The sequence below is a fragment of the uncultured Mesonia sp. genome, from assembly GCA_947499595.1.
Lineage (GTDB): Bacteria > Bacteroidota > Bacteroidia > Flavobacteriales > Flavobacteriaceae > Mesonia > Mesonia sediminis.
On the sequence record CANMOY010000008.1, the window covers coordinates 1 to 105,756 of the forward strand.

Consider the following 105,756-nt stretch of genomic DNA (forward strand, 5'->3'; position numbering starts at 1 on the left):
ATGGTCCGTTCGTCTAGGGGTTAGGACGCCAGGTTTTCATCCTGGTAACAGGGGTTCGAATCCCCTACGGACTACAATTTAATTAATGAGATAAGAAATAGAGTTATGGCAAATCATAAGTCGGCATTAAAGAGAATACGTAGTAATGATGTGAAGCGTTTAAGAAATCGCTATCAGCATAAAACTACCCGTAATGCCATAAAGAAATTAAAAGCGGCTGATAAGGCGGAGGCAGAGAAGCTATATCCTTCTGTTGTTTCAATGATCGATAAATTAGCGAAGAAAAATGTAATTCACACTAATAAAGCAAGCAATTTAAAATCTAAATTAGCAAAGCACGTTGCTGCTCTGTAAGTTTTAGTTAGTGTTCAAAAATTTTGAAACCTTCCTTTTTTGGAAGGTTTTTTTATTTTTAGCTAGAGCTGAAGTTTTTATAGCTTTTAGTAATAAAAAAAACCGATTGGTATAATATATCAATCGGTTTTTATGTTGAGTGTCTTACGATTCTTCTATCCGTTCATCGAGATAAGAAATTCTTCGTTGTTTAAACTGTTTCTTACTTTGTCGTTTATAAACTCCATGGCCTCTATAGGATTCATATCTGCTAGATATTTTCTAAGTACCCACATACGCTGAATTGTATTTTCATCGTGTAGCATATCATCTCTACGGGTACTTGAAGAGGTAAGGTCTATGGCAGGGAATATTCTACGGTTAGCAATTTTACGGTCTAACTGCAGCTCCATATTACCTGTACCTTTAAATTCTTCAAAAATTACTTCATCCATCTTAGAGCCTGTATCGGTTAAAGCGGTCGCTATAATAGATAAAGATCCTCCTTTTTCAATATTTCTTGCCGCACCAAAAAAGCGTTTTGGTTTGTGTAAGGCATTTGCATCTACACCACCACTTAGTACTTTTCCGCTGGCGGGTTGTACAGTGTTGTAAGCTCGTGCCAATCGAGTAATAGAGTCAAGTAAAATTACTACGTCGTGGCCGCATTCAACCAAGCGTTTTGCTTTTTCTAGTACGATATTGGCAACACGAACATGTTCGTGCGCTTCTTTGTCAAAGGTTGAAGCAACAACTTCACCATTTACGTGGCGTTGCATGTCGGTTACTTCTTCTGGGCGCTCATCTATTAATAGAACGATCTGATAAACTTCTGGGTGATTGGCTGCAATGGCATTAGCGATATCTTTCAATAACATCGTTTTACCAGTTTTTGGTTGCGAGACAATCATACCTCTTTGCCCTTTTCCTATAGGAGAGAATAAATCAATTATGCGCGTAGACAAATTGCTTTCTCTTTCGGCCAGTTTAAACTTTTCTTGTGGAAATAGAGGAGTAAGATGCTCAAAAGATACACGGTCTCTAACCACTTGTGGGTCTAAACCATTTATTTTACTAATTTTGATTAACGGAAAATATTTTTCGCCTTCCTTTGGAGGTCTTATTTGTCCTAAAACAGTATCTCCAGTTTTTAACCCGAATAGTTTAATCTGTGATTGAGAAACGTAGATGTCGTCGGGTGAAGAAAGGTAGTTATAGTCTGATGAGCGTAAAAAGCCGTAACCATCTTGCATAATATCTAGAACCCCTTCACTTTCTATAATGGCATCGAACTCATAATTGGGCTCGCGGTATTTATTACGTTTATCTTTGTTACCATTTTGTGATTTATTTTTATGCTGAGGGTCTTTTTTATCGTTTGATCGATCGCTCTGCTTTTTACTTTGCTCGTGTTTGGGGTGCTGGTTTTGCCTTTCTTTTTGGTGATTTGAGCGACCAGAATTAGAATTAGAGCTCTCGTTTGCTTTTTTTCCTTGATCAGGATGCGAAGTGGTCTTTTTAGTTTGTTTGGAGGGTTGTTTTTTAGATCTATCTGATTTTTGATCTTTCTCTCCTTCTTTATGAGGAGATTTTTTTAGAGGCTTTGAATGATTGTTTGGTTTTTCTTCCTTTCTAGCCTCTGCAATATTTTTTTCTTTAGGTTTTGTTTGTGGCTCTTCCTCGCTTAACGCCTCCTTGGTTTTGTGCGGGTTTGCCGCTTGGTAATCTAAAATTTGATAAACTAAATCTAATTTTTTTAAGCGGTTGTACTTAGGTACATTGAGCGATTTGGCAATTTCTTTAAGCTCGGGTAGCTTTTTTGCTTTTAATTCTGATATTTCTAACATCTATTGAAAAAATATATTATTGAATGTTTTGTGTTAAAACCAAAACCTATATGTGAAAAACGACGGTTTGGTAAAATGTATGTTTTTTTTGAAAAAATTATGAAGTTCTAAGTAACCTTGTTTGAAGTGGTTACGCATAGATACTGCAATAATACAATTTTATTTTCTTTTTTAGGGTTTTCAAATACAATAAATATTATATTTTTGTATCCATATCAAAAGATAAAAATGATTCAACGCATTCAAAGTATTTATTTATTGCTGAGTTTGGTGGTTAGTGTTATGGCGTCATTTGTATTTAGCTTGTGGTTGAACCCCAATGCAAATCCAATTTATGCCACAGACCTACCTTATGTTTTAGCCGGACTTCTGTTGAGTGCTTTATTGGCATTGGTAAGTATCTTTTTATTTAAAAATAGAAAATTGCAGTTTGTTATGAACAGACTCAACATCATATTAAACTTTATTTTACTAGGATTTTTCGTGTACTGGTCTCTAATCGTACCTGGAGAGATGAATATCTCAGAGAAAGGTATTGGGTTGTTTCTTCCTATCATTTCTATCGTTTTTTTAGTGTTGGCTAATAAAGCCATCAAAAAGGATGAAGCACTTGTAAAATCTGTAGACCGATTGCGATAAACCTAATATCTTAGTAGTATTAGTGCGTAAAAACCCAGTGATTTTCACTGGGTTTTTTATTTTAATTTTCCACGTTGGCCTAGTTCAATAACTTCGAGTTTTTCAATTTTGTCTCCATTAATTTCAAAACGAAGCATGGTACGAACGGTATGAAAACCGTGAGTTCCGCAAGCACCAGGGTTCATATGTAAAACGTGATTATTTTTATCATACATCACTTTTAAAATGTGCGAATGCCCACAAATAAAAAGCTGAGGCTTCTCGGCTTGAATTAATTGCTTTGTTCGGGCATTATATTTTCCTGGATAACCGCCTATATGAGTCATGTATACTTTCACCTGTTCGCAGTAAAAAAACAAATCTAAAGGGAAACTACGCCGAGCTTTATCATCGTCTATATTGCCGTATACAGCCCTTAAAGGTTTTATACTATTTAAAGTGTCGGTTACATCTAAATTTCCAATATCGCCGGCGTGCCATATTTCATCCGCTTGACGGGCATAAGTAATTATGCGTTCATCAAGATGTGAATGAGTGTCACTTAAAAGGAGAATCTTTTTCAAAAAATAAGAGGTTTTTAACAGGGTTTAATGCTTTAAGACCCACATGGTCTACAGATTCTTGTATCTTTGCAAAGCAAAAATAGGTAAATAGATTGAGGTATTTTATCGAATTGGCTTACAATGGTACAGCTTATTTTGGCTGGCAGAGGCAGCCGAATGTGATTAGCGTACAAGAAGTCTTAGAAGACAAACTGCAAATTGCTTTACAAAATTATACGCCGGTTGTGGGTGCAGGTCGTACCGATGCTGGTGTGCATGCCAAGCAGTTGTTTGCTCATTTTGATTATGATGAAACCTTAAACGCAACAGAGTTCTGTTACAAAATGAATACCCTGTTACCGAAAGATATTGCGATTTCTCAACTTTTTGAGGTGCCAGATGAGGCACATGCGCGTTTTGATGCGACTGCACGTAGTTATGAATATATGATTGATATGCAAAAGAATCCTTTTACAAATCAAGGAAGCTATTTTGTGAAACGTACTTTAGATATAAAGAAAATGCAAGAGGCGGCCGATATTTTATTGGATTATACCGATTTTGAATCTTTTTCAAAAGTAAAGACAGATGTTTTTACTTTTGATTGCTCCATTATGCACGCTAGTTGGAAACAAGTAGGGCATCAGCTTATTTTTAGTATACAGGCAAATCGGTTTTTGCGTAATATGGTAAGAGCCATAGTAGGAACTTTATTAGAGGTGGGTTGCGGGAAACGCGAACCGAAAGCAATGCACCAAATCATTCAATCTAAAAACAGGTCTAATGCTGGAGCTTCTGCGCCGGCTCGAGGTCTTTATTTAACGCAGGTTGATTATCCTGCACATATTTTTACAAACCATGGCAAATAAAAAGGGTAACGCATTTGATTTTAGGTTGTTTAAGCGTTTACTCACGTATACTAATCCGTATAAAAAGACCTTTTACTTTGTAGCTTTTACAGCTATTTTGCTCTCCTTACTTGGGGTGGTTAACCCGTATTTAACCAAGGTAGTCATTAATCAAAGCATAGTACCAAAAGACGCGAGTTTACTGGTTAACTTTATTATGCTAATGTTAGGAGCTTTAGTGTTAGAAGTGCTTACTCAGTTTGGATTTATTTACTTTGCGAATTGGCTTGGGCAGCAAGTTATACGGGATATACGGGTTAAATTGTTTGCTCATATGCTGCAGTTTAAAAAGCAATATTATGATCAATCTGCTGTAGGTAGATTGGTTACTCGTGCAGTAAGTGATATTGAAACTATTGCAAGTATTTTTAGCCAGGGGCTTTTCATGATTATTAGCGATTTATTGAAAATGCTTGTGGTAGTTGGGTTTATGTTATATCAAAGCTGGAGGTTAAGCCTCTTGGTTTTTCTAATCTTACCGCTGATTATTTACGCTACACGTGTTTTTCAGAAAAAAATGAAAGTGGCTTTTGAAGAGGTCAGAACACAGGTTTCTAATCTCAATACATTTGTACAAGAAAGGCTTACAGGAATGAAAATAGTGCAGATTTTTCATCGAGAGAAAGTAGAATATGCTCGGTTTAAAGCCATTAACGAGAAACACAAAAATGCTTGGATTAAAACAGTTTGGTACAATTCTATTTTTTTTCCTATCGCAGAAATGGCAACTTCGATTGCGATAGGATTAGTAGTTTGGTTTGGAGGCTTAAGGGTTGTAGCGGGCGAAGAATTAAATTTGGGTATAATTGTCATGTTTATCCAGCTTATACAAATGTTGTTTAGGCCTTTACGACAAATAGCCGATAAATTTAATACCCTGCAAATGGGAATGGTAGCCGCAAATCGGGTTTTTGCGGTTTTAGATACCAAAGCCATAATAAAAGATCAAGGGACTCAAATAGCAAAAAATCTTCAAGGAGATATTGAATTTAAACAAGTGAGCTTTGGTTACATACCTGATGAGTTAGTGCTTAAAGGGATTGATTTGAAAGTGAAAGCTGGAGAAACGGTAGCTATTGTAGGTGCAACTGGTGCTGGTAAAAGTACTATCATAAATTTATTAAGTAGGTTTTATGAAATTAATGGAGGGAGTATTAGCATAGATGGTATTGATATAAAAGAGTTTCAACTAAAATCTTTACGAAATGAAATTGCCGTTGTTTTACAAGATGTTTTTCTTTTCGCCGATACGATTGAGAATAATATCACATTAGAAAACCCGAAGATAAGCTTAGAGGATGTCATTGCTGCAGCGAAAGAAATTGGCGTACACGATTTTATCAATACCTTACCAGGGAAGTATCAATATAATGTAAAGGAAAGAGGCTCAATGTTGTCTAGCGGGCAACGGCAATTGATTGCGTTTTTAAGGGCCTATGTAAGTAAACCAAGCATTTTGGTTTTAGATGAGGCCACCTCTAGCGTAGACAGTTATAGCGAACAATTGATTCAAGAGGCTACCGATAAGATTACCCAAGGAAGAACCTCAATAATAATAGCACACCGGTTGGCAACCGTTAAAAAAGCAGATAAGATCATTGTCATGGATGCGGGTAAAATTGTTGAAATAGGAACACATCAACAATTGCTTCAAAAAGAAGAGGGGTATTACAAAAGCCTTTATGAAGTACAGTTTCTCGAATACGATTTATAATAGTTAATGAAATAGATGAAGTTTAAGAAAGGTCTTCTTCTAATTTTTTTTCTAGCTCCTCTAAATCATCGTATAAATCAAAACTTCCATCTTTGATATAGGAGGTATGCCCAGTTTCTTCACTAACCACTAAGGCAACAGCATCTGTTTTTTCGGTAATTCCTATAGCAGCTCGATGCCTTAACCCAAAACGCAGCGGAATGTTTCTATCGTTAGAAACAGGTAAAATAACCCTTGTTGCTGTGATAGTATTGTCTTCGATAATCATAGCTCCGTCATGTAGAGGAGAGTTTGGATAAAAAACAGATTCTATAATAGGCTGGTTTACTTTAATGCGCATACTATCTCCTGAGCTTTTTATAAAATCTAAACTTGTATTTCTTTTAATAACAATTAGCGCACCAGTGTTGTTTTGACCCATTTTCTGGCAAGCCTTAATTATCGATTTAAAATCGGTTTCAAGTTGATTACCATTGTTTTTATTGAATTTAAACTGACGTAGAAAGTTGCGCCTACTACCAAAATTGGTTGAGCCAACCATAAGTAAGAATTTTCTTATTTCTTGCTGAAAAACTACAATTAAGGCGAACATTCCGGCCCCAATAAACTGTCCTAATATGCTGCTTAGCATCTCCATTTGAAGCAATTGGGTTAATTTCCAGACAAGGTAAATAATTACAATGCCTATAAATATATTAATGGCTGCACTGCCCTTAACCAAGCGATAAACATAATATAGTAGTATAGCTACTAATAAAATGTCTATAATGTCTAATATTCTGAGTTCTAAAAAACTAATGCTATCCAAAAAAAATGATTTTCGTAAATTTATAAATTAATCTTTAAGTTGATCTAGTATACGCACACATTCTTTAGCTTCTTTAACATCGTGAACCCGAAGAATCTGTGCACCCTTTTGTAGCGCCAGTGTGTGTAAGACCGTAGTTCCATTTAAAGCGTTCTGTGCATTTGAGTCTAATAGCTTGTAAATCATTGATTTTCTTGAAACGCCAATTAATATTGGTGCTTGCAGTTGCTGCAAAAGAGCAAGTTCATTCAGCAAGGTATAATTTTGAGAAAGAGATTTAGCAAATCCGAATCCTGGATCTATAATAATATCATTAAGACCAAGATCACGAGCTTGCTGTATTTTCTTTGAAAAGTAAAAAATAATTTCTTGAGTAAGATTTTGGTATTGCGTTAAGCTTTGCATGGTTTTTGGGTTTCCTCGCATATGCATCATAATGTAGGGCACTTGTAGTTTGGCTGCTGTTGATAACATAGCCTGATCTAATTCTCCTGCAGAGATATCGTTAATAATTGCTGCTCCTGCGCCAATGCTCTTTTCGGCCACCTCACTTCTAAAAGTGTCTATTGAAATAAGTGTCTCGGGAAAATGTTTTAGAATAAGCTCTATTACTGGTAGCACGCGCTGGCACTCTTCAGTTGCACCCACTTCTTTTGCTCCTGGTCGAGAACTATATCCGCCAAGGTCAATAAAATCAGCTCCTTCGCTAAGCATTTTTTCAGTTTGCCGAAGTATTTGTATTTCAGATTTATATTGTCCACCATCATAAAAAGAATCGGGTGTTAGATTCAATATACCCATTATTTTAGGTGAACTCAAATCGATAAGGCTTCCTTTGCAATTAATTGTCATCTTAAAAATTGATTTTTATAATTATAAATGCGAAATTTACGCAAAATTCATCTTTTCTATGCAACAAACAGCGCAGCAATACGATGCCGTAATCCAAAAATGTAGAGCTCTTTTTAGTCAGAAAATGCAAGATTACTCCAGCGCATGGCGTATTCTGCGATTACCTTCACTAACCGATCAAATATTTATTAAAGCACAACGCATTCGCGGATTGCAAGAAAATCAAGTTCAAAAAGTTGACGAAGGGGAAATTCCAGAATTCATAGGCATTATTAATTACAGCGTGATGGCTTTGATTCAGCTTAAAAAAGGTGTTGCGCAGCAACCTGACTTGTCATTAGAACAAGCTCTAGAAGTTTATGACGAGCAAATTGCCTTAACCAAACAGTTAATGTTGAATAAAAACCACGATTATGGCGAAGCTTGGCGCGAAATGCGGGTAAGCTCTTTAACCGATTTGATTTTGCAAAAATTATTGCGGGTAAAACAAATCGAAAATAATCAAGGCAAAACGTTGGTTAGCGAAGGTATTGATGCTAATTATCAAGATATGGTGAATTATGCCGTATTTGCCCTTATTTTACTTAATTTCAATCAGCAAAAAAAATAATTATGAAAGCAGTTGTAAACTTTGCACGCATATTTGTAGGTGTACTTTTTATCTTCAGTGGTTTAGTAAAACTTAATGATCCCGTAGGTTTTTCGTTTAAGCTACAAGATTATTTTGCAGCCAGCGTTCTTAATCTGCCTTTTTTAGTGCCTTATGCATTGGCTTTGGCGGTTTTTATTGTAATTTTTGAGGTGCTTTTGGGTGTAAATTTACTACTCGGTTACCTAAAAAAATTTACTAGCTGGAGTATATTACTAATGATTATTTTCTTTACATTTTTAACCTTTTATTCGGCTTACTTTAATAAGGTAACCGATTGCGGATGCTTTGGCGATGCGATCCCCTTGACGCCCTGGGAGAGCTTTTATAAAGACGTTGTTTTAAGTGTGCTTATTCTTATAATTTTCTTTAATCAAAAATATATACAACCTATTTTTAACCCAAATTCTCATAAATGGATATTTTTTGCGGCTTTTATAGGTTGTTTGGGCTTAGCTTATCACGTCTTAATGCATTTACCGGTTGTAGATTTTAGAGCCTATAAAGAAGGGGTTAATATTCAAGAGGCCATGCGAGTTCCAGAAGGCGCACCAGAAGCAATTTACGACTACCATTGGAAATTCAAAGTGGATGGTGAGGAAAAAATTTACACTACTCAAGGCAGCTACCCGCCAATTGATGGAGAGTTTGTTGAGGTAGAAACCGAAATGGTAGCTGAAGGTTATGTGCCACCAATCCACGACTTTGCATTAGAAATAAACGGTAAAGATTTAACCGGCCAAATATTAAATGAACCAAAGGTTTTAATTGTTAGCGCTTATAATTTATCTAAAACCGAACGTAAAGGTTGGGCAAAAATCAAACCAGTTCTCCAACAGGCTCAAGAGAAAGGTTATAAAGTAATAGCTTTATCGGCTTCTGGAGCGGCAGAATACCAAGAAATTAATAAAGATTTTCAACTAAACCTAGATTTTTATTTTGCCGATGAAACCACTATTAAAACTATTGTTCGTTCTAACCCCGGTTTGGTTCTGCTTCACGAAGGAACCATCAAACAAAAACTGCATTGGAATGATGCTCAAAAAATTGCATTAGATTAAATTTTGATAACATACATTGGTAAAAAGATAGTTTATGCAGCCTTAACCCTTTGGGGGGTAATAAGTGTAATTTTCTTATTGTTTCAAGTTTTACCCGGCGATCCCGCTCAAATGATGCTCGGTCAGATTGAAAGTGAAGAGCAATTGCAAATCATTCGAGAAAAATATGGATTTGACCAAAGCTTAGCCACACAATACGGGTATTATTTAAATGACTTGTCACCCATATCGGTCCACGCAAATAACAAGTCACATTACACCGCTCTTAGTACAGGAAAATATGATGCTATCGCTTTGTTCAAAACAAACTCTTTTACTTGTGTTGTCAAAAGACCTTATCTACGAGAATCCTTTCAAAAAAACAATAAACAGGTCGGACAGGTGATTGCCGAAACGCTTCCCAATACAATTGTTTTAGCATTTTCGGCAATAAGTATTGCTTTGCTCTTGGGTGTTTTTTTTGGCATTTTATCGGCTTTGAGAAAAGACTCTTGGATAGATCAAAGTATTCAAGTACTAAGTACGGTAGGTATGAGTGTCCCTTCATTTTTTAGTGCCATTATATTTGCATGGCTGTTTGGGTTTGTTTTGCACAACTACACCGGTCTGAATACCACAGGAAGTTTATATGAGTTAGATGATTTTGGTGAAGCCAATCAATTACAACTTAAAAATTTAATACTACCCGCTTTGGTTTTAGGGATTAGACCCTTGGCTGTAGTAATTCAATTAATGCGAAATTCTCTGCTCGATGTGTTGAGTCAAGATTATATTCGTACTGCCAAAGCCAAAGGTCTTAATACCTATCAAATAGTATGGAGGCACGCTTTAAAAAACGCTATGAATCCGGTTGTAACTGCCATTTCTGGTTGGTTTGCTTCAATGTTGGCAGGGGCAGTTTTTGTTGAATATATCTTTGGGTGGAATGGTTTAGGAAAAGAAATTGTAGACGCACTAAACACCTTAGATTTACCAATAATAATGGGCGCGGTAATTGTGATAGCGTGTATGTTTATGCTTATCAATATTTTGGTAGATGTAATTTACGCCTATTTAGATCCAAAAATAAGAACGAATTAAATAAAAAATTATGCGAGATAAAATTATTGCAGGAAACTGGAAGATGAATAACAACCTGCCCGAATCAATAACTTTGTTAGAGGCTTTAAAACAAAATGAAATGCATTCAGAAGTTAAAGTGATGGTTGCACCTAGCTTCCCTTTGTTATTTCCAGTCAAAGAAATGCTAAAAGATTCTGTTATAGAAGTAATTGCACAAAACTGTAATGCACATAAGCAGGGAGCGCATACGGGAGAGGTTGCTGCATCCATGCTAACCAGTATTGGAGTAAAAACTGTGATTATAGGGCATTCTGAACGCAGACATCTGTATAATGAAACCGATGAAATATTGGCGAGAAAGGTAAATACGGCGCTAGAAGAATCGATGCAAATAATTTTTTGTGTGGGAGAGGAGCTAGAGGCTAGAAAAGCCAATCGTCAAAATGAAACCATTAAAAGCCAACTTGAAAATAGTCTCTTTCATCTAAATGCAGAGCAAATGAAGAGCGTTATAATTGCCTATGAACCGGTTTGGGCAATTGGAACTGGTGAAACGGCTACTCCCGAACAGGCCCAGGAAATGCATGAGTTTATCAGACAACAGATCACTGAGCGCTTTGACGCTGATTTATCTGAAAATACCTCTATTTTATATGGTGGTAGCGTAAAGCCTAACAACGCCAAAGAACTTTTTTCAAAACCCGATGTAGATGGCGGATTGATAGGTGGTGCATCGCTTAAAGCGGATGATTTTTCAGCTATTATAAATGCTTTTTAATGTTTTCGAGCATCAATATTTTGAAACTGCTCCATTGTGAGCAGTTTTTTTATGACAAAAGTCACTATTTAAAAAAATAAGAGAAATTTATTGAGATGATTTTTTACTTCTAAATGCTAACTTTAATCAGGTTAAAAACTGGTGTAGATTTTTTTGAAAGATAAATTGATACGTATTTATAACTATGCTTGCTGTAAGTTTTTGAAAATTAAAATCTTATAGTTTGGGTTGATAAAGCTATAAGATAAAACTATTCTGTTTTTTTATCTTTTAATCCTTTGTGATTTAAAGCAAATAAAATTATTGAGATAGGGCTTAAGATAAGGCTGATTTAAGTCATTTTTATCACTTTAAACTAAAACTAAATTTGCTAATAAATAACAAATAAATTCTAATTTTAAATACTATTAATTATGAAAAAGGTAGTTTTAGCATTATTAGTGGCTATGCTCGTACCGTTTGTGGGTCAAGCACAAGAAATCTCAAAAAATGAGCAAACCGATTATTCTAAATGGCAATTTAGGCTTAGGGGTGTCGTAGTTACTCCAGATGAAAGTGCCAATATCGAGGCTATTGGTGGAGATGTTGACATTTCAACAACAGTAATTCCAGAATTGGATATCACTTATTTCTTTACTAAGAATATTGCAGCGGAATTAATTTTAGGGACGACCAAACACGAGGTCTCGGCGATTAATACGGCTGTTGGAGAAATAGATTTAGGTTCAGTATGGTTATTGCCACCTACTTTAACCGCTCAATATCACTTCTACAATGGTAATTTCAAGCCCTATTTGGGGGCAGGGATTAATTATACCATATTTTATGGAGAAGACGAAGGTCCTGTTGCCGATAATTTAACCTATGATAACAATGTTAGTTTCGCCTTACAATTGGGTCTAGATTATACCTTAAATAATAATTGGTTTCTAAATTTAGATGTCAAAAAATTATTTTTAAATACAGATGTAGAGGTAGACGCTACCAGTGCACTAGGGGCAACTGTTGGGGCAGATGTTGATATTAATCCTTGGTTAATAGGATTTGGTGTAGGATATAAATTATAATTTAAAGTAAATAGATAGATAAAACCTGGTGAGATACCGGGTTTTTCTACTTATTTAAATTATTGATTTTATTTTTTAGTTCTTGCATAGAAGCCTGCAATTCCCGCAAAATGCCATTGTCTGAGTTGGCATCTAGATTAAAAGTAAGTTTAGAATTGACTTGCCATAATTCCTGAATTTCAGCAACATTAACTTCAAAGGCAGGATACTCGTCATTAAAAGAAATTAATCGAACACGGCTAGGATCCGCTAACTTATGCAACTTTTTTACCACTACACTATCATACATTACCACCACATACACACGGTGGTCATTGGCATCACTTATACTTGGTACTGCCTTGGCCAACACCCACTCATCTGGTCTAAAATTGGGCAGCATACTATCTCCTTCTATTTGAAACCCTCTATAAGTTGCATTTCTAAATTGAGGAAGCGGCATATCAAAAGCGGGCAATTGCCTGTACCAATCAACATCTTGAACATTATGAGGGTAACCTGCAGCAGCTTTTTGGTTTACCATTACAATGTTTTCATTTTCCTCAGAATTAAGGCTAATTACCTTTGGCATGGTATCTACTCGATGCAGAGGCAAACGCTTTTGATTGCTTTCACCAAACAACCATAATGGATTTATACTAAACTGCTTGAGTAACTCCATTACTACACTTCCGCTAAGTTTAGTTCGACCGCGTTCAATATCGGCAGTTGAGGTTTTAACACCTAAAAGAGAAGCGAACTCGGCTTGAGTTGCACCTTGCTCTTCTCTAATTTCTTTAAATCGACGTATTTCTATTGGTAATTCCATATCCAAATATACATTATTTGGCGGATATTTTCCAAAACTTATTCGGTTTATTTCCGTTTAAACGGATTTAATCCGTAAATTTGTATAAAATCCATATAAATGAATTTTGATAGAATCAAAGAAAAACTTAGCATACTAGCCGATGCCGCCAAATATGATGTTTCTTGTTCGAGTAGTGGCAGCAAACGAACCAACAAGAAAAAGGGTTTAGGCGATTCAAGTGGAATGGGGATTTGCCATACCTATACGGCCGATGGTCGATGCGTTTCACTGTTAAAAATTTTGCTTACCAATCATTGTATTTTTGACTGTGCTTACTGTGTAACGAGAAAAAGCAATGATATTAAACGTGCCGCTTTTAAAGTACAAGAAGTAGTCGATTTAACAATCAATTTCTATAGGCGCAATTATATTGAAGGACTTTTTTTAAGTTCAGGTATTTTTAAAAATGCCGATTATACGATGGAACGCCTCATCTTGGTTGCAAAAAAATTGCGGTTAGAAGAAAACTTCAACGGCTATATTCACTTAAAATCTATTCCTGGGGCGAGTGATGATTTGATGTATGAGGCAGGCTTGTATGCCGATCGACTTTCGGTAAATATAGAGATTCCTACTCAAAATGGGTTAAAATTACTGGCTCCCGAAAAAAACCGCGAAGATTTTTTAAAACCCATGAAAAAGGTGCGTAATGAGATTGTTAAGTATAAATCTGAAAAAAAACTGATTAAAAGTACGCCAGTGTATGCGCCGGCCGGGCAAAGTACGCAAATGATTGTAGGGGCCACCAATGAAACCGATGCCCAAATTATGTATACTGCTGCTCATCTTTATAAAAAGTATAAAATGAAAAGGGTGTATTACTCGGGGTACGTTCCTATTTCTTATGATTCTCGACTTCCCGCAATTGGTACAGAGGTGCCCATGCTTAGAGAGAACCGACTTTATCAAACCGATTGGTTACTAAGATTTTACGGCTTTTCAATCGATGAGTTATTAAATCAGAAACATCCTAACTTAGATAGTGATATAGACCCAAAATTAAGTTGGGCCTTACGAAATTTACATCTTTTTCCTGTAGATATAAACAAAGCTGATAAACAACAACTCGCGCGCATACCTGGTGTGGGACTAAAGTCTGTTTACAAGATTCTGCAAGCCAGAAAGTACCGGAAACTAGGATGGCATCACCTAAAGAAAATGGGTATTGCTTTGAATAGAGCACAATATTTTATGGTATGCGACTCTCGTGATTTTCTAAAGGCCGATATGAGTGCGCAACAAATAAAATCAAATATACTTACTCAAGGAAAAAGCAAATACAAGCCATTGTTTAATTCACAATTAAATTTATTTGAATAAAATGAAAATTGTGCTATTTGATCATAGCTTTGAAGGTTTGTTATCTGCCATTTTTGAGGTGTTTCATTTAAGATTGAAAGATGTAAAACTGATGAGGCAAAACAACCATGCTGCATCTTTTTTTGATGAAGAAATCTGGGTAAGCACAGATCAAGAAAAAGCCGCCCGTGTGGCAAAGGGAATTATTAAATATGGCGGTAAAAGCGACCTTACTTGGTTATACCGATGCTTTTTGAGCGAGTTGGCTGAGGTGCCCCAGTTAATACTTGCCTATATATGCCAATTGATGGTTGATAAGCATAGTGGTAAAAATGACTTTAGTAGAGATGCAGTAATACAATTGCAAAAGATTAATAAAATGATAGGGAGAGAAAAGCATCGTATGGATGCATTTGTACGTTTCGAAAAAACGGCAAACGGTCTATACTTCGCGCGAATAGCTCCCGATTTTAATGTGTTACCCCTAAATGCCAAGCATTTTAAAACCCGTTTTGCCGATCAAGAATGGTGTATCTATGATATAAAACGTGATTATGGTTTGTTATACGATTTAGAATCCTTAAGGCATGTGCACTTGCCATCGGTAAATACTTTCTTACATAGTACGCCACCAGATTTGTTAGCTGAAGATGAAGTGGCCTATAAAAAATTATGGAAAAATTATTTTGAACATACCAATATTCAAGAACGCGCCAATAAAAAACTGCATACTCAACACGTTCCTAAACGATATTGGAAATACTTAAGTGAAAAATATATATTGGATTATTAAATTATCTTCTCACCAATCATACCAATGCAAAATCCTAATATTGCCCCTAGCGTTGGGAGGTAAGTGTTTTTTAATTTACTTTCAGGAATGAGATCTTGTACGAGAAGATATAAAATTCCGCCACTAGCGAAGGTCATTAAATAAGCTGTCAAATCAGGGTAATCACTTAAAATAAAATGTCCTGCTAAAGCACCACCTAATCCAAAAAAACTTAGAAAGAAGAAAAGCAGCAGAGTTTTACGTGTACTAAATCCACTTTGGGTTAAGTCTCTAAAAGCATTAAAGGCTTCGGGTAAGTTTTGTAAACCAATAAAGACAGCAAGTAATTTGGCCATTTGAGACTGTGATGCAAAAACGGCTCCCAGAGCAATGGATTCTGGTATAAAATCCATAAGCATTGCCAGTAAAGTAGCGGTTTGACCACCTTTTTTACTCAAATACCAATCGATTAATAAAAAACAGAGCGCACCAGATAAGAAAGTCAAAACCAGCGGCCATACCGCTAACTCCTCAAGGCCTTTAGGAATTAAAACTAAAGCTACTGCCGATAGGATAATGCCTGAGCCAAAGGCCATAAAACTATGGCTTAACTCGTATTTTATAGGGGTGTCTTTAAGGTGATGATTAAAAAAATAGGCTAGAAGTCCGCCAATAAAAACACTTACCCCAGCTAGAAACGAAAAGAATAATAATTTTTCCATAGTTAGGTTTTTAACATAAAATAAAAAAACCAAACCGGCTGTTGAGGCTACTCTATATTATTGGATTTCGGCACTAATTCCCGCTTCTAGTAAGGCAGTACAACGTGGTTTTAAATCTTCATAATCTCCCGTTTTTACGGCACATTTTCCTTTATAATGAATAATAAGCGTGCATTGCTCGGCTTGTAGGGCATCGTGATCACAACTCTTAATTAGCATTTCAATTACATGGTCAAAAGTGTTGACATCATCATTAAAAACAATAATTTGGTTCTGTTCTTCTTCTGCGGTTTCTGTCGCACTCTTTTCTAGTACTTCCTCCTGAACACTCATAGTTGTTAAGCTTGTTTCTTTCAAAAATAAATAATTTTGAATGTAAATTTTAATTTTTAACAAATTTTGCACCCACCCAGTTATCTTTAATGAAGTGATTTACATATTGCAATCCTAATTGCTTGCACTTTTCGTTTATGAGACTTAAATCTTCTTCGTAAAAGCCGCTTAATAAAATTATACCCTCTTGTAGCAATACCTTCTCGTAAATGGGTAGATCTTGAAGAAGAATATTGCGGTTGATATTGGCGATGATTAAATCGAATTTTTTAGAGCCGAGCAGTGATGCGTCGCCTTCAAAAACTTTAATTGCCGAGTAGTTATTGCGAACTACATTTTCTTGTGTGTTTAAATAGCACCAATGGTCTATATCTATAGCGGTTATATCTGTAGCACCTCGCATACCGGCCAAAATGGCAAGAATACCTGTGCCACAGCCCATATCTAAAACCACTTTGTTTGTGCAATCGAGCTGCAATAAATGTTGTACCATCATATGAGTGGTGGCATGATGCCCCGTACCAAAAGACATTTTAGGTTCAATAATAATATCGTAGGTAGTCTCTTGTTTGGCATGAAAAGGTGCTCTTATTTGGCAGATGTCATCCACTAAAATAGGCTGGAAATTTCGTTCCCACTCCTCATTCCAATTTACCTGTTCAATTTCCTTAACTTCAAAGTCTATCTTAAAATCAGGATTTTGAAAAATGTATAATTCTTTAACTGCCTCGGGTTGATGCAGAGATTTCTCTATATAAGCCTCTAATCCCGTTTCGGTTTCAACAAAACTATCAAAACCTAATTCGTTAAGCTGGGCAATCAAGATTTCGGCAAGCGGTTGGACGGGTTCTAACCGAAAGAAATATCCTATATAAGTTGGAGTCATGGTTTACAATATTTGGTGCAAAAGTAAGTAAGATTTTTAGTAGCTGAGAGGCTTCGTTCGAATTTTATTCCGCGAAAGCGATATTCTTTTCAGTTTTCTTTTGCGGATAAATGCTTAAAATAACTTGGGTGCCTTGCGGTGCTTGTTGTTCATCTTTCAAATCGACTATCTTATAAGTGATTTCCCCTTGAAAGGATTTGTTATATAATTCTATTCGTTCTTTAATGATAGAAACGCCCATACTTTTGTGTTTTTTCTGTGAACTGGGTTTGGGTTGACGACCTATTCCGTTATCGGTAATACTTATGCTGGTTTTTGTTGTGTTGTGATTGATGTTTACACTTATTTTTTTCTTTTTTTTATCACTGAGCATTAAGCCATGCCAAATAGCATTTTCTAAAAAAGGCTGTAACAAAAGCGGTGGTATCTTAACTTCTTGAATTTCTGGATTATTGTCACCAATAAACAGGATTTCTAAGTCTTGTTCAAAGCGATTTTCTTCTAGTTGTAGGTAGTAGTTGGCCAGTTTAAGTTCTTCGGGTAATGAAATAACGTGTTGTTTTGAAGTTTCGAGAACCATACGGGTATACCTGCTGAATAATTTTAGGTACTTTATTGCTTTTTCATTTTGCTTGATTTGAATTAAATAAGTGATAGCGTTTAAACTATTGAATAAAAAATGCGGATTTACCCTTAACCGCGTAACTAGTATTTCGGCTTGAGCTAAATTACGTTCGTAAATTGCATTTAGTTTTTCTTTCTCTTCTTGATTAATTCTGGCATTGGTGGTTTTTCTTTCTTTGTAATTACGGTATTGCAAATACAAAATAATAAGTATAAAAAGCAGACTAATCCCTAGAAAAAAACTGATGAGGTTACGCCTAGCAAGCAATTCATTTTGATTAGCCAGTTTAACAGCTTGCAGGGCTTTATCTTTTTTTAATAGCGCAATTTCATTTTCCTTTTTAGCCAAGTTATACTGTTTGGTCAGGGCATCTATTTTAACATTTTGCTCATGTATTTTTAAACTATCGGCGTAAGCTTGCGCCCATTTATAGTGTTTCAAGGCATCGGCAAATTTGTTTTGTTCTTCGTGCAATTGCGCCAATAGCTCATGATTACCTTGCAAAACAGCGGTTTGCTTGTTTGTCGTGGCCAATTTTTGCGATTGTTGTATATAATTACTGGCTTGGGTGTAATTTTTTCTATTTAAAAAAGTATGCCCTAATTGATGCAGTACTTCTGCTTCTTTATGGCTGTTTTCAAGTTGAACATAACCCGCAAGCGCTTTTTTATAGTAAATCACTGCTTGAGTAAGATTTTTGTTTTCCTTAAGATAGGTTAGCCCCAAATACTCATAAGCGATAGCCAATCCAAAAACGCTGTTCATTTCTTGATTGATACGCAGTAAGCGGTTAAGGTAAGATTTGGCTAAAACATAATTTTCAGTTTCGATATGATAATCAGCAATCGATAAATAATTCATGGCTGTACCCAGCTTATTACCGCGTTGTTGTTCGGCTTTTAAAGAACGGTTGAAGTAAGCCAAGGCTTCTTTTTGTTTTCCCGGGATTTGACTCAAAGCATTGCCAATCCCGTTACTTGCAATGGCTATATTTCTTAAGTCTTCTTCCTCCTCGGCCAGCTGCAGGGCTTTCATATAAAAATCTACTGCCGTAGCATATTTCTGGTTGTATCGACTAGCTACTCCTGCATTGTTGGCAAAAATCATCTTGTAAAGTTTGTCAACTGATTTATTTTCTATCCACTCATAAGCTCGTTGATGGTAAGCAAAAGCGGTAGAATAATTTTTATGGTAGCGGTAGAGCAAGCCTAGATTGTCATTTGCTCGAGCCATTAAAAGGGTATCGTTTAGTTGCTCAGCTAAAAGTATGGCTTGCTGTGCCAAGGCAAATTCTAAACTGTCTTGTTGCTTTTTTTTATGCAATTCACGTGAACGATTTATAAGAGTGAGTACCTGGGTGCTGTCTGGTGCTCGAACAAAAAGCTCTGTATCCATATTTTGCGCTCGACCAATACTAAAGCTCACCAAAATATTCATCCATATAAAGCATAATAGCTTAAGGTTTGGAGTCTTTACAGAATTAGATAAAGTTTGGAGAGCTGTTGATGACAAAATATCTTGTATTAAATTACAAATAAATCACTGCCTATACCCGATCGAGAAAATCGGCTTTTTTATTGCGTGAGACTGGAATTTTTATGTTGTTTTTAAGCACGATATAAGCCTCGGCTTTTACAAACTCACATACTTGATCTAAATTTACCAAGTAGCTGTTATGCACCCTAAAAAAATGATTGTCGGGTAGAAGGCATTGTATGTCTTTTAGCTTTTTTGATAAAAACAATTCATTACCGTCGCATAAATAAATACGACAATAATTACCGTCACTTTTACAATAGGCAATTTGCTGTGGTTCAATAAAAACTAATTTTCCATCAACGGGAATGGCAACCCTTTTTTGATTGTTTAGACGTTCTTCTAAAATATCACTGGGATTTTGCTTTTCTTTATTATACTTTAACCGATTGATAGTAGAAACCAAATCATCTGTATCAATAGGCTTTAGCAGGTAATCAAAAGCACTTTCTTTTATGGCCTTTATGGCATATTGACTATATGCCGTTACAAAAACTACTTCAAATTGACGGCTTTGAAATTTGCTAATGAATTCGAGACCATCCATCTGGGGCATCTCTACATCGATGAATAAGCAATCTGGAGTATGATTTTTTAGATACAAAAGCGCCTCGTTAGGGTTGGTGAAAGTCTTTAATATATTTACCCCTTGGCAATAATTTTCGATTTCCCACTCCAGACTTTTTACGGCTTTAAGTTCGTCATCCAGTAATACAATTTCTAACATTTTGTTGGTTATTTAGTCTATCTAATTTACGAAAAAATTGAATTAGATAATGGTATATTGTATAGTTTGGATTAAAAACCGTATATCTGGTTAAAATACCTTGATGATTTTCAAGATGTTCATTTTCAGGTATCCTGAGGAGTTTAGTTTAATAATCATCTGGTTTATTTATTATTTTCTGAGCACGTTCTTGATGAGCTGCTAAGGTAGATTTATCCATTTTATTAAGCATACTCATCATCATACTCATACGTTGGTTGTCTTTTAATTTTTCGCGATGAGTAGTTAGAAAATTCCAATAAAGTGCATTAAATGGACATGCGTTTTCTCCGGTTTTTTCCTTTACCTTATAATGACAGTCTTGACAATAGTTACTCATTTTATTGATGTAACTACCGCTAGAGATATAGGGTTTTGTGGCTACAATACCACCATCGGCAAACTGACTCATACCGCGAGTATTTGGCATTTCTACCCATTCAATCGCATCAATATATATGCCTAGATACCAAGCATCAACCTCATTGGGATGCACACCAGTGAGCAGGGCAAAATTACCCGTAACCATAAGTCGTTGAATGTGGTGCGCATAGGCAAGTTCTAGACTTTGCGAAATGGCGTGGCTAAGGCAATTCATTTTTGTTTTACCGGTCCAATAAAAATCGGGGAGTTGGTTTTGGTGGTCCAGTTTATTACTGCGGCGGTATCCTGGCATTTCTTTCCAATAAATCCCACGCATATATTCGCGCCATCCCAAAATCTGACGTATGAATCCCTCTACTTGAGAAATATTAATATCGTATTCAGCTTCGTAATAAGTGTCTAGAACTTTATCGATAACCTCTTTAGGGGATAACATTTTGGTGTTTAATGCAAAAGAGAGTCTAGAATGAAAGAGATAGTTTTCTTGCGTATGCATAGCATCTTGAAAATCGCCAAAGTGCACTAAGAGCTCATCGCAGAAATACCGCAAAACTTTTAAGCTGTCTTCACGCGAAGTGGGCCAATTAAATTGTGTTTTGTCTATCTCTCCTATGCTTTTTACATCGGTTTTGGTAAGGGCTTCAACAATATCGGTTACGTCTTTTCTAAATCCTTTTTCGTGCGGAATCGTTGGAGAGCCTTTCCACTTTTTCCGATTACTTTTATCAAAATTCCATTTTCCGCCCTCTGGGTCATTTTCGTCTTGCATTAAAATACCATGTTTTTTTCGCATAGCACGATAAAAATACTCCATTACCAATTCTTTCTTGCCTTCAAAAAAATCGGTTAAATCATGGCGTTGAGTAAAAAAATGTTCGGTATCATAGCTTTGAGTTTTTATATCTAACTCATTGGTAAGTTCTTTAAGTTGCTCATCTAATCTATATTCATCTGGTAAGAGGTACTCAAAGCATTCTATATCATGTTCATCTATTAAAGCTTTAAGGTTGGCACTTAAATCTTGCTTGTTCTTTTTATCGGTCAGAGTATAGTACACTAGCTTATGACCACGCTTTTTTAAATGCTCAGAAAAGTTTCGCATGGCAGCAAAAAAGCCTACAATTTTTTGAATGTGATGGTTAACATAATCGGTTTCTTGCTTCATTTCGGCCATAAAATAAAGCATGTTATCATCGGTTGTAGAGAACCAAGAATGTTTATAATTCAATTGGTCACCCAAAATTAAGCGTAGCGTTTTCATGAAAATAGTTTGTTTTGTAGCCAAGTCTGTTGGTATTTACCCGAGGCATCGTATCGGTTGGCTTGACTTTTAATATTAAATTTACGGTCCCGAGGGTCATTACCTACACCACTGTTGTACATCCAATTGCCCCAATTGCTGTGTACATCATAGTCTACCAGCATACTTTCTAAGTAGGCGGCGCCTTTTCGCCAATCTTGTTTTAATTCCTTAGCCCAATAACTGTTGATATTTTGCCTACCCCTATTGCTCATAAAACCTGTTTGGGCAAGCTCAAGCATATTAGCATTTACAAAGGGTTCGGCTGTTTTACCTTGTCGCCATTGTTCAAATACTTGTGGGTTATTATGCCAGTTTAGTTTTTCTTTACGGATTCCTGATTGCTTAAAAATAGCATTTCCGTGCTTGAGTGAAATGTATTTGAAGAAGTCTCGCCATAGCAACTCAAAAATTAACCAATAGGTGCTTTCGTTTTTTATGATTTCTTCTTCATATTTTTTGACTTCCCAGTAAATTTGCCTAGCCGATATACAACCGTTAGCCAGCCAAGCCGATAGCTTAGAACTGTAATCTGCACCCAATAGTCCGTTTCTCGTTTTTTTATAAACGCTCAACTTTTGGGTTTTCCAAAAATAATCCTGTATTCTTTTAGAAGCCTCTTGTTCTCCTCCCTTAAAAGGGAAAGCTGTACGAGAATCGGGTTCAAAAGAATGTAGTCCTAGTTCTTCTAAAGTGGGGATAGCTTCTGAATGTTTACTAAGTGTCTGATGGTAGTTTTTTTGCGGTAGCGGTAGGCAAGCCCTTACCTTGGCTTCTTTTTCTACTTTTTTTCTAAATGCGGTAAAGACTTCGGGTATTTGATTAAAACTAAAGGGGATGTCTTTCGGGTGATATAGCATTTGGTCAAAAAAGGAATGCGCTTTTAATAAGCCGCATCGACTTTTAATTTTACTATAAACCAAAAACTCTTCTTCTGTCCATTCTTTTTGAGAATAGAGATCGGTAATATTAAATTGTTCGACCAGTTGGGGTATTTTATCTTCGGGTTTTGCCTTAAAAACCAATAAGTCTATGCCTAGTTTAGTCTTTAAGTTCTGTTTTAATTGCTTTACACTCTCTATAAGAAATTGCGCTCTAAACTTCTCTGTTTTTTTAAAACCATAGGCGGTGGTAGCATAATGGCGAGGATCAAAGCAATAAACCGCATATACTTGTGGGTGTTTTTTGCAAGCCGTGTATAAGCTTTTTTGATCGGTAACGCGCAGGTCGTTTCTAAACCAAACTAGGGCGCTGTCTTTTTGTTTTGTCTGCATCTTTGGCTACAATATTTTACATGTTCCCAATCGCGTTGCCATTTTTTACGCCAAGTGAATGGACGCTGGCAAGTCACGCAAATCTTTACAGGAAGATGTTTCTTATTCATAAATACTTTTGGTGGGTACATCGGGTTTGGCGTAGGCCAAGCGTGTTAGAAGATGAGGTAGGGCATAAGCATCTAGACCATTTATGCATACCGTTTTTTGTTGTGCTAATCCTAAAAAACCATCTTCTTCTGGCGAGGTTTCGCTATAAACGCCTAAAATCTCCCCAACAATTAATCGGCATTTATTCTCTTCTATAAAGTAATGATTTTTCATTTTACAAGCTATTTGTACCGGTGCTTCTGCTACAAATGGAGCTTCAAAATCGTTTTTATAGACTGGAGTAAGGCCACTTTTCTCAAATTCTGATACCTCACCACTATAGCGCGCTGAGGTATGATGAGCTTGTTGGTATATCGATTCGTTCACGTGATTAACACTAAAAACCCCAGTGCGGTTAAGATTATCCCAGGTGTTGCGAATTGCAGAAGTAGGCCGTAGGATAAATCCCAACAAGGGCGGATGACTGCCTAAATGAATTACAGAGCTGAAAATAGCGAGATTTTCAATTCCATCTTGCGATCGTGTACCAATCAAATTAGCCGATTTATATCCGCTTAAGCTATTGATAAAATTAGCACGGTAGCGCTGGTCCATAGCTTTGATTTGTGTTCGTGAAAAATACATATGTTTAATAATTTTATTATTACGTTAAACAAAAGTAAGCTTTTGGCAAAAAAAAGACAGCTAAAACAACTGCCCTTTTCCAACAACTAAACTTAAAATTAAACTACTTTTTGTTTTTTTGGTCTTTTATAGTTTCCTCATCAAAATCTACCTCATTGTTCTCTCGCTTTCGATTACCAAATGAATCTAACGGCTGATCTTGTTCTTTTCTCTTTCTATGTTTCTCTTCAATTCGTCCCATTTCTTTTTTCTTTAAAATTAGGTTTATTTTTGCAGAAACATTTTAATAAAAAATTAAAATTTTGTTAAGTAGGTTTAAATTTAGCTAAATAAATTGATTAAGTATAATTTATTGCTATTATTTCTTTAAAATACTTGCTTTACGAATGAAAGCCTTGTTTTGATTATAATCTGAAGAAGTACAATAACTTAAACTTACATATAAAATAAAAGCTCCTCCAATGCCTATTAGTGCTTGCTCTGTAGAAGCTACTTCCCAAGCCAGGGGTAAATCGGCTCCTAGGGCAATAGCAAAATGGTAACTTGAGAATGCTAGACCGTACAGCATGGTGTAAAAGGCGGCTTGGCTGCTTCCTTTATACCATAAAAAGCCCATAACCAAAGGCACAAATGCGCCGCTGGTTAAAAAATCTGAACCTATCCAAGATACTTTTAATACTGATTTTATTTTTAGTGCTATAAATAAGGCAATTGCAGCCATAAGTAGGGTAGCTACGCGGGCGACCAAGATTTTCTCTTTATTGCTCGAATGGGATTTCAGGTGGTTTTGATAAATATCTACACTTAGGGCCATAGCACCGGTATTGAGCAGTGAATCCATAGTCGACATAATGGCAGCACTCAAGCCTACAAAAATCAAAGCGCTTAGCATAGGTTGCTCTATTTGCGCAACCATAGTGGGTACAATTCCGCTTGACGGTAAATCTTCATAAAAGACACTGGCAAACATTCCGGTATAGGTTACCATAAAGTACAAGGGAATGAATGCAATAAAACTGTACAGCATCATTCTTTTGGCGTCGCTACCGGTTTTGGCGGCCGAAATTCTTTGCCAAACGTTGGCTTGTATCATCCACGAGGTACCAAAGGTAATCACGTAGGCCAATTGGTCAGGAACCTTATGAAAAAAGGAGGTGAATCCGGTTTTTTGTTGAAGCAGCGCTTGTTGTTGTACGGCTTGCATTCCGCCAGATGTGGTATAAGTAAAATAAAATAGAAAAATTCCCGCCAGTAAGAAAAAAACAAATTGGAGTAAATCGGTTACCACTACTCCTTTAAATCCGCCGAAGAGCGAATATAAGAGTACAATACCTGTACCTAAAAGGGCTCCGCTTTCATAACTTATAGCAAAGAAAGCTTCAAAAAATTTACCGATGACAATTACTTGTATGGCGGCAGCAATAAGCATAAAAAGCAGTATAAAAATACTAAGTAGTAATCCGGTCCTTCGGTCATAACGGGCTTGCATCAATTGGGGTTGCGACAAATGCCCTAAGTTCCTAATACCTTTTGAAAAAACATACATCAAGCTCGTTGCCAATAAAACGGGTACTCCATAAATCCAAAAAGAATTGAGTCCGTTTTTATGCGCGTGATCTACCAAATCTATCGCCGAGCCGCCGCCCCACCAACTGGCAATGAAAGTGACGGCCAGTAACCACGCGGGTAATTTGCGCGAAGCCAGAAAGTAATCTTCATTGTTTTTGCTCTTGCTATAATAAATGCCAATTCCGGCGATTAATACCACATAAATCACTAAAAAGATCACACTTAGTTCATGACTGTCCATTGCGTTCATTTTGTGGTCGAAAGTACGAGATTATTTCTTTTTTTTTTGAATGCAATCTAACCAAAATATAGTTTAAGGCAGTAGACGAAATTTTCTGATTTCACGCAAACAGAACAGGGGTAAACAAAATCAAATTTTAGGGGTATTCGCCTGATTATTTTGCTTACTTTTGCTTTAAGAAATGGGGTGCTTATTTCATAGGCTGAGAAGATACCCAGAGGTCATCCTCGAAACCTGATCTGGATAATGCCAGCGTAGGGATTTTAACGGACTACTTTTGCAAACAAAAGGCTTGGTCTGCACTTGCCATTTCGTTAAACTATAAAGAAATGGATTCGCTGTTTTACAATTTTACCCTTATTCAAATCTTAGGCACTTGCTTTGGCGTTACTCAAGTTTTACTGGCCAGGCAAAACTATATACATAACTACCTGTTTGGCATTGTTTCAATACTACTAAGTATCTGGATTCATTACCACTCCCAGTTGTATGCCGATATTGTTTTGAGTTTATACTATTTAGTAATGAGTATTTACGGGTGGCTGTATTGGCAGTTTGGCAAAAAAAACAATCCGCCACCCATACAATATGCCAATCGTTTAGATTATATAAAAAGCTTTGGCATTGTGTTGTTTTGTTTTGGGGCGATGAGCTTCTGGTTAATCAACTACACCGATTCTGATGTACCTATTTGGGATGCAACCACCAGTGCCTTTGCTTGGGCAGGCATGTGGTTGATGGCTAAACGTAAAATGGAGAATTGGATTTTTCTAAACATCAGTAACATCATTACCATCCCTTTACTTATTTATAAAGAACTTTATATCTATGCCGCCCTCACCGGTTTTTTATTTGTGGTAGGGGTTTCAGGATATTTGAAGTGGAGAAAATTAATACAAGATGAAAACCAACCTACAAGGCATCAGCCAGCAACAACTTAAAGCCGCCTGTTTAGAGGCAACAAGCTTCTCTAATGAAGTGCTGCACTACTTGGCGCAAGAAAATTTATGGAATATCTGGGTACCTCAAGAATATGGCGGTCAAGCTTTATCTTTAACCCAAGGTTTAAAGAAGTTACAAACAATAGCAACAATAGATGGCAGCCTGGGTTGGACGCTCACCTTGTGCAGTGGGGCTAATTTTTTTGTAGGAAATTTAGCACACGAGGCTGCAGCCGAAGTTTTTAAGGGAAAACAAAACACTGTTCTAGGCGGTAGCGGCGGAGTCTTTGGCGAAGCGCATCAAGAAGAAGGGCAATACCGTATTAATGGAACTTGGCATTATGCCACAGGTGCACCCTACCTTACGCATTTTACTTTAAATGCTCGAATTATGAATGCCGGCAAGCCAGTAAAAGATGACAACGGAAACGACTTAATAAAAAGTTTTGTTTTGCCTAAAGAAGCGGTGAAGATTATTCCTAACTGGTCGAGTATGGGGTTAAAGGCTACGGCTACACATTCTTTTCAGGTTTCAGATTATCGTGTGGCACCAAGATTTAGTTTTGTTTATCACGAGGTAAAACATACGGCAGACTTGTACCAAATTCCGTTTTCGGTCTTTGCTGATTTTACTTTATGGGTCAATTACATCGGGATGGCGCAACATTTTTTAGATTTAGCCAGGTATAAGGAGGTTGAATCTTCTTGGCAAATTTTAAATGCTACGCTAGAAGACAGCGAAAAACGCATATATGACTTAGCACTACAAACCGAAAGGCGTCTGGGTAATTCAACATTTGGTTGGGAAGAATGGGTGGTGCAGGTACACCAAGCAGCCGTAAATTCTGTGCAAGCTATCTCTCAAGCCATTATAGGTTTGTATCCGTTTTTAGGTATTTCGGCGAGCAAAGAAGGCAGCGAGTTGAACCAGGTATTTAAAGATTACTTCACCGCAACGCAACATCATATTTTTACAAAGAAGCGCTAGAATAAACTATTTATCTACTTTAGAAGTGTCCTAAAAAAGGGGAAAGCCTATATTATATCTCCTATTTTAAAGGTATAATTGATATATAGAATAAAACCCTGAATTAATAAGGCGCTAATGTAGAAGCTTTATACAATGCCGATATAAAAAATACCGACCGAAATCAGCTACTTTAAGCGAATTCTAAATAACGAATTAATATAAATTACCCGAATTTTGTCAACACTTTCTAGACAATTACTATCTTTAGAAAAATAATCTAAAAACTTGCAACAAGCACCTACTTAAGTCATATCAAAGTTCTTTAAAACGCTTTAATAGGACTTCTTGTATAATGTACTTAGCAAATTTCTATAACATTTATGGCCAAGAAGAAAAAAATTGAAAAGACAAAATCAATCGAAGAAACCCTTTGGCAATCCTGTGATAAGCTAAAAGGTTTTGAAGAGCCTTTTGAATACAAATAAACTGTCTTAGCATTAATATTTTCATAATTCACAATATGAAAACATCTTCTTTTTAGAAGATACTTTTTGATGATTTTATTCTACAAAAAAAATGTTAAGCAATATGATATTGCTTTAAAAATATACGAAACATTTAACCTTTTTAGAAATTCTTTTATTTTCGCAACCCTTTATGTATTTTATCAATTTTAAGTAAATAACCAATTTTTATTTCCATGAAAAGATTTAATTTTTTAGCAATTATTTTTTTAGCGATTATGATAGCGTTCACCTCTTGTTCTAGGGATGATGATGCTAATATTTCAGGTGATTACTTTTCTATCACTAGAAATGGTGAAGAATACTTTAAGGAGGAAATAAATTACGCTTACTTAGGAATAGATTTTAGTCAGTTGTGTAGTGGTCGACCAGATTTAACGATTAATAGAACAGAGGAATATATAGAAACAAACGAATTTAGCTTCTCAATACAATTATTAGCACCCGCTTGGGATGAAGATATGGAGCATGTAAGTTATTTAGACGCACAAATATTTACTGCACATGATGGCAATAACCAAGAAAATGATTGCAATTATGCTTACCATTTAGATTTGTTATATTCTGAAAATGACAGAATTTTCTATCCTGATAAAGGCGCAAATAATGTTCACTATATACAAAGTGTATCAAAAATTTCTGAATACGATAATGAGGTTGTCTATGCGGTTAAAGGCAGTTACCAAGCTACTATGATAAATAGTTCTTGTGATACTATTGATATAAAAGGTGATTATAATTTTTATATCAGAACATTCAAATTAACTTAATAATCTTCGTTACTTTAGTCCCTTAATAGTTCGGAGTGATATTTTAAATTTCAATTAATACCTTTGAAATATGAAATATAAGAAGAGCAGTTCATAGTTATCATGCTCCTGAAGGTAAAATGCCTACGCCTCAATTATTGAATTATAAGTATGATTATGATAAAATTTAATTAAAAATTGTCACCTCAATTGTCACCTTAAATTATAAACCCTCGTAAGTACTGGCTTACGAGGGTTTATTGTGGAGTCGGGGAGACTCGAACTCCCGTCCAAACAAGCAATTCAATGGCTTTCTACACGCTTAGTTTTCACTTGAATTTTCGAGAAAAATCTGGCAGAAAACCGCCTAATCTTTCCTTAGCCTTTTCAATTTCGGTATTCCTTAAAGGCGTCAGAATACCTAAATTTACTTTATCGGTGCCTCAAATGCAAGTGCCGTAAATTAAGGCCCTCGCGAGACATCTCGGCTCCCTGTCTTACAGGGACTAAGCTAATCTTACTATGATTCAGATTATGCAGCCAAGGCGTAATTATTTTCGCCGTTTAAAAAAGTCTGAAACATGAGATTTACGAGCTATATTCCGGCGCTCGACGTGCTTACTATTCAATTCGACTCGCTGTCAAAACCAAATCGACCCCAATAGTAGTACCATTATCAACAACAACTATTCCCTTTTTACCCTTGGCAGAAAAAACTTAGGCAACAAGCTTAATACAAACTTCTGGGCGTTCCGCTTTTGATGCAAAAGCGGCGGGCTATCCGCTATATCTTTTAAAGCAAACCAGCTTTAAAAGTATGCCGCTGCTATCCCTAACGCAAAATAGTTTAAAAGAACAATATCTGTAATAGATAAGGCTGGCAAAGATACAATAAAATCATATATTTACCCAATAAATCCGAAAGTCTTCCGCTAGCTTGTTAAAGACGAAGTGGTTTTAACTTTTGCCGATAAAATTTTTGTGAAAATATGAAAATAGGAATTATAAAAGAACGTAAAAATCCGCCCGACAGGCGAGTGGTATTTTCTCCAGAAAAACTTTCTCAACTTAAAAAGCAATTTCCCAGCTGCCAAATTGCGGTAGAATCTTCGGCTATTCGTGTTTTTCCAGACGAAGACTATAAGAATTTGGGGTTCGAGGTAACCCAAGATATGAGCGATTGCGATGTGTTATTAGGAGTAAAGGAAGTGCCGGTTGAAGCTTTAATACCCAATAAAAAATATTTTTTCTTCTCGCATACCATCAAAAAGCAACCCTACAATAGGGCCTTATTGCAGGCTATTTTGTCGAAAAATATAGAACTCTATGATCACGAAGTAATTACCGATACCCAAAACAGCAGACTTATTGGTTTTGGTCGCTACGCTGGTATTGTTGGGGCGTACAATGGCTTTAGAGCTTTAGGATTACGCGATAATTTGTTCAATTTACCCAAGGTAGAAGACCTACCCGATTATAATGCTGTGGTAGCCAACTTGCAGCAGGTAAAATTGCCGCCTATTAAAATAGCGCTAACAGGATCGGGAAAAGTAGCCCACGGGGCACAAGAAATTTTAGAACACCTAAATATCAAAATGATTAGCGTGCACGATTTCTTAACCAAAAGCTATGATGAGCCGGTGTATACCCTGCTAGATGTGCTTGATTATAACAAACGCAAAGATGCTAAGGTGCTAGATAAATACGACTTTTACAATCATCCTGAACAATACGAATCAAATTTTATGCGGTTTTCGCGGGTAACCGACTATTTTATAGCCGGTCATTTTTATGGCGAAGGCGCTCCAAAATTGATTACCCATGAACAAATTCAACAGCCAGATTTTAATATAAATCTTATTGCCGATGTAAGTTGCGATATCAACGGACCCATTGCCAGTACCATAAGGGCTTCAACCATCGCCGATCCGTTTTATGGCTACGATAAAACCAGTGGCGAAGAAGTTGCCTACGATGCAAAAAATGCCATTTGCGTAATGGCTGTAGATAATTTGCCTTGTGAACTACCTAAAGACGCTAGCGAAGGCTTTGGAGATATGTTTTTAGAGCATGTAATTCCCAACTTTTTTAATGATGACCCAGAAGGTGTCTTAGAACGGGCTAGAATGACGTCTAACGGAGAGCTAACGCCAAGATATGCCTACTTAAAAGATTATGTAAATGGGGAGTAGAGCATTTTTATGCTTGCTGTTAAGCGCCGGCATTCTTTTTTCTTGCGTTGGTTTAAAGCGTTTGCCCAAAGCCGAAAAAGATAGGAATCTTAAGATCATGAGTTACAACATTAGGTATGCTCAAGAAGGTGTGGGAGAAATTAGCTGGTCGAGCAGAAAAGAATTGCTCACAACGCAGTTAAACGAAGTGCCCGTAGATATCTATTTGTTGCAGGAGCCATTAGATCAGCAGATAATAGATATAAAAAAGGCGCTAACTAATTTTAGTTTTGTAGGAGATCGACGTGTTGAAAATGTAAAATGGGGAGGCTATAACGCTATCTTTTATAATGAAGATAAATTTGCCTTGTTAGAAAGCAATACGTTTTGGTTGTCTGAAACGCCCGAACAAGAATCTAAAGGCTGGGATGCCAAACAAGTTACCATTGCTACTTATGCATTATTAAAAGATAAGGCAACCCGTAAAAAGTTCTATGTGCTAAATACTCATCTCGATAGAGTGGGAGAGGTAGCCAAATTAGAAAGTTTAAAACTGATCAAAAGAAAGATTGAAGAAATAAATAAAAAACACTACCCTGTTATAATAGGAGGTGATTTTAACTCGAAAGAGACCACAGCGCCTATTGCTTATTTTGATAAGTATTTTAAAGACGCAAAAAAAGTTGCTCAAACAGCGCCCATCGGGCCAAAGGGTACTTTTAATTATTTTAATTCACGAATACCGCATAAATACCGTATAGATTATATTTATGTGTCTAAAAAGATAGAAGTAAAAAGTTATCAAGTTTTAGATAATCAGTATGAAGGAAGGTATCCTTCAGATCATTATCCGGTTTACGTAGCCTTGATGCTTCCTTAGGGCTAGACAAAGTTTTATTATCAACCATAAGATTTTACTAAATAAAACATAGCCTTCAAGGCTATGTTTTATTTATTTTATGGGGTAATTGCCAGCTAATTAATGAAAACTACAGCAACTTTTAATGACAAGTTGTAGGGCTTATAAACACAAGCCTTTGAGAGTGTAATAAAATATTGTACAATATTCCATCAAAAATTGTACAATATTTTTGTAAAAATTGTACAATATTTTACAGAAAGTTGTACAACTTTTATAGAAAAGCTCTTTAGGTTGAAAACAAAACCCCAAGACCTTAATTTAAAAAGTTCTTGGGGTTAGGTTTAAAAGTTGAGCAGTTAGTGCTTAAAATCTATGCTACACTAAAGCCAGAGTCAAGCTTTTATAAAGCCTTAACGCATTTTCTAATTTGCACCAGGTTGTGTAAAAGTTTTTCTAGATGCTTAAGATCTAGCATATTCGCGCCATCACTTTTTGCGTTTGCCGGATCAAAATGCGTTTCAATAAAAAGTCCGTCTACATGATTCACCACTCCTGCACGGGCAATGGTTTCAATCATTTCTGGTCGGCCACCGGTAACGCCACTGCTCTGGTTGGGTTGTTGTAAGGAGTGTGTAACGTCTAGCACTGTGGGCGCATACTGGCGCATAGTAGGTATACCTCTAAAATCAACTATCATATCTTGGTAACCAAACATAGTACCGCGATCGGTTATCATAACTTGCTCGTTGTGGCTGTCGGTAACTTTTTTGACCGCGTGTTGCATGCTTTCTGGACTCATAAATTGTCCTTTTTTTAAGTTAACTACCTTACCGGTTTCGGCGGCAGCCACCACCAAGTCGGTTTGGCGCACTAAAAAGGCAGGTATTTGCAGTACATCTACATATTCGGCGGCTAGTTTTGCATCGCTAACTTCATGAATATCGGTTACGGTGGGCACTTTAAAAGTTTCGGCAACTTTACGCAAAATCTTTAAAGCCTTTTCGTCGCCAATTCCAGTAAAACTATCTATTCGGCTTCGATTGGCTTTTTTAAAACTGCCTTTAAAAATGTAGGGAATTCCTAATTTATCGGTAATATTCACCACTTTTTCGGCAATACGCAGCGCCATTTCTTCGCTCTCAATAGCACAAGGGCCGGCGAGTAAGAAAAAATTATCTTCATCTATGTGTTTAATATGGGGTATTTGCTCTAAATTCATAACATTTACTTTAAGGCAAAGGTAGAGAATAAATTAAAATTGATTTGCCGCTGAAGAAAAATTATAGCCAACAGGCATACTTTCGTAAACAGAGCGTTAGCCAAGTAATTATACGATAATAAGCGTTTGTTTTTTAATCTTAGGCATTGCATTTTCTTTATTTATGAGTGAATTATTCCGCTTAAAGCGGATAGAAATCGTTTAAAATAAAGGGTTTATGTAAGGAAATGTCAGTTTCTTTAAACTTCATGTTATATTTTTAGGTTAAAGCTTTAATATCAGAAAATTAAGCGTAAATTTGCAGCCTTTAAATTACTATATGACTTCAATTAGAAACATTGCAATTATTGCACACGTTGACCACGGTAAAACCACTTTGGTAGATAAGATTATGTACCATTGCCGTTTGTTCCGTGAAAACGAAAACACAGGCGACCTTATTCTTGATAATAACGATATTGAGCGTGAGCGTGGTATTACCATTACGTCAAAAAACGTGTCGGTTACTTATAAGGGAACCAAAATTAATATTATTGACACCCCTGGTCACGCCGATTTTGGAGGTGAGGTAGAGCGAGTTTTAAATATGGCCGATGGGGTTTTACTATTGGTAGATGCTTTTGAGGGGCCTATGCCGCAAACGCGTTTTGTATTGCAAAAAGCAATTGATTTAGGCTTAAAACCTTGTGTAGTTATCAATAAGGTAGATAAAGAAAACTGTACTCCAGACGAGGTACATGAGAAAGTATTTGATTTGATGTTTGAGTTGGGGGCAGAAGAGTGGCAGCTTGATTTCCCATCGGTTTATGGTTCGGCTAAAAACAACTGGATGAGCACCGATTGGAAAAATGAAACCGAAAATTTGGAGCCGCTTTTAGATATGGTTATTGAGCATATACCAGAACCTAAAGTAGATAAAGAAGGTACGCCACAAATGTTGATTACCTCTTTAGACTTCTCATCTTTTACAGGAAGAATCGCCATTGGTCGCCTGCAACGAGGTGTTTTAAAAGAAAGTATGCAGGTTTCTCTAGTAAAAAGAGATGGTAGCATTAAAAAATCTAAAATTAAAGAATTGCACGTTTTTGAGGGCTTGGGCCGTAGAAAAGTGCAGGAAGTTGTAGCAGGAGATATTTGTGCGCTAGTAGGTTTAGAAGGCTTTGATATTGGTGATACCGTTGCCGATGTAGAAAATCCTGAAGCTTTAAAGACCATTAGCATAGATGAGCCTACTATGAGTATGTTGTTTACCATTAATGATTCTCCATTTTTTGGTAAAGACGGTAAATTTGTAACCTCAAGGCACATTAAAGAGCGTTTGACCAAAGAGCTGGAGAAGAACTTGGCATTGCGTGTTGAAGAAACCGATAGTGCCGATAAATTTATGGTTTTTGGTCGGGGTGTTTTGCACTTGTCTGTGCTTATAGAAACTATGCGTAGAGAAGGTTATGAATTGCAAATAGGGCAGCCGCAAGTAATCATTAAAGAAATAGACGGTGTAAAGTGTGAGCCAGTAGAAGAATTGACCATAGATTTACCCGAAGAAGTTTCTGGTAAAGCGGTTGAAATGGTGAGTATGCGTAAGGGTGAAATGCTTAGTATGGAAGCTCGCGGAGACCGTATGGTTTGTGAGTTCATCATTCCTTCTCGTGGTATTATTGGTTTGCGTAACCAATTGCTTACCGCCACAGCGGGAGAAGCGATTATGGCACACCGTTTTAAAGAATACCAACCGATTAAAGGAGACATCCCTCAGCGTTTAAACGGCTCTTTAGTTTCTATGGAAAAAGGTACCGCAATTCCTTATTCGATTGATAAACTACAAGATCGCGGTCGCTTTTTTATAGATCCGGGTGAAGATATTTATGAAGGCCAGGTGATTGGGGAGAATTCACGTCAAGATGATATGACGGTGAACGTAACCAAGACCAAGAAGCTTTCGAATGTGCGTTCGGCTGGAGCCGACGATAAAGCTAAAATTGTTCCGGCTATTAAATTTAGCTTAGAAGAAGCTTTAGAATACATTCAAAAAGATGAGTATGTTGAGGTGACTCCTAACCATCTTAGAATACGTAAAATTTTCTTAACCGAGAACGAACGTAAACGCAATAAAATAATCTAAAATAAAAAACTGTTTTAGTTTTTATATCATAATAACCCCAAACCTACTGGTTTGGGGTTATTCTTTTTTAGTAGCTTACCTAAAGATTAATCTTCAATAGTGTATCTTCGTATCTTTAGTAGTTTCGAATGAGGTTTAGGTTTTTTAATACACATCGGCTTTTATTAAAAGCTTCTTATTTTAACGGAATTATTGTTGCGCTCAAAGCTTTATCTGGAGTGGCCACCACAATGGTAGTTAGTCGGGTAATAGGTCCGTCTGGCTTAGCTTTATTAGGAAACTTGCGAAATTTTACTCAAACTATTTCTAGTTTTACTGCCGAAGGTTATCAAAACGGGGCCATAAGATACGTATCAGAATACCAAGAAGACGCTAAGCAACAGCAACAAATTATCGCCAGTATTTTTCAATTGAGTATGGGGGTAGCGCTAGTCTTTGGGGTAGTGCTTTTTTTGTTTTCTTCTTTTTGGAGTGAGATGGTTTTCAAAACAGATGCATACGCAGACATCATTCGGTTGGTTGCTGTGGGCTTACCCTTTTTATCGCTCAATCTATTATTAATTTATATATTTAATGGTTTAGAGCGCTACAAAAAATTAGTAGTGCTTAATGGAGTTTTAAGCCTAGGCAATATGGTAATGACCATTGTCTTGGCGCTTCAAATGGGTTTGAGAGGCGCGCTTATAGGCGTTATCTTAGGACCAATATTGGTTTTTATCTTTATGCTTTTAGGGCTAGGAAAAGAAAGAGAGGTATTATTAAATTTATTTCGATTCAAATTATTTTCACTTACTGCGGTAAAAAAATTAAGTGGTTATTTATTGATGACCATTTATGCTACCGCAATAGTTTCGGTTACTTATTTAATGATTAGAAATTTAGTAATTAAAACCTTATCTACAGAAGACGCTGGTTATTGGGAGGCTATGAATAGATTGTCCTCTTTTTACTTGATGTTTTTTATAAGCCTTACTTCATTTTATTTGTTACCCAAACTAGCAAAAACCGATGCGTTTGGTAGCTTTAAAAAAGAGTTGAAGCATTTTTATACCCTTACAATCCCTTTGCTGGTAGTTGCATTTTTTATAATCTACTTTTTGCGTACTTGGTTGCTTCAATTGTTGTTGGGCGATGAATTTTTACCTACAGAGCGTTTATTTTTTTGGCAGTTGGTTGGTGATTTTATAAGCATCTTAGCCATCGCTCTGGTAAAGCAGTTCCACGCCAAACGAATGATTAAGGCTTATTTAATTAGCAACAGCGTTTTAAACCTTTCCTATCTTATTTTTAGTCATCTGTTTATTGAGGTTTATGGGTTGCAAGGAATAGTGAAAGCCTATGCTTTGGCTTATTTTATCTATTTAGTTCTGGTTTTGTTTTTCGTTTATATGCATTTTAACTCAAAAAAAAATGAATAGAATCCTCAACTTACAAGCCTCTAAAGCGAGTTTAATCGTGTTATTGATTTACCCCATAATTTTGGCGCTGTTGCTGGAGGTAGGTATTCATCAAATAGGACCTTCAACGTTTTTAAATGTTTTAGAAAACACGCTTTTTGGGATAATTATTTATGTGTCTGTTTTAATTTTAAATTCTTTTAAAGGCAGTAAATGGATTAGTAAGGCCATGTTGATTGGCTTTTACTTGATTTTAATTATTGAAACCGGATTGTATATTCTATTTGAAACCAGATTTAACGCGAGTTATATTTATGTGATTCTAAATACCAATACTGCCGAGATAACCGAATTTAGCCAAACGTTCTCTACCTATTATCTGCTGTGGTTACTTTTATTTTTACTTCCTCTTTTTTCATTTTTTCCTAAATCTATAGCTTCCGCGAAAGCGATATCAAAACCCAAGATTATAACCGGTGTCGTATTTATTTTAATGCTAGCAGGGGTGCTTAAATTTTCTAAGCTTATAATCTATAATTTACCGTATATCACGGTAAAATCTTACGCGCAATACAAGCAGCAGGTAAATGAAATAGAACAATTTAGAGCAGAAAATTTACAGATTGAAGTAGCCGCCACTACTCAAAATGATTTGATTGTGGTAGCCATAGGAGAATCTGCCAGTAGAAAACATATGCAAGTGTATGGCTATGATAGGCCTACCAATCCGTTATTGATAGCGCAAGACTCTTTAAAATTATTTAATGATGTGATAAGTTCTCACGTTTATACTATGGGCTCTTTATATGATGCCCTTACGCTGGCAAATTATGAAAACCCTAAAGCCTCACAATTGCTTATACAGTTTTTGAAAAGTGCCAACTACAAAACCTATTGGCTTTCCAATCAACGTCCCGTTGGCTTTCATGATAATTTAATTTCTAAACTAGCCTCAGTTTCTCATGAGACAGTATTTCTAAATTACTCAGCTTTTAATGAAAATGGAAATTATGACGAGGTACTGTTACCTTTACTGAATGAAACCTTAAGTGAAGAAGGTAAAAAAGTTATTTTTCTTCACCTTGCCGGAAATCATTATGCTTATAATAAGCGTTATCCTCCTCGTTTTAATTACTTTAAAACCGAAGAGAAAAACGAAAAAACGAGTAATATTAACACCTATGACAATGCCATTCGCTACAATGATTATGTGCTTTCGGAAGTTTTAAAATTAATACAGCAACAAAACAAAAAGAGTGCTTTCTTATATTTTTCAGATCACGGAGAAGAGATGTATGATGTTGCTGATTTTTTTGGGCATTTTGAAGATAAACCTACTTCAACGATGTATGAAATTCCTTTTATATTTTGGAAATCTCCCAGCTTTGAAACGCCAACCGACTTTGTGATCGATACCAGTAGAGCCTATATGCTAGATGACTTTCCGCATACGCTAACCCATTTAATGGGTATTTCTGCAGAAGGTTTAAAAAGAACTAGGAGTATTTTTAGCGATTCTTTTCAGCCTAGAAAACGTCTGATTCAAGATGGAGTTGATTTTGATGAATTTAAAGCGAAAGAGAAAAAATGAGTTACAAAATAGGGATTTTAATCGACCGCTTAAACGGGGGAGGAGCCGAGCGTGCAGCAGGAATTATTTCGAAACTTTTATCTGAATTGGGGCATAAAATTTTTATAGTGACCTTGTTTGATGATGTAGCCTATCCCTACCAAGGAAAGTTGATTAATTTAGGGAAGTATAAAACCGGTTCACGCTCTTCAATTGCCAAGTATTTAAGGTATAAAAAACTTCATACAACTTTAAAAGGCGAAAATCCCGATTTAATTTTAGATTTTAGAATGAAGGATTTTCCGTTAAGGGAAAAGTTACTGAATAGATTGGTTTTTAAATACCCCATGGTAAATATGGTGCGCAGTTATAGGTTAGATTGGTATTTTCCGCAACCCAAAAAACTCGCGCAACATTTATACGCGGATTATGCGGGGATCATAACCGTAGCCAAAGAAATAAAGCAGGAGGTACAACAGCAATACGGTTTTAGTAATGTTACAGCCATTCCTAATGCTATAGATATAAAAGCAATTCAGCGTAAAGCTAACGAAAGCCTAAATACACCAGTGGAGTATATTATTGCTGTAGGTAGAAATCATCCTGTAAAACAGTTTGAGGCTTTAATCCTAGCGTTTTCAAAAAGCAATTTGCCAAAGAAAGGGATAAAATTGGTTATTATGGGAGATGGCAACAAGAATGAAGTGCTTAAGAATAGAATTATGCAATTAGCGTTGCAAAACCATGTAGAACTGCTAGCTTTTCAAACTAATCCTTTTCCTTTTTTAAAGCATGCTAAATTTTTGGTTTTAAGCAGTAAATATGAAGGATTTCCCAATGTGTTGGTAGAAGCATTGGCCTGCGAAACTCCTGTGGTGGCTTTTAATTGCTCTTCGGGGCCGAGTGAAATTATTCAACATGAAAAAAATGGTCTATTGGTTGTAAACCAAAATTTTAAAGCCTTAACCCAGGCGATGAATAGAATGATTGACGATAGAGCATTATATGAGCAATGTAAGGGTTTTGCACTTGAAAGTGTAGCTTGTTTCTCTATGGAGAAGGTTAAGCAGCTTTGGAAGCAATACCTAACTGGGCTCAAAAAGGAGTGACTTTAATTCCTCTTTTTATCAAAAAGGCTTTTAATTTTTTTAAACGCTGATACATCCAAAACGGACATTCAAGTAAAACTTTCTGTTTAAAGCTGAGCGCCGAAAAATCTATTTCTTTTTTAAACTTTTCAAACAAGGCTTTATTCCGCTGATTTTTATATTGGGAGGCGTAATAATACCGGCTAGCATTAAGGTATTTTTTTAACCCGGGATGACTTTCCGCTTGACGGTCAAACTTCTTGAAATCTATTAGCTTTTTATTGCGAATAGTACTATTTGTCATTTGATTAGGAATGTCTACATAGTAAATTGCACAAGCCTTATAATAATAAGCCAATTTAAATTGAGAATTGGCTCTTATGTTAAAATCTAAATCCTCTCCTATATCTACTGCGGTATTAAAATTTCCAATTTTATTTAATGCCTTTCTAGAAAATGCAACACAACTATAGCAATAAATAGGGTTGAATAAACTGGCGGTAAAGAAATCTTCAATTTTCACATATTGATTAGGCCTCACCGCTTTGGGAAGGTTTTTTACGGGAATAACGGTATGGTTGTTAATCTTTTCCTCGTAATCGGTTCCATAAATATCGCATTCGGGAAATTTTCTAGCAAGGGTGTCAATTGCAGCAAGAAAGTTGGGCTTCCATTCATCATCGGCATCTAAAAAAGTGATAATATCTCCTTTAGCATTAGAAATCCCAGTATTTCTTGAAGCTGATAAACCTTTATTTACCTCGTGTTGAAGAATGGTTATTCTAGAATCTTCTATTTTTTCTGCACGAGATAAACTTTTATCTGTAGAGCAATCATTCACAATGAGCAATTCAAAATCTACAAGTGTTTGTTGCAATACAGAGTGTACACTTCGCTGAATATAATCAGCTTTATTATACATAGGTATAACCACAGAAAACCTAGGCATTTCTATCGAGTTGAATTAAGTGGTAAAGACGGTACAAATCAAAAAGACGCAAAGAAGGTTTGGGTCCCAATAAATTTCGTTCGATGTGGCGTAAAGTGCTTTTTGGCAAGGAAGCGGCAGCACGATCTAACTTTGCTTTTTTTAATTTTTTATGAAAGGCTAAAATTTTAATATAGTCGGGGTCAATAAGTTTATGTTCTTTAAAATACAGGGCAGCTTTTAAAGAATCTAAAGATTTTTTCAAGAACTCTTTACTGCTTTCTATTCCTAAATGATACACCGGATTATTAATATGTAAGATAGGAACCTCAGCTTGCTGAAGTTGATAAGAAAATAGCGTGTCTTCGTGTCTTAAATTTGGGATATCTTCATTAAACTTTACCTTCTTAAAAACTGACTTACGGATTAGAAAATTAAGTGTAAGAAAAGAAACATAGGGTTTTCTACTGCGTTTTTCGGTGGCTAAAGCTTCTCTTAAATTCCCGTAATGCCAGCGTAAGCGTTGAGCAGCATCGGGTTTGTTGGGAACATACTTAATACCTCCGTAAATAATGTCGTGGTCATTAGAAATAAATTTAAGGTAGTTTTTTATAAAATCATCTTTAATGGGCATCACATCGGCATCTAAAAAAAGTAGCCAATCAAATTTTGCAGTGTCTGCCAGAAGATTCCTAATTCTGCTTCTCCCAATATTTACTTTAAGTACTTGATAAGATGCGTGTTCTAAAGCATTGATCTCTTCATTTTCATCTATACTAGATGGGTTGGTAGAAGCATCATCTAAACAAATAATTTCAAAATCGATTTTCTCGGCAGCGAGGAGTTGGTGTACTTTCTGTACCAATGGAAAAATAGTATAGTTATAAGTGGGAATCAGAACAGAAATCATAAGTAAATCTTCTTTTTAAGCCGTTTTCTGTACTACTTCAAACACTTTTTGGCCGTCGCATTTTAAGGTTTTAGACGGGTATTTTAATAGCAAAGCATAATCGTGTGTAGCCATTAAAATGGTATTACCGTTACGGTTAATTTCTTGCAAAACCTCCATTACCTCTACAGAGGTTTGTGGATCTAAATTACCCGTAGGCTCATCGGCTAGTATTAATTCGGGGTCGTTGAGTAAAGCACGCGCGATGGCAATACGTTGTTGTTCACCACCAGAAAGTTGGTAGGGGTATTTAAAATTTTTGGTTTTCATACCCACTTTGTTTAATACCGTATCAATTTTTTCTTCCATTTTGACCTTGTCTTTCCAGCCTGTAGCTTTTAAGACAAACATTAGATTTTCTTTTATATTGCGGTCGTTCAGCAATTTAAAATCTTGAAAAACCACGCCGAGTTTGCGGCGTAAAAAAGGAATATCTTTTTCTTTGAGTTTACGTAAATCGGTACCTACAATAGTTCCTTCGCCCTCTTTCAAGGGAATATCACCGTATAGCGTTTTCATAAAACTACTTTTACCGGTTCCTGTTTTACCAATTAAATAAACAAAATCACCTTTATTGATTTCTACATTTACTTCAGATAAAATAAGACTTTCTCTTTGGTAAATCGCCGCGTTGCGAAGCGAAAGGATAGATTGCGCCATAGCTTTTTAAGATTTGAGGCTAAAGGTAACAAAAGTTTTTAAGTTCTATTTTACTAGCGTACTCAATTTATAGGTGTAGTAATAAAATTCATGAGTTTGCTTTTGCGTCAAGCGGAAATAAAGACTGACTAAAATGCTAAATTTGATATAATTATTACCCGGGTTTGGCGTTATGTAGTAAGCAATTCTTTTATATTTGAGTTTTGATAAAAAAGCGACTTTATGTTTAAAACAATAGGATTTTGTTTAGTATTAGGAATCGGTTCGGGTTTCTCGAGTTACAGTCAGCAAACCGCAGTGTATACCGAGAATTTTATGACCTACCAGCAGGCGACTCGTTTATTCAATAAACAGCAGTACCAAGCCGCACAAAATTTGTTTAAAGAGGCCAAGCAGTTAACGCAAAGCGAAGAGCTTAAAGCCGATTGTGATTATTATATCGCGCTCTGTGCGGTGCGAACACAGGCTAGCAACGCCGAACAACTCTTAGATAATTTTGTTCAAAATCACCCCACCAGTACCAAACGAAATTCGGCCTACTATAACGTAGCCAATTATTACTTTTCGGCTGGCAATTACGTGGAAGCTAGGAACTGGTATAATAAGGTAGATGTAGATGGTCTAAGCAAAGAAGAAAAAACTACTTATTATTTTAATAATGGGTACACCTATTTTAAGGCCGGTAGAACAAACGAGGCAAAGAAGTACTTGAACCGCGTGCGAGACGATCAAGAATTTGGGGCACAGGCGAAATACTATTTGGGTTTTATGGCTTATGAAGGCGATGAATATGAAGAAGCCAACCAGATGTTTGATGCCGTTAAAGGTGATAAACGTTTAGACAAGACCTTGTCTTACTTTCAAGCCGATATGAATTTTAAATTGGGAAAGTTTGAAGAAGCCATTGCTTTGGGTAAAGAACAGCTAGATCGCTCTAACCGACTTGAAAAATCTGAACTGAATAAAATAATAGGAGAAAGCTATTTTAACTTAGGGCAATATGAAGAGGCTATTCCATATTTAAAAGAATACCAAGGGAAGCGAGGTAAATGGAATAACACCGATTATTACCAGTTAGGTTATGCTTATTATAAACAAGGCGAGTATCAAAATGCTATAAATGAATTCAATAAAATTATAGACGGTCAAAATCACGTGGCACAGAATGCCTATTACCATCTGGCAGAATCTTATGTAGAATTAAACCAGAAACAACAGGCACTTAACGCTTTTAAAAATGCCTCTGAAATGGATTTTGAGCCTAAGATTCAAGAAGACGCTGCGCTTAATTACGCCAAGTTGAGCTATGAAATAGGAAACTCCTACAAAAGTATTCCCGAAGTATTAACCGATTTTGTTGAGCGTTATCCCAATAATCCGGCCACGACCGAGATACAGAACCTTTTAATCGATTCTTATATCACTAGTAAAAACTATAAAAAAGCACTAGATCTTTTAGAGGGTAGCAAACGCTTTAACGATAAGCAAGTGTATCAAAAAGTTAGTTTTTATAGAGGGGTAGAGCTGTATAATGAGAACCGTTACAGCGAAGCACTACATTACTTTAATCAATCTTTGGCTAATCGTAGCGATGCCTTATTTACGGCTAAAGCTACCTATTGGAAGGCCGAGACGCAATATAATTTAGGTAATTTTAAAGAAGCTTTAATTGGGTACAAGGAGTTTCTAGGTATGCCAAAAGCCAATGAAACCGAGGCCATGCAAGCCATAGATTATAATATTGCTTATGCCTATTTTAAAACCAAAGACTATACCCAAGCCATAAAGCATTTTAAAAAATATAGCGAACAAGAATCGGTGCCTTTAGCACAAAAAAACGACACCTATTTAAGACTAGGCGATAGTTATTTTGTAAGCAGTGATTATTGGCCCGCGATGGAGGCTTATAATAAAGCCATTGGCTTAAAGGGTATTGACTCTGATTACGCGTACTTTCAAAAAGCCATAAGCTATGGTTTTGTAGATAAGAATGAGCGTAAAATTGAAGATTTAAACAATTTCATTGCCAAGTATCCTACAAGTATTTATAAAGATGATGCCTTGTATGAATTGGGAAATACCTATGTGGCCGAAGGTAAAACCAACCAAGCTCTTGCAGCATATAAACGTTTGCAAAAAGAACTACCTACTAGCTCGTATGTTTCAAAATCTATGCTAAAGGTAGGATTGCTGTATTATAACAACAATCAAGGCGAACAGGCATTGGGAACATTTAAAAAGGTCGTAGCCGATTACCCCAATACCACCGAAGCCAACCAAGCGGTAAAAACCGCGCGTAGCATTTATGTAGATTTAGGAAGAACAGAGAAGTATGCCCAATGGGTAGGCGGTCTTGATTTTGTTGAGGTAGCCGATTCTGATATCGATAACGCTACTTATGAGGCGGCAGAATTACCATTTATTGAAAATAAAATGACCCAAGCCAAAAAAGGATTTGAAAAATACTTGAATCAATTCCCTAAAGGTTTACACGCTTTATCGGCTCACTTTTATTTGGCTCAAATCAATTACGCCGATGAAAATTATGCAGCGGCCATTCCGCATTACCAATATGTAATCAATCAGTCGCGCAGTGAGTTTACAGAGCAATCCTTAGCTCGACTGGGTCAGGTTTACCTTGAACAAGAAGATTATAAATCGGCTATTCCAATTTTAACTCGATTGGAACAAGAAGCAGATTTTCCACAAAATATCACCTTTGCGCAGTCAAATTTAATGAAAGCCTATTATGCGCAAGAGCAGTATGCACAAACCATCACCTACGCCGATCGCGTACTTGAAAATCAGAAAATAGAAAACAGTATAAAGAGTGATGCGCAAGTTTTTATTGCTCGGGCGGCGATAAAATTAGGCGATGATGCAAAGGCTAGAAAGGCGTATGAAGCCGTAAAGAAAATAGCACAAGGAGCATTGGCAGCAGAAGCACATTATTATGATGCTTACTTTTTACGCGAAGATGGCGCCTATCAAAAGTCAAACGAGGCGGTGCAAACTTTAGCCAGAGATTATTCGGGTTATAAGAAATTTGGAGGCAAAGGACTTCTCGTGATGGCAAAAAATTTCTATGATTTGAATGATGCCTATCAGAGTACCTATGTGTTAGAAAATATCATCAAGAATTTTAAAGCCTACCCCGATTTGGTTGAAGAAGCTAAAGCCGAATTGATTCGTATAAAAACCAATGAAGCCAAAACCAATTCTTCTGTAGAAACCCCTCAAAATTAGAAAAAATAGCTATGTTATATAATCATAAATTCAATACTTCTATGCGTTTTAAATTAGGTATATCCATTGGCTTATTCCTTGTTAGCACAGCCTTAAGTTTTGCCCAAGAAGACAAAGAAGAGCAAGGCGATATAGATACCGAACGCTTGATAATTGTAAAACCATATTCGCCCACGGTAAGTGATGCTTTTAAAATTAAGCAGAACCCAGTGATCAATGATTCTACCGAGCGACAAAAGAAAAAAGTAAACTACACCATTAATTCTTTTCCAGTAGCCTCAACTTTTACCCCAGCAAAGGGCAGAGCGGCCCGAGTGCAACAACAGGCTTTACCCGCAAGTTTTGATAATTATGCTTCTTTAGGTGTAGGCAACTACTTTAATGTAGACGCTGCTTTTTTCGGACGCATCCCGCTAAGTCGTTACCAAGATCTCAATTTAAGTTTTACCCACCAATCTACCCAAGGAGGAATAGACGGAGTAGCCTTAGATGATGAGTTTTATGATACCCAACTCAAGCTAGGTTATGAGCAAGAAACACGTAGTTTTACCTGGGGTACACAAATTAATGCCTTACACCAGTCTTTTAATTGGTACGGTTTACCGCAAGAATTTTTTATTCCAGAACCTTTGTTAGACGGTATAGAAACCGGTCACGCTTATTTAGGTGGCGGACTAGATGCTTATTTAAATACGGGAGAAGGGGTGTTTCAAGCTATTGATTTAAGCTATATGCGCTTCGCAGATAATTGGGGTGCAGGTGAGAACCGATTGGTTTTAACCCCTAAATTTGAACTGCCTTTAACGCAATTGCCTGTAGACCTAGAGCTCAAATTTGATTATGTAAATGGTAATTTTGACGAACAACCCAATAATGTAAGTTTTATGCCTAAATACGCTTACCTCAATTCGAGTATTAGTCCGCGTATCGTCTTGTCAGATCAAGATTACTCAGTGCAATTAGGTGCCGAACTGGTTTACAGTATGGATGTTGAAAACGAGAAAAATAATTTTTATATCTACCCAAAAGTCAGTGGTAGTTACCGTTTAGCAGGCGATTATTTTACGGTTTATGGGGGCGCTCAAGGCGGATTAAAACAAAACTCTTATTATGGTTTTACCCAAAACAATCCGTTTGTAGCGCCGGCATTGGTGGTTGCCCCCACCGATAAACAATATGATGTTTTTGTAGGTGGTAAAGGTAAGTTTACCGAAGCCTTAAGCTATAATGTAAAAGCCAGTTACCAAAATGAAGTTAATAAAGCCTTATTTAAGCATAGCACAGATAACCAAAATGTAAGCCCTCGTGAGGGTTACGAATATTTCAATAGCTTTGGCGTGGTTTACGATGAGGTAAATACATTACAATTATTTGCAGAATTGCAATTGGATATTAACAATCAATTTAACCTAAAATTAAACGGAAGTTTTTATAGCTACGGTGAAGACAGAGAGCCAGAAGCTTGGAATTTACCACAATTTGAAAGTCAACTTATGTTAAATTATGCGATTGACCAAAAATGGTTAATAAGCGCGAGTATGCTGGCAATGGGCGAGAGAAAAGATAGTTTATTTATTATTGATAGCACCCCAGAGTCTAGTGCACAAACCCAATCGTTAGACGCTTTTATAGATGCCAATTTACGGGTAGATTATCAATTCACCGAGCAATGGGGATTCTTTTTAAGAGGTAACAACCTACTAGGCGATAATTATGAGCGTTGGTATGCATATCCTACACAAGGTTTGCAAATTATGGCGGGAGCCACTTATCAATTTGATTGGTAAAAAGAATTGATTATGAAGAATATACTGTTTAGTTGCTGTATGCTTATGCTTTTTAGCGCTTGTGAACAGCGCGAAGAGGTTGATTTAATAGTAAGCAATGCTAAAGTTTATACTGTGAATGATGCCTTTGATGTGGTGAAGGGTTTTGCTGTTAAAGATGGAAAAATCGTAGCCTTGGGAGGTTACGAAGATTTGCATTTACAGTATAAAGCCAAGCAAAGCTTTGATGCCAAAGGCAAAGCTATTTATCCTGGCTTTATTGACGCGCACGCTCATTTTTATAACTTGGCTATGCAGCAGCAAAGGGTAGAGCTAACCGGCACTAAAAGTTTTGATGAGGTTTTAGAAAGGTTAAAAGCTTTTCAAGAGCAAGAACAACGCCAGTTTATTATAGGTAGGGGTTGGGATCAAAACGATTGGCCCAATAAGGAATTTCCTACTAACAAAGCCTTAGATGACTTGTTTCCTGACACGCCAGTGGTGCTTACACGCATAGATGGGCACGCGCTTTTGGCTAATACCAAAGCTTTGCAATTGGCCAATCTTAATGCCGATACCGAAATATCAGGTGGGCAATTATTAAAGCACCAAGGAGAATTAACAGGAGTGTTGATAGATAATGCCATGCAGCCGGTGCAAGCTATTATTCCAGAGCCTACGCGTGCTACCCAAATTGATGCTTTGCTAGCAGCACAAGAGATAGCTTTTAAAAACGGTTTAACCAGTATAGCCGATGCAGGATTAAACAAAAATAAAATTGAATTGATTGATAGTTTGCAACAGGCGGATGTGCTAAAGGTTAGACTTTATGCTATGCTAGCCAATAATGCAGAGGAGATTGATTATTTTTTAGAACGAGGACCGCTAAAAACCGATTTTTTAAACCTTAGATCTGTTAAGGTGTTTGCCGACGGCGCTTTGGGTTCTCGAGGTGCGGCGCTAAAACAGCCTTACTCCGATAAAAAAGGACATTATGGGAGTATGCTTATTGGTATATCCGATTTTAAAGCACTAGCCCAAAAACTTTCTCAATCTTCTTGGCAAATGAATACCCATGCCATAGGAGATTCTGCAAATACCGTGGTGTTGAGCACTTATAAAAACCTTTTAAAAGATAAACCCAACAGAAGGTGGAGAGTTGAGCATGCCCAGGTGGTAGCTCCCCAAGATTTTAATTATTTTGATAAAAATATCATTCCGTCTGTACAGCCCACTCACGCAACAAGCGATATGTATTGGGCAAAAGATCGGCTAGGTGAAAAGAGATTGCAAAATGCTTATGCCTATAAGAAACTTTTAGAGGCGGCTGGCTTGGTAGCTTTGGGAACCGATTTCCCGATAGAAAAGGTAAACCCTATGCTTACTTTTTATGCGGCTGTAGCCCGAAAAGATTTGGAGAACTATCCGACCAACGGATTTCAAAAGGCTCAGGCTTTGACACGAGAAGAAGCATTAAAAGGCATGACTATTTGGGCAGCCTATGCTAATTTTGAAGAACAAGAAAAAGGCAGTATTGCCGTGGGAAAATTTGCCGATTTTGTTGTGTTAAACCAAGATTTGATGAAAGTGAGTGAGCAGCAGTTGCCGCTTACCCGTGTTTTGGCAACTTATGTAAATGGCGAAAAAGTATATTAAATCCCAGTATTAATTATTATAAGTAATTTGTGCTAAGTAATCATAGTGCTCGCCCGCAAGCAATTGTTTACACGAAAATCCTTGAGCTGAAGCAGCTAATTTTAATTTTTCAAAATCGATATAAAGCCAATCAAAACACTGGCTTTTTTGTTCTTTATATTGTATTTGATATTGAACCTCTCCATAATACTTTTGTGAGGTTATTTTTGATAAGGATTCGTCTTCCTCTTCATATAAGTACCGCAAATCTGAAGAGTCGATTAACAATTGTCCGCCGGGTTTTAAAATCTTTTTAAGCTGCTGAAAAAAAGATTCCAATTGATTGAGCTTTCCTATAATACCACTACCGTTCATAAGCATCAGGATAGTGTCAAATTGTTCTTCAACCTCAAAAAAGCTTTTTACTTGGGCATCTTTAATTCCGCGTAAGCGACATACTTCTATGGCTTTAGCAGAAATATCTATGGCGGTAACTTTTAGGCCCTTTTTTTGTAAGTACAAGGAGTGGCTGCCCGCGCAGCAACCAACATCAAGGCAATGACCAAAACTATTTTTAAGCGCTTTTTGCTCTATAGCTGGCATATCTTCGAAAGCTCTGAAGAGATAGGCAGTGGGAATTTCATCTTCATCGAAATCTTCTTGCCAAACGCGAATTGATTCGGCTTGACCGTTAGTAAAATAATCGTGAACGGCTTGTCCAAAAATATCGGGATTATAGGTTTTATCTTGTTTCATTTCATTTACTTTTGTGGTATGGAAGATTTGCTGAAAAACCTACCCAAAAACGCCAAAGATAAGCATAAGCAGAACAAAAAGTTTTTTGCTAAGCTTAAAAAAAAGCCACCTAAGCATCTCGATGTCTTGATGCAAGATTTACACGAGGAAGAATTTGCTAAAGATTACTGTTTAGATTGTGCTAACTGCTGTAAAACTACTGGACCGCTTTTCACGGATAAAGATATAAAACGGATTTCGAAATTTTTGAGAATGAAACCTGCAAACTTTATAGCCACCTATTTGCGTATTGATGAAGATCAAGATTATGTTTTGCAGCAGCTGCCTTGTGCTTTTCTGGCCGAAGATAACAGGTGTTTGATTTATGAAGTGCGGCCAAAGGCTTGCGCCGAATTTCCGCACACCGATCGGAAAAAATTTCATCAAATTACTAATTTAACACTTAAAAATGTGGCTATCTGCCCTGCAGCGTATGCAATTGTTGAGGCGATGAAAGAGAAAATTAAAGTTTAAATAGAATAATTTGTTCGCCAAGATAACATAGAGCTTTATTGTGGCCTGTACCTAACTTATTAACAATGGAACAGGTGTTTTCATCAAAAAGTATCAAAGCGAGATGAATATTAAAGGTTCCCAGAATTTAATAGTTTTACAGTTACCCATAATTACACCCAAGCTATTCGTAAATCAAATAATTAGCTCTCATTTTTTTAAATTCTTCAAGTGCCGGTTGCCAAGTTTTGCGAATGGCTTCTGGGCTTAAACCTGCTTCGATTTGAGATTGTAATTTTGCAGTGCCCGCTAACTTGGTGAAAAAAGAGTTAAAGAATTTACTTTTATCGGCAGTATTTTGATAGGCTTCAATCAGCCAATCTAATTGTATTTTATTTTCGATTTTACTATTTGAGAGGTTCCTGCCATAACATAATTGACCCATATGTTTTGGGTTTTTGGCCCCCTCATTGGCTTTTGGGATATAGGAATAATCAAAATAGTTTTTGGATAAAAAAGGTGAACCAAAAACTTGGAATTGCAAGGCTGTACCACGCCCTGCATTTACCTGGGTGCCCTCAAAAAAACAAAGACTAGGGTATAGTTTTATAGCCTGAGCGTTGGGAAGATTTGGCGAGGGTTTTATGGGTAAAATATACCGGTCTTGGCGCCTGTAATTTTTTACTGGAATAACTTCTAATTCGGGTTTTACGCCCCTTTCGAGCCAATTTTGTCCTATAATCATTTGGGCATATTCGCCTATACTCATACCGTGTACAATAGGTATAGGATGCATTCCTACAAAACTTTTATGTTGTAATTCTAAAACGGGACCGTCTACATAAGCGCCATTGGGGTTAGGCCTATCGAGAACTAAAACAGCAATATTGTTTTCGGCAGCAGCCTCTAGTACATAATGCAAAGTTGAAATATAAGTGTAAAACCGGGTGCCTACATCTTGTATGTCAAAAATGAGTAAATCTATACCTTCTAGTTGTGCTGGAGTGGGTTTTTTGTTTTTTCCATACAGCGAAATGATGGGTAGACCCGTTTGTGTATCCATACCGTTTTTTACTTGCTCGCCTGCATCTGCCTTACCTCTAAAACCATGCTCGGGTGAGAAAACACGAACAATATTAAAATTATGTGCCAATAAGCTATCGACCAAATGGGTATATGCTCCGTTTTCTTTAAATATAACCGAGGTCTGATTCCCTACTATTCCGATACGTTTACCTTTGAGTTTATTAAAATAAGCTTGTGTTTGGTTTGCTCCTACCATTAATGTACTTGAGGGTGAAGCCTGGCGCTCGGTATTGTGGGTTTGTTTTTCTGAATTTGTTTGAGCCTGACAAGAAACCAGACCTAAAACCGCAAGAAAAAGTGTATTTTTGACCAATTGAAAAAACATAAGCTAAAATTGAATTTCGAATTTTTTATAAGTAAGCGCCTTATCGGTGCTAAAGATTATAAAAGTAGTATATCTGCACCAATTATTAAAATAGCGGTTACTGCAATTGCAGTAGGAGTGGTTATGATGTTGGTTGCCGTAGCTACAGGTGTGGGGCTACAGCAAAAGATCCGCGATAAAATAGCGGCATTTAATGGGCATGTTAAAATAAGCAGTATTAATAATACAGATGCACAGATTTCGGTTATTCCTATCGATAAGCATCAAGAGTTTTACCCCGATTTTAATCAAATTGAAGGTATAAAACACATTCAGGCGGTGGCTACCAAATATGGGGTCATACGTACCGCCGAAACTTTTGAAGGAATTGTAGTTAAAGGGGTAGGCCAAGATTATAACTGGACGTATTTTGAAGAGTATTTGGTATCTGGAAGGTTGCCGCAATTTAAAGCAAACTCACCCAATAGTAAAGAAATTCTAATCTCTTCTTATCTGGCAAAGCGATTGAAGTTTGAGTTAGATGATCAAGTGGTGGTCTATTTTATGAATGATGAAAATCAAAAACGACCTCGCTTAGTCGCTTTTGAAGTGGTAGGAATATACAATTCTGGCTTTCAGGAATTTGACGAAACTTTTTTACTAGCCGATATTACCCAAATACAACGTTTAAACAAATGGGATGCTAATCAAATAGGATATTTTGAGGTGTTTGTAGATAACTTTAAAGAGCTTCCTCAAAAGGGAAGAGCAATTTATGAACACATTAGTTCTTTCTTAGATGCCGTGAGCATTCAGCAAGAATATGCTTCAATTTTTGAATGGTTGGCCTTATTTGATTTTAATATCGGACTTATTATTGGAATTATGATTTTGGTCTCAGGCATTAATATGATAACAGCTTTACTGGTACTCATACTAGAAAGAACCCCCATGATTGGAATGCTTAAAGCCTTGGGCGCAACAGATTGGAGTATCCGTAAAATATTCCTTTATAACGCCGCCTATTTAATACTAAAGGGTTTATTTTGGGGTAATGTAATTGGTATTGGTTTGTTGCTTATTCAAAAACATTTTAAGCTGATTGCCCTCAACCCAGAAACCTATTATGTTACCGAAGCACCTGTATTTTTAAATTGGAATTACGTTGTACTAATAAATTTTGGTACACTTTTACTTTGTTTATTTATGCTTTTAATACCTAGTATATTAATTGCAAGAATAAACCCGGTGAAGGCGATAAAGTTTGACTGATTTTTGCCTCTCGCTTAAAGCGGATTTAAATTGTCAAATTCTTATTTTTATAAGATTTTAAACCTATTTTGTTAAGCATTTATTAGAATTTTATTACTCGTAATATGTTTCTTACCTTTGCAGCCGAAAAAATTGCACGATGGATTATAAAAACAATATATTAGAAACCATAGGAAATACCCCATTGGTTAAAATAAATAAATTAGCTGCCGATATTCCTGCTTTGGTTTTGGCAAAGTATGAAACTTTTAATCCGGGTAACTCGGTAAAAGACCGTATGGCAGTGAAAATGATTGAAGATGCCGAAAAAGAAGGAAAAATAAAACCAGGAGGTACTATAATTGAAGGAACCTCAGGAAATACAGGTATGGGGCTGGCTCTAGCTGCAATTGTAAAAGGTTACAAAATGGTTTGTGTAATTGCAGATAAACAAAGCAAAGAAAAGATAGATATTTTACGCGCCGTGGGGAGTGAGGTGGTTGTTTGCCCCACCGATGTAGAACCAGACGATCCTCGTTCTTATTATTCTACTTCTAAGCGTTTAGCCGAGGAGACTCCTAATTCGTGGTATGTAAACCAATATGATAACCCCAGTAATGCCAAAGCGCATTATGAAAGCACCGGACCAGAAATTTGGAAACAAACCGAGGGTAAGGTTACGCATTTTGTAGTTGGAGTGGGCACGGGAGGTACTATTTCGGGAGTTGGTAAATACCTTAAAGAACAAAATCCCGATGTTAAGGTTTGGGGTATAGATACCTATGGTAGCGTTTTTAAAAAATACCATGAAACCGGTATATTTGATGAAAAGGAGATCTACCCGTATGTTACCGAAGGAATTGGCGAGGATATTTTACCTAAAAATGTAGACTTCTCAATTATTGATGGTTTTACCAAAGTAACCGACAAAGATGCTGCTGTATATACTCAAAAATTAGCTAAAGAAGAAGGCATGTTTTTAGGAAATTCTGCAGGTGCCGCTATGAAAGGCTTGTTACAGCTAAAAGAACATTTTACTAAAGACGATGTGGTGGTAGTATTGTTTCACGACCATGGGAGTCGCTATGTAGGTAAAATGTTTAATGATGATTGGATGAAAGCCCAAGGTTTCCTAGACTAAAAAATTAAAATACTACATTAAATCCTGCCGAAAGCAGGATTTTTTTATTAAATAAATTACAACCCATGAATAAATATTTGTATTGCATATTCGTATTATTACTCAGTTTAAATCCGCTTTTAGCTCAAGATCAATTAAATACAGATAAGAGTCTGTTCGTTGAATTAGATCTTAAAAATCCGAGTAGGGAGATTAATGATGCAGTAGCTATGCTACAAGTGAGTGGAGGAGTAGCCCCTTATACGTATTATTGGAGCAATAAGGAAACTTCTATGCAAGCCACTAAATCTACAGGATTAATTGAAGGTATGTCTCATCACGTTCGTGTAGTAGATAGTCAAGGTAATGAAGTTACCAAAACCTTTAAAATCCCCGCCCAATCGATTACCGAAATTTTTAACAGCAAGGTACAACCTGCCGTTGATGTATTGGCGAGTATTCTTTTTTGGGATCCTTTTGCTAGTTTGGGCGTATATGACCCCGTGGTTTACACCCAACATGAGCGTATTGGCATTCCTAATTGGGATGCCACAACGCAGTCTGCCTATACCTTGAAAACTTGGTTGGTAGACGAAGGTGAATCCGTTAAAACCGGAGAAAAGATAGCAATAATACAAAGTGATAGCAGTAAAGAAATTCCGGTTTTTGCTAGTGTAAACGGTAGTTTAGAACATAAAGTAGGTGTAGGGGAAGTAATCTACAATCCAGATGATCAAAAAGATGTGATACAAGCCAATGCGCACATTTTGGCACGCATCGTATTTGAAGAGCCACGACCTTTATTGCATAATAATGGAGAGGTAAGAACCAATACCATTCCGTTTATTGTGATTTGGCTTATTTTAGGAAGTATATTTTTCACCTTTCGTTTGGGGTTTATCAACATCAGTGGTTTTAAGCATTCCATTGATCTAGCAAGAGGTAAATATGACAATCCCGATGCACCGGGAACTATAACCCACTTTCAAGCCATGGCAACAGCCGTATCGGCTACCGTTGGATTAGGAAATATCGCAGGTGTGGCAGTGGCCATATCTTTGGGAGGAGCCGGAGCAACTTTTTGGATGTTTCTAGCTGGTTTTTTTGCGATGTCACTAAAATTTGTTGAATGTACGCTAGGGGTAAAATACCGATTTATCAATAAAGAGGGGCGTATATTTGGTGGACCTATGAATTACCTGCGTTACGGTTTAGAAAAGAAAAACCTAAAAGGTCTTGGAAAATTCTTGGCAATTCTATTTGCTGTACTCGGGGTAGGTGCCTCTTTTGGCGGAGGAAATATGTTGCAATCTAACCAGGCCTTTAAAATAGTATCAGAACAATTACCTTTCCTGCAAGGTCACGGCTTTTGGTTTGGTGTTATTTTTGCCCTGCTAATAGGTGCTGTTATTATAGGTGGTATAAACAGTATTGCCCGAGTAACCGGTAGGGTTGTTCCATTTATGGCGGCGGTTTATATTATTGGTTGTTTAATTGTTATTGGTGTGCATATTGAAAATATAGGCGGAGCATTCGCAGCTATTTTTAACGGTGCCCTTTCTGCCGATGCGCTCAAAGGCGGATTTATTGGCGTATTGATTATTGGCCTACAACGAGCTGCATTCTCTAGTGAAGCAGGAGTAGGATCGGCAGCTATTGCCCACAGTGCCTCAAAAACAAATACTCCCATCGCCGATGGTTTTACCTCATTAGTAGAGCCATTTATAGATACTATGGTGGTGTGTACTATGACCGCGCTAGTGCTTATCTTTTCGGGAATGCACGAGAGAACAGGCTTAGGTGGGGTAGAGCTAACCTCAGACGCTTTTGGTAGTGTAATTTCTTGGTTCCCAGCAGTATTGGCTTTTGCTGTTTTCTTATTCGCTTTTTCAACAATGGTCTCTTGGTCGTATTACGGAATGCGTTCATGGACCTACCTTTTTGGTAGAAGCAAACAATCTGAACTTGTTTTTAAAGTATTGTTTTTAGTTTTTGTAGTGCTCGGAGCTTCAGTAAGTTTAGGGGCGGTGTTAACCTTTGCCGATATGATGATTTTGGCCATGTCTTTTCCTAATATTATCGGGTTGTATTTATTATCATCGGAGGTTAGAGCAGATTTAAAATTGTATTTAGCCCAACTCAAGAAGGGTGAACTTTACATAAACCCTAAGTTTAGGGAATAATTTTTTTGATTTTAGGTAACCAAGCGGTCTTTGTGTTGAAAAAAAGCGTAAAGACCGCTTCCTATTAAATAGCAGCCTACATCTAAAAGGTCTGCCGTATAACGGCTGTTTACCTGCGGTAGATAGCATTCAAAATATAAAGAATAGCCCAACACCAAGACCACGAGCATCAAAACCGTAAAACGAAACGAAGGAAAAACAAACTGCATTACACCTTGAATAATACCTAATACAACAGGCATGCAAAGAATATCCATCAAATGGTTGTTAAAGACAGCAGGTAAACTGTAATGGCTGGCATTGAGTCCTAAATAGATAAGTGCTATCGCGGTACTTACGATCCATAACCTGCGGGTATAACTCATATTAGTAAAAAAGAAATAAGCCAAGCCAAAAAAGCACCAATAGCCAATACACCACTCCATAAGTAAAAACCAACATCACCTAGAAACCTTAGGAAGGCATTTGAGCTTTGTCGTAGGCTATTTTTTTGTTTTGATTTTTCTTTTTTAGGTGGGGTTTCCATGCTGCTTTTGTACTGCTTATATTTTAGCCTAAAAATATACTTATTTTTAGGCTAAAAAAAATGGCAAAACCTACATGTTTATAATTTATTAGGTATCTTTAAGCCTATGTTGTTATAAATGAGCGATTAAAAGCTATCGGATAGGTTTTGTTTGTCTTGTAATATGAAAGAAGATTATTTACATTATGTATGGAAATTTAAAAAATTTAATTTCCTAAATCTAAAAACCAGTCGGGGTCTACCCATTGTTGTTAAACATGTAGGCTGGCATAATGAAGATAAAAGCGGTCCCGATTTCTTTGATGCGAGAATTCAAATCGATGACCAATTGTGGGCGGGTAATGTTGAAATTCATCTTAAGGCAAGCGATTGGTTTGCACATCATCATCATACTGATAAAGCTTATGATAATGTTATCTTGCATGTGGTGTGGGAAGAAGATATGCCCGTTTATAGAAGCGATGGTAGCAGTATACCTAGTCTTTGCTTGAAGCATTACGTAAATCTAGAAAGTTTAGAACACTACCAAGAATTATCCAGGCAAAAAAAGTTTATCAACTGCGAAAACCTCTTGCCCGATTTTTCAACTTTTATCGTACATAGCTGGCAAGAGAAGTTATACGTACGCCGTTTAGAGCAAAAAACAGAGTACATTCAACTTTTATTAAAAAACACCAAAAACGATTGGGAAAAAGTTTTGTTTATTCTCTTCGCTAAAGGCTTTGGTCTTAACGTAAACGGTTCATCCTTTCAACAGATGGCTGCTAATATTCCATTTAACCTAGTACGTAAAACGCAAAAAGTTCAAGTCCTAGAAGCCTTGTTTATGGGGATGTGTAAATTATTAGAAAGTGAGAAAGAAGATGTCTATTATCAAGAACTCCAAAAAGAATTTACATTTCTTCGCCATAAATACCAATTGGTAAGTATTACAAACCCCTTGGCATTTTTTAGGTTAAGACCATCTAATTTTCCTAGCATTCGGTTAGCTCAGTTAGCTTATTTATATCAGGATTCGGCCAATTTTTTTAATTTACTGATTGAAAAACCCGATATTCAATTATGGAGAGATCTCTTATTTAAAGTTAAAACCAGCCCGTATTGGGAAACGCATTATAATTTTGAGGTCAACTCCAAAACTAGGGTAAAAAAACTCTCTACTTCTTTCGTAGATTTAATGATCATCAATGTATTGGTTCCCTTTAGCTTTAGTTATCACAAAGCCCGCGGAAAAGAAGTGGTAGATGATTTGTTTAGCATAATGAGTTCGCTTAAAGCGGAAGAAAATGCTCGTGTTAAAAAATTTAAACAATTAAAGCCAGAAATGGTACAAAATGCTTGGCATTCGCAATCTTTACTAAGCTTATACCAAGATTATTGTAAAAAACAAAAATGCTTAAATTGTCAAATTGGTGTATCTTTGCTTAACAAATAACCCTATGCTTAACCTTATTTATAAAATTCGCTATTATTTTGAACGCAATGGCTTTTATGTAAGCACTCGCCTAGCTGATAGGTTGGGGATAAAGGTTAAAAGCGTGCGCTTGTTTTTTATTTACCTTTCATTTGCTACTTTAGGAGTGGGCTTTGCTGTTTATTTAACGCTTGCCTTTTGGTTAAAATTAAAGGATTTAATCTATACCAAAAGAAGTTCTGTATTTGATTTGTAAAATATGCAAAAAATCTCAACCAAAGTACTTTTAGCTTTAGTTTTACTCGTTGTGATTGTAATAGGTGGCGTGATAGGTTTTAAGTTGCTTGCCGATTACTCGTGGATAGATGCTTTCTATATGACGGTAATTACCGTTACTACAGTGGGTTTTGGTGAGGTAGTACCCTTAACGCCAGACCAAAAATTATTTACCGGAATTTACATCATATTGAGTATATCTATTTTTGGATATGCGATATCAACGGTTATTGAATTTATTCTGAGTACTAACAATATTGGTACTTTAAAACAAAGACGTATGCAAAAAGAAATTTCAGCGTTTACCAATCATATTATAGTGTGTGGCTATGGTCGAAATGGTAAAGAGGCAGTGCAAAAATTGAGTTCAAATAAAATGAATTTTGTTATAATTGAAAATTCTGAAGAACAACTCGATCAAATCCGCCAAGAGGGTTTTTATTATATTGCTGGTGACGCCACCCAAGATGAGGTGTTAGAAATGGCAGGTATAGAAAAAGCAAAAGTGCTTTTGTGCTCCTTGCCCAGCGATGCAGATAATCTTTTTATTGTACTTTCGGCAAGACAGCTCAATCAAGACCTTACTATAATCAGCCGGTCTACAGATGAAAGCTCAAATAAAAAGCTAAAACTAGCAGGAGCAGATCAAGTCATTATGCCCGATCGTATTGGTGGTAGTCATATGGCTTCTTTGGTTGTAAACCCAGATTTGATTGAGTTTATGAGCGAGTTGGCAAATATTAATGAGAACGAAGAGGTAGAAGATCAAATTTTGGTTAAGAAACTTAACTTCTCTTTATTAGGACGCTCAACGCCTATGAGCATTGCCGAATTAAACCTTAGAAAAGATACGGGATGCAGTATTATAGGGGTTCACGATAAAACCGGCGGATACACAATAAATCCAGAGGCTGACATGAATTTAGATGAGTTTTCACAATTGATAATAGTGGGAAATATGCATCAAATGCGTAAACTTAAAAGCAAATATCCTAGCCTTAATTTTAAAATATAAACGGGATAGCAAGTACTTTTTCTTTAAATAGTAAGCTAAAAATTTAATTTTTTTTTAATATTGCTATCTATTCTATCAAAAAACAAGATATCTTATGAGAAAGTATTTACTTTCGTTTTTATTTTTTTTACTGATTTTTTCATCGCTGCAAGCTCAAGAAGATTTTAATGAGAAAGATATTAAAGTCGTACCAGAGCTAATTAATCCGTCAAATTTAATCAATGACGGAATTATTGAATTGAATGTTACAGGGGGCGTTCCTCCTTATACTTTTAAGTGGAGCGACCAAGGCACTTCGCTAAAATCTAACAAAGCAACTGGTGTTGTTGAGGGTATTGATTATACAGTAGTAATTACCGATGCTGAACAAAATACGTTAACCAAATCTTACCGTATACCTGCCGAGTCAATTACAGAAAACTTTAATGGCGCGTTTAAACCCATTGTAGATAATCTAGCTTCAATTTTATTTTGGGATCCTTTTTCGGCTATAGGCTTATACGATCCTATCGTTTATGCCGATGAAAAAAATATCCCAATTCCTAATTGGTATTCAGGAATTCAAGACGCCTATAAATTAGAGAAGTGGTTGGTAAAAGAAGGAGAACATGTAAATAGAAACCAGGCCATTGCTATAATTAAATCGGAAAAAGAAGGAAATATAGAAGTTAAAGCATCTGCAAGTGGAACGCTAACCCATTTGACGTCTGAAGGAAATACCATTTACGATTACCAAAATACAGAAGATGTAATTGAAGCTGGAGCACATTTTTTTGCTAAGGTAAAATACGATGAGCCAGTAATATTGACACATCCCAACGGAGACCCTATTACTTTTCCTATTCCTTTTATTGTAGTTTGGTTAATTTTAGGAGCTGCCTTTTTTACTTTAAGAATGGGCTTTATAAACCTAAGAGGGTTTCGTCACGCTTTAGATTTAGCTAAAGGAAAATATGACGACCCCAATGCTCCAGGTAGGATTACCCATTTTCAAGCACTGGCTACAGCGGTTTCGGCAACCGTTGGTTTAGGAAATATTGCAGGTGTAGCAGTGGCCATTTCTTTAGGTGGTGCAGGGGCAACCTTTTGGATGATTTTAGCCGGACTGTTAGGAATGTCTTCTAAGTTTGTAGAATGTACTTTGGGTGTAAAATATAGGTTTATCAGTAAAGAAGGAAAGATTTTTGGGGGACCAATGAACTATCTCCGCTACGGATTAGAAAAACGAAATATGTCTGGTTTAGGTAAATTTTTAGCAGGTTTCTTTGCCGTCTTAGGAGTAGGAGCATCTTTTGGAGGAGGTAATATGTTTCAAGCCAATCAATCTTTTGAGATCTTATCGGGCCAATTTCAATTTTTAGAGGGACACGGCTTTATCTTCGGACTTGTGGTTGCGGCTTTGGTAGCAGTAGTGATTATTGGAGGTATTTCAAGTATTGCTAAAGTTACCGGTAAGGTGGTTCCTTTCATGGCAGCGATTTATGTTTTGGGAGCCTTAATTGTTATTGGTATAAATATTGAAAATATTGGCCCAGCCTTTAATGCTATTTTTGAAGGCGCTTTTAATCCTTCGGCCCTAAAAGGGGGAATTATCGGGGTGCTTATTGTAGGTTTTCAGAGAGCTGCTTTTTCTAATGAAGCAGGTGTAGGTTCTGCAGCTATTGCCCATAGTGCGGCAAAAACAAATCATCCTCCATCAGAAGGTTTTGTAGCTTTGCTAGAGCCTTTTATCGATACCGTAGTAGTTTGTACGCTTACCGCATTGGTTTTAATTTTTACAGGAATGCACGAAGTTGAAGGAATAGGCGGAGCTCAGCTTACCTCAGAAGCCTTTGCTAGTGTAATATCTTGGTTTCCCTATGTATTGGCGGCCGCGGTATTTTTGTTCGCTTTTTCAACAATGATTTCTTGGTCTTATTACGGTATGAGAGCTTGGACTTATTTATTTGGGAAGTCAAACCAATCGGAATTAATTTATAAATTACTATTTTTATTGTTTGTTGTTGTAGGGGCATCGGTAAGTTTAGGGGCTGTGTTAGATTTTTCTGATATGATGATTCTAGCCATGTCTTTCCCCAATATCATTGGGTTGTATATATTATCTGGAGAAGTACGTGATGATTTACGGGAGTATTTGAGAAAATTAAAAGCCGGTGAGTTATTCAAAAAGCAAAAAATTAAAGTGTAAAATAAAAGTAAATGAAAAGCAAATTATCCCATTTCAGGTTCAATAAAAGAGAACAAAATGGGATTTTTGTTTTTATAATCCTTATAGTTCTTGGCTTTTTTATCATTGCTTTTAAAGAGCATCTGTTTGTTGGGGCTAGAACAGTTAGTCTAAAGCAAGATCAAGCGTATGAAGCTCAAATAGATAGTCTAAAACGGAAAGCTGCCGCGGAAAGAGTGGCGTATCAGCAAAAACCATTTAATCCTAATTTTATAAGCGATTACAAAGGATATCTACTAGGTATGAAGGTAGATGAAATAGACAGACTTCATGCTTTTAGAGCCAAAGAGCAATGGATTAATTCTGCACAAGAATTTCAAGCGGTAACAAAGGTTTCAGATTCTTTACTTACTGCCATCGCTCCACTGTTTAAGTTTCCAGATTGGGTGAAGCAGAATCAAATCCGTAAAGCTGCAGAACCAAAGCATCTTAGTTATGCTAAAAAAAGTGATTTGAATACTATGACCTTTGAAGAGCTGGTACAAGTTAAAGGGATTGGTGAGGTTTTAGCCAATCGTATAATCAAATACAGAACAAAACTTGGCGGATTCCTTCACGATATTCAATTAAAAGATATTTATGGGTTAAATTATGAAGCCCAGAAAAATTTGCTAGCATTAAGCACGGTAAAAACCCCTCCAGCACACAGCAAAAGAGATCTTAATACCATTGAGGTGATTGAGCTTTCAGAAATTCCTTACTTTAATTATGAGAGTGCCAGAGATGTAGTGCAATACCGTAAGTTACATCAAAAAATTAAAAATTTTAACGAGTTGGCAAAAATTGAGTCCTTTCCAGCTCATAAATTAGATAGAATACAATTATATTTGAAGATTGATTGAAAAATCAAATAAACAGCAATTGTTAAAAGAAAAAGAAGAAATATGTATTTTACAGAAGAGCACGAACTCTTTAGGCAGAGTTTAAAGGAGTTTTTACAGAAAGAAGTCGTTCCGCATATCGATAAATGGGAAAAATCAGGTACTATAGAGCGTTTTATCTGGAAAAAATTTGGAGAGATGGGATACTTTGGGATTAACTACCCAGAGCAATACGGCGGACTAGATTTAGATCTTTTTTACACCGTTATTTTTCTCGAGGAATTACAAAAAATTAATTCTGGAGGGTTTGCAGCTGCAATGTGGGCGCACGCCTACCTAGCGATGACTCACTTAGCAAAAGAAGGAGATGAGCGTATTAAAGAGGAATATTTGGCGCCTAGTATTGCTGGAGATAAAATAGGTTGTCTTTGCATCACAGAGCCTTTCGGCGGATCTGACGTAGCTGGAATGAAATCAACCGCAGTTAAAAAAGGAGATAAGTATATCTTAAATGGCTCAAAGACCTTTATAACCAACGGTGTTTATTCTGATTATCTTGTGGTTGCTGCCAAAACGGCTCCCGAAAAAGGAAATAAAGGAATGAGTATTTTTGTAGTCGATCGCGATACTCCGGGAATTGCAGCTACAAAATTAGATAAATTGGGATGGCGGGCTTCAGATACCGGTGAAATTAGCTTCACTGACGTTGAAATTCCTGCAGAAAATTTAATGGGAGAAGAAGGTAAAGGTTTCCCCTATATCATGCAGCATTTTGCTTTAGAAAGATTGATAATGGGAGTTAACGCCCACGCTAGGGCCGAGTTTGCGTTAGATTATACGCTTCAGTATATGAGCGAGCGAGAAGCCTTTGGTAAAACCATAAATAAGTTTCAAGCCTTAAGGCATAAAATGGCCGAAATAGCAAGTGAAGTTGAAATGTGTAAGACGTTTAATTATGCTATCACTAAACAACTTGATGAAGGAGCCTATGTTGTAAAAGAGGCAAGTATGTCAAAATTACTTTCAACTAAAATGGCAGATAGCGCTATTTACGACTGCTTGCAAATGTTAGGCGGTTATGGTTATATTGAGGATTATCCTTTAGCACGATTGCTTCGCGATTCACGATTAGGACCTATTGGAGGAGGAACTAGTGAGATTCTGAAAGAGATTATTGCCAAAATGATTATAGATGGCAAAAGTTATAAGCCGGCAACTTAGTATTATTTAGGTTTGTAAAACCAAGAAATAACTACACATTAGCAAAAAAATCAGGTTAAACTACTATATTTAACCTGATTTTTCTATTTATGGATGCTATTCAAAAATTCCTGGATTACTTAAAGGTTGAGAAAAACTATTCTTCTCATACACTTATGGCTTATAAAAATGATTTGGTTGATTTTGAGCAATACTTGCAACAGACTAAACCCGACACCAGCATTGTAAAAGCTACTTACTCTTCTTGTAGAGCCTGGTTCGTAGAACTTTCTCAGCGAGGTTTAGATAATCGTAGCATCAATCGTAAGGTTTCTACTTTGCGTAGTTTTTATTCTTTTTTGTTAAAGATACGCGAGATAGAGAAAAGCCCATTAAGCCAACATAAACCTATTAAGGTCAAGAAAAATTTACGTGTGCCCTTTTCTAAAGAAGAAATGAAAAGAGTGTTTGATTCTTTACCCAACAATAGCTTTTTAGGCTCTAGAGATCGTTTGCTCATCGAGTTGCTTTATGCTACAGGTATGCGACGAGCAGAGTTAATGAATTTGCGTTTGGAAGATATAGACCTAGAACAAATGACGGTTAATGTTTTAGGTAAGCGCAATAAAGAACGACGTATACCTCTATTAAATAGATTGGTATTTCCAATTGAAGCCTATCTAAATTTTCGTAAAAAACATTTATCACAGTTAAAAAAGGAGAGTCCTTATCTTTTTATTACAGACAAAGGTAATCCAGTTTATGCCGATTGGGTTTATAAGAAAGTCAATCAAATTTTTAGAACTTTTTCTCAAAAAAAGGTTTGTAGTCCGCATATCTTACGACATAGTTTTGCTACTCACTTATTAACAGAAGGTGCTAACATACAAGAAATCAAAGAGTTGTTGGGTCATTCTAGTTTAGCCTCTACAGAGGTTTATGCAAAAAATGACATTCAAGGATTGCGCAAAGTTTATCTTTCAGCTCACCCGCGTTCTAAATAATTGAAAATTAAGGTATTGAAAAAAAATATAAAAAAAAGTAAAAAAAAGTTTTGCGTAATTGATAAACAACTCTATATTTGCAGTCCGTTAGAAAAGCGGTAGTTCTTTAAGAATAGACGAAACAAAGTGCCGATGTAGCTCAGCTGGCTAGAGCAGCTGATTTGTAATCAGCAGGTCGTGGGTTCGAGTCCCTCCATCGGCTCTATTCTATGAAATAATGATTCAAAATTAATTAAATTGGGGAGATACTCAAGTGGCCAACGAGGACAGACTGTAAATCTGTTGTTTTTTAACTTCGCAGGTTCGAATCCTGCTCTCCCCACAAAATTTAGAAATAATTTGGAATGCGGGAGTAGCTCAGTTGGTAGAGCGTCAGCCTTCCAAGCTGAATGTCGCCAGTTCGAACCTGGTCTCCCGCTCTATTTTCTTTAAGTGAAAGCTGAAGAGGGTAGGGCTTTACTTGTATAAAAGTAACTCTGAATCACTAGGCCGACGTAGCTCAGGGGTAGAGCGCTTCCTTGGTAAGGAAGAGGTCACGAGTTCAATTCTCGTCGTTGGCTCAAAAAGCGTAAGTCGCTTACTTATACTGGCAGCTTTTTAAAGTTGTTTTTTGTATTGTATATAATTTGAACACTAATATATAACTAAGATTAAAACAAGTATTAATTATGGCAAAGGAAACTTATGATCGTTCCAAACCGCACTTGAATATAGGTACAATTGGACACGTAGATCACGGAAAAACAACTTTAACTGCAGCTATTACTAAGGTTTTAGCTGATGCTGGGTATTCAGAGGCTTCTGCTTTTGATCAAATTGATAATGCTCCAGAAGAAAAAGAAAGAGGTATTACAATTAACTCTTCTCACGTAGAGTATGCTACTGCAAATCGTCACTATGCACACGTTGACTGTCCAGGTCACGCCGATTACGTAAAGAACATGGTAACTGGTGCTGCTCAAATGGACGGTGCTATTCTTGTGGTTGCTGCTACAGATGGTCCTATGCCACAAACTCGTGAGCACATCTTGTTAGGTCGTCAGGTAGGAATTCCTAGAATTGTTGTTTTCTTAAACAAAGTTGATTTAGTAGATGATGAAGAGCTTTTAGAGCTAGTGGAAATGGAAGTTAGAGACTTGTTATCTTTCTATGAGTATGATGGTGACAATGGTCCTATCGTTGCAGGTTCTGCATTAGGAGCTTTAGAGGGAGAGCAAAAGTGGGTTGATACAGTATTAGAGCTTATGGAAGCTGTTGATAACTGGATCGAGTTGCCAGAGCGTGATGTTGATAAGCCATTCTTAATGCCTATCGAAGATGTATTCTCTATTACAGGTCGTGGTACTGTTGCAACTGGTCGTATTGAGACTGGTATCGCAAACACTGGAGATCCTGTAGAGATTATTGGTATGGGTGCAGAGAAATTAACTTCAACTATTACTGGTATTGAGATGTTCCGTCAGATATTAGATAGAGGTGAAGCTGGTGATAACGCTGGTATCTTATTGAGAGGTATTGAGAAGACTCAGATTTCAAGAGGTATGGTAATTACTAAGCCAGGTTCTGTAACTCCTCACGCTAAGTTTAAGGCAGAGGTTTATATCTTGAAAAAAGAAGAAGGTGGTCGTCACACGCCATTCCATAACAACTACCGTCCTCAGTTCTACGTAAGAACAACTGATGTTACAGGTACTATTAGTCTTCCTGATGGAGTTGAGATGGTAATGCCAGGTGATAACTTAACTATTCACGTTGAGTTGATTCAGCCAATCGCAATGAATGTTGGTCTTCGTTTTGCTATCCGTGAAGGAGGTAGAACAGTAGGTGCTGGTCAGGTTACTGAAATTTTAGACTAATTTAAATATAGTTTAGGTTAAGGTTTGCTACCAAACCTTAACCTAAATCCTACGGGTTTAGCTCAGTTGGTAGAGCACTGGTCTCCAAAACCAGGTGTCGGGAGTTCGAGTCTCTCAACCCGTGCAAAGCACTGGAAAAGTGCTGGTCAAATCGGTTTTATATTAAGACCGATTTGCTGAATTAAAACAAATTCAAAGGCGATGCGCCTTTTTTTCTTCAGAGAAGAGATAAAGATGCTCATCTTTTGTAAACCTTAATAAAATGGCAGGAATCGTAAAATATATATCTGAGTCTTATAGTGAATTGAAAAATCATGTTACTTGGCCTTCATATGCAGAAGGGCAAAGGCTTACGGTTATAGTGCTTGTTTTTTCGGTAATATTCTCTTTAGCAATTTGGGGGGTGGATACTGTTTTTAGTTCTGTGATTGAGCAGTATTTTGATTGGGTTAAATCTTAAGAATTACAAGTAATATGTCTGAAGATAATTTGAAGAAGTGGTACGTTGTTCGTGCGGTAAGTGGTCAAGAGAATAAGGTTAAAGATTATATCGAGAAAGAGATTTCTTATCAAGGTTTAGAAGATTTTGTAGATCAAGTTTTAGTGCCTACAGAGAAAGTTATACAAATTAGAAATGGTAAGAAAATAAACAAAGAAAGAGTTTATTTTCCTGGTTATGTAATGGTTCAGGCAAATTTAAGTGGTGAGGTGCCGCATATCATTAAAAGTATCAATGGTGTGATAGGTTTCTTGGGTGAAACTAAAGGTGGTGATCCTGTGCCTTTAAGACGTTCTGAAGTAAATAGAATGTTAGGTAAAGTTGATGAGCTTTCTGTTAAAAAGGATACCGTGGCTATTCCATACACAGTTGGAGAAACAGTTAAAGTGATAGACGGACCTTTTAATGGCTTTAACGGTACTGTAGAAAAGGTAAATGAAGAAAAACGCAAGCTTGAGGTGATGGTGAAAATTTTTGGAAGAAAGACACCGGTAGAGTTGAGCTATATGCAAGTTGAGAAAATATAAATTGTTACATATATAGAATTATTGTTAATGCTTCCACTTTAAAAATAATTCAATTTTAAATTTTTAAAAATGGCAAAAGAAGTAAGTAAGGTTGTAAAGCTACAAGTTAAAGGAGGAGCGGCGAACCCGTCTCCACCAGTAGGACCTGCTTTGGGTGCGGCCGGTGTGAATATCATGGAATTCTGTAAGCAATTCAATGGTAGAACACAAGATAAAGCTGGAAAGGTGTTGCCTGTTGTGATTACAGTATATAAAGATAAATCTTTTGATTTTGTAATTAAAACACCACCTGCTGCAGTGCAAATTATGGAAGCAGCCAAAGTTAAGAAAGGTTCTGGAGAGCCAAACCGTAAAAAAGTCGCTAGTATTACTTGGGATCAAGTAAAAGCTATAGCAGAAGACAAAATGCAAGATTTGAATGCATTCACCGTAGATTCAGCCATGAAGATGGTAGCGGGTACTGCTCGATCTATGGGAGTGAATGTTAAAGGTGAAGCACCATTTTAATCTATAAAGAACTAAAAAATGGCAAAATTAACAAAAAAGCAAAAAGAAGCTCAATCTAAAATAGATTCTTCTAAATCATACACGGTAGCCGAGGCTTCTGCTTTAATTAAAGAGGTATCAAATGTAAATTTTGATCCTTCTGTAGATTTAGCAGTACGTCTAAACGTTGATCCGCGTAAAGCGAATCAAATGGTAAGAGGGGTGGTAACGCTTCCTCACGGTACTGGTAAAGATGTAAAAGTATTGGCTTTAGTAACTCCAGATAAGGAGCAAGAAGCTAAAGATGCTGGTGCAGACTTTGTAGGTTTAGATGAGTACTTAGATAAAATAAAAGGAGGTTGGACAGACGTTGATGTGATTATCACAATGCCGAGCGTAATGGGTAAATTAGGACCATTAGGTAGAGTTTTAGGGCCTAGAGGTTTGATGCCTAACCCTAAAACCGGAACGGTAACTATGGATATCGCTAAAGCTGTAGCTGATGTAAAAGCTGGTAAAATTGACTTCAAAGTTGATAAAACTGGTATCGTGCACGCAGGTATAGGAAAAGCCTCTTTTGATGCAGAGAAAATTGCTGGAAACGCAAGAGAATTATTAACTACTTTGGTGAAATTGAAGCCGCAAGCGGCTAAAGGTGTGTATATTAAAAGTATTCACATGTCTAGTACAATGAGCCCAAGTGTTGCAATTGATACTAAAAGGTATACTGAGCAATAAATAAATCATTATGACAAGAGAAGAAAAATCACAAGTAATAAAGGATTTAACAGCCCAGTTAGCAGATACATCTACCATCTATTTAACAGATATCTCTGGTTTAGATGCTGGAACTACTTCAAATTTAAGAAGAGCTTGTTTTAAAGCAAACGTTTCGCTATCTGTAGTTAAAAATACCTTATTAGCAAAAGCTATGGAAAGCTCTGATAAAGATTTCGGAGACTTACCACAAGTACTTAAAGGAAATACTTCTATTATGATTTCTGAAACTGGAAATGCTCCAGCAAAAGTAATCAAAGAATTTAGAAAGAAGTCTGAAAAACCATTATTAAAAGGAGCTTTTATAGATGAAGCTATCTATGTAGGTGACGAAAACCTTGAAGCCTTAGCCAATATCAAGTCTAAAGACGAAGTTATTGGAGATATCATTGGTCTATTACAATCGCCTGCTAAAAACGTTGTTTCTGCACTTAAATCAGGAGGCGGAAAAATCGCTGGTATTTTAAAGACTCTTTCTGAAAAGGAAGGATAAAAAACGTACGCACTTTTTAACAATTATATAAACTAAATTACACATTTTAAAACGATAGAAAATGGCAGATTTAAAAGATTTCGCAGAACAGTTAGTTAACTTAACAGTAAAAGAAGTTAATGAGTTAGCTGATATTTTAAAAGAAGAATATGGTATTGAGCCTGCTGCTGCTGCAGTAGCTGTTGCTGGTGGTGCTGCCGCTGGTGGTGAAGAAGCTGAAGAGCAAACAGAATTCGACGTGATTCTTAAGTCAGCTGGAGCTTCAAAATTAGCAGTAGTTAAATTGGTTAAAGAATTAACTGGTTTAGGATTAAAAGATGCTAAAGGATTAGTAGATGGTGCACCTGCTCCAGTAAAAGAAGGTGTTGCTAAAGACGAAGCTGAGGCATTAAAATCTCAATTAGAAGAGGCAGGAGCTGAGGTTGAGCTTAAATAAGCTTAACAAGCAATATTATTTAGGTTTAGACCTCAAGCATTGCGTCTTGAAGGTCTAAACCATTTTGCGTATGTATACGCAGCGTTTAGTCGCAAACATTATAACTTTAATTAAGTGTTTAATTTTTAGAGCTTCAAATTAAAATTAAATACTTTCAAATTCCGTCAAATAGATGTTAGAAACGCAAGTTGAAAGATTGAATTTTTCTTCTGTTAAAAACAGACCAGATTATCCTGACTTTTTGGATATTCAGATAAAATCGTTTCAGGATTTTTTTCAATTAGAAACCAAATCAGAAGAAAGAGGGAATGAAGGATTATACAATACTTTCCTAGAAAATTTTCCCATTACCGATACCCGCAACCAATTTGTTTTAGAATTTCTAGATTACTTTATTGATACTCCTAGATATTCTATTCAAGAATGTATAGAAAGAGGCTTAACTTACAGTGTACCTCTAAAAGCCCGTTTAAAATTATATTGTACAGATCCCGAGCACGAAGATTTTGAAACTATAGTGCAAGATGTTTATTTGGGAACTATACCTTACATGACCCCTAGTGGTACCTTCTGTATTAACGGAGCAGAACGTGTGGTTGTATCTCAATTACACCGTTCACCAGGCGTTTTCTTTGGGCAATCTTTTCATGCAAACGGAACAAAACTATATTCTGCAAGAGTAATTCCTTTTAAAGGCTCTTGGATAGAATTTGCTACCGATATCAATAGCGTAATGTATGCTTATATCGATAGAAAGAAAAAATTACCAGTTACCACCTTGTTTAGAGCTATCGGCTTTGAGCGAGATAAAGATATTTTAGAAATATTTGATCTTGCTGAAGAAGTAAAAGTGTCTAAATCTGGACTTAAAAAGGTGTTGGGTAGAAAACTTGCTGCCCGTGTACTTAACACTTGGTATGAAGATTTTGTAGATGAAGATACTGGAGAAGTGGTTTCTATAGAAAGAAACGAAATTGTTCTTGATCGAGATACAGAACTTGAGAAAGAACATATCGAAGAAATTCTTGAAACCGGTACAAAAACCATTTTATTACACAAAGAAGATAATAGCACAGGCGATTACGCTATTATTCATAATACACTTCAAAAAGACCCCACCAATTCAGAAAAAGAAGCGGTAGAACACATATATAGACAATTGCGTAACGCAGAACCGCCTGATGAGGAAACCGCTCGCGGAATTATAGACAAGCTTTTCTTCTCTGATCAGCGCTATAATTTGGGTGAAGTTGGGCGTTACCGAATGAATAAAAAATTAGGTTTAGATATCGCAATGGATAAGCAAGTGCTTACCAAAGAAGATATCATAACCATTATAAAATATTTAATTGAGTTAATCAATTCAAAAGCTGAAATTGATGATATTGACCACTTGTCTAACCGTCGTGTTAGAACTGTAGGTGAGCAATTATCACAACAGTTTGGTGTGGGGCTAGCTCGTATGGCTAGAACCATTCGTGAGCGAATGAATGTTCGTGATAACGAAGTGTTTACTCCAATAGATTTGATTAACGCGAAGACCTTGTCTTCTGTTATTAATTCTTTCTTTGGTACCAACCAACTTTCGCAGTTTATGGATCAAACCAACCCTTTAGCCGAAATTACGCATAAGCGTAGATTGTCTGCTTTAGGACCAGGAGGTTTATCTAGAGAGCGTGCAGGTTTTGAAGTGCGAGATGTTCACTACACACATTACGGAAGATTATGTCCTATTGAAACCCCGGAAGGGCCGAATATTGGACTGATTTCTTCGCTATCGGTTTACGCTAAGGTAAACGCTATGGGATTCATCGAAACTCCATATAGAAAAGTAGAAGAAGGGAAGATAGATTTGGCTAATGAACCAGTTTATTTTTCTGCCGAAGAAGAAGAGGAAAAGTTAATTGCGCAGGCCAACATTCCTACCAAAGAGGACGGGACAATCGATGCCGAAAAGGTTATTGCCCGAATGGAAGGTGATTTCCCTGTTGTAGATCCTAAAGAAGTTCACTTTACGGATGTAGCACCTAACCAAATTTCTTCTATTTCAGCTTCATTGATTCCCTTCTTAGAGCATGATGATGCTAACCGAGCCTTGATGGGATCAAACATGATGCGTCAGGCAGTTCCATTATTGCGTGTAGATTCACCAATCGTAGGAACAGGCTTAGAGAGACAAGTTGCTTCAGATTCGCGAGTGTTGATTAACGCAGAAGGAGAAGGAACTGTTAAATATGTAGACGCACGTAAAATTACTATTGAATACGATCGTACAGAAGAAGAACGCATGGTAAGTTTTGACTCTGATGATAAAACCTACGATTTAATTAAGTTTAGAAAAACCAACCAAGGTACTTCGGTAAACTTAAAACCGATTGTTAAGGTGGGTGACCGTGTTTCTAAAGGACAAGTACTTTGCCAAGGTTATGCTACCGAGGCAGGAGAGTTAGCTTTGGGAAGAAACATGAAAGTTGCTTTTATGCCTTGGAAAGGATATAACTTTGAGGATGCAATTGTTATCTCAGAGCGTGTAGTTCGTGAAGATTTGTTCACTTCTATTCATATCGATGAATATTCATTGGAGGTGAGAGACACCAAATTAGGTAATGAAGAGTTGACTAATGATATACCTAACGTATCTGAAGAAGCCACCAAAGATTTGGATGAGCACGGAATGATTCGTATCGGAGCAGAAGTTAAGCCAGGCGATATCTTAATCGGTAAGATTACTCCAAAAGGAGAATCTGATCCTACTCCCGAAGAAAAGTTATTACGCGCTATTTTTGGAGATAAAGCAGGAGATGTTAAAGATGCATCTTTAAAAGCTTCACCTTCTTTAAATGGAGTAGTAATTAACAAGAAACTTTTTGCTCGTGCGGTTAAGGATAAAAGAAAGCGTGCAAAAGATAAAGAAGAAATTGCCAAACTCGAAGATAAGTACAAAGTTAAATTTGAAACGCTTAAAAATGAGTTGATCGATAAACTTTTTGCTATTGTAGGCGGTAAAACAGCTCAAGGTGTTAAAAATGATCTAGGAGAAGATATCTTACCAAAAGGTAAGAAGTATACCTTGAAGATGTTAAATTCTGTTGATGATTATACCCATTTAACGCAAGGTACTTGGACTACCGACGAGCATACTAATGCTTTGGTAGCCGACTTAATACACAATTATAAAATTAAAGAAAATGACCTGCAAGGTAACCTTAGAAGAGAAAAGTTTACCATATCTGTAGGAGATGAGTTGCCATCTGGTATCATTAAATTGGCTAAGGTTTATATTGCTAAAAAGCGTAAATTAAAAGTAGGAGATAAAATGGCAGGTCGTCACGGTAACAAAGGTATTGTTGCTCGTATTGTTCGACAAGAGGATATGCCATTCCTTGAAGATGGAACCCCGGTTGATATTGTACTTAATCCACTAGGTGTACCTTCTCGTATGAATATCGGTCAGATTTATGAAACCGTATTAGGTTGGGCAGGAGAGAAATTAGGTCAGAAATATGCTACACCAATTTTTGATGGTGCAACTATAGACCAAATTAATGAGTTAACCGATAAGGCTGGGATACCACGATTTGGACATACTTATCTATATGATGGGGGAACTGGTGATCGTTTTGATCAAGCGGCAACTGTAGGAATCATCTACATGTTAAAGTTAGGTCATATGATTGAAGATAAGATGCACGCCAGAAGTATTGGGCCATATTCGTTAATTACGCAACAACCACTTGGAGGTAAAGCTCAATTTGGAGGTCAGCGTTTTGGAGAGATGGAAGTTTGGGCACTTGAAGCTTATGGAGCATCAAGTACACTACGTGAAATCTTAACGGTAAAATCTGATGACGTAATAGGAAGGGCTAAAACTTACGAAGCAATCGTGAAGGGTGAGCCAATGCCAGAACCAGGACTGCCAGAATCTTTTAATGTATTAATGCACGAATTAAAAGGTTTAGGGTTAGATATTAAATTAGAAGAATAATTCAAGTAGTAACAACGATTATTCAAATTAGCAAAATTCTTTAGTACCATACATTATGGCAAGAAATAATGACAAGAATACACAAAAGAGATTTAATAAAATCTCGATAGGTTTAGCATCTCCAGAGGCTATTTTAGCAGAATCTCGAGGAGAAGTGCTTAAACCTGAAACCATTAACTACCGTACGCACAAACCAGAAAGAGATGGGCTTTTTTGTGAGCGAATCTTCGGTCCTGTAAAAGATTATGAATGTGCTTGTGGAAAATACAAACGCATTCGTTACCGCGGGATTGTTTGTGACCGATGTGGGGTAGAGGTTACTGAAAAGAAAGTTCGTCGTGACCGTGTGGGTCACATCAATTTGGTAGTTCCTGTAGCACATATTTGGTATTTTAGATCGTTACCTAATAAGATTGGATATTTATTAGGTATACCTTCTAAGAAATTAGATATGATAATTTACTACGAGAGATACGTAGTAATTCAACCGGGAATCGCTAAAAATGAAGAAGGAGAACCTTTACAAAAAATGGATTTCCTTACAGAAGAAGAATACCTAAACATCTTAGACAGCTTACCACAAGAAAATCTTTATCTAGAAGATGAAGATCCTAATAAGTTTATCGCTAAGATGGGAGCAGAGTGTCTTATTGAGATTTTAAAACGTCTAGACTTAGACGAATTATCTTACGAGTTAAGACATAAGGCAAACAATGAAACTTCTAAGCAGCGTAAAACAGAAGCGCTAAAACGTCTTCAAGTTGTTGAAGCTTTTAGAGAGGCTAACGAAAGAAAAGAAAATAAACCTGAATGGATGATAATGAAAGCCATTCCGGTAATTCCACCAGAGTTAAGACCATTGGTGCCGTTAGATGGTGGGCGTTTTGCAACTTCAGATTTAAACGATCTATATAGACGAGTAATTATTAGAAATAATCGATTAAAGCGTCTTATGGAAATTAAGGCACCTGAAGTGATTTTACGTAACGAAAAACGTATGCTTCAGGAATCTGTAGATAGTTTGTTTGATAATACCAGAAAATCTTCTGCTGTTAAAACAGATTCTAACAGACCGCTTAAATCTTTATCTGATTCGTTAAAAGGAAAGCAAGGACGTTTCCGTCAGAATTTATTAGGAAAACGTGTAGATTATTCGGCTCGTTCGGTAATTGTTGTTGGTCCAGAAATGAAATTGTTTGAGTGTGGTTTGCCGAAAAACATGGCTGCCGAATTATATAAGCCTTTTATTATTAGAAAGCTTATAGAACGCGGTATTGTTAAAACGGTTAAATCGGCTAAAAAAATTATAGATAAAAAAGAACCAGTTGTTTGGGATATATTAGAGAATGTGCTTAAAGGACATCCGGTTTTATTAAACCGTGCTCCAACTTTGCACAGATTGGGAATTCAAGCATTCCAGCCTAAATTAATTGAAGGTAAAGCAATTCGTTTACACCCGCTTGTTTGTACGGCATTTAACGCCGATTTTGACGGAGATCAAATGGCGGTGCATTTACCATTAGGCCCAGAAGCAATACTAGAAGCTCAATTGCTTATGCTTGCCTCTCATAATATTTTAAACCCAGCTAACGGTTCGCCAGTTACTGTACCTTCTCAAGATATGGTGCTTGGTTTGTATTATATGACCAAAGAAAGAAAATCTACACCCGAGCGTAAAGTATTAGGTGAAGGACTTACTTTCTACTCTGCAGAAGAGGTAATTATTGCTTATAATGAGAAGAAGGTTGAAATCAATTCTAGTATTAAAGTAAAAACAGAAGACTTTAATGAAGAAGGAGAGTTGGTTCCACAAATTATTGAAACAACCGTTGGTCGTGTTTTATTTAATGAAGAAGTTCCAAGAGCAGCTGGTTTTATTAATGAAGTATTGACAAAAAAATCGCTTCGAGATATTATTGGTAATATCTTAAAAGTGACTAGTGTACCTGAGACAGCCGAATTCCTTGACAAAATTAAAAGTCTAGGTTATGGATTTGCTTTTAGAGGTGGATTATCATTCTCGCTAGGGGATATTATTATTCCGGCCGAAAAAGAAGGTATGATTCAAGATGCTAATGAGCAAGTTGAAGGTATTATGGCCAATTATAATATGGGTCTTATTACCAACAATGAGCGTTATAACCAGGTAATTGATATTTGGACGGCGACCAATGCTAATCTTACTGAATTAGCAATGAAGAGAATCCGCGAAGATAACCAAGGTTTTAACTCGGTTTATATGATGCTGGATTCAGGAGCACGTGGTTCGAAAGAACAGATTAGACAGCTTACCGGTATGCGTGGACTTATGGCAAAGCCTAAAAAGTCGAACTCTGGAGGTGGAGAAATTATTGAGAATCCAATTTTATCTAACTTTAAAGAAGGTCTTTCAATTTTAGAATACTTTATCTCTACCCACGGTGCACGTAAAGGTCTTGCAGATACCGCACTTAAAACTGCAGATGCTGGTTACTTAACTCGTAGATTGGTAGATGTATCGCAAGATGTAATTATTAATGAGGTAGATTGCGGTACCCTTAGAGGAATCGAAGTTAGCCCACTGAAGAAAAATGAAGAGATTGTTGAGAGTCTTGCCGAAAGAATTATCGGTAGAACTGCTCTTAATGATGTGATTGACCCTATATCTGAGGAAGTTTTAGCCGTAGCTGGTCAAGAAATATCTGAAGAAATAGCTAAGAAAATAGATGCTTCTGTATTAGAAAGTGTCGAAGTTAGATCTGCTCTTACTTGTGAAGCTAAACAAGGGGTTTGTGTTAAATGTTATGGTCGAAACTTAGCTACCGGGAAAACGGTACAAAAAGGTGAAGCCGTTGGTGTAGTAGCCGCTCAATCAATTGGAGAGCCAGGTACACAGTTAACCTTGAGAACGTTCCACGTAGGAGGTATTGCAGGTAACATCTCTGAAGATAGTAAACTTGAAACTAAATTTGCAGGTATCGTAGATATCGAAGACCTTAAAACTGTTAAGGGAGAAGATAATGAAGGTAATCCTGTAGATGTGATTATCTCGCGAACTTCTGAATTGAAAATAAGAGATGCCAAAACAAATATTGTATTAAGTAACAACCTAATTCCTTATGGTGCACAATTATTTGTGAAGCCAGGAACAAAAGTTGAAAAAGGTACTGTGATTTGTCAATGGGATCCTTATAATGGTGTGATTATTTCTGAATTTGCTGGTAAAATTAAATTCGAAAATATTGAGCAGGGAGTTACTTATCAAGTTGAAACCGATGAGCAAACTGGTTTCCAAGAAAAAGTAATTTCTGAATCGAAAAATAAAAAGAAAATCCCTACTTTATTAATTATGGGTAAAGGCGACGAGGTAATTCGTTCGTATAACTTGCCAGTCGGCGCCCACTTAATGGTAGATGACGGGGAGAAAATTAAAATAGGTAAAGTTTTAGTGAAGATACCACGTAAATCATCTAAAGCAGGTGATATTACTGGAGGTCTTCCTAGAGTTACTGAGCTATTTGAAGCACGTAATCCATCTAATCCAGCTGTAGTATCAGAGATTGATGGGGTAGTTTCGTTTGGTAAAATTAAACGAGGTAACCGTGAAATCATCGTTGAATCAAAACTGGGAGAGGTTAAGAAATACTTAGTGAAATTGTCTAATCAAATTCTTGTTCAAGAAAATGATTACGTAAGAGCGGGTATGCCTTTATCTGATGGATCTATTACCCCAGAAGATATTTTAAATATCAAGGGGCCTAGCGCGGTACAACAGTACTTGGTAAATGAAGTACAGGAAGTATATCGCTTGCAAGGGGTGAAAATTAACGATAAGCATTTTGAAGTAGTAGTACGTCAAATGATGCGTAAAGTTAAAATTCAAGATCCAGGAGATACTATTTTCCTTGAGAATCAATTAATTCATAAAGATGATTTTATTGATGAGAACGATGAGATTTTTGGTAAAAAAGTTGTTGAAGACGCGGGAGATAGTGCAAATCTAAAAGCGGGTCAAATTGTGACTGCACGTCAATTAAGAGATGAGAATTCTTTATTAAGACGTGAAGACAAGCAATTGGTTACGGCTAGAGATGCACAACCAGCGACTGCCACACCAATACTGCAAGGTATTACAAGAGCTTCTTTACAGACCAAGTCTTTCATCTCTGCGGCTTCTTTCCAGGAAACCACAAAAGTATTGAACGAAGCTGCTGTAAGCGGTAAAGTTGATACCTTAGAAGGACTTAAAGAAAATGTAATCGTAGGACACAAGATTCCAGCAGGAACCGGATTAAGAGAATACGATGATATTATTGTTGGTTCTAAAGAAGAATTGGATCAAATGCTGGAAGCCAAACAAGAAGTGAATTATAATTAATACTGAACGTACAATGAGCGAAGATCAAAAAAATAAAAAGAATCAATTAAATATTGAGCTCGATAATGAAACGGCACAAGGTAAATACAGTAACTTGGCCATCATAAATCATTCTCCGGCAGAATTTGTGGTTGATTTTGTGAGTATTATGCCAGGAGCCCCAAAAAGTAAGGTGCAATCTAGGATTATTCTTACTCCGCAGCACGCCAAACGACTGCATAAGGCACTTGGTGAAAATATACAGCGTTTTGAGCAAGCACATGGTACTATAGAAAACGATGATAAGCCACCCATCCCATTAAATTTTGGGCCTACTGGTCAAGCTTAATAAAAGAAACTCCGAAGTAAGAACTTCGGAGTTTTTTTTGGTATTTAGTAAATTTTAATCACACATCTTAAAATGAGTATAAAAAATTTTCAAAAAAATTATTTTATTTTGATTATTTATTAAGTTATATTTATAAAATTAACTAAAATAATATTTTATAAAAAAAATTACTTACTTACATTAGCTAGTTCAGGGATGTGGGCGCAAGAAACCTATCCAGCAGTTTATTATTATTACATAGAAGAAAAAGAAGCTGGAATTTCTTTTTTTAGCGAGAGGCACAAAGATTACACTATCATTATTAGTGAAAGTTCTTATGCTATACAAAGCTTAAGTCCTTATCCCGCAAATAGCCAAGTGCAAATACATTATCAATTTGAAGGAGCAACTTCAAGCTACATCAGTATTACTTCTGTACAAAAGCAGTAAGCAATAATTATATATTGAATGTAGATGATCCCAATTTTAATATTGAGGTTGCTAACTATACCTCTAGGATTTATGTGGTTACTCTTTATTGCGACGGTGAAAGCGTTGAATCAAAAAATCTTGTAGTACAATAAAAATTTAAATCATGAAAAGAATTATAAAATTAGTTATTTGCTTGTTAAGCCTAACTAGCTTCGCACAAGTGGCCCCGCTAGAAAATCATACTTGGTATTTAGAGAAATTGGTGATTAACGGGAATGATTTTCTGCCACCAAGTGCCTATCAAAATAGTTATACTGCAAATTTTGCCAACAATGCAGATTTTATTTTTTTAGCCGCTTGTTATCCAGTTGATGGTACATTGACGTACAATCAAAACCAAAATTTTAATATTAATTTTGCGGGCTATCCTTTAGATTGTGATGGCTTATCTCAGCAAGTTATAGATTATGATTTAAAAATAATCAACGATTATGTTAATACTAATGCACCAAATAATCCTTTTTCTTATTCCTTCAATTATCAATCTAATTTTATAGTGTTAACAGTAACTAACGGCAATGGCGATAAGGCCATATACCGTAACCAACAACTTGGGATTTCTAGTAATGAAAAATCAGAAGTTGATCTTTATCCTAATCCTGTGACAAGCAGTTTTCAATTAGATATAAATGCTGGGAGCAATATTAAAACAGTTCGTATTTTTTCCGTTAACGGCAAAGAAGTAATGCATTTTAAACAACCACAAGGCAGTTATAATGTATCTCAACTTTCACCGGGTATTTATTTTGTAAAAATTGAGGGTGAATACGTTAAGAATAATATGAAGCTTTTAAAAATTTAAATCATGGAAGCAATTATAAAATTAGTTATTTGTTTATTGAGCCTAACTAGCTTTGCGCAAGTAGCCCCACTAGAAAATCATACTTGGTATTTAGAAAAATTGGTGATCAACGGGAATGATGTATTTCCGCCACAAAATTTAAATCCTTATAATGATTTTAACTGGAACAATCAACAAGATTATTTTGTAGTGCAATCTTGTTCGGATTTACTTGGAATAATGATTTATGATGACGGGAATAGTCAATTCACTATAACCAATTCTTCGGTAGGACCAGGCGAATGTCCGAGTGTTCCAGATGCTGATATGTTTGATACCACGTATATCTTCGAGTTTTATGATTTCTATACTGGTCATCCAACCCCATTTACTTATGCTTTTACTAATGTATCCAATTATATTGTCTTAACAATTACTAGCGCCAATGGGGATCAAGCCATATACCGTAACCAACAACTTGGGGTTTCTAGCAATGACAAATTAGAAGTTGACCTTTATCCTAATCCCGCAACAAGCAGTTTTCAATTAGATATAAATGCTGGGAGCAATATTAAAACAGTTCGTATTTTTTCCGTTAACGGAAAAGAAGTAATGTATTTTAAGCAACCACAAGGCAGTTATAATGTATCTCAACTTTCACCAGGTATTTATTTTGTAAAAATTGAGGGTGAATACGTTAAGAATAATATCAAGCTTTTAAAAATTTAAATCATGAAAGCAATTATAAAATTAGTTATTTGTTTGTTAAGCCTAACTAGCTTTGCGCAAGTAGCCCCACTAGAAAATCATACTTGGTATTTAGAAAAATTGGTAATTAACAATACAGACTTTTCTGTGCCGAATGGGTTTAGTAATTCTTATTTCGCAAATTTTACTAACGGTGCAGATTATTCCCTAAATGCACCCTGTTATCCCATTCAAGGAACATTAAGCTATAGTCAAAACCAAACTTTTAATATCAATGATGCAAGTTCACCTTTAGACTGTGACGGCTTGCCTCAGCAAGTAACAGAATATGATGAAAAAATAATGTTTAGCATTAATCTTTCAAACAATCCATTTTCTTACGTCTTTAGTTACAAGTCCAATTATATTGAACTAACAATTACTAACGCCAATGGCGATCAAGCTATATACCGTAACCAACAACTTGGGATTTCTAACAATGACAAACCAGAAGTTGATCTTTATCCTAACCCCGCAACAAGCAGTTTTCAATTAGATAAAGATGCTGGGAGCAATGTTAAAACAGTTCGTATTTTTTCCGTTAACGGAAAAGAAGTAATGCATTTTAAAAAACCACAAGGCAGTTATAATATATCTCAACTTTCACCGGGTATTTATTTTGTAAAAATTGAGGGTCAAATAGGGCAGAAAATGAAGAAAATCATTATAGAATAAGCTGCCTAAGTCATAATTAAAAAACCTAACTGAGTAGTTAGGTTTTTTTTTAGTTTTATTTTTAAAATAAAGTTTAGAACTCAGAAGTGAGATGAAATTTAATTGTTGGGTATTTTTGTTGGGTCATTTGCAATGAAAATGCAGAATCGGCTAAAAATACCAATTGGTTCTTTTTATCTTTGGCTAAATATTTAGCCTTTACCCTTTTAAACTCTTTAAACTCCTCATTTTTTTCATCAGAGGGTTCTACCCACAGCGCTTTATACACATTTAGATTTTCATAATTGCATTTTGCCCCATACTCATGTTCCAATCTGTACTGTATAACCTCAAATTGTAAGGCGCCTACAGTACCAATTACCTTTCGGTTATTCAACTCGAGTTTAAATAGTTGTGCCACTCCTTCATCCATCAATTGGTCAATACCTTTTTCTAGCTGCTTTGACTTCATGGGGTCTGCATTGTTGATGTATCTAAAATGCTCTGGACTAAAACTAGGTATTCCTTTGTATTGCATTTTTTCGCCTTCGGTAAGCGTGTCGCCTATTTTAAAGTTGCCTGTGTCGTGCAAGCCTACGATGTCACCCGGATATGAAATATCTACGATTTCTTTTTTCTCTGCAAAAAAGGCATTGGGACTACTAAACTTCACCTTCTTTTGATTTCTTACGTGTAAATAGGGCTTGTTACGCTCAAAAGTTCCCGAGACAATTTTCACAAAAGCCAGTCTATCTCTGTGTTTAGGATCCATATTGGCATGTATTTTAAACACGAATCCGCTAAATTTATCTTCTGTAGGTTCTACCAAACGCGTATCGCTTTCTTTAGGCCTGGGGCTAGGAGCAATTCTTATAAAACAATCAAGCAATTCTCTCACTCCAAAATTATTTAAAGCACTACCAAAAAATACGGGTTGTAAATCGGCTTTTCTGTATTCTTCAATATCAAACTCAGGATAAACGCTTAAGGCCAAGTCTAAATTATCTCTTAGCTCTTCGGCGTGTTTTTCGCCAATTAGTTCATCGAGTTCTGGGTTTTTAATTTCATCTATTTCTACCGTTTCCTCAATATCTTTTCGAGGGTCTCCAGTAAATAGATTTACATTTTTCTCCCAAATATTATAAATCCCTTTGAAATCATATCCCATACCAATAGGAAAACTTAGTGGAGTGACGTGTAAGCCTAACTTTTGCTCAATTTCATCAAGCAAATCAAAAGCATCTTTTCCTTCTCGGTCTAGTTTATTGATGAAAACAATAATGGGTATTTTGCGCATACGGCAAACCTTAACCAATTTTTCGGTTTGTTCTTCGACTCCTTTAGCTACATCTACCACCACAATAACACTATCTACTGCAGTTAAAGTTCTAAAGGTGTCTTCGGCAAAATCCTTGTGACCCGGCGTATCTAGAATATTGATTTTAATATCTTTATATTCAAAAGCTAGTACCGAGGTGGCCACAGAAATACCACGTTGGCGCTCAATTTCCATAAAATCACTAGTGGCGCCTTTTTTTATTTTATTAGATTTTACCGCTCCAGCCTCTTGAATGGCCCCTCCAAAAAGCAATAATTTTTCTGTAAGCGTAGTTTTACCGGCATCAGGATGCGAAACGATACCAAAGGTTCTACGCTTGTTTATTTCTTGTTTTAACTTCATGCGGCAAAAATACTTAAATTTTGTTGAAACAAAACCTCCTGTTTTTAATTCTGATTGATTATTGTAAATAATAAAAAAGTATGTAACTTTTAACCAATTAATTTTTATTAAATAATGCGTACCTTTACCCCAAATTAAAATTTTATTCTTCTGTACTTGAGTGGATAAGCTTTTATTAAACCTAACCAATAAATTTTCTTTCTATATGAAGGTGTTTTTACGAGTTCTGTTTTTACTCTTTTTCTTATTTGTTTTTGTTTTTTCTTATTCTCAGCAAAAACAACCGCCATCAATTTTTAGCATAGACGCTATTATTTTAGGAAACAACAGCGTATTTGCCACTACCACTGTATCGGGTAGAATTTATCGAGATGCTAATAATAATGGTACCCAGGATCCGTTTGAGAATGGTATCCCTAACGTAGATGTTTTAATTTTTGGGGCAACCATTTCTCAAGCTGTTTCAACCGATGCTAACGGAGATTGGATAGCGGTTATCGATCCGGGGCCAACCACTATTGCTATTGATAATACTGATTTACCTCCAGGGTATATTCAAACAGAAGGTACAAATCCACAAACCATTAATGCTGTTGCCAATGTCGATAATTTTACCGATAAGGATGGTTTTTATTTTGAAGGTCAAATAAACGGTCATTTATATTTTGATGTCAATGGTAATGGATCACAAGATTCAGGCGAACCCGATATGCCTAATGTCACCATAAACATTACCGATACTTTTGGGCAAGTTACCAGTGTGAGTACAGATGCCAATGGAGACTGGCTAGCTACGGTTGCAGCTGTAGACGTAAGTATTGATATAGATGATAACGACCCCGACTTCCCTACAGGAGCTATACAAACTGAAGGAACAGATCCTACCCCTTTTACGGTAATCAATAATACCAATACTTTTACCGAAAATGACGGTTTTTATGAACAAGGTATATTAGAAGGGCATCTTTATTTAGATGTAAATGGTAACGGAACACAAGACACAAGTGAACCAGATTTAGCCAATATCGATGTGAACGTTGTTGATGCTTTGGGAACTACTCATGCCTTAATTACTGATGCAAACGGAAACTGGTCGGTAATTTTGCCAGCAGGAAATGCTACCTCTACCATAGATGTTAATGATCCCGATTTCCCCACAGGAGCGGTGCAAACCGAAGGTACTAACCCTACTACAACTATGGTGGTGAACAATCAAACCGTTAGCGATGATGGAGTGTTAAATGATGGTTTTTTTGAATCAGGCACATTAGAGGGGCACGCTTATCTTGATAAAAATGGAAATGGAAGTCAAGACCCTACAGAGCCAGACTTGATCAACGTAGATGTAAACATTACAACTTCTTTAGGTACTAACTTGGTTGTGGTTACAGATGCTGCAGGAAATTGGAGTGCTATGGTTCCTATTGGGAATACCACCGCTTTTATAGATGTAAATGATCCTGATTTCCCCACTGGTGCTATACAGACAGAAGGAACCAATCCTACCACAAGTTTTGTTACTTTGAATACGGTGGTAAGCGATGACGGGACTACAGTAAATGATGGATTTTATGAAGTAGGTACCTTAGAAGGTCGAGTTTATTTTGACGCTAATGGTAACGGTACCCAAGACAATCAAGAAACAGGTATTGCCAACGTTAGAGTAAATATTACCGATGTGTTTAACACTACTCAAGTAGTTACCACTGATGGAAACGGAGATTGGTCTGTAAACTTGCCAGCAGGTACAGCAGTTTCAGACATTGAGAATAGCGATTTGCCAAACGGGGTGGTGCAAACCGAAGGAACAGATCCTACAACCAGCACCATTGTGACAGGTCAAATTACAAGCGATGACGGACCCAATACCAATGATGGTTTCTTTGCTGAAGGCACACTGCTAGGCCACTTGTACCACGACCAAAATAATAACGGTGTTCAAGATGCGGGAGAACCTAATCTACCCAATGTAGATGTTCAGATAACCAATAGCTTGGGTAATACTACGGTGGTCACTACTAATGCAACTGGAGATTGGTCCATTACCACTCCAGTGGGAAATACAACTTCTTTAATCGATGTTAACGATCCAGATTTTTTAGTAGGAGCCGTACAAACCCAGGGTACGAATCCTACCACTACTGCCATTACGGCAAATAACGTTTTAAATGAAGTTCCAGACGGATTTTATTTGCCAGCTCAAAACTTAGGTACGCTGCAAGGTCATCTTTATTTTGATAGCAACGGAAACGGAACTCAAGATGCCGGTGAGCCCGATTTAAGTTATGTAGATGTGGTAATAACCGATTCGCAAGGAATAATTCAAGTGGTAACTACAAATACTGCGGGCGATTGGAGTGCAAACGTGCCAGCCGGTAATACGCAATCGGCTATTGATAGAAATGATCCAGATTTTCCTGCGGGTGCCATTCAAACCGAAGGTACAGACCCTAGTATTACCGCTGTTACTGCCAATAATACGATAAGCGAAACACCAGATGGCTTCTCATTTACAAATCAGGCAACAGGAACTTTACAAGGTCATGTATACTACGATGTAAATGGTAACGGAACCCAAGATAGTGGTGAACCCAATTTTTCAAATGTTCAAATTATTGTTCAGGATGCCGCAAACTTAATCTATAATACTGTTACCGATGCCAATGGAGATTGGTCTGTAGTGGTTAATGCAGGGGCTGCGACCTCAAACATTAACAATGCCGACTTACCACCTGGTTTTGTGCAAACCCAAGGTACTGATCCTACAACAACTAATGTAGTAGCCAATACCGTAACAGCTGAGACTCCCGATGGCTTTACAGATTCAAACTTACCTCTTGGTGAATTAACGGGACATATCTATTTTGATAGTAATAATAATGCCACCCAGGATACTGGAGAACCCAATTTGCCTAATGTAGATGTGCAAATCATAGATGTGAATGGTATAATACAAGTAATTTCTACAGATGCTAATGGAGATTGGAAGGTAACGGTACCCGAAGGTTTAACCACTTCAGATATAGTCTTAACCGATCCAGATATGCCTGCGAATGTGGTTCAGACCGAGGGTTCTAATCCAACAATAACTGTAGTGGTACAAAATACTTCTACAAGCGAAGTGCCAGATGGTTTCTTTTTACCTAATACTCAATTTGGAATGCTTCAAGGTCATTTGTATGAGGATTCAAATAATAATGGCACACAAGATGCCGGCGAACCCGACTTACCTAATGTTGACGTAGTAATAACCGATGCACTGGGTATACAACAAACCTTGGTTACCGATGCTGCCGGAAATTGGAGTGTTAGCGTGCCAGAGGGTATAACCCGTAGCGAAATTCAAACTACAGATCCAGATTTTCCTGCTGGTGCGGTACAAACCCAAGGAACAAACCCTACGCTTACCGTGGTGGTGGCAAACACTACAACCAGTGAAGTACCTGACGGATTTTTCGCCATCGGTAATGAAGTTGAAGTTTTTAGAGGGATTGTTTACTTGGATGTAAACGGTAACGGAACCCAAGATGACAATGAGCCAGGTATTCCAAACATTCCGGTACAAATCACCGATGGTCAAGGAAATATGATTCAAGTACAAACAGATAGTCAAGGGGAATGGGAAGAAGAGATATTTACAGGGCAAGTATTGTCTTATATAGATGTAGATAGTCCTAATTTTCCCTCCTACTCGTATCAGACAGAAGGGAGTAATCCTAGTAGTTTTACTTTGCTGAAGGATACACCAATTTTCGAGAAAAATGGTTATCACTTAGAACCTTTACACATATACAATGCGATTTCTCCTAATGGTGATGGTAAAAATGACGTACTTATTATTCAAGGTATCGAGCGTTATCCTGATAATGAATTCAAGGTGTTCAATCGTTGGGGAGTGTTGGTTTATGAAGCGAAAGGTTATGGACAAGACAATAAGTTTTTTACTGGCTTTAGTCAAGGAAGAGCCACCCTTAATAAGGATGAAAAATTACCTTCAGGAACTTACTTTTACACCTTAAAGTATAGAGATAGTAATAATCAAGAACGAGATTTAGACGGTTATTTGTACATCAATTAATAAAATAGTATGAACAAGAATTTTTTTCTTTTAATCATAAGTATGGTGCTTTTTGTGCCATTTAGTAATGCACAACAAGACGCACAATTTACACAATATATGTACAATCCGCTTAGCTTTAACCCAGCCTATGCGGGTAGTCGTGATGTGCTTAGTGCCGTTCTAATTCATCGTTCACAATGGTTGGGCGTACAAGGAGCTCCAACCACACAGCATTTGAGTGGTCATAGCCCAATAAATGAGACTATGAGTGTAGGCTTAAATATTATGCGTGATGAGGTAGGGCCAATGCAAGAAAATACTATTCAAGCAAGTTATAGCTACGGTATTTTTCTTAATCGAAGCTTGAGACTTAACTTCGGTTTGCAATTGGGAGCAAATTTACTCGATGTAGATTTTAATAAATTATCAATTAGAGACCCTAATGATCCCAACTTTGCCGAAAATATCGATAAGAAGTTTTCGCCACAATTCGGTTTAGGTGCCATGCTATATGATGAAAATTATTATATTGGAATTAGCGTTCCAAATCTGGTTGAAACCGAACATTTTGATCAATCCAATAATTCAAATTCGAAAACTTTAGTAAAAGAAAAAGCCTCTTTCTATCTAACTGGGGGGTACGTTTGGCAAGTTTCTCCCAATTTAAAATTTAAGCCTACTTTACTATCAAAAATTACAACGGGCTCTCCCTTGCAAATAGATATTTCAACAAACTTCTTGTTGTATGATAAATTTACGCTAGGAGCTGCTTACCGTTGGGATTCGGCTATAAGTGCATTGGCTGCATTTCAAATTTCAGACTCCTGGTTGATAGGTGTTGCCTACGATATGGAAACAACTTCATATTCAGCCTACAACAATGGTAGCTTAGAAGCCTTTTTGAGATTTGAATTATTCAAGAAATACAATAAAATGCTAACGCCACGATTCTTCTAAAAAAATGGTTATGAAAATGCAAAATATCACTTACTTACTTTTTCTTTTCACCTTTTTCTTTCAAAGCTCATTATTGGCTCAAGAAGATAAGTTAAAAGAAGCAGATAAAATGTTCGATAGGTATGCCTTTATAGATGCCCGAGAAATATACTTAGAAGTAGCAAAAGCGGGCTATGAGTCTGAAAACCTTTTTAAAAAACTTGGGGACTCTTATTATTTTAACGGAGAACTTACTCAAGCACTCAATTGGTATGAAAAGCTCTATGGATTGAAGTCAGAAAATCTAGATGAGAGTTATTTGTTTAGGTATGCCATGGCTTTAAAAAGTAATGAGCAGTACAAAAAATCGGATTCGGTGCTTCTAGAATTTGAAAAATTAAAAGAAAATGATTCGCGGGTTGAACTTTTAAAAGGAGAACGAAATTACCTCGAATTAATTGAATTGCAGTCCGGTAAATTTGAAATTGAATTGGCTAATATCAATTCAAAGTTATCAGACTTTTCGCCCCAAGTGGTTGATAGTTTGTTGATTTTTGCATCCAATAAGGAAGTTGCTTCTACAGTAAAAAGGGTTCATGAATGGAATAAACAACCTTACTTAGACTTATATTTTGTAAAGCTTAATGAAGATAATCAAATTGTGAGCGAGCCAACCCCATTTGAAGAAACCATTAATTCAAAATTCCACGAATCTTCGGCTTGTATGACAAAAGATGGCTTAACCCTCTATTTTACTCGAAATAATTACAATAAGAAAAAATACGGAAAAAGTGAGGAGGGAATCAATTTTTTAAAAATATATAAATCAGAACGTGAAAGTATAGATGCCCCTTGGGGAACACCAGAGGAGTTACCCTTTAATAATGATAACTATTCCGTAGCACATCCTACCTTAAATAAAGACGAGACTAAGTTATTTTTCGCTTCAGATATGCCAGGTACTAGAGGAATGTCCGATATTTATTTTGTCGAAATTTTAGCTGACGGCTTTGGGGATCCTGTAAATTTAGGCGAGCACATTAATACAGAAGCCAGGGAAACCTTCCCATACTTTTCAGATAAAAATGAGCTTTATTTTGCCAGTGATGGGCATATTGGTCTAGGAGGTCTAGATGTATTTGTCACCGTTTCGAAAGAGGATGGTACATTTGGCGAAGTTTTTAATGTTGGCGCACCTATAAACAGTTCAAAAGATGATTTTAGCTTCGTATTTACGCAAGGAAGCAAAAAAGGTTTTTTTGCTAGTAACCGTCCAGGCGGATTAGGCGAAGATGATATCTATCATTTCACACAAAAAGAAGATTTAATAACCGCCTGTCAACAATATGTGAGCGGAGTAATTACGCAAACCGAGAACCAGCAACCCATTGCTGGAGTGAAAGTAGAGTTGTATGATGAAAATTTAACATTTTTAGATGAAACGGTTACAGATGATGAAGGGGGCTATGAATTTACTCTTGATTGCGATACACGTTATATTATACGAGTTTCAAAAGATCAATTCAAAACCGATGAGAAGCTCTTAAAATCAGGTTCTGAATTTGAGAAAAATTTTGATCTTCCTTTGAATGTAGAGAAAGGTGGTAATTCAACCTTGGGCGTAACTAAAGCGGGAAAAGGAGATGATTTACGAAGTCTGCTACAACTCGACCCTATTTATTTTGATTTAGATGATAGTCAGATAAGAGCAGATGCTGAGGTGGAATTACAAAAAATCGTTGCAGTACTTAAAAAGTATCCTGAGATGAAAATTGATATCCGATCGCATACCGACAGTAGAGCAGGAGATGCCTACAATATGTTGTTATCAGAAAAAAGAGCAAAAGCAACCGTATCATACCTTCGCAACCAAGGTATTTCTTCAGGAAGAATATCAGGAAAGGGTTATGGCGAAACACAATTAATTAATCATTGTGAAAACAACGTACCTTGCTCTGAGCAAGAACACCAATTAAATCGTAGGTCAGAATTTATCATATTAAATGATAATGAAACCCCAGAGATTTTAAGAAAAAATATCAGTAAACGTCAGCAAGAAAGTCAGCAAATAAAAGACAAAGCAGAAAACAAGGAGCTCACTACAACTTACGATTTTACTAGTAATGAGATTTATTATACCGTTCAAATTGCAGCCGTAAATAAAAACAATCCTTTGGTTGGTTTTAATGAAGTTTCTGGTGTATTTAACCATGTTTATCCCGATGGGCTAAGAAGATATTTCTCTAAGTTATTTAAAACTAGAGAGGAAGCAGATCAATATAAGTTGGTCGTTCGTGAAGCTGGTATAAAAGGTGCTTTCGTGGTAGGAATTCAAGGGCAAAACAGGTTCTAAAAAAAGGCTAAACCGCCATTATAATTTAGTTTATCTCAAATACTTTTGTATTTTTGATAACTATGGAAGAACAAGTGATTTTGGTAAACGAGAAGGATGAGCAAATCGGTTTGATGGAAAAAATTGAAGCTCACGAAAAGGCTCTGTTGCATAGAGCATTCTCGGTTTTTGTCTTTAACGACAAAAATGAAGTGATGATTCAACAACGTGCCTTTGGGAAATACCATTCCCCAGGCTTATGGACCAATACTTGCTGTAGTCATCAAAAGCCAGGCGAAACCAATACGCAGGCCGGTGAAAGGCGACTGCAAGAAGAAATGGGTTTTACCACGCCTTTAAAAGAAGTTACTTCTTTTATATATAAAGCTCCATTTGACAACGGTTTAACAGAACATGAATTTGACTATATCTTAATTGGACATTATAATGATGTGCCTCAAATTAACGAAGAAGAGGTAGCTTCGTGGAAATGGGTTAGCTTAGATTTTTTGAAAAAAGACATCGAAGCCAATCCCGATATTTATACCGCTTGGTTTAAAATTATTTTCGAAAAGTATTATCAATATATTTCAAAATAACATGGTAAGCGTTTGTAGGAAAGCACATTTTAATGCGGCTCATAGGCTTTTTAATAAAGAATGGAGCGATGAAAAAAATAAAGCTGTATTTGGTAAGTGTAGCAATCCGCTATATCATGGTCATAATTATGAGCTGGAAGTTCAAGTAACTGGACCGGTAGATCCAATTACGGGTTTTGTTATTGATTTAGGACTATTAAAGCAATTAATTAAAGAAAAGGTTGAAGACGTTTTAGATCATAAAAACCTAAATTTGGAAGTTCCAGAATTTAAAGACTTAAATCCTACAGCAGAAAACATAGCCATTGTTATTTTTAATTATTTGAGACCATATTTAGATGAAGAATTAAAGCTTGCTATTACCTTATACGAAACACCTAGGAATTTTGTAAAATATGAAGGAAAGGAATAAGGAAGCTAAGCTAAGCCCACTTTTATTTAAACCTATCTTAAAACAAAAAGTATGGGGAGGTACTCGTTTAGTTAAAGAGTTTAATAAGCCCGCGAATTTTGACAAAATTGGAGAAAGTTGGGAAATAAGTGATGTCGAAGGCAATTCTTCTGTGGTTGCTCAAGGACCATTTGAAGGTCAAACTTTAAACGCTCTTTTACAAAATTATAAAGAAGAATTGGTAGGGCCTAAAATCTATGAGAAATTTGGAAATACTTTTCCGCTTTTAATTAAGTTTATAGACGCTAGCGAGAATTTATCGGTGCAACTGCATCCCGATGATCATTTAGCGCAAAAACGCCATAACAGTTTTGGTAAAACTGAAATGTGGTATGTAGTAAAAACTGATGATGATGCTCATTTAATTACGGGCTTTAAGCAATCCTGTACCAAAGAAAACTATTTAAAAGCATTAAACCATGGTAAATTAGCCTCAATTTTAAAAAAAGAGCCGGTTAAGCCTGGTGATGTTTTTTTTATAAGCCCTGGTTTAATTCACGCCATTGGTAAGGGTACCTTATTGGCCGAAATACAGCAGACTAGTGATGTTACTTACCGAGTGTATGATTGGGACCGTGTTGATATTGATGGGAATAAACGTGAATTGCATACAGATTTGGCAATAGATGCCATTGATTTTTCTTTTCCTATTCATTATAAAATATCCTATGAAGAGAAAGTTAATCAACCTGTAAGCCTAGTTGAAAATATATTTTTTACTACTCAAAAACTCAATTTGGTAGATGTAACCGATTTTTCTATTGAAATTATAGATTCGTTTGTTATTCTAATTGTTATTGAAGGAAAAATAATAATTAAAGATAAGCATAATACAATGAGCGTTGAAGCGGGGCAGAGCGTTCTTATACCTTACCAATTAAAACAAGCAGTGAATATTTCTGCCAAACAGGCTACAGTTCTTCATGTGAGCATTTAATATTAACTTGAATTCTTTTTTTACACGTATAAATAGACTAATTTTGGCGAATAAAATTATAATGCTATGGCAAGTAAGAAAAACCTGAAAAAAGATTTAAATTATGTGATGAGCGATATTATAGAAACCGCTATCATATATCAAATAGCTCATCCAGAGGAAGACGCAAAAGAAACAGATGCTATTATTGCAGATGCCGTTAGCGATTTCAATGCCATGATTACAAAAATTAACCAAAGAGATGTAGAGCATAAGGGTAAGCACCTTAAAGAAGTGAGCAAAGAAATTGAAACTAAAGCACACGACTTAATTTCAAGAATCAACGCTTTGTAAATATTTTAGCGAGCGTACTTTCGCCTTCTAAGATTATAGTAAAGAACTGCAGCTATCGTTAGTATAAATAGCGGTAAGCCTAAATTTAAAAGTTGCCAAGTTAAACGTTCTTGTGCAACTTTTTCTGTATTTAAGAAAGCCAATTTTACATCTTTACTACGAAGTGCTAAAAGGCCTTTATCATCTAGCATATAGTTTACCGCATTTATCAAAAGCGACTTGTTTCCATAAGTGGTTCCAGTAAATCGGTCAAAACCTAATTCAATAGGCCCATTTTTACCATATTCATTTTTAACGATATCTCCATCGGCTATAACTACCATTTGAGTGGAATCACTACTTTCTCTATAGTCTTTATAATCTATCGGTTTAATTCTTTTATCATAAACCGATTTAAATTTTCCTTCTATTAAAACACCTATATTCTTGGTGCCTTGATTAAAACCTTTAGCTTCAGTTTGGCTTACGAGTTCCTGTAAATTAAGTAAACTTGGTACTTATTCTAATTTGGTTTTCGGTGAGCTGTGTAATAAAATGGTCTTTTTTAATCCCTTTCTTTCAAGTGTGTCTATGGGGCTAGAAAACTCGAGTTTTACCGCTTCTATATTTTTGATTATTGGATGCTCTTTTGTGCTTATAGCTAAAGGTGAATAAAACCAAGGTATTGGTTTAAACTGAGTGTTGTTGCCTTCGCCCTGAGCTAAAACCAATGGTGCCGATACAAGGTCTTGTACCAAGCTTGGATTAATTCGTATACCGTAGCTAAAAAAATAATCTTGTAAATTCAAGTTTTTCGGCATCGCAAGAGCAGTGTTTTCTGGATTGCTAAACAAACTATCCTTTTCAATTATAACCCCTTCAGTCAGCCAAAGCATTTTACCGCCTTGCATTAAGTACTGGTCTAAAACAAATTTTTCTTTTTCTGTGAAAGCCCTACTAGGTTTAGCTTCAATTACCAAGTCAAACCCTTCAAGTTGTTTTAATGTCTTAACAGGGTTTAAGGCAGTAGAATCTAAAGTAAAAGGTGCTATATAGTAAAACTCTTTAAGCGAATTTACAAAATCGGCTATATAAGGATCTGCTAATTCTCCATTACCGCGCATTACCGCAATTTTTTTGGTCTTTTCGTATACCAACTGGTTTAGCGCACTGGTAAAATTATATTCAAGATTTGCAATAGAAAGGTTTACTATCTCTTCATTATTACTTGTAATATTCTTTTTCAAAAGCGGAATTTTCACTTGTTTGCCATTTAATTCGGCAACAGCCCAAGGAAACATAAGCCGCTCTGTTAACTTGCCATTTTCTCTTATGTTAAGCGATTCTGGCGTCATTCCTGATTGGTAAAATCTCTGAGCTACTTGTTGAGCGTCTTCCTCTTGATTAAGGGGATTGATAAATTGAAATTTGACATTTTTATTTAAAGCGGAAAACTCTTCTAGCAAATATTGGGTTTCCAATTGAAGCCTTTTAAATTCACCGGGAAAATCTCCTTTTAAAAATACGCTTATAGCAACAGGTTCTGTTACATCAGCAATTATTTTTTTGGTGTTGTTTGATAAGGTGTACTGCTGGGCTGAGGTCAAATCAAATCGGTAAAAGAAAAAGTTACCCAAGATGTTGATCAAAACAATTCCTAACACAAAAAGGAGTAATGGTTTTAGATTTTTAAGCATACTAAGCGATTTCTTTACGGATTTGGTTTCTGGTTAAAAATATAAATAGGGCGATAATACTAAAAAAATAAATGAGATCGCGAGTGTCTATCACGCCACGACTTATACTTTTATAGTGATAATTAATCCCCAGATAAGTAAGATCATATTGTTGGTTTCCTAGGAGGTGGATGCCTTCTAGATTATCTAAACCAACAAAGAAAATAAATAATAGTAGCACCGAGGCCATAAAAGCCATTATTTGATTTTTTGAAATACTTGAACAAAATAAACTTATGGCAGCATAGGTAGCACTTAATAAGACTAATCCGATATAACTGGTGAAGAGTGCTCCAAAATCGGCATTTCCTGGTGTTTTACCCAACTGGTAAATGCTAAATACGTAAAGGGTGGTTGGTAAAATGGCCATTAAACTTATGGTTAGAACGCCTAGATATTTACCCCATACTAATTGATTCTGAGAAATTGGCTTGGTAAGTAATAGCTCTAGTGTGCCCTGCTTTTTTTCTTCAGAAAAACTACGCATACTTATCGCAGGAATTAAAAATATAAAAATCCAGGGAGCAATAGTAAAAAACGGAGTGAGATTGGCAAATCCGAAATCAAGTATATTGTACCCGGTGTTAAACACCCACAAAAACAAACCGTTAAGTGTTAGGAATACACCAATCACCAAATAGCCGGTGAGATTAGAAAAAAAAGATTGGAGTTCTTTTAAATAAATAGCTTTCATTAATCTAAAGTATAAAGTTTATCTAGTGTCCAAGCCTCTGGTTTGGCATTAAAACCTGCTTTAGTTGCTGGCCAAATTAATTTAAATAATTGGGAATGACGATAGCGCTCTAAAGCCTCTTGGTTTTCCCAATAACTATAGGTAAAAAATATATTATCATGATTTTTGTCTTGATAGAGTTCTAAGAATTGGCAGCCTTCAAAACCTCTTATTTTTGTTTTGTATTCTTCAAAAAGAGATTTAAAATCAATTACGGCCTCTGGTTTAAAAGACAATTTAACTATTCGTACTATCATTAATTAAAATTTATGGTTATGGTGTCTAGCAATTTTAGCCCCAGTAAGGTCGAGGCACTTCCTACAGTATGTGGGTTACTTTTATAGATAGCAATTTCTAAGTAATTGGCCGTGTTAAAAATAGCCATTTTTTTACCCTCTTCTTCTCGAATTTCTTTAGCCTCATTAAAGTCTATAGCGTGGCTATAGGTATCGTATATTTTTGTAAAACGCGTGGTTCGCGCACTTATTACAAAATCACGCCCTTTTCCTATTTGCTGAATGGTATTACGCGTTACATTGGTTACCACATTGCCATAATTGTCTATATATATAACGTGACCTTGTATTTGATTTTGAGCATCATTTATTTGAGGCTTTATCGCTTTTAATTGTTTAATTGCTGTAATGGGTTTTCCAATAACCTCTAGCGTACCACCTCGTGCAATATGAGATGCTACTTTTACAAATATATCTAAAACCGGAAAAGTGGTTTCGACCGCATCGTGGATATTGATTTCTACAATTTTTTGTGGATTGATTTCTGATGCGATTAACGAAAGGATTCCATTGTCTGCACAAATAAAATAATGATTATCTAAAGCAATGGCTAAATGTTTGTTTTCTGGTGTGATTTCTGAATCAACACCAATAATATGAATGCTGCCTTTTGGAAAAGTGTGATAAGCATTTTTGATAATATAAGCCGCTTCTAAAGTATGAAAAGGAGATACCTCATGGCTTATATCAACAATATTAACATCGCCAAGCTCACTAAAAATAGAACCCTTTATAGCCCCAATAGAGGGGTCTTTAAATCCAAAGTCTGTCGTAAGCGTAATAATGGGCATAAAAGTTAATCTTTAAATGCTAAACTTTACTTAGTTTTTGCGTAAATTTGTGATGCGAATTTAATTATAAAAGACCAATAAATACACGCCCATTTGAACGAAGTTGAAATAGAATTACAAGAGATAAGTCCAAAAGAATTTTTTGGGTCTCAAAATAGTAACATACAATTGTTAAAACGCTATTTTCCGAAACTTAAAATTGTTGCTCGAGGAAATAAAATTAAAGCATTTGGAGATGAAGAACGATTAATAGAATTTGATAAGCGTCTTCATATGCTGTTAGAGTACTTTGCCAAGTATAATAAACTTGATGAAAACGGGATTGAGCGTATACTCACAAGTGATAAAAAAGAAGATTACGAGACAAGTCTTTCCAGTTCAGATATTTTAGTTCACGGCGTAGGGGGCAGGTTAATTAAGGCTCAAACGGCCAACCAGCGTAAACTGGTTGAGCTCTGCCAAAAGAATGATCTGGTATTCGCAGTTGGACCTGCTGGTACAGGTAAAACATACACCGGCGTTGCACTAGCTGTAAAAGCACTAAAAGAAAGACAAGTTAGAAGAATAATTTTAACCCGACCCGCAGTTGAAGCAGGAGAAAACTTAGGCTTTTTGCCAGGTGATTTGAAAGAAAAATTAGACCCATATATGCAGCCACTTTATGATGGTTTACGCGATATGATTCCGCATGAAAAGCTTGAATCTTTTATTGAAAAAGGAACTATACAAATAGCCCCCATGGCGTTTATGCGTGGTAGGACTCTTGACGATGCTTTTGTAATTCTTGATGAAGCACAAAACACCACCCACGCCCAAATGAAGATGTTTTTAACACGAATGGGGAAAAACGCTAAATTCATGATTACAGGCGATCCAGGTCAAATAGACCTTCCGCCGCGCGTTACCTCTGGCTTAAAAGAAGCCCTTTTGGTACTTAAAGGTATTAAAGGAATTGGTATGGTATTTCTTGACGATAAAGATGTAATAAGACATAAATTGGTAAAAGAAGTAATCGCAGCCTATAAAAAAATAGAAACTCCAGAATAAAAAATGACAAATACCCTAACTCAAACTCAGTTCAATTTCCCTAATCAAAAAAGACATTATAAAGGGAAAGTACGCGAGGTATATTTTTTAGAAAATGATTTGTTAGTCATGATTGCGACCGATAGGTTGAGTGCTTTTGATGTCATATTACCTAAAGGCATTCCTTATAAAGGTCAAATACTAAACCAGATTGCAACAAAAATGATGCAAGAGACTGCAGATATTGTACCCAATTGGCTAGAGGCAACCCCAGATCCCAACGTAGCTATAGGAAAAAGTTGTGAGCCTTTTAAAGTAGAAATGGTTATTCGTGGCTATTTGGCAGGCCACGCCGCTAGAGAGTACAAGGCAGGAAATAGAATTTTAAGTGGTGTTGCTCTGCCAGAGGGACTAAGAGAAAATGACAAATTGCCTGAACCCATAATCACGCCAGCCACCAAAGCAGAGCAAGGGGATCATGACGAAGATATATCGCGAGAAGAAATTATTCAAAAGGGTATAGTAAGTGACGAAGATTATTTACAATTAGAGAAATATACTTATGCACTTTTTCAAAGAGGGTCTGAGATTGCCGCTTCACGCGGATTGATTTTAGTAGATACCAAATATGAATTTGGAAAAACAAAATCAGGTGAAATTGTATTAATCGATGAAATACATACACCCGATTCTTCACGTTACTTTTACGCCGACGGTTATGAGGAGAGACAAAAGAACAATCAAAAACAAAAACAATTATCTAAGGAGTTTGTTCGAGAATGGTTAATTGAAAACAATTTTCAAGGTAAGCCAGGTCAAAAGTTACCCGAAATGAGTGACGCGTTTTGCGAACTCGTTTCAAAACGCTACATAGAGCTGTATGAGAAAATTACTGGTGAGAAATTTATAAAAGCATCATTAGAAAATTTAGCGGAAAGAATAGAAAAAAATATTAAGCAATATTTAAGTAACAAAAAGAATTAAAAATTTTTTAAAAAGCCATCTCAAATAAGAGGTGGTTTTTTAATTATATTTAGGATTTTAATTTTTTGCGCACGAACTTTCTTTCTTAGGAATATTTAACTCATAGCTCTCAACTAATTTTAAAATTTGACACTCTGTAGGTGATAAGTATTTATTTTCTGAAACGTTATCTATTTCATTTAAAGCGCCCTTCCTATATTGTTGAGGTAGAATTGGGTGTACGTAATACTTTTTACAAACCGCTCTTGTGTTTCCCAAATTTTTTGCGGTTTCATCGTATGCCTTAAGAATATTCTTTTCAATTGTTTTTTGATCCTCGGTTTTAGGCAGGTCTACTAAATATTCATAAAAAATACAACTAGCTCCCCACGTCCTAAAGTCTTTTGCCGAGTAAAATTCTCCGCAACTGGATTGTATGTAATTATTAATCAAACCGCTATCAATGGTTTCTTTGTCACCATTTTTATCGTAATAGCTAAACAACTCCCAACCTGGTATTTCTTCACATTTATTAATCAATCGCATAAGTTCGGGGTCATCTACAACTATATGATGTTTCCTCCCCTTTTTTCCGATGAAATCGATAGACATTTCATCCTCCTTTCTAGAAATATGCTTATTGCGTAAAGTAGATAAACCATAGGTTTTATTTTTTTTGGCGTAATACTGGTTCCCCACCCGTATATGGGTTTCTTCTAGCAGCTTAATTACAATGGCTAATACCTTTTCTTTTGGCATCCCTGGACGGTTCAAATCTTTTTCTAAACGCTTACGAATAATAGGTAATTTTTTCCCAAAAGCAAGCATTTTAAAAAATTTGGTCTGATTTTTAAATTTAGACCAAATAGGATGGTATTTATACACCTTTCGTTGTTTAGTATCTCTTCCTACAGCTTGCAAATGTCCGTTTTCTAAATGAGTAATTCTTACTTTTTGCCACCTTGGAGGGATTCGTAGCTTTTTAAATCGCTCAATTTGCTTTTTTGCTTTTATTTTTCTTTTTTGGTTATCTGTGTAATAAAATCCTCTACCGTGCTTGTGCCTTTTAATGGTTAGTTCTTTATCTTTTATATAAATTAAATTAGCTAAGGCGGCGAATTCTTTTGGAGAATTATCCAATTGTTGTAGGCGATTTATATCTAGCTCCATACTTATTTTTCTTTTCTAAAGTTAAAAAAGCTAACTTTAAGAATTGCCTAATGAAAAGTGAATTTTTATTTAAAATAAAACAAGGGCATTTGAATTTTCAGATGCCCTTGTTCTATAACGATGATATTAAAAATTTAATTAAAATAACTAAAAGTTTCGCCGTCTTTTATTTTTAATAAACTTTCATAAATCAGTTTGATTACGTTTTCTACATCTTGGCGGTGAACCATTTCAACGGTAGTGTGCATATAACGTAGAGGCAAAGAAATTAGCGCGGAGGCTACGCCACCGTTACTGTAGGCAAAGGCATCGGTATCGGTTCCAGTAGCTCTGCTAACCGCTGCACGTTGAAAAGGAATGTTTTTCTCTGTTGCAGTGTCAATAATCATTTCTCTTAGTTTATTTTGAACAGCAGGAGCATAACTTATAACTGGGCCATCACCAATTTTGGTTTCGCCTTCTTTCTTTTTGTCAATCATAGGAGTTGTCGTGTCGTGCGTCACATCTGTAACTATGGCTACATTTGGCTTTATTCTTTGCGTAATCATTTCAGCTCCTCTTAATCCGATCTCTTCTTGTACAGAATTGGTAATGTAAAGGCCAAAGGGTAATTCTATCTTATTTTCTTTTAAAAGCCTAGCTACTTCAGCAATCATAAAGCCACCCATCCTATTATCTAGTGCACGACACACAAATTTATTTTCGTTTAAAATAAAGAATTCATCAGGATAGGTGATAACGCAACCTACATGCACACCAAGTTTTTCTACTTCCTCTTTGGTTGTGCAACCTACATCAATGGTGATGTTTTCTAATTTAGGGTGTTCTTCATTGCTTTTATCTCTAGTGTGAATGGCTGGCCAGCCAAAAACGCCTTTAACGATTCCATTTTTAGTATGAATATTAACTCGTTTAGATGCAGCAATCATGTGGTCACTTCCTCCATTTCTAATTACGTGAATCAGTCCATCTTCGGTTATATAATTTACATACCAAGAAATTTCATCAGCATGTCCTTCGATAACAACTTTAAAAGGTGCATCTGGGTTAATAACTCCTACAGCAGTTCCGTAAGTATCTGTGATGAATTTATCCACGTAAGGTTTTAGGTAGTTCATCCAAAGCTTCTGACCCTCCCATTCATATCCTGTGGGAGCAGCATTATTTAAATAGCTTTCAAGAAAATTTAATGATGACTTGTTTAATAGTGAATCTTCGAGCATAGAAATTTATTTTTTTTTGATTCACGAATGTACACAATAAATTTTTCATTTGCCGATTTGTACTTTACTTTTGGTATGGTTTTCGATCATATTAAAACAAAAAATCGTGCGCAGCTTTTTAATTTTTATATTCTCTATTACTTTTCCTTTATTTGGTTTTTCTCAGAAGGTGACCACCCAATCTTCGAGTAGAAATAAGGAAATTAAATTAAAATATTTGGTAGAAAATGATAGTACCATTGTAGATCCTGTTAAATTAGAAGAGGTTGTGTTACTTAGCCCAATGAAATTCAAGAGTAGGTTAGAGCGCAGAGAATATTTAATTTTAAAACGAAAAACTAGAAAGGTATGGCCTTATGCTACACTAGCTGCCGAACGTTTACAGACATTAAATAAGCGGCTCGAAAATCTTGAAAGAAAGGCAGATAAACGCCGATATACCAAGATAATCCAACGCTATATTGAAGAAGAGTTTACCGAAGAGCTTAAAAAACTTACAAAAACAGAAGGCCAGATTTTGGTTAAATTAATGTATCGGCAAACAGGTGAAACTACTTTTGATATTGTGAGAAATTTGAAAAGTGGTTGGCGTGCCTTCTGGTACAATACTACAGCCAGTTTATTTAATATCTCACTTAAAGAAAAATATGATCCTACTAATATAAAAGAAGATTATTATATCGAGCATATCTTACAACGTTCTTTTCAGCGAGGTATTTTAGAACGTCAGCCAGCTGTAGATGAAATTAATTTAATAAACTTAAAAAAGAAATTCTAATTATTGGAAAGATTATTTCTATTTTAAACTTTTATGTATTAAAAAACCCGAGCCTTGGCTCGGGTTTCCTAACAATATATAGTCTAGTGGAACGGACCGGCTATTGTTATCAAATTAATCTTCATCCCAAAATAAGGGTGTCTGTTGATCATCACCTCCAATGGCGGTAGAACCCGCTTCATAATTGGCGGCATTTAAATTTTGCTCATTGATAGGGTAAGTATATCGTAAAGGTACTGGGTTACCCGATTGAGCTGCAGTATTTAGTGTTGGATTGTTTAATTTTCTCCAAACATACCAGCCTTGCATTGGGTTATCAAACATAGCTATCCAGAATTGCTTTCCTACCAATTCTTTCCAATTGGCGGCATTATAACTTACTCCAGGCTGGGCAAGATAGGCTGCTGCTAAGGATGAATCTCCCGTCCAATAGGTAATACTCGCAGTAATTCCGTTCTCATAATGTGAAGCGGCATTACTCACTCCACCTACACCTTCCGCGGCAGCTTGAGCCAAGAGAAATTCTACTTCTGCGTAATCCATTAGAATACCTGGGTGAGAAGGATCAGTCATTTTATCACTGAGATGAGTGTGTGAGCCGTATGGACTTTCTGCACCATATGTCCCGCCAATATATCCGCTAACGTTGTCGTCAAAATAAGCCATTCGGCGCGGATCATCTAAAGTATTCATATAGTCAACTATCGTATTGGCGGCCACATAATCATTACGACCACTTTGTATCACATCTTCCCAAATTGGGTTGGTGTTTGGTGGTGAATCTAAATAATTAAATAAAGCATTGTCATCGTTCGATGTCATTACTCCATTAGTGGTTGCTGCTTGTATAGCATCATTGGCTAAAGTAGCGTTAACATTAATTAATCGGGCTCCCAATCGTAATAATAGGGAGTTGCTAAACTTTTGCCATTTGGCCATATCTCCACCATAAATTAAATCTTGACTTGAGAATCCTTGGCCTGCAAAATCACTATTTATGGCAATTAACTGCATTATTAAGTCTTCATAAATGCCAGCCGCATTATCGTATTTTGGCAGATAATTGTCTTTAGCTAACGCCTCGGTATAGGGGATATCGCCAAAGGTATCAACCAGAAACTGCCAGGTATACACTTCAATAACAGTAATTTGTGCTACTCGTGCATCAACTTCTTCTTGCGTTAATAAGTCTTCGTTCTCAAGCACGGTTTCTTTCGCATCTTTTAGATCACGTAATACATTTCTATATAAAACGGACCAATGGTTTTGAGGGATATTTCTTTCTCTCAATTCATAATTTGGTTCATCTAAATAAGTCGTAGCGGTTAAGTACTGACTTATGAACCTGAATATATTAGTATTTACATTTAAGTTTGCATTTTGATCAGACAAACTTTTTGTTGCATTACTAAATAGAAATCCTGCGGGAACGCTTTCCGGATTTTTAGGATCTTCATTCAATCGCTCGTATTTATCATCACTACACGCAGTAATTAATAGCAGTAGTGAGAATAAGGGTATGATATATTTTTTCATTGTCATAATTTAAAAGGTTAATTTAAGACTTGCACCAAACTCACGTACGGCAGGATATGCACCAGATTGGTAACCTTGTACATTTCCTGAGCTTAATCCAGCTTCTGGATCAGAAAACGGTATATTCTTATCGATTATCCATAAATTTCTACCTATCAAAGAAATTGATGCGGTATTAATAAATGTTTTTTCTAAAAGATTGTCATTAAATCTATATGTTAAGTTTACTTCACGTAGTTTAACAAAAGAAGCATCGTAAACGTGATCTTTATTAGCCGCACGAGCATATCCGTATGGATTTGCATAGGTATTAAAACTAGCGCGGGTAGTGTTGGGTTGGCCATCTTCGGTTACTCCAGGTAGAATTAACCCACCGCTATCTGCACCATTAGTTACAGGATCTCTTAAAGGATTCCCAAGGTCATTTAAGCCAGTTGTATTTTTATACAAACCAGTAGCATAACCGTACCAAGTATCAAGAGAAAAGATATCACCACCTTTTTGTATATCAATTAAAAAACCTAAACTTAAGTTCTTATATTTAAAAGTGTTTTGAATACCACCAGTCCAATCTGGTTGAATGTTACCAATGATATTGTTGTTGCTATCGGTAGTTAAATAATATCCATTAGAACCAACAACACGCTGGCCATTTTCATTGTAAATATAGTCTGTTCCACGAATAGCTCCGTATGGCTGCCCTGGACTAGCATCTATTGTTATTCCTCCTTGTAAACTTGCCAAAGGTAAGTTGTCTAAACCTTCCTCTAAAGATATCACTTCACTTCTGTTCCGCGCCCAGTTTACAGTCATATTCCAACTGAAATCTTCCATTTTTATGGGGTTAAGACGCATTTGTACTTCAAACCCTTTATTTTCTAAAGAACCCGCATTTCGAATTGTTGAGTTAAAACCTGTCGCATTTGAAATCGAAACAGGAGTAATTAGATCTTCAGTAGTATTATTATAATACGTTACATCAAATCCAAGTCGGTTTTTAAGGAAATTAGCTTCTAAACCGAACTCATAAGCTTTAAGGCGCTCAGGTTTTAGGTCTGGATTTCTAAGTAAGTTAACATTACTAGCTACTGCAGCCCCTCCAAACGGATCAAGCAAAGCTAAGGTCTGAATTATTCGCTGTGGATCGGTATCATTAGAAACCTCTGCATAGTTGGCTCTAAATTTTGCAAAAGATAACCAGTCTTCTTCAATAATATTTGAAAGTAAAATACTGGTTGAGATAGAAGGGTAGTAATAGGAATTATTATCTGCCGGTAGCGAAGAAGAACGGTCTCTTCTTAACGTACCTTCAATAAAATACGTATTTAAATATCCTAAACTTGCACGAGCATATAATCCATCTACCATTTTTGTGGCTTCGTATTCGGTTGGTGCTAATAAGTTAGATACCGTATTACTTAAACTATATAAACCAGGTACGCGAAGACCGCCATTCGTAGATTGCGAAATACTATTCCAATCTTGACGTCTTAAATTCCAACCTGCAATACCCTCTAGATTTAAATCATCGCTTAAATCTTTATTAAAAGATAGTATAATGTCATAATTGTATTCAGACTGGGTATTTAAATATTTAGAGTAACCAGAGACTCCAGAACTTCCTACATTTCTTCGTTCTTCACGGATTTCATTGTAGGTGTCAAAAGTAAATCTTCCTAATACACTAAAAACATCATTAAGCTCATAGTTTAAATTGAAATTACCAAAGTATCTATGACGATTATCGGTTTGGTAATTTTCATAACGGGTCCAGTATGGGTTGTCTGAATAAATAGGTCTTAAATCGGTTCTACTTCTTGGATTCCAAGTAATATTTTGACGCGTTAATAAATAAGCCTCTTTTTGTTCTTTTAAGTCAACGTTTGTCTGCCACCATTGTCTAAACTGCTGCATCGGGTTTTCAGAATCATAACCCGTACCATATCTTCCTTTACCATCTGTTTTTACATAATTAAAGGTAGCACCTGCCTTAAACTTTTCCGTAAGGTCCTGCTGGCCGCTAAACTTAATTGTATTTCTTTTTATTTTACTATTGGGTAAAACACCTTCTTGATCAAAGTTAGTAACGCTTAAGCGAAATGTACCTGTGTCGCTTCCGCCATCTAATGCAAAAGAATTGATGGTAGTCATTCCAGTTTCCCAAATTGAATTTGGGTCATTTTTTCCTGGCAACCATGGTGTTGCTTGCCCAAAAGTAGGTAAAGACGGATAGATAGAATTCCATTGATTTACCATTATATTAGGATTAAATGCGGCTCCATACGAGGCATCTTCGGTAAACGGTGTATACAAAGTGTTATAAACACCATTACCATTTGAATCTACGTTGGTAAAATAAGGGTCCCAAGGTTGAGAACCGGGCTGGTCTTCCCAGTAAATAGCATCGCCGTTTACATCAGTCCCAATCCTATCAGAATAATAAGGACCGTAACCAGCACCATATTCCTTCTGATACTCTGGTAGAGTTTCATCATTTACCTCAGAAACCATTACCGTTGATGAAACACTTACCCCAATACCTTTACGCTTTTGCCCCTTCTTAGTTTCAATAATAATAGCACCATTGGCGGCTCTTGATCCGTAAAGTGCAGTTGCTGCAGCTCCTTTTAGAACGTTAATAGAGGCAATATCCTCGGGGTTAATATCTGTTGCAGCATTACCGTAGTCGTATCCTCCTCGACCACCTTGCTGATCGGTAGTATTATTATTACTATTATCTATAATGATACCATCGATTACGTATAGGGCTTGGTTATTTCCTGTTAAAGAGGCATTTCCTCGAATAACAGTATTAGACGATCCGCCCATAGTTCCTGAAGGATTGACTTGTAAACCGGCAACTTTACCTTGAAGCGAGTTTACAAAGTTTGATTGGGGTACATCCGAAACCTCATTACCACTAACTTCTTGGGTGGCATAACCTAATGATTTCTTTTCACGCTCAATACCTAAAGCGGTTACTACTACTTCATCTAACTCTGAAGCGTCAGCTTTCATAATTACATCTATAGTAGATTTGCTCCCTACCATTTTTTTAGTGGTTACCATTCCCACATAACTAAACACTAAGGTTGATTCTGAAGAAGCACTAATACTATAAATTCCATCGAAATCAGTCTGTGTTCCTTGTGTAGTGCCTTCAATTAATACGTTTACACCAGGTAAAGGCATCCCTGTTTCATCGGTTACCGTTCCAGTAACTGTTTTTTCTTGAGCCATAATTAATGTACTCATGAAAAAAAACAGAAGTGATGAAATCACTTTCATTTTAGTTTTCATATTTCTTGTTTTATTTGAATTAGCCAATTCTAAAGTACAAAAATTGATAGAACAAAATGTTAAAACTTGTTTTTTTAACAAATTAAAGAGTGGTTTTGTTAAAAAAGTATTAAAACCATTTTAGTCTGTGTTTGATTTCATTTAGTAATGATGAAGGCTAATATTTTGATTTTTCTGTAAATGCAGTCTTAACTCTTTCGCTTTCGCGGAATTATTTCCGTCACCTATTATTAACTGGAAAAGCATAAATAGGAGGAGAGGGGTATTACTTAACCTTATATTTTCGTTATAGAAGTGAGCCCTTTTTATAATAGCATAATTAAGTCTATTTCCATTTCGGTAGACTTGAAAAAAAACTTTTAAAAACTTTAGGTGGTTAAATCACTTGTTAGCAAGCCATTAGTATTTCATTAAAAAATAAATCAAAAAAAAGCCCATAAAAAGTTTGTGCAATGGAATAAAGGTTCTACATTTG

The 105,756-nt window shown here is 36.3% G+C and carries 91 protein-coding genes, 6 tRNA genes, 1 other RNA gene and 1 riboswitch; of the genes, 64 read left to right on the forward strand and 34 right to left on the reverse strand.

Features of this window, described 5'->3' with window-relative positions:
• The first annotated feature begins 2 nt into the window (after positions 1 to 2).
• Positions 3 to 74: transfer RNA gene (locus tag ACH2AZ_RS09715), tRNA-Glu, on the forward strand.
• Positions 75 to 105: 31 nt separating this feature from the next.
• Entirely contained in the window at positions 106 to 354 is a 249-nt protein-coding gene (gene rpsT, locus ACH2AZ_RS09720; RefSeq protein ID WP_147860608.1) for a 30S ribosomal protein S20, read from the forward strand.
• A 155-nt stretch (positions 355 to 509) separates the two neighbouring features.
• On the opposite strand, the gene rho is transcribed toward rpsT, so the two are convergent.
• Positions 510 to 2,180: a transcription termination factor Rho gene (gene rho, locus ACH2AZ_RS09725; protein ID WP_394907699.1), complete on the reverse strand. Its 1,671-nt coding sequence runs from the start codon at positions 2,178 to 2,180 to the stop codon at positions 510 to 512.
• Positions 2,181 to 2,408: 228 nt separating this feature from the next.
• Between rho and ACH2AZ_RS09730 the strand changes: the two genes are divergently transcribed.
• Positions 2,409 to 2,819 carry a DUF4293 domain-containing protein gene (locus ACH2AZ_RS09730; RefSeq protein WP_379043309.1) on the forward strand — a complete coding sequence of 137 codons (411 nt, stop codon included), beginning with the start codon at positions 2,409 to 2,411 and terminating at the stop codon, positions 2,817 to 2,819.
• A gap of 56 nt (positions 2,820 to 2,875) precedes the next feature.
• Here the strand turns inward: ACH2AZ_RS09730 and ACH2AZ_RS09735 are convergent, their stop codons facing one another.
• On the reverse strand, positions 2,876 to 3,382 hold the full coding sequence (locus ACH2AZ_RS09735; RefSeq protein WP_394907700.1) for a metallophosphoesterase family protein: 507 nt from the start codon (positions 3,380 to 3,382) through the stop codon (positions 2,876 to 2,878).
• Between the two features lie 92 nt (positions 3,383 to 3,474).
• On the opposite strand from ACH2AZ_RS09735, the gene truA reads away from it, so the two are divergent.
• Positions 3,475 to 4,230, forward strand: coding sequence for a tRNA pseudouridine(38-40) synthase TruA (gene truA, locus ACH2AZ_RS09740; RefSeq protein ID WP_394907701.1), 756 nt, complete (start codon positions 3,475 to 3,477; stop codon positions 4,228 to 4,230).
• On the forward strand, positions 4,220 to 5,983 hold the full coding sequence (locus ACH2AZ_RS09745) for an ABC transporter ATP-binding protein (protein WP_394907702.1): 1,764 nt from the start codon (positions 4,220 to 4,222) through the stop codon (positions 5,981 to 5,983). The genes truA and ACH2AZ_RS09745 overlap by 11 nt, the downstream gene beginning before the upstream one ends.
• A gap of 22 nt (positions 5,984 to 6,005) precedes the next feature.
• Here ACH2AZ_RS09745 and cdaA read toward each other — a convergent pair whose 3' ends face one another.
• Positions 6,006 to 6,782 (reverse strand): diadenylate cyclase CdaA, encoded by a 777-nt coding sequence (gene cdaA, locus ACH2AZ_RS09750; RefSeq protein WP_379043572.1) that lies wholly within the window; start codon positions 6,780 to 6,782, stop codon positions 6,006 to 6,008.
• Positions 6,783 to 6,818: 36 nt separating this feature from the next.
• Positions 6,819 to 7,643 carry a dihydropteroate synthase gene (folP, locus tag ACH2AZ_RS09755; RefSeq protein WP_394907703.1) on the reverse strand — a complete coding sequence of 275 codons (825 nt, stop codon included), beginning with the start codon at positions 7,641 to 7,643 and terminating at the stop codon, positions 6,819 to 6,821.
• Positions 7,644 to 7,701: 58 nt separating this feature from the next.
• Between folP and ACH2AZ_RS09760 the strand changes: the two genes are divergently transcribed.
• The 5 genes from ACH2AZ_RS09760 to ACH2AZ_RS09780 all read left to right on the forward strand — a co-directional run bounded on the left by ACH2AZ_RS09760 (position 7,702) and on the right by ACH2AZ_RS09780 (position 12,260).
• Complete coding sequence (locus ACH2AZ_RS09760; RefSeq protein ID WP_379043294.1) at positions 7,702 to 8,253, forward strand: DUF1599 domain-containing protein; 552 nt, start codon at positions 7,702 to 7,704, stop codon at positions 8,251 to 8,253.
• Positions 8,254 to 8,255: 2 nt separating this feature from the next.
• Positions 8,256 to 9,353, forward strand: coding sequence for a BT_3928 family protein (locus ACH2AZ_RS09765; RefSeq protein ID WP_394907704.1), 1,098 nt, complete (start codon positions 8,256 to 8,258; stop codon positions 9,351 to 9,353).
• 3 nt (positions 9,354 to 9,356) lie between these two features.
• The gene (locus ACH2AZ_RS09770; RefSeq protein WP_394907705.1) at positions 9,357 to 10,433 is read left to right on the forward strand and encodes an ABC transporter permease; all 1,077 of its coding nucleotides are present in this window, start codon (positions 9,357 to 9,359) and stop codon (positions 10,431 to 10,433) included.
• A 10-nt stretch (positions 10,434 to 10,443) separates the two neighbouring features.
• Positions 10,444 to 11,193, forward strand: coding sequence for a triose-phosphate isomerase (gene tpiA / locus ACH2AZ_RS09775; protein ID WP_394907706.1), 750 nt, complete (start codon positions 10,444 to 10,446; stop codon positions 11,191 to 11,193).
• 413 nt (positions 11,194 to 11,606) lie between these two features.
• A complete protein-coding gene (locus ACH2AZ_RS09780; protein ID WP_379043283.1) occupies positions 11,607 to 12,260 on the forward strand; it encodes an OmpW family protein in 654 nt (217 codons plus the stop codon).
• Between the two features lie 46 nt (positions 12,261 to 12,306).
• On the opposite strand, the gene ACH2AZ_RS09785 is transcribed toward ACH2AZ_RS09780, so the two are convergent.
• A complete protein-coding gene (locus ACH2AZ_RS09785; protein WP_394907707.1) occupies positions 12,307 to 13,068 on the reverse strand; it encodes a helix-turn-helix transcriptional regulator in 762 nt (253 codons plus the stop codon).
• A 99-nt stretch (positions 13,069 to 13,167) separates the two neighbouring features.
• Between ACH2AZ_RS09785 and ACH2AZ_RS09790 the strand changes: the two genes are divergently transcribed.
• The gene (locus tag ACH2AZ_RS09790; RefSeq protein ID WP_394907708.1) at positions 13,168 to 14,430 is read left to right on the forward strand and encodes a putative DNA modification/repair radical SAM protein; all 1,263 of its coding nucleotides are present in this window, start codon (positions 13,168 to 13,170) and stop codon (positions 14,428 to 14,430) included.
• A 1-nt stretch (position 14,431) separates the two neighbouring features.
• Entirely contained in the window at positions 14,432 to 15,202 is a 771-nt protein-coding gene (locus tag ACH2AZ_RS09795) for a TIGR03915 family putative DNA repair protein (RefSeq protein WP_394907709.1), read from the forward strand.
• Here the strand turns inward: ACH2AZ_RS09795 and ACH2AZ_RS09800 are convergent.
• The 11 genes from ACH2AZ_RS09800 to ACH2AZ_RS09850 all read right to left on the reverse strand — a co-directional run bounded on the left by ACH2AZ_RS09800 (position 15,199) and on the right by ACH2AZ_RS09850 (position 25,552).
• Positions 15,199 to 15,903: a ZIP family metal transporter gene (locus ACH2AZ_RS09800; RefSeq protein WP_394907710.1), complete on the reverse strand. Its 705-nt coding sequence runs from the start codon at positions 15,901 to 15,903 to the stop codon at positions 15,199 to 15,201. The genes ACH2AZ_RS09795 and ACH2AZ_RS09800 overlap by 4 nt on opposite strands.
• A 57-nt stretch (positions 15,904 to 15,960) precedes the next feature.
• Positions 15,961 to 16,236: an ATP-dependent Clp protease adaptor ClpS gene (locus ACH2AZ_RS09805; protein WP_379043569.1), complete on the reverse strand. Its 276-nt coding sequence runs from the start codon at positions 16,234 to 16,236 to the stop codon at positions 15,961 to 15,963.
• Positions 16,237 to 16,285: 49 nt separating this feature from the next.
• The gene (prmA, locus tag ACH2AZ_RS09810) at positions 16,286 to 17,122 is read right to left on the reverse strand and encodes a 50S ribosomal protein L11 methyltransferase (protein WP_394907711.1); all 837 of its coding nucleotides are present in this window, start codon (positions 17,120 to 17,122) and stop codon (positions 16,286 to 16,288) included.
• Between the two features lie 64 nt (positions 17,123 to 17,186).
• Positions 17,187 to 19,259 (reverse strand): tetratricopeptide repeat protein, encoded by a 2,073-nt coding sequence (locus ACH2AZ_RS09815; RefSeq protein ID WP_394907712.1) that lies wholly within the window; start codon positions 19,257 to 19,259, stop codon positions 17,187 to 17,189.
• A gap of 34 nt (positions 19,260 to 19,293) precedes the next feature.
• The gene (locus ACH2AZ_RS09820) at positions 19,294 to 20,010 is read right to left on the reverse strand and encodes a LytR/AlgR family response regulator transcription factor (protein WP_379043263.1); all 717 of its coding nucleotides are present in this window, start codon (positions 20,008 to 20,010) and stop codon (positions 19,294 to 19,296) included.
• A gap of 148 nt (positions 20,011 to 20,158) precedes the next feature.
• Positions 20,159 to 21,694: a cryptochrome/photolyase family protein gene (locus tag ACH2AZ_RS09825; RefSeq protein WP_394907713.1), complete on the reverse strand. Its 1,536-nt coding sequence runs from the start codon at positions 21,692 to 21,694 to the stop codon at positions 20,159 to 20,161.
• The gene (locus ACH2AZ_RS09830) at positions 21,691 to 23,007 is read right to left on the reverse strand and encodes a DASH family cryptochrome (protein ID WP_394907714.1); all 1,317 of its coding nucleotides are present in this window, start codon (positions 23,005 to 23,007) and stop codon (positions 21,691 to 21,693) included. The genes ACH2AZ_RS09825 and ACH2AZ_RS09830 overlap by 4 nt, the downstream gene beginning before the upstream one ends.
• Positions 22,977 to 23,138 carry a DUF2256 domain-containing protein gene (locus ACH2AZ_RS09835; RefSeq protein WP_394907715.1) on the reverse strand — a complete coding sequence of 54 codons (162 nt, stop codon included), beginning with the start codon at positions 23,136 to 23,138 and terminating at the stop codon, positions 22,977 to 22,979. Before ACH2AZ_RS09835 ends, ACH2AZ_RS09830 begins: the two co-directional genes overlap by 31 nt.
• Entirely contained in the window at positions 23,110 to 23,742 is a 633-nt protein-coding gene (locus ACH2AZ_RS09840; RefSeq protein ID WP_394907716.1) for a flavin reductase family protein, read from the reverse strand. Before ACH2AZ_RS09840 ends, ACH2AZ_RS09835 begins: the two co-directional genes overlap by 29 nt.
• A 103-nt stretch (positions 23,743 to 23,845) precedes the next feature.
• Positions 23,846 to 23,983 carry a hypothetical protein gene (locus ACH2AZ_RS09845; RefSeq protein WP_379043251.1) on the reverse strand — a complete coding sequence of 46 codons (138 nt, stop codon included), beginning with the start codon at positions 23,981 to 23,983 and terminating at the stop codon, positions 23,846 to 23,848.
• Between the two features lie 117 nt (positions 23,984 to 24,100).
• Positions 24,101 to 25,552, reverse strand: coding sequence for a sodium:solute symporter (locus ACH2AZ_RS09850; protein ID WP_394907717.1), 1,452 nt, complete (start codon positions 25,550 to 25,552; stop codon positions 24,101 to 24,103).
• 172 nt (positions 25,553 to 25,724) lie between these two features.
• Positions 25,725 to 25,830, forward strand: a riboswitch (TPP riboswitch).
• A gap of 51 nt (positions 25,831 to 25,881) precedes the next feature.
• On the opposite strand from ACH2AZ_RS09850, the gene pnuC reads away from it, so the two are divergent.
• From pnuC to ACH2AZ_RS09865, 3 genes are all read left to right on the forward strand, one after another.
• On the forward strand, positions 25,882 to 26,493 hold the full coding sequence (gene pnuC / locus ACH2AZ_RS09855) for a nicotinamide riboside transporter PnuC (protein ID WP_394907718.1): 612 nt from the start codon (positions 25,882 to 25,884) through the stop codon (positions 26,491 to 26,493).
• The gene (locus ACH2AZ_RS09860) at positions 26,453 to 27,481 is read left to right on the forward strand and encodes an acyl-CoA dehydrogenase (protein WP_394907719.1); all 1,029 of its coding nucleotides are present in this window, start codon (positions 26,453 to 26,455) and stop codon (positions 27,479 to 27,481) included. The genes pnuC and ACH2AZ_RS09860 overlap by 41 nt, the downstream gene beginning before the upstream one ends.
• Before the next feature lie 682 nt (positions 27,482 to 28,163).
• Positions 28,164 to 28,757: a hypothetical protein gene (locus ACH2AZ_RS09865; protein WP_394907720.1), complete on the forward strand. Its 594-nt coding sequence runs from the start codon at positions 28,164 to 28,166 to the stop codon at positions 28,755 to 28,757.
• Between the two features lie 239 nt (positions 28,758 to 28,996).
• Here ACH2AZ_RS09865 and ssrA read toward each other — a convergent pair.
• Positions 28,997 to 29,396, reverse strand: a transfer-messenger RNA (tmRNA) gene (ssrA, locus tag ACH2AZ_RS09870).
• A 329-nt stretch (positions 29,397 to 29,725) separates the two neighbouring features.
• Between ssrA and ACH2AZ_RS09875 the strand changes: the two genes are divergently transcribed.
• Together ACH2AZ_RS09875 and ACH2AZ_RS09880 are read left to right on the forward strand one after the other, a co-directional pair.
• Entirely contained in the window at positions 29,726 to 30,928 is a 1,203-nt protein-coding gene (locus ACH2AZ_RS09875; RefSeq protein WP_394907721.1) for an NAD(P)-dependent oxidoreductase, read from the forward strand.
• Between the two features lie 97 nt (positions 30,929 to 31,025).
• Complete coding sequence (locus tag ACH2AZ_RS09880) at positions 31,026 to 31,787, forward strand: endonuclease/exonuclease/phosphatase family protein (protein ID WP_394907722.1); 762 nt, start codon at positions 31,026 to 31,028, stop codon at positions 31,785 to 31,787.
• A 382-nt stretch (positions 31,788 to 32,169) separates the two neighbouring features.
• Here the strand turns inward: ACH2AZ_RS09880 and kdsA are convergent, their stop codons facing one another.
• The gene (gene kdsA / locus ACH2AZ_RS09885) at positions 32,170 to 32,988 is read right to left on the reverse strand and encodes a 3-deoxy-8-phosphooctulonate synthase (RefSeq protein WP_394907723.1); all 819 of its coding nucleotides are present in this window, start codon (positions 32,986 to 32,988) and stop codon (positions 32,170 to 32,172) included.
• Between the two features lie 319 nt (positions 32,989 to 33,307).
• On the opposite strand from kdsA, the gene typA reads away from it, so the two are divergent.
• The 4 genes from typA to ACH2AZ_RS09905 all read left to right on the forward strand — a co-directional run bounded on the left by typA (position 33,308) and on the right by ACH2AZ_RS09905 (position 39,186).
• A complete protein-coding gene (gene typA / locus ACH2AZ_RS09890) occupies positions 33,308 to 35,110 on the forward strand; it encodes a translational GTPase TypA (RefSeq protein ID WP_394907724.1) in 1,803 nt (600 codons plus the stop codon).
• A 128-nt stretch (positions 35,111 to 35,238) separates the two neighbouring features.
• Positions 35,239 to 36,528, forward strand: coding sequence for an O-antigen translocase (locus ACH2AZ_RS09895; protein ID WP_394907725.1), 1,290 nt, complete (start codon positions 35,239 to 35,241; stop codon positions 36,526 to 36,528).
• A complete protein-coding gene (locus ACH2AZ_RS09900; protein ID WP_394907726.1) occupies positions 36,521 to 38,098 on the forward strand; it encodes a phosphoethanolamine transferase in 1,578 nt (525 codons plus the stop codon). The genes ACH2AZ_RS09895 and ACH2AZ_RS09900 overlap by 8 nt, the downstream gene beginning before the upstream one ends.
• On the forward strand, positions 38,095 to 39,186 hold the full coding sequence (locus tag ACH2AZ_RS09905) for a glycosyltransferase (RefSeq protein ID WP_394907727.1): 1,092 nt from the start codon (positions 38,095 to 38,097) through the stop codon (positions 39,184 to 39,186). Before ACH2AZ_RS09900 ends, ACH2AZ_RS09905 begins: the two co-directional genes overlap by 4 nt.
• Here the strand turns inward: ACH2AZ_RS09905 and ACH2AZ_RS09910 are convergent.
• From ACH2AZ_RS09910 to ACH2AZ_RS09920, 3 genes are read right to left on the reverse strand one after another with little or no spacing between them, the layout of a single operon-like run.
• Positions 39,173 to 40,114, reverse strand: a complete 942-nt coding sequence (locus ACH2AZ_RS09910; protein WP_394907728.1) for a glycosyltransferase family 2 protein — start codon at positions 40,112 to 40,114, stop codon at positions 39,173 to 39,175. The genes ACH2AZ_RS09905 and ACH2AZ_RS09910 overlap by 14 nt on opposite strands.
• The gene (locus ACH2AZ_RS09915; protein ID WP_394907729.1) at positions 40,107 to 41,003 is read right to left on the reverse strand and encodes a glycosyltransferase family 2 protein; all 897 of its coding nucleotides are present in this window, start codon (positions 41,001 to 41,003) and stop codon (positions 40,107 to 40,109) included. Before ACH2AZ_RS09915 ends, ACH2AZ_RS09910 begins: the two co-directional genes overlap by 8 nt.
• A 15-nt stretch (positions 41,004 to 41,018) precedes the next feature.
• On the reverse strand, positions 41,019 to 41,702 hold the full coding sequence (locus tag ACH2AZ_RS09920) for a cell division ATP-binding protein FtsE (RefSeq protein WP_394907730.1): 684 nt from the start codon (positions 41,700 to 41,702) through the stop codon (positions 41,019 to 41,021).
• 222 nt (positions 41,703 to 41,924) lie between these two features.
• On the opposite strand from ACH2AZ_RS09920, the gene ACH2AZ_RS09925 reads away from it, so the two are divergent.
• From ACH2AZ_RS09925 to ACH2AZ_RS09935, 3 genes are read left to right on the forward strand one after another with little or no spacing between them, the layout of a single operon-like run.
• Positions 41,925 to 44,948 carry a tetratricopeptide repeat protein gene (locus ACH2AZ_RS09925; RefSeq protein WP_394907731.1) on the forward strand — a complete coding sequence of 1,008 codons (3,024 nt, stop codon included), beginning with the start codon at positions 41,925 to 41,927 and terminating at the stop codon, positions 44,946 to 44,948.
• A 41-nt stretch (positions 44,949 to 44,989) separates the two neighbouring features.
• Entirely contained in the window at positions 44,990 to 46,735 is a 1,746-nt protein-coding gene (locus ACH2AZ_RS09930; RefSeq protein WP_394907732.1) for a TonB-dependent receptor, read from the forward strand.
• A gap of 12 nt (positions 46,736 to 46,747) precedes the next feature.
• On the forward strand, positions 46,748 to 48,370 hold the full coding sequence (locus ACH2AZ_RS09935) for an amidohydrolase (RefSeq protein WP_394907733.1): 1,623 nt from the start codon (positions 46,748 to 46,750) through the stop codon (positions 48,368 to 48,370).
• Between the two features lie 9 nt (positions 48,371 to 48,379).
• On the opposite strand, the gene ACH2AZ_RS09940 is transcribed toward ACH2AZ_RS09935, so the two are convergent.
• A complete protein-coding gene (locus tag ACH2AZ_RS09940) occupies positions 48,380 to 49,105 on the reverse strand; it encodes a class I SAM-dependent methyltransferase (protein WP_394907734.1) in 726 nt (241 codons plus the stop codon).
• Between the two features lie 18 nt (positions 49,106 to 49,123).
• On the opposite strand from ACH2AZ_RS09940, the gene ACH2AZ_RS09945 reads away from it, so the two are divergent.
• A complete protein-coding gene (locus tag ACH2AZ_RS09945; protein WP_394907735.1) occupies positions 49,124 to 49,618 on the forward strand; it encodes a YkgJ family cysteine cluster protein in 495 nt (164 codons plus the stop codon).
• 163 nt (positions 49,619 to 49,781) lie between these two features.
• On the opposite strand, the gene ACH2AZ_RS09950 is transcribed toward ACH2AZ_RS09945, so the two are convergent.
• Positions 49,782 to 51,008, reverse strand: a complete 1,227-nt coding sequence (locus tag ACH2AZ_RS09950) for an exo-beta-N-acetylmuramidase NamZ domain-containing protein (protein WP_394907736.1) — start codon at positions 51,006 to 51,008, stop codon at positions 49,782 to 49,784.
• Positions 51,009 to 51,017: 9 nt separating this feature from the next.
• On the opposite strand from ACH2AZ_RS09950, the gene ACH2AZ_RS09955 reads away from it, so the two are divergent.
• The 3 genes from ACH2AZ_RS09955 (at position 51,018) to ACH2AZ_RS09965 (ending at position 55,541) form a co-directional block, all read left to right on the forward strand.
• Positions 51,018 to 52,259: an ABC transporter permease gene (locus ACH2AZ_RS09955; RefSeq protein ID WP_394907737.1), complete on the forward strand. Its 1,242-nt coding sequence runs from the start codon at positions 51,018 to 51,020 to the stop codon at positions 52,257 to 52,259.
• Between the two features lie 139 nt (positions 52,260 to 52,398).
• Positions 52,399 to 53,379 carry a PLP-dependent cysteine synthase family protein gene (locus ACH2AZ_RS09960; protein ID WP_394907738.1) on the forward strand — a complete coding sequence of 327 codons (981 nt, stop codon included), beginning with the start codon at positions 52,399 to 52,401 and terminating at the stop codon, positions 53,377 to 53,379.
• 65 nt (positions 53,380 to 53,444) lie between these two features.
• Entirely contained in the window at positions 53,445 to 55,541 is a 2,097-nt protein-coding gene (locus tag ACH2AZ_RS09965; protein ID WP_394907739.1) for an amino acid carrier protein, read from the forward strand.
• An 11-nt stretch (positions 55,542 to 55,552) separates the two neighbouring features.
• On the opposite strand, the gene ACH2AZ_RS09970 is transcribed toward ACH2AZ_RS09965, so the two are convergent.
• Positions 55,553 to 55,966: a hypothetical protein gene (locus ACH2AZ_RS09970; protein WP_394907740.1), complete on the reverse strand. Its 414-nt coding sequence runs from the start codon at positions 55,964 to 55,966 to the stop codon at positions 55,553 to 55,555.
• Positions 55,967 to 56,230: 264 nt separating this feature from the next.
• Here ACH2AZ_RS09970 and ACH2AZ_RS09975 point away from each other — a divergent pair, with 264 nt between their 5' ends.
• The 26 genes from ACH2AZ_RS09975 to ACH2AZ_RS10100 all read left to right on the forward strand — a co-directional run bounded on the left by ACH2AZ_RS09975 (position 56,231) and on the right by ACH2AZ_RS10100 (position 80,442).
• Positions 56,231 to 57,502, forward strand: coding sequence for a DUF2851 family protein (locus tag ACH2AZ_RS09975; RefSeq protein ID WP_394907741.1), 1,272 nt, complete (start codon positions 56,231 to 56,233; stop codon positions 57,500 to 57,502).
• 4 nt (positions 57,503 to 57,506) lie between these two features.
• Positions 57,507 to 57,737 (forward strand): PspC domain-containing protein, encoded by a 231-nt coding sequence (locus tag ACH2AZ_RS09980; protein ID WP_147860563.1) that lies wholly within the window; start codon positions 57,507 to 57,509, stop codon positions 57,735 to 57,737.
• 3 nt (positions 57,738 to 57,740) lie between these two features.
• Entirely contained in the window at positions 57,741 to 58,772 is a 1,032-nt protein-coding gene (locus ACH2AZ_RS09985) for a potassium channel family protein (RefSeq protein WP_394907742.1), read from the forward strand.
• Between the two features lie 94 nt (positions 58,773 to 58,866).
• A complete protein-coding gene (locus ACH2AZ_RS09990; RefSeq protein ID WP_394907743.1) occupies positions 58,867 to 60,960 on the forward strand; it encodes an amino acid carrier protein in 2,094 nt (697 codons plus the stop codon).
• 11 nt (positions 60,961 to 60,971) lie between these two features.
• Entirely contained in the window at positions 60,972 to 61,841 is an 870-nt protein-coding gene (locus ACH2AZ_RS09995) for a helix-hairpin-helix domain-containing protein (protein WP_394907744.1), read from the forward strand.
• Between the two features lie 42 nt (positions 61,842 to 61,883).
• Positions 61,884 to 63,041: an acyl-CoA dehydrogenase family protein gene (locus ACH2AZ_RS10000; protein WP_394907745.1), complete on the forward strand. Its 1,158-nt coding sequence runs from the start codon at positions 61,884 to 61,886 to the stop codon at positions 63,039 to 63,041.
• Between the two features lie 89 nt (positions 63,042 to 63,130).
• Positions 63,131 to 64,024, forward strand: a complete 894-nt coding sequence (locus ACH2AZ_RS10005) for a tyrosine-type recombinase/integrase (RefSeq protein ID WP_394907746.1) — start codon at positions 63,131 to 63,133, stop codon at positions 64,022 to 64,024.
• A 128-nt stretch (positions 64,025 to 64,152) separates the two neighbouring features.
• Positions 64,153 to 64,226 (forward strand) — tRNA-Thr (locus ACH2AZ_RS10010).
• A gap of 37 nt (positions 64,227 to 64,263) precedes the next feature.
• Positions 64,264 to 64,346: transfer RNA gene (locus ACH2AZ_RS10015), tRNA-Tyr, on the forward strand.
• A 24-nt stretch (positions 64,347 to 64,370) separates the two neighbouring features.
• A tRNA-Gly gene (locus ACH2AZ_RS10020) sits at positions 64,371 to 64,443 on the forward strand.
• 69 nt (positions 64,444 to 64,512) lie between these two features.
• Positions 64,513 to 64,584 (forward strand) — tRNA-Thr (locus tag ACH2AZ_RS10025).
• A gap of 108 nt (positions 64,585 to 64,692) precedes the next feature.
• The gene (gene tuf / locus ACH2AZ_RS10030) at positions 64,693 to 65,880 is read left to right on the forward strand and encodes an elongation factor Tu (protein WP_147860557.1); all 1,188 of its coding nucleotides are present in this window, start codon (positions 64,693 to 64,695) and stop codon (positions 65,878 to 65,880) included.
• 51 nt (positions 65,881 to 65,931) lie between these two features.
• A tRNA-Trp gene (locus ACH2AZ_RS10035) sits at positions 65,932 to 66,004 on the forward strand.
• A gap of 138 nt (positions 66,005 to 66,142) precedes the next feature.
• Positions 66,143 to 66,340: a preprotein translocase subunit SecE gene (gene secE / locus ACH2AZ_RS10040; protein WP_147860556.1), complete on the forward strand. Its 198-nt coding sequence runs from the start codon at positions 66,143 to 66,145 to the stop codon at positions 66,338 to 66,340.
• Positions 66,341 to 66,354: 14 nt separating this feature from the next.
• Positions 66,355 to 66,906, forward strand: coding sequence for a transcription termination/antitermination protein NusG (gene nusG / locus ACH2AZ_RS10045; RefSeq protein WP_147860555.1), 552 nt, complete (start codon positions 66,355 to 66,357; stop codon positions 66,904 to 66,906).
• A 69-nt stretch (positions 66,907 to 66,975) separates the two neighbouring features.
• Positions 66,976 to 67,413, forward strand: a complete 438-nt coding sequence (rplK, locus tag ACH2AZ_RS10050) for a 50S ribosomal protein L11 (protein WP_147860554.1) — start codon at positions 66,976 to 66,978, stop codon at positions 67,411 to 67,413.
• An 18-nt stretch (positions 67,414 to 67,431) separates the two neighbouring features.
• On the forward strand, positions 67,432 to 68,130 hold the full coding sequence (gene rplA, locus ACH2AZ_RS10055; RefSeq protein ID WP_147860553.1) for a 50S ribosomal protein L1: 699 nt from the start codon (positions 67,432 to 67,434) through the stop codon (positions 68,128 to 68,130).
• 10 nt (positions 68,131 to 68,140) lie between these two features.
• Positions 68,141 to 68,662 carry a 50S ribosomal protein L10 gene (gene rplJ, locus ACH2AZ_RS10060; protein WP_394907747.1) on the forward strand — a complete coding sequence of 174 codons (522 nt, stop codon included), beginning with the start codon at positions 68,141 to 68,143 and terminating at the stop codon, positions 68,660 to 68,662.
• A 61-nt stretch (positions 68,663 to 68,723) separates the two neighbouring features.
• Positions 68,724 to 69,098, forward strand: a complete 375-nt coding sequence (gene rplL, locus ACH2AZ_RS10065) for a 50S ribosomal protein L7/L12 (protein WP_147860551.1) — start codon at positions 68,724 to 68,726, stop codon at positions 69,096 to 69,098.
• A 172-nt stretch (positions 69,099 to 69,270) separates the two neighbouring features.
• Entirely contained in the window at positions 69,271 to 73,083 is a 3,813-nt protein-coding gene (rpoB, locus tag ACH2AZ_RS10070; RefSeq protein WP_394907748.1) for a DNA-directed RNA polymerase subunit beta, read from the forward strand.
• A gap of 55 nt (positions 73,084 to 73,138) precedes the next feature.
• Positions 73,139 to 77,440: a DNA-directed RNA polymerase subunit beta' gene (gene rpoC, locus ACH2AZ_RS10075; RefSeq protein WP_394907749.1), complete on the forward strand. Its 4,302-nt coding sequence runs from the start codon at positions 73,139 to 73,141 to the stop codon at positions 77,438 to 77,440.
• Positions 77,441 to 77,453: 13 nt separating this feature from the next.
• Positions 77,454 to 77,768 carry a DUF3467 domain-containing protein gene (locus ACH2AZ_RS10080; protein WP_147860548.1) on the forward strand — a complete coding sequence of 105 codons (315 nt, stop codon included), beginning with the start codon at positions 77,454 to 77,456 and terminating at the stop codon, positions 77,766 to 77,768.
• Positions 77,769 to 77,963: 195 nt separating this feature from the next.
• A complete protein-coding gene (locus tag ACH2AZ_RS10085) occupies positions 77,964 to 78,197 on the forward strand; it encodes a hypothetical protein (RefSeq protein WP_394907750.1) in 234 nt (77 codons plus the stop codon).
• Between the two features lie 145 nt (positions 78,198 to 78,342).
• Positions 78,343 to 79,041 (forward strand): T9SS type A sorting domain-containing protein, encoded by a 699-nt coding sequence (locus ACH2AZ_RS10090; RefSeq protein ID WP_394907751.1) that lies wholly within the window; start codon positions 78,343 to 78,345, stop codon positions 79,039 to 79,041.
• 3 nt (positions 79,042 to 79,044) lie between these two features.
• Positions 79,045 to 79,749, forward strand: a complete 705-nt coding sequence (locus ACH2AZ_RS10095; RefSeq protein ID WP_394907752.1) for a T9SS type A sorting domain-containing protein — start codon at positions 79,045 to 79,047, stop codon at positions 79,747 to 79,749.
• A 3-nt stretch (positions 79,750 to 79,752) separates the two neighbouring features.
• Complete coding sequence (locus ACH2AZ_RS10100; protein WP_394907753.1) at positions 79,753 to 80,442, forward strand: T9SS type A sorting domain-containing protein; 690 nt, start codon at positions 79,753 to 79,755, stop codon at positions 80,440 to 80,442.
• A gap of 73 nt (positions 80,443 to 80,515) precedes the next feature.
• Here the strand turns inward: ACH2AZ_RS10100 and ACH2AZ_RS10105 are convergent, their stop codons facing one another.
• Positions 80,516 to 82,102: a peptide chain release factor 3 gene (locus ACH2AZ_RS10105; RefSeq protein WP_394907754.1), complete on the reverse strand. Its 1,587-nt coding sequence runs from the start codon at positions 82,100 to 82,102 to the stop codon at positions 80,516 to 80,518.
• A 205-nt stretch (positions 82,103 to 82,307) separates the two neighbouring features.
• Between ACH2AZ_RS10105 and ACH2AZ_RS10110 the strand changes: the two genes are divergently transcribed.
• The 7 genes from ACH2AZ_RS10110 to ACH2AZ_RS10140 all read left to right on the forward strand — a co-directional run bounded on the left by ACH2AZ_RS10110 (position 82,308) and on the right by ACH2AZ_RS10140 (position 91,750).
• Positions 82,308 to 86,180, forward strand: a complete 3,873-nt coding sequence (locus ACH2AZ_RS10110) for an SdrD B-like domain-containing protein (protein ID WP_394907755.1) — start codon at positions 82,308 to 82,310, stop codon at positions 86,178 to 86,180.
• Positions 86,181 to 86,189: 9 nt separating this feature from the next.
• Complete coding sequence (locus ACH2AZ_RS10115; RefSeq protein ID WP_394907756.1) at positions 86,190 to 87,119, forward strand: type IX secretion system membrane protein PorP/SprF; 930 nt, start codon at positions 86,190 to 86,192, stop codon at positions 87,117 to 87,119.
• A gap of 10 nt (positions 87,120 to 87,129) precedes the next feature.
• Positions 87,130 to 89,451, forward strand: a complete 2,322-nt coding sequence (locus ACH2AZ_RS10120) for an OmpA family protein (RefSeq protein ID WP_394907757.1) — start codon at positions 87,130 to 87,132, stop codon at positions 89,449 to 89,451.
• Between the two features lie 62 nt (positions 89,452 to 89,513).
• On the forward strand, positions 89,514 to 90,029 hold the full coding sequence (idi, locus tag ACH2AZ_RS10125; RefSeq protein ID WP_394907758.1) for an isopentenyl-diphosphate Delta-isomerase: 516 nt from the start codon (positions 89,514 to 89,516) through the stop codon (positions 90,027 to 90,029).
• A gap of 1 nt (position 90,030) precedes the next feature.
• The gene (locus ACH2AZ_RS10130) at positions 90,031 to 90,441 is read left to right on the forward strand and encodes a 6-pyruvoyl trahydropterin synthase family protein (RefSeq protein WP_394907759.1); all 411 of its coding nucleotides are present in this window, start codon (positions 90,031 to 90,033) and stop codon (positions 90,439 to 90,441) included.
• Entirely contained in the window at positions 90,425 to 91,417 is a 993-nt protein-coding gene (locus ACH2AZ_RS10135) for a type I phosphomannose isomerase catalytic subunit (RefSeq protein ID WP_394907760.1), read from the forward strand. The genes ACH2AZ_RS10130 and ACH2AZ_RS10135 overlap by 17 nt, the downstream gene beginning before the upstream one ends.
• 66 nt (positions 91,418 to 91,483) lie before the next feature.
• Positions 91,484 to 91,750 carry a hypothetical protein gene (locus ACH2AZ_RS10140; protein WP_379043114.1) on the forward strand — a complete coding sequence of 89 codons (267 nt, stop codon included), beginning with the start codon at positions 91,484 to 91,486 and terminating at the stop codon, positions 91,748 to 91,750.
• Between the two features lie 5 nt (positions 91,751 to 91,755).
• On the opposite strand, the gene ACH2AZ_RS10145 is transcribed toward ACH2AZ_RS10140, so the two are convergent.
• The 5 genes from ACH2AZ_RS10145 to ACH2AZ_RS10165 form a co-directional block, all read right to left on the reverse strand.
• Positions 91,756 to 92,073 (reverse strand): hypothetical protein, encoded by a 318-nt coding sequence (locus ACH2AZ_RS10145; protein WP_394907761.1) that lies wholly within the window; start codon positions 92,071 to 92,073, stop codon positions 91,756 to 91,758.
• 174 nt (positions 92,074 to 92,247) lie between these two features.
• Complete coding sequence (gene gldG, locus ACH2AZ_RS10150) at positions 92,248 to 93,426, reverse strand: gliding motility-associated ABC transporter substrate-binding protein GldG (protein WP_394907762.1); 1,179 nt, start codon at positions 93,424 to 93,426, stop codon at positions 92,248 to 92,250.
• A gap of 1 nt (position 93,427) precedes the next feature.
• Complete coding sequence (gene gldF, locus ACH2AZ_RS10155; RefSeq protein WP_394907763.1) at positions 93,428 to 94,159, reverse strand: gliding motility-associated ABC transporter permease subunit GldF; 732 nt, start codon at positions 94,157 to 94,159, stop codon at positions 93,428 to 93,430.
• Positions 94,159 to 94,455 carry a putative quinol monooxygenase gene (locus ACH2AZ_RS10160; RefSeq protein ID WP_379043105.1) on the reverse strand — a complete coding sequence of 99 codons (297 nt, stop codon included), beginning with the start codon at positions 94,453 to 94,455 and terminating at the stop codon, positions 94,159 to 94,161. Before ACH2AZ_RS10160 ends, gldF begins: the two co-directional genes overlap by 1 nt.
• Entirely contained in the window at positions 94,455 to 95,285 is an 831-nt protein-coding gene (locus ACH2AZ_RS10165; RefSeq protein ID WP_394907764.1) for an S-adenosyl-l-methionine hydroxide adenosyltransferase family protein, read from the reverse strand. Before ACH2AZ_RS10165 ends, ACH2AZ_RS10160 begins: the two co-directional genes overlap by 1 nt.
• Positions 95,286 to 95,378: 93 nt before the next feature.
• Here ACH2AZ_RS10165 and ACH2AZ_RS10170 point away from each other — a divergent pair, with 93 nt between their 5' ends.
• Positions 95,379 to 96,332, forward strand: a complete 954-nt coding sequence (locus ACH2AZ_RS10170; protein ID WP_379043099.1) for a PhoH family protein — start codon at positions 95,379 to 95,381, stop codon at positions 96,330 to 96,332.
• Positions 96,333 to 96,335: 3 nt separating this feature from the next.
• Positions 96,336 to 97,295, forward strand: coding sequence for a phosphoribosylaminoimidazolesuccinocarboxamide synthase (locus ACH2AZ_RS10175; RefSeq protein ID WP_379043096.1), 960 nt, complete (start codon positions 96,336 to 96,338; stop codon positions 97,293 to 97,295).
• Between the two features lie 57 nt (positions 97,296 to 97,352).
• Here ACH2AZ_RS10175 and ACH2AZ_RS10180 read toward each other — a convergent pair whose 3' ends face one another.
• Both ACH2AZ_RS10180 and ACH2AZ_RS10185 read right to left on the reverse strand, forming a co-directional pair.
• Positions 97,353 to 98,444 (reverse strand): DNA topoisomerase IB, encoded by a 1,092-nt coding sequence (locus tag ACH2AZ_RS10180; RefSeq protein WP_394907765.1) that lies wholly within the window; start codon positions 98,442 to 98,444, stop codon positions 97,353 to 97,355.
• A gap of 134 nt (positions 98,445 to 98,578) precedes the next feature.
• On the reverse strand, positions 98,579 to 99,667 hold the full coding sequence (locus ACH2AZ_RS10185; protein ID WP_394907766.1) for a M42 family metallopeptidase: 1,089 nt from the start codon (positions 99,665 to 99,667) through the stop codon (positions 98,579 to 98,581).
• A gap of 103 nt (positions 99,668 to 99,770) precedes the next feature.
• On the opposite strand from ACH2AZ_RS10185, the gene ACH2AZ_RS10190 reads away from it, so the two are divergent.
• Positions 99,771 to 100,445, forward strand: coding sequence for a DUF4294 domain-containing protein (locus ACH2AZ_RS10190; protein ID WP_394907769.1), 675 nt, complete (start codon positions 99,771 to 99,773; stop codon positions 100,443 to 100,445).
• Positions 100,446 to 100,559: 114 nt separating this feature from the next.
• Here the strand turns inward: ACH2AZ_RS10190 and ACH2AZ_RS10195 are convergent, their stop codons facing one another.
• Together ACH2AZ_RS10195 and ACH2AZ_RS10200 are read right to left on the reverse strand one after the other, a co-directional pair.
• Complete coding sequence (locus ACH2AZ_RS10195) at positions 100,560 to 101,981, reverse strand: SusD/RagB family nutrient-binding outer membrane lipoprotein (protein ID WP_394907767.1); 1,422 nt, start codon at positions 101,979 to 101,981, stop codon at positions 100,560 to 100,562.
• A 9-nt stretch (positions 101,982 to 101,990) separates the two neighbouring features.
• Entirely contained in the window at positions 101,991 to 105,281 is a 3,291-nt protein-coding gene (locus ACH2AZ_RS10200) for a SusC/RagA family TonB-linked outer membrane protein (RefSeq protein WP_394907768.1), read from the reverse strand.
• Between the last annotated feature and the right edge of the window lie 475 nt (positions 105,282 to 105,756).

What these genes read in the sequence shown, in the direction of transcription:
- rpsT (WP_147860608.1), top strand. Translation starts at nt 106, where the DNA reads ATGGCAAATCATAAGTCGGCATTAAAGAGAATACGTAGTAATGATGTG.
- rho (WP_394907699.1), bottom strand. Translation starts at nt 2,180, where the DNA reads ATGTTAGAAATATCAGAATTAAAAGCAAAAAAGCTACCCGAGCTTAAA.
- ACH2AZ_RS09730 (WP_379043309.1), top strand. Translation starts at nt 2,409, where the DNA reads ATGATTCAACGCATTCAAAGTATTTATTTATTGCTGAGTTTGGTGGTT.
- ACH2AZ_RS09745 (WP_394907702.1), top strand. Translation starts at nt 4,220, where the DNA reads ATGGCAAATAAAAAGGGTAACGCATTTGATTTTAGGTTGTTTAAGCGT.
- folP (WP_394907703.1), bottom strand. Translation starts at nt 7,643, where the DNA reads ATGACAATTAATTGCAAAGGAAGCCTTATCGATTTGAGTTCACCTAAA.
- ACH2AZ_RS09760 (WP_379043294.1), top strand. Translation starts at nt 7,702, where the DNA reads ATGCAACAAACAGCGCAGCAATACGATGCCGTAATCCAAAAATGTAGA.
- ACH2AZ_RS09765 (WP_394907704.1), top strand. Translation starts at nt 8,256, where the DNA reads ATGAAAGCAGTTGTAAACTTTGCACGCATATTTGTAGGTGTACTTTTT.
- tpiA (WP_394907706.1), top strand. Translation starts at nt 10,444, where the DNA reads ATGCGAGATAAAATTATTGCAGGAAACTGGAAGATGAATAACAACCTG.
- ACH2AZ_RS09780 (WP_379043283.1), top strand. Translation starts at nt 11,607, where the DNA reads ATGAAAAAGGTAGTTTTAGCATTATTAGTGGCTATGCTCGTACCGTTT.
- ACH2AZ_RS09785 (WP_394907707.1), bottom strand. Translation starts at nt 13,068, where the DNA reads ATGGAATTACCAATAGAAATACGTCGATTTAAAGAAATTAGAGAAGAG.
- ACH2AZ_RS09790 (WP_394907708.1), top strand. Translation starts at nt 13,168, where the DNA reads ATGAATTTTGATAGAATCAAAGAAAAACTTAGCATACTAGCCGATGCC.
- ACH2AZ_RS09795 (WP_394907709.1), top strand. Translation starts at nt 14,432, where the DNA reads ATGAAAATTGTGCTATTTGATCATAGCTTTGAAGGTTTGTTATCTGCC.
- ACH2AZ_RS09800 (WP_394907710.1), bottom strand. Translation starts at nt 15,903, where the DNA reads ATGGAAAAATTATTATTCTTTTCGTTTCTAGCTGGGGTAAGTGTTTTT.
- ACH2AZ_RS09805 (WP_379043569.1), bottom strand. Translation starts at nt 16,236, where the DNA reads ATGAGTGTTCAGGAGGAAGTACTAGAAAAGAGTGCGACAGAAACCGCA.
- prmA (WP_394907711.1), bottom strand. Translation starts at nt 17,122, where the DNA reads ATGACTCCAACTTATATAGGATATTTCTTTCGGTTAGAACCCGTCCAA.
- ACH2AZ_RS09820 (WP_379043263.1), bottom strand. Translation starts at nt 20,010, where the DNA reads ATGTTAGAAATTGTATTACTGGATGACGAACTTAAAGCCGTAAAAAGT.
- ACH2AZ_RS09825 (WP_394907713.1), bottom strand. Translation starts at nt 21,694, where the DNA reads ATGAAAACGCTACGCTTAATTTTGGGTGACCAATTGAATTATAAACAT.
- ACH2AZ_RS09830 (WP_394907714.1), bottom strand. Translation starts at nt 23,007, where the DNA reads ATGCAGACAAAACAAAAAGACAGCGCCCTAGTTTGGTTTAGAAACGAC.
- ACH2AZ_RS09835 (WP_394907715.1), bottom strand. Translation starts at nt 23,138, where the DNA reads ATGTACCCACCAAAAGTATTTATGAATAAGAAACATCTTCCTGTAAAG.
- ACH2AZ_RS09840 (WP_394907716.1), bottom strand. Translation starts at nt 23,742, where the DNA reads ATGTATTTTTCACGAACACAAATCAAAGCTATGGACCAGCGCTACCGT.
- ACH2AZ_RS09845 (WP_379043251.1), bottom strand. Translation starts at nt 23,983, where the DNA reads ATGGGACGAATTGAAGAGAAACATAGAAAGAGAAAAGAACAAGATCAG.
- ACH2AZ_RS09850 (WP_394907717.1), bottom strand. Translation starts at nt 25,552, where the DNA reads ATGGACAGTCATGAACTAAGTGTGATCTTTTTAGTGATTTATGTGGTA.
- pnuC (WP_394907718.1), top strand. Translation starts at nt 25,882, where the DNA reads ATGGATTCGCTGTTTTACAATTTTACCCTTATTCAAATCTTAGGCACT.
- ACH2AZ_RS09860 (WP_394907719.1), top strand. Translation starts at nt 26,453, where the DNA reads ATGAAAACCAACCTACAAGGCATCAGCCAGCAACAACTTAAAGCCGCC.
- ACH2AZ_RS09865 (WP_394907720.1), top strand. Translation starts at nt 28,164, where the DNA reads ATGAAAAGATTTAATTTTTTAGCAATTATTTTTTTAGCGATTATGATA.
- ACH2AZ_RS09875 (WP_394907721.1), top strand. Translation starts at nt 29,726, where the DNA reads ATGAAAATAGGAATTATAAAAGAACGTAAAAATCCGCCCGACAGGCGA.
- ACH2AZ_RS09880 (WP_394907722.1), top strand. Translation starts at nt 31,026, where the DNA reads ATGAGTTACAACATTAGGTATGCTCAAGAAGGTGTGGGAGAAATTAGC.
- kdsA (WP_394907723.1), bottom strand. Translation starts at nt 32,988, where the DNA reads ATGAATTTAGAGCAAATACCCCATATTAAACACATAGATGAAGATAAT.
- typA (WP_394907724.1), top strand. Translation starts at nt 33,308, where the DNA reads ATGACTTCAATTAGAAACATTGCAATTATTGCACACGTTGACCACGGT.
- ACH2AZ_RS09895 (WP_394907725.1), top strand. Translation starts at nt 35,239, where the DNA reads ATGAGGTTTAGGTTTTTTAATACACATCGGCTTTTATTAAAAGCTTCT.
- ACH2AZ_RS09900 (WP_394907726.1), top strand. Translation starts at nt 36,521, where the DNA reads ATGAATAGAATCCTCAACTTACAAGCCTCTAAAGCGAGTTTAATCGTG.
- ACH2AZ_RS09905 (WP_394907727.1), top strand. Translation starts at nt 38,095, where the DNA reads ATGAGTTACAAAATAGGGATTTTAATCGACCGCTTAAACGGGGGAGGA.
- ACH2AZ_RS09910 (WP_394907728.1), bottom strand. Translation starts at nt 40,114, where the DNA reads ATGCCTAGGTTTTCTGTGGTTATACCTATGTATAATAAAGCTGATTAT.
- ACH2AZ_RS09915 (WP_394907729.1), bottom strand. Translation starts at nt 41,003, where the DNA reads ATGATTTCTGTTCTGATTCCCACTTATAACTATACTATTTTTCCATTG.
- ACH2AZ_RS09920 (WP_394907730.1), bottom strand. Translation starts at nt 41,702, where the DNA reads ATGGCGCAATCTATCCTTTCGCTTCGCAACGCGGCGATTTACCAAAGA.
- ACH2AZ_RS09925 (WP_394907731.1), top strand. Translation starts at nt 41,925, where the DNA reads ATGTTTAAAACAATAGGATTTTGTTTAGTATTAGGAATCGGTTCGGGT.
- ACH2AZ_RS09930 (WP_394907732.1), top strand. Translation starts at nt 44,990, where the DNA reads ATGCGTTTTAAATTAGGTATATCCATTGGCTTATTCCTTGTTAGCACA.
- ACH2AZ_RS09935 (WP_394907733.1), top strand. Translation starts at nt 46,748, where the DNA reads ATGAAGAATATACTGTTTAGTTGCTGTATGCTTATGCTTTTTAGCGCT.
- ACH2AZ_RS09940 (WP_394907734.1), bottom strand. Translation starts at nt 49,105, where the DNA reads ATGAAACAAGATAAAACCTATAATCCCGATATTTTTGGACAAGCCGTT.
- ACH2AZ_RS09945 (WP_394907735.1), top strand. Translation starts at nt 49,124, where the DNA reads ATGGAAGATTTGCTGAAAAACCTACCCAAAAACGCCAAAGATAAGCAT.
- ACH2AZ_RS09950 (WP_394907736.1), bottom strand. Translation starts at nt 51,008, where the DNA reads ATGTTTTTTCAATTGGTCAAAAATACACTTTTTCTTGCGGTTTTAGGT.
- ACH2AZ_RS09960 (WP_394907738.1), top strand. Translation starts at nt 52,399, where the DNA reads ATGGATTATAAAAACAATATATTAGAAACCATAGGAAATACCCCATTG.
- ACH2AZ_RS09965 (WP_394907739.1), top strand. Translation starts at nt 53,445, where the DNA reads ATGAATAAATATTTGTATTGCATATTCGTATTATTACTCAGTTTAAAT.
- ACH2AZ_RS09970 (WP_394907740.1), bottom strand. Translation starts at nt 55,966, where the DNA reads ATGGAGTGGTGTATTGGCTATTGGTGCTTTTTTGGCTTGGCTTATTTC.
- ACH2AZ_RS09975 (WP_394907741.1), top strand. Translation starts at nt 56,231, where the DNA reads ATGAAAGAAGATTATTTACATTATGTATGGAAATTTAAAAAATTTAAT.
- ACH2AZ_RS09980 (WP_147860563.1), top strand. Translation starts at nt 57,507, where the DNA reads ATGCTTAACCTTATTTATAAAATTCGCTATTATTTTGAACGCAATGGC.
- ACH2AZ_RS09985 (WP_394907742.1), top strand. Translation starts at nt 57,741, where the DNA reads ATGCAAAAAATCTCAACCAAAGTACTTTTAGCTTTAGTTTTACTCGTT.
- ACH2AZ_RS09990 (WP_394907743.1), top strand. Translation starts at nt 58,867, where the DNA reads ATGAGAAAGTATTTACTTTCGTTTTTATTTTTTTTACTGATTTTTTCA.
- ACH2AZ_RS09995 (WP_394907744.1), top strand. Translation starts at nt 60,972, where the DNA reads ATGAAAAGCAAATTATCCCATTTCAGGTTCAATAAAAGAGAACAAAAT.
- ACH2AZ_RS10000 (WP_394907745.1), top strand. Translation starts at nt 61,884, where the DNA reads ATGTATTTTACAGAAGAGCACGAACTCTTTAGGCAGAGTTTAAAGGAG.
- ACH2AZ_RS10005 (WP_394907746.1), top strand. Translation starts at nt 63,131, where the DNA reads ATGGATGCTATTCAAAAATTCCTGGATTACTTAAAGGTTGAGAAAAAC.
- tuf (WP_147860557.1), top strand. Translation starts at nt 64,693, where the DNA reads ATGGCAAAGGAAACTTATGATCGTTCCAAACCGCACTTGAATATAGGT.
- secE (WP_147860556.1), top strand. Translation starts at nt 66,143, where the DNA reads ATGGCAGGAATCGTAAAATATATATCTGAGTCTTATAGTGAATTGAAA.
- nusG (WP_147860555.1), top strand. Translation starts at nt 66,355, where the DNA reads ATGTCTGAAGATAATTTGAAGAAGTGGTACGTTGTTCGTGCGGTAAGT.
- rplK (WP_147860554.1), top strand. Translation starts at nt 66,976, where the DNA reads ATGGCAAAAGAAGTAAGTAAGGTTGTAAAGCTACAAGTTAAAGGAGGA.
- rplA (WP_147860553.1), top strand. Translation starts at nt 67,432, where the DNA reads ATGGCAAAATTAACAAAAAAGCAAAAAGAAGCTCAATCTAAAATAGAT.
- rplJ (WP_394907747.1), top strand. Translation starts at nt 68,141, where the DNA reads ATGACAAGAGAAGAAAAATCACAAGTAATAAAGGATTTAACAGCCCAG.
- rplL (WP_147860551.1), top strand. Translation starts at nt 68,724, where the DNA reads ATGGCAGATTTAAAAGATTTCGCAGAACAGTTAGTTAACTTAACAGTA.
- rpoB (WP_394907748.1), top strand. Translation starts at nt 69,271, where the DNA reads ATGTTAGAAACGCAAGTTGAAAGATTGAATTTTTCTTCTGTTAAAAAC.
- rpoC (WP_394907749.1), top strand. Translation starts at nt 73,139, where the DNA reads ATGGCAAGAAATAATGACAAGAATACACAAAAGAGATTTAATAAAATC.
- ACH2AZ_RS10080 (WP_147860548.1), top strand. Translation starts at nt 77,454, where the DNA reads ATGAGCGAAGATCAAAAAAATAAAAAGAATCAATTAAATATTGAGCTC.
- ACH2AZ_RS10085 (WP_394907750.1), top strand. Translation starts at nt 77,964, where the DNA reads ATGTGGGCGCAAGAAACCTATCCAGCAGTTTATTATTATTACATAGAA.
- ACH2AZ_RS10090 (WP_394907751.1), top strand. Translation starts at nt 78,343, where the DNA reads ATGAAAAGAATTATAAAATTAGTTATTTGCTTGTTAAGCCTAACTAGC.
- ACH2AZ_RS10095 (WP_394907752.1), top strand. Translation starts at nt 79,045, where the DNA reads ATGGAAGCAATTATAAAATTAGTTATTTGTTTATTGAGCCTAACTAGC.
- ACH2AZ_RS10100 (WP_394907753.1), top strand. Translation starts at nt 79,753, where the DNA reads ATGAAAGCAATTATAAAATTAGTTATTTGTTTGTTAAGCCTAACTAGC.
- ACH2AZ_RS10105 (WP_394907754.1), bottom strand. Translation starts at nt 82,102, where the DNA reads ATGAAGTTAAAACAAGAAATAAACAAGCGTAGAACCTTTGGTATCGTT.
- ACH2AZ_RS10110 (WP_394907755.1), top strand. Translation starts at nt 82,308, where the DNA reads ATGAAGGTGTTTTTACGAGTTCTGTTTTTACTCTTTTTCTTATTTGTT.
- ACH2AZ_RS10115 (WP_394907756.1), top strand. Translation starts at nt 86,190, where the DNA reads ATGAACAAGAATTTTTTTCTTTTAATCATAAGTATGGTGCTTTTTGTG.
- ACH2AZ_RS10120 (WP_394907757.1), top strand. Translation starts at nt 87,130, where the DNA reads ATGAAAATGCAAAATATCACTTACTTACTTTTTCTTTTCACCTTTTTC.
- idi (WP_394907758.1), top strand. Translation starts at nt 89,514, where the DNA reads ATGGAAGAACAAGTGATTTTGGTAAACGAGAAGGATGAGCAAATCGGT.
- ACH2AZ_RS10130 (WP_394907759.1), top strand. Translation starts at nt 90,031, where the DNA reads ATGGTAAGCGTTTGTAGGAAAGCACATTTTAATGCGGCTCATAGGCTT.
- ACH2AZ_RS10135 (WP_394907760.1), top strand. Translation starts at nt 90,425, where the DNA reads ATGAAGGAAAGGAATAAGGAAGCTAAGCTAAGCCCACTTTTATTTAAA.
- ACH2AZ_RS10140 (WP_379043114.1), top strand. Translation starts at nt 91,484, where the DNA reads ATGGCAAGTAAGAAAAACCTGAAAAAAGATTTAAATTATGTGATGAGC.
- ACH2AZ_RS10145 (WP_394907761.1), bottom strand. Translation starts at nt 92,073, where the DNA reads ATGGTAGTTATAGCCGATGGAGATATCGTTAAAAATGAATATGGTAAA.
- gldG (WP_394907762.1), bottom strand. Translation starts at nt 93,426, where the DNA reads ATGCTTAAAAATCTAAAACCATTACTCCTTTTTGTGTTAGGAATTGTT.
- gldF (WP_394907763.1), bottom strand. Translation starts at nt 94,159, where the DNA reads ATGAAAGCTATTTATTTAAAAGAACTCCAATCTTTTTTTTCTAATCTC.
- ACH2AZ_RS10160 (WP_379043105.1), bottom strand. Translation starts at nt 94,455, where the DNA reads ATGATAGTACGAATAGTTAAATTGTCTTTTAAACCAGAGGCCGTAATT.
- ACH2AZ_RS10165 (WP_394907764.1), bottom strand. Translation starts at nt 95,285, where the DNA reads ATGCCCATTATTACGCTTACGACAGACTTTGGATTTAAAGACCCCTCT.
- ACH2AZ_RS10175 (WP_379043096.1), top strand. Translation starts at nt 96,336, where the DNA reads ATGACAAATACCCTAACTCAAACTCAGTTCAATTTCCCTAATCAAAAA.
- ACH2AZ_RS10180 (WP_394907765.1), bottom strand. Translation starts at nt 98,444, where the DNA reads ATGGAGCTAGATATAAATCGCCTACAACAATTGGATAATTCTCCAAAA.
- ACH2AZ_RS10185 (WP_394907766.1), bottom strand. Translation starts at nt 99,667, where the DNA reads ATGCTCGAAGATTCACTATTAAACAAGTCATCATTAAATTTTCTTGAA.
- ACH2AZ_RS10195 (WP_394907767.1), bottom strand. Translation starts at nt 101,981, where the DNA reads ATGAAAAAATATATCATACCCTTATTCTCACTACTGCTATTAATTACT.
- ACH2AZ_RS10200 (WP_394907768.1), bottom strand. Translation starts at nt 105,281, where the DNA reads ATGAAAACTAAAATGAAAGTGATTTCATCACTTCTGTTTTTTTTCATG.